We start from the raw sequence: 97667 nt of genomic DNA on the forward strand, positions 1-97667 counted from the left end.
CAGGACGAACTTGTTTTCTCCTTGTGGAGTGGCGGCTCGGTCTACCGGGTTCGCGTCTGGCAGGTGGGCGACCGGGCCGTCCGCAAGGTGGCAGAACTTTCGAGTCGCGGAAGACCCGACTTCCTGACGGACGAAGCGGGTCGTGCGGCGATCCGGACGTACGAGGCCGACGGGGGCGTTGACCCGATGAAACCGGTGCTGAGATCGTTCGTCCGAGGTCGCTTTGTGGTCGCGCCCTGACGGCAGCTTTCGCCCAGTTGCGGGCCTTCATGAGATCCGGCTAATCATTTGCGAATGGAGTGGAAGGTTCGAGCGGTGAAGCTGATTGCCTTATGCACCATGATCGGGCTTTCCGGGTGCGGTCAAAGTCTCCCTCCGATGTCGAGAGCATTGTTCGGGGAGGCAGTGAAAAGGTGCGCGCTCCGCCTGACCACATATACCTACCGTGAAGGGCTTTTGATTGATGAGCCGCTGGTCAACTTCACGAAAGAACCAGATCCCGCAAAGGCTCACGCTTGCTTTAATGCCGCGTTGGATAAGATAACTCGTGAGATGACCGAGCGAGGCGTCGACCACATCGGCTACATCTGGGAGTCGCGAGCCTGAGGTTGCGAATGTCCGCTTTTCTGCCAACTCGGACACGAGCGCCATCTTCGCGGCCGGCTGGCGCGCGGCACTCAGTCCGCCAAAGGCATAGCCAACCAACACCCCGTCCGGTGTCCGTTTACGCCCAGTAGCGGACATTCCAACGGCCCAGGGGTGACCGCGGATTATGGACGGGTTAGGTGAGACAGCCAGTGGCGATCGGATGCGATCAGCCGTCAGGAGAGAATGCGTGCTTTTTCACACCATGGTCGGATCGAACGACATCGAACGCTCTAAGCGCTTCTACGATAAGGTGCTCGGCACCTTGGGTGCAGGGGAGGGGACGCGGAACATCGCCGACAGCGGCCATACACGTTTAATTTACAACAACGGAAGCGGCACCAACTTCATCGTCAGCCAGCCGATCAACGACGAACCTGCAAGCGTGGCGAACGGCAGCACCGTCGCCTTTTCCTGCGACTCGCCCGAGCAAGTGAAGCTGCTTCATGACACCGCCGTTTCTGCTGGCGGAACCTCGATCGAAGCTCCGCCCGGACCGCGCGAAACCGCCTCCATGGGCACCATCGAGCTTGCCTACTTTCGTGATCCCGACGGCAATAAATTGTGCGGCATTCATTTTCCCGCCTGATCCGTTCGATATGGGTCCGCTTCTGACGCAAGCGGACCTAGATCATGCGATCCTGCGAATGTCCGCTTTCCTGCCAATGTCAGACGCTAAAGGCGCGTCTGTCCGGGAACGGAGCTGAATGGCCGAGAGTGGGTTAGCCGTCGCCCCGATGCAGCGTCTTTTCGATGAGCCAAAAGTGCAGATGCTGTACCACGAGGAAAAGAAGGCCGGTGCCGATGAGCCCCGGCAGCACCATGCCCTCTTGGCCCGGCCGGGGCTGCAGGTTCATCGCCAGCGCAGCATTGATCGCCAGAACGCCGATTGCCAACGCAGGAATGAATGAGAGAGCCAGCACCCGAGGAGCAGACCACGTCACGTCTCCGGTCAGCCACCATTGCATTGGGAGTCGATCCTCACGACGGAAGCGCGAATTTGCTCGGATCGCTAATCCGCAGAGTAGCAGACCAAAGAAAAGTGCGATGCCGAACATGGCCATACGACTACCCTCCGACCCGAGGATAGCGGCTTAAGCAGCGCCTGCAACGAGGCATTGGAGCTCGTCCATCGCATGACCGAGCCGGCTGCTGTCGCAGCGGGTCCAAACGTCCGCTTTCCCTGCCAATTTCGGCCATTCAGCCGTGGCGCCGGCCGCACCCACCTCGAACGTCTGAGATGATAAATTTGCGGACTGACCGTTTTCCGACCGACCGTTTTCAGACCGGTAAGCGCGCATCGTGGTCGCTGGTTGACCCCGAGCTGCTTTCCCAAAAACGATGGTGTTTTGGGAAACCGACCGTCCTTACCTGCTGCGGTCGTCGCCCTGGGTTGCTAGCCTGGTGTATTCGATAAGGCGAACGCGCAGCGCGTCGATATCGATCGGGCTGATCCCTGTCGTGGCGGCGATCCATCCGCCGTCCGCAGCGAGCCTGACCACCTCCAGCGTGGGGTCATGATCCGCTAGGCAGGCAGCCAGACGCTCACCCAGCCACTGATACCATCGCCGCGTCAGAGCATTGTCGCCGAACAACGTGCCGGTGAGTGCGGCCCAGATATGACGGTTGCCATCGTCGCGCGCGAGCGCGGTGTTGACGTAGGCACGAGTAAACCGCCCATGCTCAACCGGGTCGTCAGCCATCAGGCCGTCCAATTGCCGATCGAGCTGTTCCAGCAACATGTCGAACATCGCCACGATCAGGGCGTCGCGATCGGCGAAATGATGGAACAGCGCGCCCTTGGTGACGCCCGCATTGGCGGCGACTGCCGCGACCGTGACGTTGGCGAGCCCACGCTCTGCCACGAGGACGGCAGCGCCGTCGATCAGCGCCTGCCTGACCCGTTCGGGGTCTTTCCTGCGGGTGCCGACCTCGCTTTTCAATGCGCGCCCGACTTCGAGAAGGCGTTCACCACGATGACACCGGCGACGATCAGTCCGATGCCGGCGACCGCGATCCAGTCGAGGCGCTGCTTGAAGACAACGACGCTGACGACGGCAGTCAGGATGATGCCGACGCCACCCCAGATCGCATAGGCAATACCGAGCGGAAGGTGCCGTAGCGCCTGCGCCAGCAGGTAGAAGGAAGCCGCGTAGAAGGCAGCGGACGCGAGCGTTGGAACCAGCTTCGTGATGTGTTCCGATCGGGCGAGAAGCGTTGTGCCGATCACCTCACAGACGATGGCACCGCCAAGGGCGGCCCAGGACATCATCATTGGATTCATCGCGAAAGGGACCTTTTCCAGCAAACGGGGGTTCCCTTGCATCGTACATACCGCGCGGTATGTTTGCAAGATTACCCATCGGAGTTCGACGCGTGCGTGAAGCCAAAACGATCCCCCACAGCCCCTATTTGCCGTTCGATCCGGACGTGGCGGATTACAACGTGGCCTTCACGCACCTGTCGCCGTGGGAGTTCGGGGGATGGAAGCGGGAGTCGCTGTCGTGGAAGGAGGGATGCTACCTCCATGCTGGCCTCAATCCGCCCTCACCCTATCGCCTGAGCGGACCGGGTGCGCTCGCCTTGCTGCGCGACGCCTGCATCAACGGCTTCGCAAAATTCTCGATCGGCTCCTCCAAGCATGCGGTGATGTGCAACGCGCAAGGCAACGTCATGGCGGATGGCATGGTCCTGCGGACCGGGGAGGAGGATTTCACCTGCTTCTTCCTCAATCCATACATCGACTATCTCGTCGCGTCCGGCCGCTACGACGTCCGCGGTGAGGATCTGTCGGGCAAGGTGTTCCTGTTCCAGGTAGCCGGGCCGCGATCGTTGGAGGTCATGGAGGCGGCGACCGGCGAGAGCTTGCGCGACATCGAGTTCCTCTGGCACCGCGCCAGCACGATCCGCGCCGACGGTCGCGACATTCCCGTGCGCGTGTTCCGCCTCGGGGTCGCGCGGACGCTCGCCTATGAGGTGCATGGCCGGATCGAGGATGCCGATGCGATCTACCGCGCGCTACGCGCCGCGGGCGAGCCGGTCGGGATGGAGCGGCTGGGGATGCAGGTCTATGGCATGAACCATACCGAAGGCGGCTTCGCGCAGTCCTATATCCACTTCCTACCCGCCTATATGCAGGACGCCGCGTTCATGGACTTCCTACAGGGCAAGGCGGACGCCTTCATGAGCGACCTGCCCGGCAGCGCCGGACCCGATATCGACAAGCGTTATGCCAATCCGGTCGAGCTAGGCTGGGGCCACATGATTCGGTTCGACCATGAGTTCACCGGACGCGCGGCGTTGGAACGCATCATGGCCGGCTCGCATCGTAGGATCGTGACGCTCGAATGGGATCAGGCCGACATTCTGGAGGTCTACGCTTCGCAGTTCCGCATCGATGCCGACACCGAGTTCATGGATTTCGCTGCCAACCCGGTATGGACCGCACACAACTCGGTGGTGTTCAGCGACGACGTGTTTGTGGGTGACCGGCTTGTCGGCATCTCCAGCGGGCGGGTGTTCAGCTATTACTACCGGCAAATGCTGTCGCTGGCGCTACTCGACCCCGAACAGGCCGCGATCGGTCGCGAGGTGGAGGTCCTGTGGGGATCGCCCGGCAGCCGTCAGAAGCGGATCAAGGCCAAGGTCGCGCGCTTCCCCTACCTAGACCTGCCGAAGAACGCCGACATCGACGTGCGGTCGCTCAATAGCGGCTTTGCTGGAAAGGAAGTGCGATCGTGAGCGAGTTCGATCTTACCCGTATCGATCACCTCAATCTCGCGGTCGGCGACATGGAGCGGTCGCGGGCCTTCTACACGCCTACACTGGCCGCGATCGGGATCGATGAACTGACGGTGGTGCAACCTGGCGAACGCGGAAATCCCGGCGGTTGGGTCGGCTACGGGAATGGCGACAAGCCCTTCCTATGGCTGCGTGACGATGGAGCAGTCGGGGAACGGACGCACCTTGCGTTCAGCGTCGGCAGTAGAGAGGGTGTCCATGCTTTCTACGATGCCGCGCTGGCCGCAGGCGGAAAAGACAACGGCGCCCCTGGCACGCGTCCCGAGTACCACGACGGCTATTATGGCGCGTTCGTGCTCGACCCAGACGGGATCAACGTCGAAGCCGTTTTTCATGGGCCTGCCACGTAGGGCACCTTCGTATCGAGCAGTGACCTTCCCACAAAGGAAGCTTGGCCGGCACGACGGCAGGCCGATCAGCGCGCAGGCGACCGCTCAGGGGCCATTTTCCCGAAATCTGTTCCCGATTGCCCTTTCCCGAAATGCGGCATCGGAGACGGAGTTTCGGGAAAGGTCGGACGCCTGAAAAGCGGGCTGACCGGGCCCGCTTCTGGCGCAGCGGGTCCGGGGTCAGGAGCCGAGAGGTGATCGCATCAGCGGGGGCAGCGCTGCGCTGCTTGGGGGGCTGCACGCTGCCCCCGCTGCCACGCGGCGGTGTCATTTCTATCTGGCGAAGAATGTGTCTTTTCTAACTGGCGGCAACACGTAGACTGTTTACTCTGTGCGAGTCACGACCTTCACTAGCCGCTGATCAACCAGCTCTAGCCAGCGATCCCGCACCTTGTTGTAGAGCGCCTCGGGCAGCTGTCCATAGACGACCGTCTCGGGCTTCGAGCCGGGCACGACCCGCGTGTCCTGGTTCGGCCAGGGCGTCCGGTTCAGCTCGGACAGGATGATCCATGACCGCTCTTCGTCGAGCTTAAGACGACGCTTTACGGCCTGCGGTATTTCGATCGCGAACGCCAGTTCGGTCGGCGGGCTGTGCGTGATCGGAAGGACGAAGACCTCAGTACGGCCGTCGCGCATCTGTTGCGACAGCAGCAGGGCGCACGGCCGCTCCTTACGGCCGTCCTCGGCGCCGCGGTCGGCCTCGCGCTTCCAGAGGTATTCGTAGCGGATGACCTGGCCAGGACGCGGCGTCGGTACGTCCACCCTCAATCCAGCTCGTGGTTGAAGGCCTTGGACTCCTCAGGCGCCTTCGAGGCGGCGACAGCGTCGCGCATCTCCTGCGTGACCTCGTCGAGAGACATGGCCACGCGGTCGCGGCTCTTCAGGCGGGTATATTCCTGCATCGACATGAGAACCAAAGCCTCGTCGCCGCGGTTGGTGATGGTGAGCGGCTCGACCAGCGCCTGCCGGCTGAAGCGGCCAAACGCCTTCGAGACCTCACCGGCTGTCGCTGACTGCACCATGGCCGATCTCCTCATCCGTATAATACGGATCTCACCCTCTCCTTTCAACCGCTCGTCGCTCCCGCTCACCGCGCAGCCGGTCGACCAAGCCGGTGTCTGCGTGCGACTGGATCAGCCGCTCAAGAGCGTCGTCGGGCAGGCATCGCGGGTCCATGCGCGCGCCTTTCGGCTTCGGCGCCTCACGGCCGAGCGCCAGCAGCTGGCGCCGATTGCGGACTTCGACCAACAGGTTGCCCCGCTCCGCGCGCGTGAAGGCACGATCGAGGCCGTAGAGCCACCCTGCCCGCGCTTCCACAAGCATCGCCTCGCAGCGGGCCAGGTCATCATCGTGGCGGCATTCACGGACGCGCTCCACGGTCAGCGCGCGAGCGGTCTCTCGCGTGCGCCAATAATGCTCGCTGCTCGGCGCTTCCAGGGCGAACAGCCGGTGCATGAGGCGGACCCAGGCGCCCATGCTTTCCCAAGCGAAGGGCTTTGCGGCCTTGCGCGCCGCGGGCCGATAGCCCTTCATCGGTGGAAGCGTGCGTGGTGGCTGCTTGTCCCCGTAGAAGAGGTCGGGTTCGCGCCAGCTCACTCGACCGGCTCCAGGTCCCGTAGCTCGGCGAACTCGATCTTGGCGGTGCGCTCCCCGCCGACCGCGTCGAAGAAGACGTAGCAGTGATCGTCGAAGGGGGCGCCGCACAGACGCCACACGACGCCTTCACGCCCGAGGTAACGCTGGATGCCAGAGGTAGGGTCGACCGAGCCCGGCGCGTCCACCAGCCGCACGCGCCGGCGCACGCCGAGCCAGTTGCTGGCCCTTCGCACGATCGCGTCCCTCTCGGCGCGCGTCAGGATCGATGGCCGGTCCAAGCGCGGCGGCCCGAAGGTAGCGAACGGATCGCCCTTGATGCGCTCGAGCTTCTGCTCGATCGTCTCAATCGGCGCGCGTGCCCATTCGGGCGCGGCCGCGTTGCGACGATAGTGGGTCATCGTCGTCGAGGAGAAGAGATCCTGCTGATAGCCGATGACCCGGCGTCGGCGTTGGGCCTCGGCATAGTCGGCGCGCCAGCGATCATCATCCGTCGGCTTGGGGGGCTCGTCGGCCAGTCGCGCGAGCGCGAGCAGCTCCTCGAACTCGTCGCGAGACACCGTCGCGATCCGAGGGTCGTACCTCATCGCAGCACCCGGGCGACGTGACCGGCATAGACCGACACGACCTTCCAGTACGCGGCCATAGGTGCCTTGTGGCGGCGCCAGCAGTCGTCTGCCCGGACCTGCGCATCGCCGCGCAGCTCAAGCAGGAGCTGGCGCAGCTCGGCGCGCGCGGCTGGCGAGAGCGATTGAAGGCGCGCGACGCTGGGCAGCGCCAGCACCGGGTTGCGGACATGCGGATGACTCGACCGCAGCCGAGTTGGGCCCGAGCGCTGCATCATGCCTCTCCCCAGTCGAGATCCTGCCGGTGGGTGATCGCCTCGATCGGCGCATGGTCGACGGCAAGCGCCATGCGCAGTGGCGACACCCAGATGGCCTTCTCGGACAGCGTGAAGGTCTCGCCGAGCTTGGCTAGGAGCAGCGCCTCGCCGATCTCCTCGGCCATGCCCTGCGCCGCGGCGGAAGGGACGGCATTGCCGATCCACTCGCGCTTCTGCGCGTCGGAGCTGCCCTCGAGGTCGAAGGGCTGCACCATGGACCAGGCGTCTCGTTCGCCGTCGAAGCGGAAGACCTGCTCGGGATCGAACAGCGATTGAAGTGCTGCGAGCTCGAGCGTCGTGAATGGCCGATGCCACGTACCGTCCGTGGCGATGATGCGCGCGACCACGCGATCGTTCGGTGCCGGCAGCGCGGCAAGCGGCTCGGGGTCGGGTAGACGTGGATCCGCGACCGACCACTTGCCGCGGTCGTACTTGGCATAGCCCGGCACGGCGACGCTCGTGTCCTCCCAATTGAGGACGCCATAGTGCGCCTGGCTGTTGTAGCCGTGCTGGTCGCGCCCGCCAGCACTGAGCCCGACGGGGCGAGGATCCGCGACCGACAGCGCACCGCCTGCAGGATGGACCGCACCCGTGACCACCTTGGCCGTGTCGCTGAAGTCAGTGACGGCGAGGATGTTGCGGTGGGTGCCGGCCGCGTAGCCCGGCCTCGGGTCGGTGACCGGCTCGCCGGCGTCGCCGATCGGCACGATGCGGAAGACATTGCCAAGCTGGCCTGCAGCGGCTGCCTTGCGCGGATCCGAGATCGCGTATGGCCCCGTGCCGACCGAAACGTCGGCCTTGATGCAAGGAGACGGCGCCGACCACGGCCGGACACCGAGCTGGACGCTCTTCGGGTGCGCATCGAAGCGAGGATCGGCGACCGCATGCGCGCCGGCGCTCGGCTTGGGGCTCCCGCTGACCGTCGCAGCGCTCTCGCTCCAGCGTTTCACGCCGAGCACATTGCGATGAGTCGAGGCACCATAGTCCGGCCTCGGATCGGCGACGCTGTGCGCGCCATTGGTAGGGCCGTTGCGCCCCGTCACGGTGCCGGCATGCTGGTGCCAGTCGCGGACGCCAAGGACGTCGGCGTTCCAGTCGGCCGAGACCCGCACGTCTGCGACCGAGAAGCGGCCCTGCGCCGGTGCGCGCGCGGAAGTGAGGGTCGGCGCGGTATCCGACCAGTCGAGCACGCTGAGTGCGTTCTCGCGCAGCGCCTGCTCAGGCACGATGCCGAAGTCGCGCAGCCGTCCGTCGATCACCGCCAGATCGTTCAGCGCGCGCCAGTCGCGCCCCGCGGGCACGAAGGCGAGCCGCACCCACGTCTTCCACTGCAGCGCCGGTACACGGTGCATCACGCCCGCGGCCGGGTCTCCCGGCATCGGCAGCTTGCCGATGACCTCGCCGACGCCGCGCAGCCGCTTCTTGGCGGGCTGATAGATGAAGTTCGGCACCTTGGATGGGTGGCGGAACAGCCGCAGGAAGCTCTTGCGGCGCTGCGCGAGACCACCGATCGCGCCGCAATCGTGAATGCTGTCCTCGACGTCGCTGACGACATAGCCATAGGCGCGGTAGAGCGCGTCGATCTGGGCGAGAAAGCGGGCGCCGCGCGCGGTCGCGATGCGTGGCACGTTCTCGAAGGCGACGATCGCGACCGGATCATCGCGGTACGCCTCGAGGCTGAGCATCATGCCGCGCGTCGTCAGGTCGTTGAGCGCTTGGTACTTGGCAGTCTCGGCCGTGCGCGCCGACAGCAGGCCGGAGAAGCCCTTGCACGGGTAGCTCGCAAACAGGACGTCGAGGCGGCCGAAGACGCGGCGGATGTCGAGCGGCGTGGCCTCGCGCCAGCTCGGGTCCGGCGCCCGCTGATGGAAGGCGCGGTATTGGGCCTCGGAGAAGAGGTCCATCACGGTGCCCTTCACGCCCGTGAGACGCTCGAAGTTGCGGATCGCGCCCTCGTCGACATCGATCCCGCCTGCGCACTCGAAGCGGCCGCGCAGCGGGCCGACGCGAGGGTTGGCGGCGTTCATGCCGGCAGCGCCGGCACCGAGCCCGCACGCCATGTGGCCGTGGCGGATCACCACCTCAGCGGTCGCGTGGCGGAATGCGTTCATGGTGAGGCTCCCGGATCCGGATGATCCGCCTCTCCCCTCCCCCTTTCCTCTCCCGCGCTGGCTCGCCGCGGCCAGACTCGATCAGCTACAGCATCAGCGCAGCTGGCTCGTCGCTTCGAGCAGCGGCTTCGTATCCTCGTCGCCATGCGCGATCGAGGCGACTGCCGGCGCGAAAGCCGCTCGCGGTGTTACCGAAGACGAAAGCGCGCCAGCCTGCCTTGTCGGCCTCCCACTCCGCATTCGTTGGAGCTGGACCGAGCAACGTCATGATATCGCGCACAGGCCGCGGACGGGATTGACGTGCTCGCGGGGCGTGAGACTTAATGCTGCTCACCGACGATCTCCTGATCCTGAGAGGTGGGATATGCTCGACCTGGCTGCTGCGCCGACGCTCACCCCGCCCGCTGTTCAGCCATCGACCGCCCCGTCGCTGTGGCTCGTCGCCGCGCTCCTCATCGCGCATCAGGTGGCACTTACCGTGATCCACTACATCGTCGGGCCGGCCATGGGGCTCGACCCGGCGTCGGCCGCGCTCACCGCAGCGACGATCGTGCTGGCGGCGCTGCTGATCTTCGGCCTTGTCGCGCTCGATACGCGGCGCCGAGGTCGCGCACGCGCCGTGCTGCTCACGGCGCCGGCATGGGACCGGCGCACGGCATCCACGATGGTCATCGGCCTTGCGGTCGCGCAGATTCCTCTTGGGATGCTCGCGCTGCAGGGAGCAACCGTGTGGCAGTCGGGTGTCGGCAGCAACCTCGAGGTCGGCCGGGCGCTCGTCTCGTCGCTGACCGGATCTGCCGGTCTGGCGCTGCTTATCGCCACTGTCATCGTCGCGCCGATGGTGGAAGAGCTGCTCTACCGCGGTTACCTGCTCGGCACGCTGGTTGACCGCGGTTGGCGCGTCGCCGCAGTGCTGGTGTCAGCCTTCCTCTTCGTGACCCTGCACTTCGAGCCGGCGAACCTGGTCGCCTCGCTGTGTCTCGGCCTCGGAACCGGCATCTGCGCGCTGCGCACGCGCTCGATCGTGCCGGGCCTTTTCGTCCACATTGCCAGCAACGCCTTTGGCATGTGGTACGCGACCTTGGCTGCCTGAGCCCGACACGTCGTCGCGGACGTTCTCTGCGGAAACCAAGGGGCTACGACATGACGACCTATCCGCTGAGCGAGCCAGCGACGACCTACGCGAACGACGATGATGGCAAGCCGACGTCCCGCATCCTGTTCAAGGGCACGCTGAGCGACTGTGCAGCGAACGTCGAGGCAATGCCGCACAACGAGCGCTTCTCGGCCTCCATCAAGATGAATGCTCTTGAGTTGAGCTACGGCCCTGACGAGGTCGATGAGTTGATCCGCTACCTCCGCAACGAAGACCCGGGGCTGTCAGATAAGGACATCGCCGACGTAGCTCAGAATATCGAGTAGAGAAGAGGATCTAATCTCCTAGTGCAGCAGCACTACAGCGCAGTCACACCGCCATCATCTTCGCCTCGCTTCGGATTGCTCCCATCTGGGACATCCATACGCTTGGCGGTGAACAAGCCTGCTCCTGGCCCGTTCCGATACAAGCGACGTAGTCGCTCCAGTAGCGTTCCGGGGGAAATATGCAGACGATCCTTGTCGTAGAGGATGATCCTCTCGTGCGCCTACACGTCTGTGGTGCGCTTGAGGACGAAGGCTACCGCGTGGTGCAAGCCGGTCGCGGCGATGAGGCACTCGACGCCCTCGCGGCAAACGACGCTGTGAGCCTGATCGTCTCCGATGTCCGGTTGCCCGCGGAGCTCGATGGCGTGCAGCTGATTCAGGAAGCCAAGCGACGGCGACCCGATTTGAGCGTAGTGATCGCGAGCGGACTGGGGGAGGGAGACCTGCAGCTGCCGGATGGCGTCACGCTCCTGCGCAAGCCCTTTGGCATCGGTGCGCTGCTTGCCGCCTGCCGCACGGCCGCTCTGCTGACGACTTAACGAAGGAGGAGCTGCCCCACTATCTCGAGCGCGACGAGTCCTTGCTATAGGTCCTCGCGCACCATGATGGTGAGTACGCGCCTCGTGACGGCCGCGTCAGCCGGGTCCTCGGAACCGTATTCGAGGGCGAGGTCGTAATAGTCGATGGCGAAATAAACCGTGTGTCCGCGAAGCTCGAACTCGCCGCGGTGCCGCTCACGATCCTCGCTGTCGAAGGTGTGCGCCCGCAAAGCGGCCATGATCTCGATCTGCGCCACCACGGTCGCCACGGCGGCCTCGGCGAAGGTCGCAAGGCAGGCGCGGGTCATGACAATGCGTGCCCGACGGTCCAGCCCCTGTCGGCAGCGATCATTGAGCGCGCCGATGATCTCGGTGCGCGATGGGCGAACGACGTTGTCCATGCTGACTCCCTTCGGTAATCGGGTGGGATGCAGATCTTCGCGGTCATCATCGCGCTGGTCGGCGCGGCCGCGTTCGAGGGCATGGCCCTGCTCTACCGGCGCCGCATCATCCCGGCCGGGCCGCTCCTCGCCTTGGCGACAAGCATCCTGCTCACGATGGTCGGCCTGACAATCGTCGGCCTCGCGTCGGGGCAGCTGGTCATCGTCAACCAGGCTTCTGCCACGAGCGATCAGTGACATTCAGGCGGCGAGCGGCTCTCACGTTTGCCGCGTCATCAATCCGGCATTGAAGCGCTCTAGCCAGCTCTGCATCGTCGGCCGCTCGCCAACCGGCACCATGGCAGCGACGTCCTGGAAGCGGATCAGGTCGCGCGGCGCGGCGCGCCAGATCCGATCGATCTCGCGCGACGGCAGCAAACCCTCGGCGCGGATGAAGTCGGTCATGCGGCCCGGGCGCGCCTTGGTCGACCGGCGCCACAGGCCCTCGACCGTGTGCAACCGCGGCGCGGCGCGTGCCTCGACAAGCACGATGAGGCGCAGGCACCAGCGCGGCAGCTCACGGATCTCCTCGGGCCGATTGGCAATGCACAGCCAGCACGCCGACTTTGGGGGCACCGGCAGGCCCTCGGCGACGATGCGCGCCACGCAGGCGTCCCGGTCCCAACCCCACTCACGCAGCGGCGAGCGGCAGTCGTATAGCGGATCCTCGATCGATAGCGCGTGGTTGGCCCGTAGCGTGTCTCGCGGTCCAGCGTCATAGCCGATCAGGCGAACGACGCGTTGGCCACGCGCCCAGGCGTCTTTCGCCGGCTGCCAGCTCGCGAGAAACGCGTCCTGTGGCGCCTTCTTGTATTTGAGGCTGCAGCTCGAGCCGCCCAGGCTCTTGCTCGGCAGCGTCGCGTTGGTCAGGCACATCTCCAGCAGCCCATAATAGGGCGGCCAGTGCTTGAAGCGCTTGGGCGTGTACGAGACCAGCTCGTGCCGGATGCCGTGTGCATCCATCCACGGCCGGATCACGTCGAGATAGGCATAGGTCGCCGGCTTCTCGACGCCGGTGTCGGCGCTCAGCACCAGGTCGGGCTTCTGCCCGCGTGCGACCAGCTCGACGAGAAGCGCGGTACTATCCACGCCGATGCCGTAGGCAAGCACGACGGGAGGGGGCGGCATTTTCATGTCAGATCCCTCGCCCATTGAAGGTGGCGACGACACCGGCGAGCGATGCGGCCTCGGTCAGCGCAGCCCTGACCACGGCCTCGGCAGTCGCCGGCATGCGGAAGGTGATGGAGGTGCCGCGGGCGATCGGGTCGGGCGAGATCGCGATCGGCCGCCTGCCCGTCCACGCCGCGGCGGTAATGTGCGCGCTCCAACCTTGATGTGCGGCACGCGACCAGGAGCGGACGATTACGTCGCGCCCGGCGAGACTGAAGATGCCGAAGCGCGGCAGCGGGTGAGCGAAGATCGCGCCCGGCTCGTCGAGCCCTTGGCCATCGTCGCTGAGCTGTAGCAGCTGCTCGCCGGCTGCGCCGATCACCGCGATGTCGACGCGGGCGGCACCGCTCGCGCGCGCTGCCTGCAGAAGCTCGAGCAGGACGTCGGTGATGCTGTCGGCGAACAGCTCCTGCACCGTAGCGACCGCGCTCGGGGCGGCGGTGGGTGCGATCGAGGCGGGGAGCATGGCGGTCTCCTTCTCGCGGGCCCAATCCCGCGATTACCTGCTCCCCTCTCCTCTCCCCCTGCTCAGGGCTGGGCGGCCTCGGTCAGCTTGACCCGAGCGGCTTTCAGCCGACGCACGCTCTCGGCCAGAAAGAGGCCTTCTGACTCCAGTTCCGAGACGGTCTTCCGCCGCTCGGCCAGCTCCGCCAGCCGACGATCGATCGCGTCCGCGGTCACCGTGATCTCGTCGACGGTGAAGTGGACGGCGGAAGGTGGAGGCGGCAACCGCAGCGGCTGGCGCACCTCAGGCCGGCTCTCGGTGGAAGCATGGATGCTCCAGAGATGCGCCTCGGCATCGAAGAGCTCGTCGAAAGCCTGGCTGGAGTTGCTGACGTTCACGATCCACTGCTCGCCGTCGCGTTCCATGAAGCCGGGCGCGTAAATCCGTCCCGGACTGTCGCTATCGTCGACCCTGCCAAGCTCCTCGCCGGCCGCAGCGAGGCCGTCGACGTCGCGGGCGGTGAGGCGCCAAGCGTCGAACCGCTCGCCTTCATCGGACGCGGTGAGATAGTGCGTCGTCGCGATCTTCCACGCCGCGTTCACGCGCTCGAGATCGTCCTCGAACGTGGCCGGCTCGGCGGTCGGCAGCAGAGGATGGCCCCGCTCGGCCTCCCATGCGGCGAGCATCACCATGTTGGCATCGACGAAGTCGTGCGAGGCACACGTACCCTCCGGCGCCACGCGGTTACGCAGCCGCATGTCCCGCCACTGCGCGGGCGTCAGCTCGAGAGCGAGCCCGCGCGCGAAGGCGCACGCGAGCGCCTCGACCGCGGCCGACGCCAGCACCTCGTCCCAGTCGGCGCCGGCGTAGATGGTGGTCAGCTCGCCCACGGCATCGCGCCGGCTGAAGCTGAACCGAGGCGCTTCCGGAAACTCCCGCTTCGACGGGTCGGCATAGTCGACCCAGACCTGCGCGGCCTCGCCCATCGGTCCCACGCACGGGCCGAAGCTGGGCGCAGTGTCATGGTGCCAGCTCATTTCCGACCAGCGCTCCGGAATCGGCATCATGGTCGCGACCGGATAGTCCGGAAATTGCCACGGCCAGTTCCGGTCCACGGCCTCGGTGGTGAAACGGTCGGCCAGCGAGACCATGCTGCCGCCCGCCATTTCGCGATAGGCCGCGATCGTCTCGGCATCGCCGTCGGCGCCGGCGATGAGCGTCCGCAGAACGTAGGGCCATGTCGCCATGCCGACCGACACGTTGAGGAAGCCGTTCCAGTGGGTGTCGTCGGTGTAGCCCGGGAAGGTCGGACCTTCTCCGAACGTCCAGAGGACCGGGCGCATGAGGTGATCGGCTGACGCGGGCACGGACTGGGGCATTAGGCGGCTCCTCGCCGGCTCATTCCGGCGTGCCCGCTCCCTCCCCCTCTCCTCTTTCGCGGCTCGGATCAGTGCGGCTACGCCGCGTGCCGAGCCGAAGCTGCCATCATCGTCGTGGCGGCCCCAAAACGCCGCAGCGTCGCCGCCATCTCCGACCGTAGCTTGGCCTTGTTCGAGACTATGATCTCGGCCGCGATTGGCGTGCCATCGGCATCGGCGTAGCCGGTTGCGAGTTGCCCGTTGCCGACCTCGACCCGGATCAATTGGCCGCGCACGGGGGCTGGCCCAACGTGCCGCACGGTGAACTCGCCGAGCTTCCCGACCAGGCCCTGGATCAGCTTGCCCCAGCGGATATGGCCCGCGGCCATGTTCTCGTCGTCGCCATAGCCGCGATCGAGCCATGTGCGCAGGTGGGTGCGCTGCTGCAGCTTGGTGTTTCGCGTGCGCTCCATCGTTCGGCAGAGCGGCAGCGCGCTCGCGATACCATCGAGCAGTCGCAGGTCCTCGTCTTGAAGCGCCACCAGGATGTCGTCGATCTCGCGGCCGGACAGCGCTTCCACCAGCTGCTGGCGCAGCGCGGCGCCGGTAACCTGCCGGCGACCGCCTAAGCTCGCGCTCGGCGTGTAGTCGCCGGCGTGAAGGAGGCCGCGGTCCGTTAAAATAAGGAGCGTCATGGCCTCGGCGCCGGGCCGATCACGCACGATCCACAGAAAGTCCCACTTGGCGCGCGCCGGATCTCCGCCAGCGAGGTCGGCATCGCTGAGGATGGCGAGACGCCGCGACCAGCGTGCCGGTCGAGCCTCATCACCGGGCTTCGGCCAGCTGCTCGGCAACGGCCGCGCCGGCGTAACCGGAACGACGGCAGCCGGCATGTTGCTCTGGCGGTGCAGCGCCAGGTTCGCGCGCCGCGCCGCGTCGAACAGGTCGGTGCGGTCGCCACCTCCGTCGGTGAAGCCTTGGTCGTAGGCCGCACGGCGGGTCTCGAGCGGCGCATTGCACGGTATCCCGTCCGGATAGTGGTGCGGCCATCCGACGTGCGCTGCGTACCAGCCATCGGCATAGCGGTTGGCGACGTCCCAGTCGTAGCCATACCGATCGCGGCCGTTGAGGATCGCAAGGTCGCGTTCGTTCGCCTTGCCCTCGCGCGCCTCGTTCTCGGTGAAGGCGAAGTTCTTGGCATGGCGCTCGGCTTCGGCCTCGACGCGCATTTCCTCGAACACAGGGCGGGTCGCGATCACACGCGCGTGGCTACGCGCGTGGCGATCGGCGAGCGGCGCACTGGGTGGCAGGTCAGGATAGTCGCGCCACGCCTTGGCGAGCGCCTCGGCGTGGGCAGGCCTGCGGCCGCGTGCCAACCACGTGTCGGCATCGGCGGGGTTGAAAGCGGTATCGGGCATGACGGCCTCGCTCGTCGACGCGCCCGCGGGCGCGAGCAGGTGGATCAGTCGGCCGCGAGGCGCGCGCGTGCGGTCTCGGCCTCATCGGGGAAGGCGGTGGCGAGGTTCGTGTGCAGCGTCTCGAAGTCTGCGACCGGGAAGGTGCCATCCGGTCCGGGCCGCGTGGTCTGCAGCGCACCGATCACCAGTTCGGTGACATCGGGCCGATGGATGGTGGCGACGCTGCCCTCGTAGCTGATCGGAGGAGCAAATCCGCCGTCGAGCCAGCGCGCCAGGCCGTTCTCAACGGCTTCAGCATAGGCCTGGACAGCCTCGTCCTCCTCATCGTCGATGCGGAGCGACAACGTCCGGTACACACCGAAATCGTGACGATTGGCGAGCGGCTTGAGGCGGCAGCCTGCCGGCGGCTGACCGTAGCGTGCGATAATCGCGAGCTTATAGGCGAACACCTCATAGGCATTCACCGCATCGAAGTCGGGCGTGTGGCCCAGCTGCGCGCAGTCTTCTTCGGCGGGTGCTCCGCCAAGGTCGATGACGTCGGACATGGGAGGATCTCCTTCGATCCGCATGGATCGGCACTTCCCTCCCCCTCCTCTCTTGCTTGGCAGAGCAGTTGCGTGCCGGCAGGAGGTGCCCATGCCGCAGCATCTCAGCCTCGTTGCCATCGTCGTCGATGAGTACGACACCGCAATCGACTATTATGTCGGCACGCTCGGCTTCGAGTTGCGCGAGGACGCGGTACAGAGCGCGACCAAGCGGTGGGTGGTGGTCGCACCGCACGGAGCCTCCACGGGCCTGTTGCTCGCTCGCGCAGCCGACGAGCGGCAGCGGCACGCCATCGGCAATCAGAGCGGTGGCAGGGTCTTCCTCTTCCTCGAGACCGACGACCTGGTGCGCGACTACCAGATCTATCGGGAGCGTGGCGTTCGCTTTGTCGAAGATCCGCGGCACGAGGCTTACGGCGTCGTCGTGGTGTTCGAGGACCGTTACGGCAACCGCTGGGACCTCATCGAACGTGCCGGCGGGTGAGGGCGTGACGAACGATTGCTGATGCCGGAAGCGTCTTAATTGATTAACCAAGTTTGGTTATCCGCCTGCGACCGCCGGAGAAGCGTGTCGACGCAGGACGGGACCTGCGTGTCGCAGGGAAGAAACATGCAGAACCCCTATAATGAAGGGCTGGCGCATGCGCGTCGGAAGGGATCGACTGTCGCTGATTGCCCCTACAGCTCGGGTCTGATGGCGCATGAGCGCCAGCAGTGGCTTTCTGGGTTCCTGTCCAGGCAAGCCCACGTGCACGCGCTTACGGCGAAGGAGCAAGGCAGCAGCGAGCTCCCCCTTCTTGCCGAAGTTTACGCCTGATCCTTCTCGACGCTCGCCGTGGGGAAACGTTCTTCGATTACCAGTGTCTGCCATTGCAGCCGCTCACGCCCGAGCGCTTCCGACCGATCGACCATCTGCTCGAGGGTGGCACTCAGACGGTTGAGCGACCCGGCGTAATCGGTGTCGAGCTCGTCGGCCTGCCGCGACGTCGGTGAGACCGTGGCACGTGCCTTTCGGTGAGCCTTGGCCAACGCAGGCATGTGCCGTTGTTCGATCCCCTCGAGCTCGATTGTGGCCTCCTCGCGCAGCTCTTCAGGTATGGCCTTGAGGCGAGCGAGCAGCCCGGCAATCCGTGCCTCTGCCATTCGCGCATCGATGTTCATCGGTAGGGTAGCAGCCAGAGGCTTGGGTCGCGGAGCGGTCGCTTTGGAAGGTCCAGCTAGCTCGATGTATCCCATACCTGTCGCATAAAGCATCCCGCCTACGAAGATGAGCACAACGGCGAGCGACTTCACGACATTGCCGCTGAGCAGATCGGCTATCTGCTGCTGCAGACTCGCGGGATCGGCGCCAACGCCGTCTCCAAATTCGGCGAACTGTGATGTCATGAAGTTCGCCGCTGAGAGAAACACGCCAAGCAGTCCGCAGTGAAGTCCGATATCGAAGCCGCCCTTTGGCGATGTGGGCTGATGGTGGTCGTCCATGTTGAAGCCCCCTCCGTTACAGATCGCGGCCAAAGCGCTGACGCTTCATGGCCGCCTGCGCGGGTCCATCGAAGCTGCCGAGCGTCTTCAGCCGATCGGTCTCGAGCGTGCTGGCGAGATCGGCGGGCAGCTCGGCATGGGACGCTGCAACGGCAATCGCCGCGGCCGCGGTAGGCAGCTCGCGCGGGCTCGTACCTTCCCAAACGATGGTCTCGTGCTCGCCCTCATCGTCCGGGTCCGGACGCGAGGCATGAACGTAGAAGGTGTCGAGCGGCCGGTCCCATCCGATCGCGACGGAGACGCCGGCGGTTCCGGCGAAGATATGACGGCTCATCGTCCAATCTCCCTCGAGGGTTAGTCGGCCAGCGTGATCCACTCAGCGTGCCACGGCCGCGGGTGGGGCGCAAAGCGCAACGCGCCCGGAACGGTGAGGTGCGTGGTCATCCGCTCGACCAGCCACTCTACGTAGTTCTGGCCCTCGGCCATGTCCCCGGCGAGCAGCTCGTCGAGCATCGCCGACTGGCGCGCCTGCGCGTCCGACAGCAAGGACCAGTCCAGCGCGTCGAGAAAGCGCTCACGCCGCTCGATGTAGCGCGCGATGCGCTGGAGGTCGGCCCGCGCGATGGCGAGCGCATCCTGGATCCACATGGGTCGTGCTCCTCAGGCGGCGATCAGCGCGGGCGCGCTGCCAGCGATCGCAGGGGCGGTAAGATTGAGCTCGCGCGTGAGGCGCTCGGCGAAGCGGGCGGTGTTCAGCAGCTCGGCCATGCCGGCATGCCGGTTGGGCGGCTCGATCCCGTTCACGACGGCGCGATATGCGACCTCGCGTCCCTCGTACCGACCGCCGACCCTAACGACGACGGCGACCTCGGGCGCGGCGAGAATGACGTAGCCGGACTCGGCCGTCGTGCCCTGAGAGGAGATGACGGTGTAGCTGCCATCGATAAGGTGCAGCGCCGATGCCAGCTTCTCCAGCTCGGCTCGCGCGTCCATGTGAAACCGCTCTTTGGCGACCTGGTCGTAGGCGACGCCACGGATGGCGATGGAAAGCAGCGTCGGGAAGCGGCGCAGCGCGTCGATCCTGCGCTGGCAGGCATGCAGCAGCACCGAGCGCGGCGCGCGGTTGGTCGAGACGATCGCCATGTGGCGCGCCAGCAGGACCATGGCGGGATCGCTGTCAGGGTCGACGCCAGCGTTGCGGCAATCGGCAAGCGCCTTGGTCATTGCCTGCAGGGTGACGGTGATCGTGGGCAGCGAGGCTGCATCCATCGCCTGATGGTGGCGGAACGGTACGTCGAAGCTCATGACGCCTGACTCCATGTGAGAGGACCTGGCGCGACACCTCACGCCCGCCTCTCACTCCCCCCTCTTCTCCGCGGCTCTGGATCCTCCCCGTGGTCGTCAGCCCCTCGGGGCTGGTCGCCCTAGCGTTTCACGGGCTCGGGCTCGCTCGTCTTCGATTAAGGCGCGCGGAAAGAGGTTGCCGGTTTCGGAAACCTCTTTCCGCGGGCGCTCAGTCGATCGGCTCGACGCCTAGCGAAGCAAATGTGCTCGCCTGATCGCGCGCATCGTAGCGCGCCGCGTCGCACAGGCCTTTGAAGTTGGGACCGTCGTAGGTGGCGAAGCCAAGATGGCTGCAGCCGGTAATCCGCTGCCCGACGACGCCGACCTTGCCGGCTGGCACCCAGTCTGCCCAATCGCCCCAGGCGGCGCGCACGCCGACCTCGCCGATTGCGGCTTCGTACGACGCAATCGAGCGCAACACGTGGCTGTCGCTCGGTTGCAGCACCTCGCCGGTGAAGGCGGCGTAGCGCTGCGGACGCCAGTGCCGCGCAGTCTGGCGCGCGAGATCACGCTCGAGATCGAACAGCGGTTTACGCAGGGCGGCGAACTCGGCCTCAAAGCCGAGTATCACCAGCGACCAATCGACATCCTCTTCGTAGTAGATGCTGTCGAGCCGCAGCGCCTCCGGCATTGCTGCCTGGCGCTCATCAGAGAGCACGAAGCCGCCGTGCGACGCGGTGGTCACCGACCATACACCGGGCAGGCGTTGCTCGGCAGTCTGAGGTGCGTCCCAGAGGGTGTGAACAGGTGCGGGGATTGAGGCGAAGGCGGGCATGATGATCTTCTCCCTGATCGACGCCCTTCCTCCCCCCCCTCTTCCTATACGTGGAGCTGTAAAGCGAGGATGATACGCCGCTGTCTCCCCGCGGCTGCGGGTCCCGACTTCCCGAGTACCCCGAGTAACCGGATTATTAGGCTTACCGGGTAATCATGGGCCTTCATCCGCGTGAGCTTCGCCTCTCACACGACAGGCGCTCGCCGTGGCGCCACTTTGCGGGATCGACGAAGTAGCCTGCGTGCGCTCCGAGTTGGCGGCGCTGCGCCGTCTCGAAGGCCGCGACGTACCGTTGCGCGCGCGCAGGATCGCTTTTGAGGTAACTGGTGGCTGGCACAGCAAGGCCGGCTGCGATCATTGTCTCACCGAGATCCTGCCCACCGACATCGACGGTCCCGATCGGCCGTCCGTAGCTCTGCTTGCCGGTCAACCGGATCGTGGCCGAGTTGGCCTTGAGCAGCTTGGAGGCATAGTCCTGGGCGGCCTTGCCGCACGGCCAGCAGCCTGACGTCGTGCGGCACATCTGGCGCTTCTCGAAGGCGTCGGCGCCGAACAAGCGGATGTCGATCGAGACGGTGTCGCCGTCGATCGCGCGGCCATCGGCGGTGATCGCGCCGCTTTGGTCCGACCGCGGCGCCGTACCGGTGCAGGCAGCTGCGATGAGTGCGAGGCCGAGGATCAGGCGCATGCGCTCACCTCGTCGACCAGCGCGTGTGCGCGCTCCATCACGCGCCAGGGCTGCATCCGGTCGCCGGTGAGCAGCAGTACGACGTCGAGGCCTTCGGCCTGCATTCGCTGCGCTACACGCCGGGCGTGAAGGGCGCTGCACAGACGCCAGCGCAAGGGAGAAAAGGGGGCGTCTTCCATGTCAGGCTCCATCAGGCTGGCATTGCAGATGCGGGCGACTTCGCGAAGACTGTCGCGTGGACCTTCGTCACCGGCACGACGGTCCACGGCAGATCGCGGAAGTTGCGGATACGGTAGTGGCCGAAGCCCGAGGCGCACCGAACGGTTATCCGGCTGCCCCGCTTCACAACGATGAACTCGGTGCCGGAATGCCCATCCTCGAAGCGGATCGGCCCGGGGAAGCGTACGCGCATGCCGTCGTCGATCCGCCGCGCTCGCTGGCGCAGCCGCGCGAGACAGCGTCGACGCCAGTCCAGCGCCCCCTCGTTGTCGGTTGCCGGCAGGAGGCGAAGGATGCGTTCCGGGCACTCGTCCGAGCACGGTCCGGCGTTCTCGGTCAGATCCTTATAGGCGAAGACGTATCCGTCCGCGGCGTTCGGCGTCCACCGCACCTCACAGATCGCGGCGATGACGGAGGTGGCGACACCGTTCTCGAGCAGCTCGACAGCGGCATACCACGCGCGGTTTCCGGGGCAGGCGCTTGCGATGACGCGCGCACCGCGCGTGCCGCCACCATCCTGCTCGCGCGAGTAAGTGAACTGGTCGTCCAGATAGGCCTTGGGCGTGGCGAAGCCGCCCATGCTGGTGCGAGGCATCGAAAGCCAACCCATGCCGGGTTCTCCTTGAAACGTGGATCATGCCGCGAGCTTCTCTGCATCGCGGGTCGCGGCCTCGGCCGAAAAGGCGCGCAGATAGGCGAAGGCCTGCTCTGCCTTGGTCGCGGCGACGAAGATCGCGCTCTTGTCGGCGCGCAGCACCCGCAGCCAGTCGGCGACGTAGTTCGCGTGGCTGTCATGGATCTCGGACGGCAGGCCGAGATCACTGCAGACCATCGCGCCGGTAAGCTCGGCGACGAGCTCCTCGACGCAGTACGCCTTGTCACCGAACTTCTTGCCGAAGGTCCGATCCAGTCGCGACGAGTGCCCGGTCCAATGGGCATGCTCATGCGCCAGGATGGACGCGTGCGCGTCGGCCGACTTGAAGCTGCCGGCGTGCGGCATCTGGATGTAATCGAAGGTGTAGCTGAAGAAGGCGCGATCACCGCCGCGGCGGATCTTCGACGGGATGGCTGCGAAGAAGGCGTCGATACGATCCTGTCGCGCCGAGAGCAGCGTCGGTGTGGGCGGCACTGGGCGCGCGTAGAAGTAGCTCGGCAGACCCTCGATCTCGTCGGCATTGAAGACGGTGTACGAGCGCAGGAAGCGGATCAGCTTGTCGGCCGAGATCCCCTCAAGGTTGGGCTGGCCGCGCTTGCGGAAGGTCGAGCTGTAGACCGAAAAAGACGGCTGCGCGTCGCGGCGCACCTGCCCGCCAAGCTCCTCAGCCTGGCGCGCGGTCATCCAGTAGCGGCTCCGGAAGCCGAGAAAATCGGCCATGACCCAGAGCCAGATGGAGTTGATGCCGAGGTACGGCGTGCCCTCGTGGCGCAGCGGACGGCCCCCCTCGCCAGTGATCGACCATGGGCGCTGCCACGGCACGGTGCCGGCCTCGAGTTTGGCGATGATGGTGTCGGTGATTGCGGCCGCGATGTCGCGGGTGCCGGCGGGCATGGCGCGGCTCCTTGATGAACGTGGAAAGAAGCTGCCGGCGCCGCGTGAGGCAGCGCCGGCAGCAGGTTGCCCAGCGGGTGTGCTGTTACTCGGCCGCGACCACGTCGCTGACGGTGTCGTCGTTCTGGTGCTCGGGCGGCATAACGTCGCCGGTGCCGCTGCTCTCGGCATCGACATCGCCCGTGCCGTCACCAGCGGGCTCGCCGGCGTCTTCACCGATGAGCGCGGCCAGGTCGTCCTCCTCGCCGGCGCCGGTGCCGTCGCCGATCAAGCCGGCGAGCTCGTCCTGCCCGTCGTCCTCGACCGCCTCGCCGGAGGTGACGTCGTTGAAGCGCATCGCAGTCGGCACCCAGGCGAGCGCCTTCTCCTTCACCTCGGCCTCGACGATCGCATCGCCGGCGAAGAGCTTCTGGCACGAAGCCGAGATCTCCGGCTTCTTGCTGCTGGCGTTGCGGCTGGTGAGCGACGGACCGCCGACCTCGTCGAGCAGCGACAGCAGCGCGCCCTTGGGCACGCGGTCGAAGAAGTTCTCCGATGTCGGACGCCACCAGCTGGCCACATCGACCTCGAGGATGGTGGCGAGGCGGTTCTGGAGCGGGATCTGCTTGGGCGCGCCGTAGCCCTCCTTGGCGTCGAACGACGTGGCCACGATCCACGCCAGCCACTTGGCCTTGGTGTCGTCGGAGAGGACGCGGAACGCCTCGAAGCGCGCCACCTTGTTGTCCGGTTCGGACCAGCTCGCATCGAGACCGTCGTAGACCTCCGCGAGATAGTCGCGCGCGCGTGAGCCCGGCACGCCAGTCGCAGGCACTGCATCCTGCGGCAGCGGCGCACGGATGGTCGTCCCGTTGCCTTCGTTGCGGTAGTTACGCCCCTCAATCATGACGAAGATCATGTAGTCGAGCGCGAGACCGGGGTTGGCCTGCAGCGCAGCACCGAGCACGTCGCGACGCTGGATTGCGAGCTGATCCATCAGGACCTGGCTCATCGGCTTGCCACCCGGTGCGGCGCGGTCGGGCTCGACGACCGACGTCGTGTTGCCGCGGCCGATGGTATGCCCCGCCCCTTCCTCGATGCGGAAAGTCGCGACCGGCGCACGACGCTCGGAGTCGTCGGCATCGCCTTCGGACCCGTCGTCCGACGCATCATCGCCTTCGTGCTCGCCGGCATCGTCTTCCGCCGCGTCCGGCTCGACCATCGTCACCGTGATCGGAGTCTCGCTGTAGAAGGTGTCGTCGAGCACCATCTCGCCGGTATGAGACAGCGTCAGGAAGGCGCCGACGCGGGAGGCCAGTTCGGCGGGCATCATGACCGGGCGATGCTCGAGCGCGTCGAGTTCCGCGGCGAGCGTGTCGTACTGCCCCTCGATCTCGATGTGCGCCTCGTCGCTGAGCGTGGCGCTCTCGAGCTGCTCCTGCAGCGGTGCCAGGAGCGCCTCGATCTCGACCGCTCGCGCGCCCTGCTCCTCGGTCATCGGCTCGGTTGGCAGATGCACGCGGTACAGGCCATGCGCGGCGTTGTAGGTGCTGCTCGACGCGACCGGACGGATCCAGGCGAAGCCGCGCTCGTCGCCGATGCGCTTTGCCTCGGCTTCCATCTTTTCGCCGGCGAGCCTCTGGACGATCTCCGGATTGGTCCAGCGGTCGTCGCCGTCGCTGAACAGCTCGCGCTCGATCACGCCACCTGCCGCCTCGTACGCCTCGGCGCCGACGAGCAGCGCAACCGGATCGCTCGAGCGCATATCGTCGTTGGCGATCGTGCGCCGGATGGTGTCCGGCGTGTTGTAGCTGCTCTGGCCGTAGGCGTTCCACACTTTGAGCTGGCGCTCATGGCTGGCGGTCGTGCCGTACGCCTTGGCCATTTCAAGGCTGATCTTCTCGTCGGCCAGCGCCTCGAAGATCGGCTCGGCCAGATTGGCGAGCCGCAGACGCCGAACGACGAAGCGGCGGGTCACACCGAAGCGCCGCGCGAGCCCGTCGATGTCGCCGCCCTGCGAGAGGATGAGCTGGAAGCCGCGGCACTCGTCGGCCGGGTTCATGCTATCGCGCTGGAAGTTCTCGACCAGCGACACCTCTGACAGCTCGCTTTCGGCGCCGGTCATCAGCTTGACCGGGACGTCATACTCGTCAGCGTTGATCTCACCGCGCTCGGCGAGCAGCATCAGGCCGCGGTAGCGGCTCTCGCCGGCGACGACGCCGTAATGGCCACGCGGTTTCTTGAGCGGCGTGACGATCAGGTTCTGCAGGATACCATTGGCGGCGATGCTGATCGCGAAGCTCTCGGCCTTATCGGCGCGACGCTTGCGTACGTTGACGTCGGAGAGGACCAGCTTCGACAGCTTGACGGACTGGATCATGGAAAATCACCCTTATGCTGAGCATCCGACGTTCTGCCGGACACCAGCTCCCCTCCCCCTTCTCTCCATTGCTCAGGGCTGCCTCGGAACGTGACATGTTCTCGGACTGTTCAGAGTTACTGCGGCAGCGCCTTGCGCTATGACGATGCCGTCGCGTCCGCGACCGTCCCCCTGATTACCGGGATCCAACATGACCGAAGAAACGAACCCCGTCGAACTGGCGACCGAGCTGACGATCGCGTGGCTGTCGAACCCGAATACGCGCACCTCGGCCGACGATGTGCCGGCGTTCCTGAAGACGATGCACGATGCCGTGGCGAACCTTAGCAGCGCGCCAGGTGAGGCGAGCTCGGAGCCAGCCCAGTCGGAATACACGCCTGCAGTATCGGTCCGTAAGTCGCTCGCGAACAAGGACCACATCATCAGCATGATCGATGGCAAGCCGTACAAGACGCTGCGCCGCCATCTGTCGACCAACGGTCTGACGCCTGACCAGTATCGCGAGCGCTACAATCTGAAGCGCGACTATCCGATGGTGGCCGAGAGCTACAGCGAGGCGCGTCGCACGATGGCGAAGAAGATCGGGCTCGGCCGCAAGCCTGGCCAGAAGATCGCCGAAGCTGCGCCGGAAGCGCCCGCCCCTAAGCCGCGTCGGTCCAAGGCAAAGTCCGCTGAGACGACCGAGGCATAACCGAGAGGCCGGCCCGCGCGTCATGCCGGGCCGGCCAATCGATAATGAGCAGCGACTGATTGACCTGTGGCGGTATCGTCGCGAACATTCGACTTATGTGGCGGAAGGCCTGGGTCTCCCTTGAGGAAACGGCGCTCATCGCGCTCAGCCTCCTATGCTGCCTCGCCGTTCCAGCGGCCGCGCTTAGATATCTTGCCGAGATGCCCGCGAAGGTAGAGTCTGGCGATGAGTGGCACTCATATATCTTCGTCGCCTACATCACGCTCGACATCACGACAGTTTTCTTGCTGATCCGTTTTCGGCAGTCGTGGGTGCCGTGGCTTCTTGCAGCTGCGACAGGAGCTGCACCTTTCATCTCAATCTACCTTCTCGGCCGCTCCTAATCCGCCTTGAGAAGCCGCTCGAGGATTTCAGTCGCCTCGCTGACCGGCACGAAGACGCGCGTGCGATAGGCGATGATCTCAGTGAAACAGCCGAGTGACTTCAGATAGGCGAGCTGCTGAGCCGGTGCGCGCTCGATCTCGATCCGCTGGGTGCCGTTCACGAACGCCCTCCGGATGGTCATCGGGAAAGGTCGCGTGACGTCGACGCTGCGGCCCGACATGACCGAGTGCGCAATAGCGTCGACAGGCAGGTCCTCGCTCTTAGCGATGCCGAGCTTGGTGTAGAGTTGGGCGACGTGCTGGTCGAACACGAGGCGGCCGAGCCAGGAGTTACCCTGCCCGTCCACAATGCGGTTCACCGCGAGGTGGTCGGACGGCAGCGCTGACCAGATCGGCAGGAGCAGCCCCGTCGCCAGCCGGATCGTCTCGATCTCGGTCTGCCCCGCAAGCTCAGCGACCTCCTCGGCCCATTTCGCCTCGAACGTGGCGCGGTCGATCTTGTCCCAGGCGGACTCGAGCAGGTCCGCTTCTCCGATATACTCGCGTCGGCACGGTCGCTGCAGCTCAAGCCGGGGGATGGCCTCGCCCTGCTGGTCCATCCACGGCCGCGCGCGCAGCTGCAGCGCGACCTTGCCCGAGCGGGCGTTCATGACGAACGCGGAATCCCGTGCCCAACGAGCGGTAAGGAGAATGTCGTCGAGCGGGATCGGCGTCTTCTTGCGCGCGATCTCGATGGTGAGGAGGTGCGACGTCGCACCCGATAGCGGATCGGTGCGCAGCAGCGTGTCGTCGACCACGGTCGCGGTGTCGGCCGTGATGGTTTCCACCCCGACGTCGAGCGTGCCCGCCTTGCGCGCCGCAGCGACCCGGGTCTCCACTAGCGACAGGAACTCGTCGAAAATGACGTTCTGCAGCCCGATCGGCAGCGCCAACAGGCGGTTGAGCCAGCGCTGGATGGGCGGCAGCTCCTCCTTCAGGTTGCCGTCGCTGTCGTAGAGCTCCAGCCCGGTACGCGCGCAGAAGTCGTCCATCGTGGTACTGGTGAGCTTGCCCTGATCGAGCAAGCCGAACCAGGTGACCAGCGCGTCCTTGGCATATTCGCTCTCGAGGTTGTCGGCCGGGTCGAACAGGTTCTGCCCGCCGGTCTGGCGCTGCCCGCGGGTCAGTGCCCCCAAGCTGTCGAGCCGGCGGGCGATCGTCGAGGTGAAGCGCAGCTCGCCTTTGCAGTCGGTTGTCACCGGCCGGAACAGCGGCGTGGAGGCCTGATGGGTGCGGTGGGTGCGGCCGAGCCCCTGGATAGCGCGATCGGCGCGCCAGCCCGGCTCGAGCAGGAAGTGGACGCGCTGCTGCTGGTTCTTGGCGTCGAGGCTCGCGTGGTACGAGCGCCCGGTCCCGCCCGCGTCCGAGAAGACCAGCACGCGCTTGCTGCCGGCCATGAAGGCTGCGGCCTCGACCTGGCTGGAGCGGCCTGAGCGCGTCTCGACCTTCTGCCGCCCGTCCGACGTCGGCACGAGCCGCTTGGAGCGACCGGTCACCTCGGCGACGTCGTCGGTGCCGAAATGCTCGATCAGTGCATCAAGCGCCGATTTGATCGGAGGCAAGCCGCAGATGTGCTCGAGCATGGCGTCGCGCGCGGCGATCGCATCCGGATTGTAGACCGGGTGTCCCGCCTCGTCGGTCATCGGGCGCGAACGCACGGCTCCGGTGTCGTCGCTGTAGGTCTCCATCTGGCGCGTTGGGAACGCACGCTGGAGGTAGTCGGCGATATACTCGGTCGGTGACAGGTCGATCGTCGGATCGGCGCGCTCCTCGGCCGACATCTGGCCCAGCCTGCGGTCGAGGATCGCCTCAGCCGTCGTCACCAGCTGCAGCACGACCGACTGGTCGGCCTTGAGATGCTGTTCGATCGCGGCGATGACCGTCGGCAGCTTCATCGCGAGCAGGACCTGGCCGAAGAAGCGCTGCTTGCACGATTCCAGCCGAGAGCGCGCGGCCGCCTTGGCGCCGCTGTTCAGCGTGCCGCCCTCGAGTGCGTCGACGACGTCGGTGAGCTTCAGCGCTTCTTCCATGTTCTGGAGGATCACGCTCCAGGCGTTCGCGTAGGTGTCGTAGATCTCGATCTGCTGGGGCGTCAGCTCGTGCTTCAGCACGTCATACTCGACGCCGGCGAAGCTGAGCGCGCGCGCGGTGTAGAGCCCGAGCGCCTTCAGATCGCGCGCGACCAGCTCCATTGCGGCGATCCCGCCTTTGCGGATCTCGGAGATGAACGTCTCGCGGTTGGCGAAAGCCGTCTCAGGCCCCCACAGGCCCAACCGCACCGCGTATGCGAGGTTGTTGACGTCCGAGGCGCCTGTGGCGGAGGCGTAGAGCACGCGCGCGTCGGGGAGGTGGTTCTGCAGGAGGACACCACAGATCCCCTGCTGCGAGCCGTCCTTCTTGCCGAGCGCGCCCTCGCCGCCCGCCACGCCACCCATCTCGTGCGCCTCGTCGAACGCGATAACGCCGTCGAAGTCCGGCCCGGCCCAGTCGAGGATCTGCTGCAGCCGGCTGTTGTCGGTGCGCATCGAGCGCAGCGTCGGATAGGTGACGAACAGCACGCCTTCGAGGAGGCGGATCGGTTCGTCGATCTTCCAGTTGGAGACCGGCTGCACGTCACCGGGCAGACCGCCGAGCGCCGACCAATCCCGCCTGGCGTCTTCGAGCAGCGGCTCGTTCTTCGTCACCCAGATGTGGCGACGCCGGCCCTGCAGCCAGTTGTCGAGGATGCAGGCGGCGACCTGACGGCCCTTGCCGGCGCCGGTGCCGTCGCCGAGGAAGAAGCCCTTGCGGTAGCGGCGGCCCTCCTCGTCGATGGTGAGGCCAACGCCTTCCTTGGCTGGCTTGAAGCTGCCCGGCAGCAGCTGGTTCCAGGCATGTCCGGCGTAGATCACCGTCTCGAGCTGCGAGGAGGACAAGAGACGGTCGGAGACGGTGCGCTCTGGCAGGTGCGGAATATGCGCCGGGATCGGCGCCGGGATCGAGCCCATCGCGACCGACTCCACCAGCGCCGTCGGGTGCTCTCCCGCGGCTTCGAAGCCGATCCGGCTCGGCCGATACGGCAGATACACACCGACCTGATCGGCCAGCGGCGCCGGCGCAGCCAGCGTCGTATAGCTGACCGGCAGTACCGCGTTTCGGACGGGAGCATGGTAGGTGCGGGCGACAGCTGGCGTCGCGGCGCGTGCGGCGCCGAACAGGGTGACGACGGCTGGCGCCGACTTCGCCACGTTCGCATCACTCACGAGCTCGGCTCGAACAGGCACCGTGACCGCATCAAGGAAGTCCAGCACAGCGCGGCGCTGGATCACCGTGTGCGACGTACCGCCCGCGACCTTGTCGATGACGTAAAGCCGGACCGCCATATCGGTGCCGTGCTTGCGATAACAGCTCTCGAGCCGCAGCGAGGTGCGCACCGTGCAGCCTGTCAGCACCGCCTCATAGGCGGCCTTGAGCTGAGCGCTCGGTGCGAACCAGTCCGGCATGATCGCCACGACGCGACCGCCCTTCGCCACCCGGCGGATAGCTGCCTGCAGATGACGCAGCGCGGCCAGGTTATCAGCACCGCGGCCGACGCTCCGTGAAAACGGAGGGTTCATCAACACGACGGTCGGGCGCTCCAGCGCAGCGTGAAGGCTGACGAGGGCAGCGCCGTCGTGACCGGTGATGATCGCGTTGGGGAAGACGCTTGCCAGCCGTTCGCGGCGCTTGGGATCGATCTCGTTGAGCTGCAGCCCGGCGCGATGCGGCACCTGCACCGCGAGCAGCCCGTTACCCGCGCTCGGCTCGAGCACGATATCGTTCGGCCCGATTGCCGCCATTACCGCCGCGAGCGCGCCGATATCGATCGGGGTCGAGAATTGCTGGAGCTCGATCTGCTCCTCGCTGCGGACCGTCTGCGTCGGCAGGCGCTCCATCAGTGCCGCGGCATGCGGCACGCCGGCGAGCGTCGCGAGGGGATAGGGCTGTCGTGCAACGTGGAGAGCGACCGCATGCTCGAGCATCTCGAAGCTGGCGCGCTGGGTCCAGTGACCATCCGCGTCGCTGCCGCCGAACGCTGCGGTCATGGCGCTGTTGAGGTCGCGCCGCGTGATCGGCGCTTCGCCGGCGAGCAGCTCGGCGATCGTCAGCGCCGCTGGTCGGTCGGTCACCGGCGGCAGATCGAGAAGGTCGGACATGGAAGGCTCCCTTGATCAGACTGCCATCCGGCAGCTCACCTCCTTCCTCCCCCTCCCCTCTCTCCCGCCTCGAGCGCCTCGGCCCAGTCGTTGAACGGCGCAGGCGGAAAGTCCGCCTCGATCACGCGCTCGTCGGTCGCATAGCGCGCGGCGCTACGCGCGACCGCGCGCCGTCCGGCCAGGTCGTTGTCGCCTGCGAGGATCAGCTTCGTCACCGTGGACGGAATCGTCAGCACGTCGAGCCGGCGCGAGCCGAGCGACGCCCAACACGGCAGCCCGCGCAGCAGCGACCAGGCGCGGGCGGTCTCGAAGCCCTCGGCGAGGCCGATGGTCGGAGCCAACCCGCCCCCTCGCCACGCCCCAGAGCCGAGCGTCCCGAGGGTCGCCTTCTCGGTGTAAGCCGCACTCCCCGGATCAAGGAAGATTCGTTGGAAAGCGACCAGGCGCTGTGCTTCGCGGACCGCCACAAGGAGGGCGGGCTTGAACACCGTACGGGGCTTGGGACCGAGCGGGCACCGTGCGTGAAATCGCACGTCGGTGGGTAGCGGCAGAAGGAAGCGCGAGGCGAGGTAGCGCTCAGCGCATGTTCCGGGCACAGGTCGCGCCTCACTCCAGAGCCGTTCGATGTTGGCAGTGCCGGCTGCGCGTGGCGCCTCCGGCGGCTCATAGCGTCGGCCCAACGGGATACGGTCGAGCTCGCGCAGGACGTCGATGGGGTCGCAACCGGCGAAGCAGGTGACGAGCAGCCCGCGATCGCCCTGCCGGAGCGAGAGGCTGGGTGTACCATCAGCGTGCGCAGGGCAGCGGCAGGTTGCCACGTTACCGTGCCAGGATCCTCCGAGCGCCCCAACGAGATCCACCAGCTTCTGCGACGGACGGTTGGCAATGATGGCCATGGCTTGCCTCCATCAGCACTTCGCGGCGGGGACGCCGGCGATGGTGTAGAGCGCGACGGATTCGTCAGCGAAATAGGCTGCGATCAGCTCAGCGTCGTTTTCGGCGTCCGATGCCTCAGGCGTTCGCTCACGGACGTAGTCCGCCAGCGCCTCGCGTGCGGCCTGTTCGGTCGGATGGAAGGCGACGATGTCCTTTCGGCCACGGTCGCGGATGACAAGCACGATACGTTGCATGGTGGAGAGACCCCGTGCCTGGGCGGCGGTGACGCAGCCCGTATTGAAGGGAGAACAAGGCCACCCGAGCAGCCCGCTCCTTCCCTCCCTCTCCGCTCCATCTCTACCCCTGTAGAATGGGGTGCTACTTAGTGCCGGTCCGTTTACCGGGTGCTAAAGCCTGCGCTCGTAGGCTGCCTTGGAACTAGAATCGATCGGCGCCTGTTTGTCGACACGCGCTTTCAAAAGAGGTGTGGATGTCGCAGTTTTCGGCCATCGAGATTGCCAATTGGATCGCAATCTACCTGGCGGCCGGCATCTGCTGCGCCATCGCGATGGCGCTTTCGGTCACTGTGACTTTGCAAGGGCTCTGGAAAGACAAGATCTGGCAGGATGCCCGTACTGTTCGCGGAGCGGTTCTTCTTCTGCCGAAGGCTTGGTGGCGCTGGCAGAAGCTGTATTTGTTGTCGACGCCGGTGACACTCGGCATCGTCGGTTCCTTCGCCGCGACCATGAGCTGGTCCTGATCCGCTACAGCGCGAGCGCCGCGGCGATGCGTACCGGCGCTGCGTCATCCTCGATGTCAGCGGGAGTGAGGCTTAGCAGCTCGCCCATGTGGCGCATGCGCGGATGCGTAATTGCCTTGGCAGCGTGATACTCATCGGTGTCGAAGCCCATCGCCTCCACCACGATCGTGCGCAACTCGCCCGTCACCCGCGATCGTCCTTCAAGCACGAAGTCAGGCCGGCACGGGCCATCGGGCGTCATCGTGTCGAAGAGCGGCTTGCCGATCGCGAGATCGATGCCACTGCCGCGGAGCATCCGCTGCGTCTCGAGGATCCGCTTGAGCACCTTCCGCTCGAAGTCAGACTCTACCGGCACGAACAGCCGTCCGTTATAGATTGGCTGTGCATAGGCGCGCAGCGGTGCGTAGCCATGCGCCTCCGGGTATTCGCCGGCGACCACCAGGACGAGGAAGGGCCCGCTGATGCGGTTGCCGCGGATCGAGGGAGACTGGACGCGGTTCGCGATGTGGACCGGTAGGCCATCGGGGACGTGGATCTCGTGACCTTGGACGGCCGGCGCATAGAGAAGCACGAAACCCTGCGGCGCGTGCGCCTTCGGCCAGTTCGGCGCCAGGCTACGTAGCGTGGCATAAACGACATTTGCCTCGAGCGGGCGGGCATGGGTCCAGAGCGCGCGTGCCAGCTCGATCCCTGGCGCAATCTCGATCTTGCCCGCTGCCCGCATGATGGCGGCGAACCCTTCCTTGATCGACCAGTCCGGGCCAGCGCCTAGCGGAGGCACGCTGTTCGAGCCCGCCGTGTCCATCAGCCGCCAGAGCAAACGAGCAAGCCGCGGGGTCGAGGCGTTGCGTGTGCGGTCGTCGTGGCTGTCTTCCTCGGGACGCTGGGCGAGCTTCTCCGGCGCTGGCCGGAGCACCTCGAAGAACCCCGCTGGTGGATCGGTTGGCGTGTTGTGGGAGCGCACCTCAGTGATGCGGTTGGTGACCTGGTCGCGGAAAAAGGGGCACTCCGGACGATGCTCCGGCCGCTTCTCGCTCGTGAGGCGTCGCAGATAGTAGGTCTCGGCCTCCGACAGGAACGCAGGGGTGAGGATCGGCGGGCGCTTGTCCGCGCCGAGGCAGCTGCAAGCGATCCAGCGATGGCCTATGCGTGCGTTCTGAACCAGCGTGATCCCGGCCTGCTCATCGTGGAACGAGCCCTCTCCCACGTACCATCGCACCAACGCCTCCCGGAGTTGAGGCGGAAGAGGGATGCGGTTTGGGCCTTGTCCGTCAGTGTCGCGATGGATCAACCACATGCTCGAAGAGACCTTCCGGCACGGTTTAGAGGGCAGTTTCGGCTCGGTTGGCCGTCTTGACAAGCTCGAATAGCTTCTGCCCACTCCTTTAAAGCGACGATTTCAGGAGGTTATTGTGCGGCGAACGATCGTTCGAGCAGCTCTAATAGGTGTGGTGCTGACCGGCACGGCGAACGCCGCGAACCGGAAGCAGCAGTCATCCAGACGGGTCGAGTTGATTTCGATGACTGCTTTACCAACCGCGGGGAGCGACGGCGTCGCGGTTCCATCATCCGACGTCGGGGTAGATACGGCCCTTCCTGCCGAGTTCGCCGTCCACGATCTCAGTCGACGGTACGTCGAGTATCGTATGAAGCGCGAACTGGCAGGTCTCGTAAAAGCCGCTCCTGTGTCTCAGGCCACGTTCGCCACGATCCCCACCTCGTCATCGATCGCAGTGCCTGGCTGGATGCGAGCAAATATCCAGACGATCGCCGCGCCCCCCTTCGTTCCAGGCTGCGCCCCACTGACTTACCGACCGTCGGGATTTCTGTCTCGGGAGGCCGAAGGTCGACGCGCGGCCTATTACGGCATGATGAGCTCGATCGCGTGCGAGCATGGTATCCCAACGGGCTTGTTCGATGCGATGATCATTCGGGAGAGCCGTTACAATCCGCTCGCCGTTTCGCCGAGGAACGCCTTCGGCTTCGCGCAGTTGATGCCCGGGACGGCGGCTGGGCTTGGGGTTGATCGCCTCGATCCGTATCAGAACATGCGCGGCGGGGCGCGCTACCTGCGTCAGCAGCTCGACAACTTCGGCCGGGTCCAATTGGCGCTCGCCGCCTACAATGCCGGTCCTGGTCGTGTTCGTGATGGCCTGGTACCCCGGATTGCAGAGACCCAGGCTTATGTCACCGACATCATCGCCAACTGGTCGCGGCTGACCGCCTCGCCGGAGTCGACCGTGCTTCCCTCACCCCTCCCGCGGTCACCTCGCCGATCGATCTCGGTTTCACGATTCTAACTTCTCTAGCTTACGCTGCGAGCATACGCGTGCTGTCGCCTTTACGAGGACGCATCACAACAACGCTACGTACCTTCTTTCGCTTTCGGCCAAGGCTATCAATCGCGGGCTCGTCCTCGATGATGTCACGAAGCTCAACACGGTACTCAGGGATGCGATCCTCAGCCTCAATCTCCTTTAAGGTGTTCTTCAGCTTCTTGATTGTCGCGCTGGATCCAATCTTCTGAGCGAAACGCTCGATAGACATTTCATGCTCGTCCTCTCGGGCGTAGCAGTGTGCAAGCTCATAGAGCCGGCGTTCATAGAGGCTCAGGCGGAAATAGTCATCGTGATACTGATAAATTTCGCGGTCTCTCGTGATCGCGCGATAGAGCCATTCGCAGAGGATGACTTTAACGAACTCCAGTTGGTCCGAGCCGTCGGGCATGCGACGGGTCGTCGAAACCGCTTCCGAGAACCATGAGAACCAGCCCTTGCTGCCAGCGTTGCCGGTCCGAATGTTCGTCTTGATCTGGGTGCCTTGCAGTCGGCCCAACGCCTCTTGAAAGCGATCATAATCCCGCTTCGAGGGACGCGACACTCCGGTTGCGCGGAAAAAGTCGTGCGCCGCAAAGACGACCGCGTTGTCGACCCGCTCGCCGCGGCGATGGCGAGCGTTGATATGCGAGATCGCGTAAAGAACAATCTCTTTGTCGTACATGGTCGCGATTCCGCCACCGCTGGGCCGAATTTCGATGCTTATGCCCTCGATCTCGTGAACCTGGGGCTCGGTCTGCGGCTTCTTTGCAAGCGAGAAGAGTGGATAATCCATGATGCTTCGCTCGCCCCGGACCTTGCCCTGCAGCGGGCTGTCTAGGTCGAGCAGGTTGAGTTGTGCATTATCGGCTGTGGTGAGCGCGCCCATAGCATTCCTCGCATGTCGACGGTTGTGGTTATAGCCGGAAGCTGCGCCGGAGGGGAGGGTCGAGGCCACAGGGTTCCTAAAAGCACGAAGATTCGAGCCCTTGCGGGTCGACGTCGACGGGTTCTCAACCGGAAGGAGCCGCTCACTGCGGATTTCTTCCGCAGGCTCGTGCTTTTAGGAACCGTACCACACGTCTGGACCTAACCCGTGAAAATCGGCCGCTTTTCCCACGACGATGCCCTGCCCGCCCGACCTGCGGATCGACCGCTCGCTCCAGGGGGCCGATGATTAACCACGGCGTTCCGGAGGTCGTCTCGTCGTTGGGCAGACACGGTTCCCAAAAGCACGAGACCTTTTGGCCACTTTCCGTGCGGAACGGCCTTATCGCGAGGGTTGGAGCGCTCCCAGACGCGCAGAAACAGGTCGGAGCTCGTGCTTTTAGGAACCCTATCCCGATGTTCCCGGACTGTGTTCGCGTCACCGCGACGCGTCCGGCCGGCGAGCCTCCGTGGCGCGGCGGAGCAACCGATTCGCGATCAGTCCGATGCTTCCTTCGGGAGCGCCGGCGGCAAGCGCGCGCATACCGTCGCTTCGTGTTCGGTCTTTCAGGCCGAACATGGTCTTCCCTAGCCGGAGTTCGGCGTTCGTTGCCTTCTTGGTCATGCCGCGCAGGTACGCGCCGGGTTGCAACACCTCCCCGGACCGGTGCTTTTCGACGGTCGCGATCACCGCGGCCGCTGCGCCGCGCTGCCCCATGACGCGGCAGGCCTCACGCCATGCTGATGAGGCGATCCGGTGCTGACCGCTTAGACGCTCGGCTAGCGCGATCACGTTGCCCCACGTCGCCGGCGCGTAATCGAGCGATTGGAGTAACTCGGGCGCCGCCTCCCGGATGAAGGTCGGATCGACACCGTGTTTCTCGAGGTCGCTTTCCACTTCGGTCTGAGGCTGGGCGAGGCGGACGTCGTAATCTTCACTACTCCTGATCGACAAGCCGCTACTGTGATCTGCGGTAGCAGATTGGAGTTGAGTTGTAGTTGTAGAAAGGGTGTCATTCGGATCGTCCGGCCATGAATTTTCATTCGGATTCTGAGGCATCGTTTGTCCGGCTAGGGCTTCGTGAAGAGCAGTCTCGAGAGCACGCCGACGTTCCTCAAGCTGCTGGACGCAAGCTTCGATCATGGGAATGTCGCGGCTGCCTCTGATCCGTTCGGCCGCCATACGTGCCAGCGCGATCTCGTCCTCCGGTCTGAAGCCGCGATACGCCACGTCGAGCGCGGTCTGCGCTATCGAACGAATGCCGCGTCGGGCCGAAGCTAAGCGTCGGGCGAGCTCGTCAATGCGCTTGTCCTCGGCAGCGCCTCGGGCGGCGACTTCGAGAAACTCGCGATACCGGGCTCCGAGCGGGCTGAGGATGATGCCGTAAGCCCAGACGATGTTACCATTTCGGTCGCGGTGACCGCCGCGGTTACCGTTTGGGCTGTCTCGGAAGGTGACGAGGCCGAGCTCTTGCGCCTTGTTGAGGATTTTCTGGACCTGGCGAACTGAGATGCCGAGCAAGTGTGACAGCTTATCGTTGCGCGGCCAGACGGTTGGAATATGCCCGGCACGCCAGTCCTGAGGCATCGACCAGCTGAACATCAGGTCGATTACCTGAACAACGCGATTTGGGAAGCCAAGATAGACGGCGGCCCGTTTCATCGCAGAAAGGACGTGCGCCGGCGTGGTGTCCTTTTCTAGGCCAGAAAATTGGTCAGCAACGGCCAACGCGGCCGCGTTGTGCTGATCGAAGCGGCGCAGGCCCGCCCCTGGGCGTTGGGCGCAAGCGGTCATTCGGTTCTCCCTGACGGGAGCCCGTGCGGACAAGCAAAGCGGTGGCGCGAACCCACGCGCGGTGGCGTTGCGATGTCGGGAGCAGCCGGCTAAGGAAGAGTTGCCACACGCGTCCTAGCGACTTCTCGGAAGGCCCGCCTAGTGTCGGGCCTTTCTTGTTTGCACGGGTCTCCTCTTTATCTTCGGTTTTACCGGCCAAGCGGACGGCAGCGAGGTGCTGATCGCGGGAAGTCTCGCGGAAGTCGAAGTTAGCGGCAGCGCACTTGGCCGTCGCCAGGCGAGTTTCGTGCTTTTAGGAACCCTGTGCTACTTTTGTTCGTGCTTTTGAGAACCCTGTCCGGGAGCGGCTCGTGCTTTCAGGAACCGCGTCTCGGCGGGCACACGTGCTTTTGGGAACCCGGTTGAGTCGCCGGATCGTGCCTTTAGGAACTGTGCCCCGCACCGAGTCGCATGGCGCTCCGATTCGGCCTCGTGCTTTTGGGAACCCTGCGCGGCATCGACAGCTGGGATGCGAGTGCTCGTCGTGCTTTTGGGAACTCTGTTGGCTACGCTCCCGGGATTCGCCTTGCTGAACGCCGCCGTGTTTTGAGGAACCCGATCATCGAACTCCGCGTAGGTCACCTAATCACGCCGGTTCTGGGACGCTGCGCCGGATATCCTAACCAGCGGAGGAAACCGGTTTGGCTCCAACACAAGAGACGGCCAATCGCTATGCGCCGGTGCTCTTTGCATGTACGGCCTGCGCTGGCCTCAATAAAGCGAGCAGCGTAACCCTCGACCCGCTATTTTCGTGCCAATGAGTTAAAAAATGAAACTCTGCTAGGGCGGTATTCTCTGGCCAACTTAAAATGTTGGACTAGTATCTAGTATGGTCAATGCGGTCGTCTTTGCGCTGCATGAGGTCAGTGTAGAGGTCCTTCAGCATTTCGAAGATGGCCTTCTGCACCTTCAAGCCATGTTCGCGGCGAATATCGCCAAACTCCAGCCCTTCGACGACGTCCACAAGCGAGGCTATTTTCGTCGCGAGGCCGCCGAATACAACGGCGATGAGGCTTACGACTACCTCCATTTCTCGGCTTGTGACCGGAGCCTTATCCCGGATCACTTCCTGTGCAAGCGCAGCTTCAAGCTCGCCGACGCCGAGTGAGGCGAGGATCGCTTGAGCCTCGACCATAGTGATTGGAAGCCGATCCTCTTCCCTCAAAATGCGATTAATACGGCTGCGGCTGTACCCGGTGCGCGCTGCCAAACTTCGTTGACTGACGCCAACGTTGTCCATTTTCGAGACAATAAAGTCCGCAATCGTGTAGGGTCTACTCGACGGCGGGTCGACTTCGTGCTGAAGTACCTCCATCTGCCTATCCCTCCCGGATGACCACGTACAGGGATAACCGCATCAGCTGGGTTTGCAAACCTGCCGCAAACGTCATTTTAACCTATGCATGCGCTTCGCGCTCTTAGCTACCGGATCGGAAAAACATTCGTTTTGGTTCTTTTGAGCGATTTCTTGTATCGCGCAGCGGCTTCGGCGGTAAGGCCGAGTTTTGTGAGCACCTCTGTCTTGTTTTCCTCCACAACCAGGTCGTACAGGAGTAAGGATACGGTATCACTGAAGGCCACCGAAGCACCAAGCGCTTCCTTAAGGATTTCAGCTGCCGATTCAATCGAGGCAGCACTGGTCTCAAGGATAGTGAACTCGAGCTCGATATTCCCCTCGGATGGTATGATGGCCAAGTGCTCTCTCATATCTTCAGCCGTATAATAATCCGGCAATGACTTGGCGCAATCGGCACGCTCGTCCACTACCTGCCTAAAGGTTTGATGAACGCAGGTTCTGTTAGAGAAAAGGCGCACACCTTCGGTCGTCAGCCGAAAGTAGTAGTCGGAAACCTTGAATTTGCACTCTCTTTCCCCGGCCGACATCTTCGCGCCTCATCCCTTTTCCCAAGCTGCTCAGGTTCCAATCCCGAGCCGGCCCCCTGAAAGTAGCACCCTACGCTCATCAACGGCGTTGCGCAGCCACCCACGCATGTCTCCTGTCGATTTCACGTGAGGCACCGAGCTGATTCCACCCTTAATCGCGTCCCGATGGGCGTGGCTCAGATCCGAGCCAATTTGGCCCACATGTGAGCCACGCTGACCCACATCCGGACCATCCTGACCCAGATACGGGTCAGCGCCTCAAAGCGAAGGTGGAAATTCGAGCCGAGAGGTTCAATAAACCGGCCACGACAGGGTTCCGCGGCGTTCGTTGTTGCGACCCTACCTGATGCCAAGCCAGCCTTCCTTTGGGCGCGCTGAGATGCGCTCCGTCAAAGGAGACTCTGGTTATGAAGACCCTGCTCAAGATGGGCCGTCGCGCCGAGACGGCCGCGCTGGCCACTCTCGGCGTCGCGGCCGCCGCGGTCGTGATGGCCTCGCCGGCCTTCGCCGGTGCCGACGGCACGTTCAACACCGCGCTGGATGCCTTCACCGGCTTCCTCGAGGGTTCGGGCGGCAAGATCATCACCGTCCTGTCGCTGGCCGGTGGTGTCGTCGGCCTCGCCTCGGGCCGTTTCTCGCTCGGCCAGGTCGCGATCCCGGTCGGCGTGGGCGTCGGCGCCGGCACCGGCGTCCCGATCGTCACCTCGACGGTCACCGCAACAATCTGACTCGACCCGGTGCCGGCAGAGATAGCAGCTCTGCCGGCGCCGTCACTGAAGGTGGCGTGATGTCAGCCGACAAGTACGTGATCCCATCGCACCTCGACGATCCTGAGCTCATCGGCTTTTGGACACTGGACGAGTTCCTCGCGATGGTCATCCCCTTCACCTGGGGGATCCTGTCCCAACACATCGTCATCGGGATCGGCTTGGCCGTCTTGGGATGGTGGGCGCTTCGACGTGCCAAAGCCGGGCGGGCGACTTCGTGGCTGATCCACTTGGCGTACTGGCACCTGCCCGGCGGATTCCCGTCGCTCAAGGCCACGCCACCTTCCTACCTCCGACTGATGGTGGGCTGACATGGATTTCTCCTACCAGGCACGCGCAGAGCCAGCGCGTCCTTCGCCAGCGCAATCTTCTCGGGATGACCGCCCTCCTGCTGGCGGGCGCCGTCGCGCTCCTCCTCCTCATGTCTGCGACACGCAGCCGCGAGATCGTCCTGCAGCCGGTCCTCGGATCGCCGGTGACGGTTTCCAGCTCCGGCGTGTCGCGCGAATACCTCGAGTTGGTCACCCGCGACACCGCGGTGCTGACGCTCAACCGGTCACCCGGCAGCCTCGACTATTGGATGAAGTCGGTCCTCGCGATCGTCTCCCCAAAGGCGCAAGGCGCCATCAAGGCGGACCTCCTCAAGATCGTGAGCGAGCAGCGCGGATCGAGCATGAGCCAGTTCTTCACGCTCGAGGGCATGGAGATCGACGCCAAACACCTGCAGTCGACCGTCACGGGAAAGCTCAGCACCGTGGTCGGCCAGAAGGTGGTCTCGAGCGAGCCACGCACCTTCGTCTACGACTGGGAATATTCGGGTATGAGCCTGAAGCTGGTCGGCTTCAGCATGGTCCAGCCCAAGGGCAAGCTGGGAGGCGCGCTGTGACCGCCTCGCTCTATGCCTTCGGCAGCGCCGCGCTCGGAACGATGCTCGCTTCGCGCACGATGTGCTGGCTCAGCCGCATCGCCGGCGCCGCGCTCATCGCCAACGCCGTCTTCGTCTTTGCGGCTCCCGCCTTCGCGGCTGGCGACCAGACGCTGATGGTAGCGGACGGTGCGCAGGTCGCCTGCACCGCCTCCGCCAAGGACCTCACCCGCATCAGCCTTGTCGGCGACGAGTTCGCCGGCGTGTCCAAGATCAACACTGGCAACCCGTCCGACGACTTCTCGGTCGTCAACGAGCCGGTGCGCGGCGACATCTACCTGTCGGTGCCCGAGGGCTTCAACCGCCAGACGCTGTCGTTCTTCGGCACGTCCAAGCGCGGCTATGTCTACAAGTTCGCTTGCCGCATCGCCGGCGACCAGGCGGTGCAGGTGTTCCTCTCCAACCCCGCGATCGCCAAGGCGGACGCGGTCGAGGCTGCGCCGACGAAGGTCGCGGCCGCCTCGTCGCCCGAGGATGCCGCGGTGTCGCTGGTGCAGGCGATGTACGCCAACAAGTCGGTCGACGGCTACGAACTGCGTCAGCGGTCGCTCAAGCCGGTCTACGTGGGCGACCTCAAGGTCCAGATGATCTCGGAGTACCGCGGCGAGGCGCTGACCGGCCGCGTGCTGCGCATCGAGAATAAGGGCTCGCAGGAGAAGGTCCTGACCGAGGCGCAGGTCGCGCCGTCCAGCGCCCTCGCCGTCTCGATCGCCGAGCCCAAGCTCGCGCCGGGTCGGGTCACGACCGCCTACCTCGTCTCGCGGAATGGAAACTAAGCCATGGCTTTGAAGGACATCTTCTCGCGCAGCCGCAAGCCGCTCGACGGCCCGGAGGCCGGCGCGGCTGGCGACGGCGTGTCGCCGATCGCCTCCGAGCTCGACGGCAACACCGAGACCCGAAAGAAGCAGCGCATGCTCCTCGCCGGGGTCGGCGCGGTCGGCCTGGTCGCCTCGTCGTTCTGGATCTTCGGCGGTGATGACAGCGCCAAGAAGGTCGACCCCGACAAGCCCGAGCAGGTGAAGGTCTCGGTCAGCGACATGGCCAACAAGACCCTCTCCGAGCAGGAGTGGATGGCGCTTTCGGAGAACCGCTTCCAGTCGGCCGAGAACCAGCTGAAGAGCGTCGATGGCACCAACGCGCGGGTAGCGCAGCTCTCGCAGCAGCTCGACGCGATGCGGGCGCAGAACCAGTCGATGACGGCCGATGGCCAGCGTGTGCTCTCCGCCTATCAGGCCGAGAACGAGCAGCTGCGCCGGCAGGTCAACGAGCGCGCAGCCGCCCCGCCCCCTGTCCCGGCCGGTCCGCAAGCGATGTACGGCCCGGGCAGCGCCGCGGTGTACGGCCGCGGCGCCGGCGCGCCGCCTGCCGGTCCGGACCTGTCCGCGCCTCGCCTGAGCGAGGTGAAGATGGTCTCGTTCGGCTCAACCGATCGCGGCACCGCGTCCAAGATCGCCAAGGGCAGCACGGTCTATACCGACAGCCCGAACTACCTGCCCGCGAACAGCTTCGCGACCGCCAAGGTTATCGTCGGCGTCGACGCCGCGGCGGGCGTGAACAGCCAGACCGACCCGCTGCCGGTCGTGCTGCGCATCACCGGTCCCGCGCGCTCGGTACTGCAGAACGGCAAGCTGCTCACCACCAAGATCCAGGGCTGCCTCATCAACGGCGCCGCGCGCGGCGAGCTGTCGAGCGAGAAGGTCTACATCAAGCTTCAGAAGATGACCTGCCCGCAGCCGGGCGGCCGCTATGCCGAGTCCGAGGTGAAGGGCTTCATCGCCTTCGGCGGCAAGACCGGCGTGCGTGGGCGCGTCGTCAGCCGCGAGGGCTCGCTGGTGAGCCAAGCCTTCCTCGCCGGGCTCGTCGGCGGGATCGGGCGCGGCTTTGCCGCCAACACCAACATTGCGCTGCAGCCCGGCAACGTCGTGCTCGCCAACGGCAAGCGCCAGCAGCTCGGGCTCGGTGACATCGCGCAGGGCGGTGTCGGCAACGGCATCGGCGAGGCCGGCGACATGGTCTCCAAGTACCTGATCGAGCGCGCCGAGCAGTACCAGCCCATCATCGAGATGCCGACCGGTGTCGACGTCGAGATCGTCTTCCTGGAGGGTGTGTATGTCCGCAATTGATTACATCGCCTTCTGGCGTCTTCGTCCTCGCTTCATCGCGACCATCGCGGGTTGCGCGGCTATCGTCGGCATCGGTGCCGCAGGTGCTGCGGCCGACCTCGGCATCATGTCCCCGTCCAACCAGAAGGTCGCGGCGCTGCTCAAAGCGCGTTTGCCTCGGACTGATGTGTCCAAGGTGGACTGCGGCGTCGTCGACGGCCTGTGTGAGGTCACTGCCGGCAGCAATCTCTTCTACGTCGACCACTCGGGCCGCTACCTCATGATCGGCCGGGTCTACGACATGGAGACGCGGCAGGACCTCACCGCAACCCGTCTCCTCGAGATCAACCCCGACACGCTCATCGGCGGGGCGGCCAAGGCCAACAACGCGGCCAGCAGCGACGAGGCGCCGCTGACGCGCGGAGCCGGCGCGCCGCCCTCTGCACCCGCGGCGCCGCAGCACCTCTCGCTCACGAGCCTGCCGGCGACCGGCGCGATCGTGTGGGGCAAGTCCGCGGGCAAGACGGTCACCGTCTTCAGCGATTTCCGCTGCGGCTACTGCCGCGCACTATCGAACACGCTGCGGACCATGAACGTGCGCGTCGTCGAGCGACCGATCTCGGTGCTCGGCAGCCGCGACCTCGCCAACCAGGTCTATTGCGCAAGGAACCGTGAGGAGGCGCTGCACCAGGCCTACGCCGGCGAGCCGCTGCGCAATGCCGGCACCTGCGACACCTCCGGTCTCGATGCCAACGAGAAGTTCGCTCGCGCGCATGGTCTCTCCGGCACGCCCGTCATCGTCCGCTCCGACGGCGCGATGATCGAGGGTTACCGGCCCAAGGAGGCGCTCGCTGCCTTCATCGAGGGAGCACGGTCGTGACGGCTACCAAGCTCGGAGCGCTCGCGCTCATCCTCGCCGGCACCGGTCTCGCCAGCTGCACGACGCTGGGCGGCAACATAAAGGGCAACTTCTCGTGCATCGCGCCGGACGGCATCTGCGCGCCGAGCTCCACCATCGACGATCGCGCACTGGCGCTGATCGCCGGCGAGGACGGCGACCGCATGATTACGCCGGCCGGTCCCTATAGCGCGCCGGCGACCGATGATCGCGGCGGCCAGAGCATGGCTGCCCGCAGCGTCGCGGGCGGCTTCCAGTCGGCCGCCGCTACGCCTGCCCGCAGCCAGGAGCGCGTGCTGCGCATCGTCTTCCCGGCGCAGATCGACGCCGCTGGGCGCCTGCGCGAGCAGACCGCGATCCATGCCGTGGTCCAGCGCGGCGAGTGGCAGCGTGAGCTTGCCAGCAACGCCGTTGCGACCACGCCGGCCGAGGTCGCAAGTGCGGCAGGTGGCGACACGCTCCTCGCAGCGGTCGACCGCGCGGATCCTCCGATCACCGGCGATACGGACATGGGCATGGATCCCGACATGCCGAGCGCGGCCGCGGTCGCCGCGGCGCGCGCACCGGTCGATCCGGTCGGCAACATCAAGGACCAGGTCGCCCGCCAGCTCGCGCGCAATCCGCGTCGGATGCCGGCCTCGACGACGCCGGTCTATCGTCAGTCGCGTGCGCCGATCGCTGTTCCCGCGGCGCCAACCAGCGGTCGCGCGATCACTCCTACGCCGCGCCCTTCCCCAACCGCGCCACAGGCGCGCACGGCCACGACGCAGGCGATCGGCACCCCCAAGCCTGCCACCCCTTCACCTTCCGCGCCTGCTCGCCCTGCAACAGCGCCAACAGCGACGTCGGCAATCACGGTGCCGACGCACGCCACCCAGGCAGGTCGTACGGCACTCGCGGCGGTAGGCGCCAACCCCGCGATCCGCGCCGGTCTCGCGCGGGTCGAGCCGGAAGCGCGTGAGGCGGTGAAGGCCAACGGCGTCATCCCGGTGCTGCGCGCCCCCTCGTTCCCCGGAGTGGATCAATGAGCTTCCTGAGTGGCCTGCTGGCGACGATCCTTGGCGATAGCGCCAAGCCCGAGGGCGGGCGTCCCGACACCGCGGTGCCGCGGTTCGTCCACTGGCTGCCATACCGGAGCTACGATCCGAAGACCCAGATCTTCTACAACAGCGGCACGCGCGGCTTCGTGCTCGAATGCACGCCCATGATGGGCGCGACCGAGCAGAGCCACGAGATGCTCGCACAGTTCCTGTCTGAGGGCATTCCGACGCCGGGCGCGCTGCAGGTGCATGGCTGGATGAGCCCGCGCATCAGCGAGCTGCTCTCCAAATGGTATCTGCCGCGTTACTCGGCCGCTGGCGTCTACGAGCGCATGGCCAAGCACCGCACCGACTATCTGCTCGGCGGGGTATGGAGTTCGCTGTCGACCGCCGCGCCCTTCCACATGCGCAATCATCGCCTAGCGCTCTCCTACTCGACGCCGGAGACCAGCCGAGTTTCCAACGAGGAGATCGTCTCCGTCATGGAGGGGCTCGCCTCGACGCTGGAGTCGATCGGCGTCCACTCGCGCGCCATGGATCCCAAGGCGCTCATCACGTGGATCGACGACCTGACCTCGCCAACGACCGCACCGGGTGACGACACGATCACCTATAATCCGTTCGATCCGATCGCCGACCAAGCGGTGCGTCACGACCTTGAGATGAAGATCGAGCCGGACCGCATCCTGCTGCGTACCGAACGCTTCCGTCCGACCGGCAAGCTGGTCGATGACGCGCCCGAGATCGGCGAGATCTACCCCGACACGTTCGACGTGCGCTCCTTCTCGGTGCGCAACCTGCCGCAGCGCTGGGCGCCGTGGGACATGGCCAAGCTCATCGGCGACATGTTCGCCGACAAGCTGCGCATGCCCTGCCCGGTCTCGACCAACCTGTGCCTCGACTTCCCCGACGCCGAGGCCGAGGGGCAGCGCGCGGGTCGCAAGTTCATGCGCACCACCAGCCTCGCGGACTCCAAGTCGGCGCGCATGCTGCCGCAGCTGAAGGACCAGTCGGCCGAGTGGAAGTTCGTCAAGGACGAGCTGCGCCAGGGCCGCAAGCTGGTGCAAGCGTTCTACTCGGTCACCTCGTTCAGCCCCAAGGGCAAGGGGGACTCGAACGAGCGGACGCTGAAATCAGTGTACCGCGCTGCGGGCTGGGACCTGCTCGACGATCGCTATCTGCAGATCCAGGGCCTGCTCGCCGCGATGCCGATGACGATGGCCAATGGCCTGTCGTTCGACCTCAAGAACATGAAGCGCATGCGCACGGTGCTGACCACCACCGCGGCCAGTCTCATGCCGATGCAGGGCGAGTATCTGGGCGGCCACCAGCCGCACCTCATGCTGGTCGGCCGCCGCGGGCAGCCTTTCTTCTGGTCGCCATTCGAGAACAGCGCCGGCAACCACAATGTCGCGGTGTGCGGTAAGTCGGGCTCGGGTAAGTCGGTCGCACTGCAGGAGCTGTGCGCCTCGATGGTCGGTGCCGGCGCCAAGGTCGTCGTGATCGACGACGGCCGCTCGTTCGAGCATTCGGCCAAGCTGCAGGGCGGTGCCTTCGTCGAGTTCACGATGGCGTCGGGCTTCTGCATCAACCCCTTCGCCATGATCGATCCGACGCTCGCGGGGCAGGACGAGGACTACCTCATGGACTGCTTCGCGATGCTGAAAAGCATCGTGAACCAGATGGCGCGCCACATCGACAAGCTGAACGACACCGAGCGCGGCCTGATCGACGGCGCGATCAACAAGGTCTGGGCCGAGAAGGGGCGCAGCGGCTGCATCGACGATGTGATCGCCGCGCTCGAGGAGACCGGCAATCCGGTCGCGGCCGATCTCGGCATCGCGATGCGGCCGTTCTCGAGTGCTGGCACCTACGGTCGCTTCTTCACCGGCGACGTCTCGTTCGAGCTCAAGGCGAACCTCACCGTGTTCGAGTTGTCGGATCTGTCCTCGCGCGAGGAGCTGCGCTCGGTCGCGCTGACCGCGATCATGTTCATGGCGAGCCAGGCGATGCGCCGTCAGGATCGCTCGGTGCCCAAGGCGCTGCTGCTCGACGAGGCGTGGCAGATGCTCAAGGGCGGCTCGATGGCCGACTTCATCGAGGCCTATGCGCGCACCTGCCGCAAGTACGGCGCGTCGCTCGTCACCGCCACGCAGAGCATCAACGACTATTACAAGTCGGATGGCTCCAAGGCGGCGCTGGAGAACAGCGACTGGTTCGTCGTCCTGCAGCAGAAGGCCGAGACGATCGCCGACTTCAAGAAGCACGACCGCTTCGAGATGGACGACTACACCGACGCGCTGATGCGCTCGCTGAAGCGCAACGGCGTCGAATATTCCGACGTGCTCATCAAGGGACCGGAATCGATGGCGGTCGGTCGCCTCGTGCTCGATCCTTATTCGGCGACCGTCTTCTCGTCCTCGCCGCGCACCTTCGCGGCCATCCATGACCTGCTCCATCAGGGTCTCACGATGGAAGAGGCGATCGAACGAGTCGCCTATCCCGACAACCCCGAGAAATGGAGCGACGTCGCCGACGACCAGCTCCCAATCGCCGCGGAGTGACCCTCATGGCAACGCATCCCGATCGCATCGTGCCGCTCTCGCCGCCTCGGCGAGCCGCGCGCACCGATGCCGGCTTCCTGCTCTACTTCGGCCTGCACATGGCGGGCTTCCTCGCCACCACGCTGCTGATGACGTGGGGCGTGTTCGTCCTCTTCTTCCTCGTGCTGGGCGGCTTCTCGCTCGATGGCATGATGAACCACCTCGAGAACATGACCAGCCGCTACCTCGCGGCAGGCCCCGCGCGCGTTGACCAGTTCAAGATCACCGTCGGCATCGTCCACATGATCGTGTCGGGCGCGCTCATCTTCTTTCGCCGTCACGCCATCCTGCCGCGTGACCCGGCCGCCAAGGAGCCGCGCGCATGATCGACGATAACGAGATGGGTGCGCCGATCGCGCCTCAGCCTGCCCCCGCGGCTCCCGCCCCGACACCCGCATCCGCCGCGATCGCGCCCGCACGCCGCGCCGTCTTCGCGGGCTACACCGCGCAGCAGCTGCTCCTCGGCGCGGCTCTTCTCATCGCGCTGGTCTGGGCGATGTGGATCACCAAGGCGGTGACTGCGGAGAAGCCGCAGCACATCGTCAAGGCGAACCTGTCCAAGCTCGTCGGCGAGTACGTCCAGGCACAGGCGCGCAGCGCGACCCCGCCCGAGCAGGTCCAGTCGCAGATGCGGACTTTCATGGCATCGCTCGACGGCGAGCTGCAGCGCCGTGGCGCGGCTGGCCAGGTGGTGCTCGTCGGCGAGGCCGTGCTCTCCAAGAGCGTGCCCGACATCACGGCCGAAGTTGCCAAGGCGGTCTATGCCTCGGGCGTGAAGGTGCCGCAGGCGGCCTCGCCGAACCAGATGGGTGCGATGCTGCGCGGCCAGGCACCGATCGCGCCCGTCGCGCCAACCGCTGCACCATCGCCGGTCGAGCTCGCACAGGCGCCGACTGCCGTATCGCCGGACTCGCCGTTCGGACCGATGCCGACGACCGACGCGGGCGTTGCAGCGCCTGCGCCGGACATGGCGGCTCAGGGCGCCAGCGTCTCGACCTTCGGTGGTCCCGGTGGCCAGTAAGGCCGCCACCCTCGCCGCGCCGGTCGCCGGCGAGCGCTTCCGGCCGCGCAAGCGGCTGTGGGCGGGGCTGGGGCTCTTCACGGTTGGCGGACTGGCACTGAATGGCCTGTCGAGCTGGCGCGAGAACCACGCGCTGCTAATCAACTCCTCTCAGTCGCTGCCTAACTGGGCCTTCGTGATCCACAAGACGGCGACGCCCGCGCGCGGCGAGTACGTGTTCTTCGTGCCGCCCAAGGCGCCGCTCGTGGCGCGCCACTTCGGCGCCAAGAAGCAGATGTTCGGCAAGATCGTCTACGGCATGCCCGGCGACTTGGTCGAGCACCGCGGCGCCGATGTCATCGTCGCGGGCAGGCTCGTTGCGCGCATGAAGCCGGTCAGCAAGTTCGGCGAGCGTCTCGTGCCCGGGCCGACCGGCGTGATCCCGCGCGGCTGCTACTTCGTCGGCAGTCCGCACAAGGACGGCTTCGACAGCCGCTACGCCGCAATTGGTTACGCCTGCACCGCCGCGATCGTCGGCGTCGGAAAGCCGATCCTGTGAAGCGCGCGCTCGAGTCCGTCGCCATTGTGGCGCTGCTCTCGATATCGCTGACCTCGGCGACGCGCGCGCGCGACCACGGCGTGGTCGGCCAGGTTTTTCCGATCGTTGAGCCAGACCTGCTGGCGACGATCGAGGCCAAGCTGCAGCGCCTGCAGGCGGACGGCGAGTTCGATCGCATGAACGCCGCCTTCGCCAAGCGAACCGAGGCGCGCGTTCGCCGGCCCAAGCCGGTCGCGGGCATCACACCGGCGTCGGAGGCGCGCACCTGGGCCTACGATCCCACGATCACGATCGAACGCGACGTGCAGGATCAAAAGGGCAACTACATCGCGCGCCGCGGGCAGACGGTGAACCCGCTCGACTTCACCGCCGTCACGCAGGCGCTCGTCTTCGTCGACGGCGACAACGACGCCGAGATGGCTTGGGCGACGGCGACCTACAGCGACCTCAAGGCCAAGATCATCCTCGTGAGCGGCTCGCCCATCGACGAGATGACCCAGCGTCAGCGCCGCTTCTACTTCGATCAGGAAGGGCGGCTGACCGGAAAGCTCGGCATCCGCCACACGCCAGCGGTCGCCGTCCAGGACGGCCGGGTCATGAAGCTCTCCGAGATCAAGCTGAAAGGAAACAGCTGATGCCACTTTGGCTCGAGATGATGAAGACGCCGATGGCCGCGCCGGAGACGGACGAGCTGCGCGGCATGCGCCGGACCTTCCAGGTGCTCTGCGTAGCATCCGCACTCGGCGTGCTTTCGATCAGCACACTGGTGCAGCTGTTCGGTCGGCCGGCTTCGTTCGTGGTGGCCGCCCTGCTCGCGGTGACGGCACTCCACACGACGCTCTACGTGTTTCGGAAGAACCGCGCGGACAACGCGTTCCTCGCGGCCGCGGTGTCGGAGGAGGTGTGAGCAAGCGTCTCCCATCCGACGGCGATGCTGGCGCCAAGCGACTGCGCGGTTTCGAGGCGCTCGTCGTCGGCCTAGAATGGCTCACCGTTGCGCACCTCTTCTTGGTTTGCGCCTTCCTCCTGCGCGTCATTGCTGAGCGCCTAGGCTTAGCATCCCCCAACGTCACCACGGGCGGTATAGTCTCCATGGGCATGCGCGCCGCTGTGCTGCTCGGGGCGTATCTCTGGGCGCGTCGTCGCCTGGCCGCTGAGCGGAGCGCCCGGTCGTGAAAGCGCTTCGCCTCCTCACGCTCGCACTCTTCGCCTTCGCCCTGTCGGCAGTGCTGAGCCCGCGCGCGGAGGCGCAATCGAAATGCACCGGCAAGTTCGTCAACCCGATCACCGACGTCTGCTGGTCGTGCCTGTTCCCGCTCTCGGTTGGCGGGCTGAAGATCTGGCCGAGCAACCGGCCCGACACCGACAACCCCAACCTGCCAGTCTGCGCCTGCGGCTCGCCCGTACCCCGCATCGGCATCGCGGCCGGCTTCTGGGAGCCGGTGCGCCTCGCCGACGTCTCGACCAAGCCGTGGTGCTTCGTGAACCTCGGCGGCACGAAGATCTCGCCGGGTTTCGACATTGGCCAAGGCCAGCTCTCCGGCCCCTCGCAGAAGGGCGGCAACGGCCAGAACACGTCCAAGTGGCACGTCCACTGGTACGTTTACCCGCTGCTCTACTGGATGGAGATCCTGGCCGACTTCGCCTGCTTCGAGCAGTCGTCGTTCGATATCGCCTATATGACCGAGGTCGACCCGCTCTGGCAGGATGACTCGCTCACCGCGCTCATCAACCCGGAAGCCGTGCTCTTCTCCTCGCCTATCGCGCAGGCCGCGTGCGCGGGTGATTGCATCGCGTCCACCGCCAAGCTGCCGCTCGACGCGACCTTCTGGTGCGCCGGCTGTCAAGGGCCGATGTACCCGATCAACGGCAACATCGCCGCCTCAGTCGGGCACGTGCAGGCGTCGCGCCTCGCGCTCGCTCGCTTCGCCTTCAAGATCCACCGTGAGGGCCTCGCCTGGGGCACGATGGGCTCCAAGGGCCTGTGCAACAAGTACCCGATGCCGGTGCTGAAGAAGCAGCAATACCGCGTCCAGATGACCAACCCGATCCCGACCGTCAGCGGCAAGGCGGCGTGCTCGCCGCTTGGCGCGTCGACGATGCCGCCGCAGGCGGGCCGTGCCTTCCCCGTAAAGGGCGAGGACATGGGCTACCTCGTCTGGCGCAAGCGCAACTGCTGCGTGCTGTGAGGAGACCCTGATGCGCCGCTTTCTCCTTGTCGCTGCCGGGATCGCCGGCCTCGCCGGCATCCAGGCCATCGCTCAGACCGTCGATGGGCTTGACCTCGAGGCGATCAAGCGCCGCTCGGCCGCCATGCAGGGCGACGCCGAGACCTTCGCCGAGCAGGTCCGCAACCGCGGCGACGCCTTCCGCCAGGAAGCGATCGCGGTGCAGGACAAGGCGACCGGCAACCTCACCGAGCTGGCCAAGGCCGATCTGCCGATGAACGGCGATGGCGCGTTCGACTTCGACGAGATCATCAAGGGCGCCAGCCAGAACGTGTCGTCGACCGGCCGCGGTGACGCACCGCAGTTCATCGCCTTCGCCAGCCTGTCGATGCCGGCGCCGGCCCTGCGCCAGCTCATCGCCGACACCGCCAAGGCGGGCGGCGTGGTCGTGTTTCGTGGCTTCCCGAACAACTCGATGAAGGCTTTCAGCGAGGCGCTGAGCAAGGTCGTGACGGAAAAGGATCAGCTCTCCAACGTCGGCATCGATCCGCGCCTGTTCCGCGCCTTCGACGTCCAGGCGGTGCCGACCTATGTCGCGGTCTCCTCCGACTTCGACCTGTGCTCAGGCCTTAACTGCCGCACCGCCGTGCCGGCGTTCGATCGCATCACCGGCAACGTCTCGGTGCGCTATGTGCTCGACACCTTCGTCGACGGACGCGGCCCCGGCGCCGGCGTCGCATCCGTGGCGCTGCGCAACATGGGCAAGGGCGCGTAGGTGAAGCGCCTCGCCGCCTCGCTCTTCCTCGCCGTCATTGCGGGTGGCGCCAGCGGCGTCATCGCGCAGACGACGATCGAGCAGGCGCGCCAGGAAGGCAACGCCATGGGCAAGGCGATGCGCGCGGACGAGAGCCTTGGCCCAACCGACGCCAAGCTGCAGGAGCTGCCCGGCTACGGCGGCACCGACCTGCCCGAGAAGGTCTATTTCGACGATCCCGACAAGCTGACGATGGACGGAAAAGGCGCGGCGCCGACCAGCGACGCCTATGGCACCGTCGTCGACACGGCCGGCACTCGCCCGAGCTTCAGCAACGCGGAGATCCTCGCCGCCACCTCGCGCGGTACCGCCATCGAGAAGGACCCCGAGACCTACCTCGGCGGGCAGAACATCGGTGGCGCGACCGGTACCTGCACCGCTCTCCCGCCTTCGGTCGGCTCGAAGGGCTATTACGAGGCGACCTGCAACAAGGGCTCCAAGGTCACTCAGGCCAACGAGACCTGCCGCGGCAACATGGTGCCGAACGTCGTCAATACCTCACGCTGGTTCTACTACGGTGCGCCGGACAAGAACGAGGGCAACGGCTTCGCTCGCAACACGGTGATGCAGGCCAAGGTCGCGGCCGGCATCTGCCGCGCCGAGCCGGTATCCAAGCACGTCTGCGATGCCCAGATCGAGATGGGCGCGGGCGGCACGAACATCGAGGACTACCGCAAATTCTGTAAGAGCAAGGTTAGCGGCACCGCGCAGCTCTACTCCTGCTCGACTGAGATCCCGCAGGGCGAGATCCCGGCACACTTCAACTTCAAGACAAACACCGTCTTCCTGAAGAAGGAGGGCGAGACGAGCGTCACCGTGACGCGCAACGAGGGCACCTGCCCCGCACTCGCCGCGGACGCGAGCTGCACGCCGCAGGCTGCCGAGGTCTGCACCGAAGGACCGGAGACGCGCACGATCGAGGGCGTGGCGGTAACGCAGAGCTGCTGGGCCTGGTCGCGGACGTTCACCTGCCAGCGGCTCCAGCCAGCGAGCGACTGCAGCGCGCTCGACGACAACAAGCAGTGCAAGTTCTTGCGCGACGAGTGCCTTGATGACCCGCAGTCGGGTGCGTGCAAGGTGTCGCAGCGCGTCTACAGCTGCCCGCTCCCCGACGATCCCGCATCGACCGACAAGCAGTACGTCTGCGGCAACGACGTCTACTGCTCCAACGGCGACTGCGAGCAGATCGAGCGCGAGGCCTCGACCGAGTTCAAGGACGCGCTGGTGGCGCTCCACGCGATCGGCGATGCGGGCAAGCAGTTCGATCCCGACAAGCTCACCGTCTTCTCGGGCGAGCGCAACACCTGCAACAAGAAGATCTTCGGCGCGTCGAATTGCTGCTCGGGCAAGGGCGTGCCGCTGTTGACGCCGTGGCTGTGCAGCTCGGCCGAGAAGCAACTCGACGAGAAGGACGACAAGGGGCTCTGCCATAAGGTCGGATCCTACTGCTCGGACAAAATTCTCGGCGTCTGCGTGACCTCGAAGGACGCCTACTGCTGCTTCGGCAGCAAGCTTTCCCGGATCCTGCAGGAGCAAGGTCGCCTGCAGATCAACAAGCCATGGGGCAAACCCAAGGACGAAACCTGCAAGGGCTTCACCATCGAGGAGTTCCAACGCCTCGATCTGTCCCAGATGGATTTCTCCGAGGTCTATGCCGAGTTCATGGACGCAGCGAAGCTGCCGGACGAGGTCAGCGTAATGACCGACATCCAGCAAAAGATTCAGGGGTATTATGACCTTCACGGGCGCAAATGATGCGGACGGTCCGGGGGGACCGTGCATGATCGACATGTCGGTGCTCGATCTCGCGGTGTTCCTTCGTATTCATCGCCCGAGCCGCGGCACCTCCGCGGGCGAGGTCGCGCAGACGGTTAGCCACTGGTTCCAGTGCGACGTCGACCCGCGCGAGGTCGAGCGCTCGTTCCCGCGAATGGTCGACGCCGGCTGGCTGGTTCGCCGCCCGACCGGGATGCGCCCCACGATCAAGGGCCGCAAGCACGGCCGCCAGCACCTACGCGGGATCGTCCGCATGCTCGATCAGGGCACCAAGATGCTCGACGTCGCGCGGATGATGTCGGTCCTTCAACTCGCAATGATTGAGCTCGACGGGGAGCATGACGATGACGACGATCAGGGATAACCGCCGCGGCCGCTTCGCCGCCACGTTTCTCATGCTGCTCGCCGCGGCCGCGCCGATCGCGGCGCCCGCGCAGTCGTCGGATCTGCAATCGGCCGCAATGTCGGGCGCGGGCGAGGATGAGGCCGCGCAGGAGCAGGCGCAGCCTGAGGCCGTGCAGGCGAGCGTGGACGCGCCGGTCCAAGGCGATGACTTCTACTGCGGTCAGCGCCGGCTCGGCCAGTGGTTCTATTGCGAGCGCCCCAAGGCGCCGCCCAAGACGCCTCAGGCCGTGCAGCAGGCGCAGGCGTCGGCAACCGATCGGATGAAGGCCATTACGCGGCAGCTGAACGAGCTGAAGAACAAGGCCATCCTCGAGCCGACCGAGGCGAACGTGATCGCCTACGTCCGCTTCCAGCGTGAGCAGCTCGACCGTGCCTCGGTGTTCTCCGACACCTGGCAGCGTGCGCTCTGGCAGAACCCCGACATCGACTACACGCTGCAGCGGCCCGTCTCTACGGTCGGCAAGCGCGCGTGGACCGACAACCGCAGTGCCACCCGCGACCAGGCGCTCGCGCGCATCGGCCAGCGCTACGGCATGTTCTATTTCTTCGCGCAGAGCTGTGCCGCGTGTGAGGTGTTCTCGCCCATCCTGCGCTCGGTCGCTGACAGCCACCGCATGACGGTCATGGCGGTCTCGACCGACGGCGGGCCGAGCCGCTCCTTCCCCAACTACGTCGTCGATAGCGGCCAGCGCGAGCGCATGGGCGTGCCACTCGCCACGCCGGCGCTGGTGCTCTTTGACACCGTCACCCGCAAGACCGTCCCCATCGGCTTCGGCGTCATGTCGGCCGACGAGATCATGGAGCGCATCTTCATGCTCACCAACACCAAGCCGGGCGAGGAGTTCTGATGCCCGCCCCCTCCCCTCGCCCTTCTCCCTTCCGCGTGCTGATGCGGCGCACCGCCGCGGCCGTCGCGGTGCTCGGCGCCACTAGCATGATCCCGGTCGACATCGCGCGAGCGGACGTCGCCGGGCAGATGAACAGCTTCTTCCAGGATGCGGGAGGTGCGGCCAACGTAACCGGGCCGAGCGCCTACCAGGGGCAGACAGCAGGCTACTACTCGATGGGCAACGTCTGGACGCGCTTCCCACAGAAGAGCGTGCAGCCGTTCAACCTGCAGATGCCGAGCGTGCGCGCCGGCTGCGGCGGGATCGACATCTTCACCGGCTCCTTCTCCTTCATCAACGGCGCCGAGATGGTCGCCATGCTGAAGGCAACCGCCAACAATGCGCTCGGCTTCGCCTTCCAGCTCGCCATCGACAGCGTGTCGCCCGAGATCGGGAAGGTCATGGACGGCATGGCCAACAAGGCGCAGCAGATGAACCAGATGAACATCTCGTCCTGCGAGGCTGCGCAGGGCCTGGTGGGTGGTCTCTGGCCCAAGATGGCCGGCGCCCGCTCGAACGTCTGCGCCGCGATTGGAAACAGCGAGGGCATGTTCTCCGACTGGGCACGGTCTCGGCAGGAGTGCGGCCCGGGCGGCAAGCAGGAAGCGACGATCGACGCCAGCAAGGACCCCAAGATGGCAGAGAACGCGGCCGGCGCGCCGCGCAACTACACCTGGGACGCGATCCAGAAATCGAACAAGTTCGGCACCTACGACCAGGGCTTCTCCGAGTACCTGATGACGCTGGTCGGCACGATCGTCGTCGATCCCAAGGGTGCGCCGGATGGCGGCCCGATGGTCGCCTTCCACGGTCCCGCCGAAGAAGCCGTCGTCACTGCCCTGCTCGATGGCACCGGCACCGGCGGCACACCGGTCAAGTTCCTGAAGTGCGATGAGCAGCTGAAGTGCCTCAAGGTGACGGAGCAGCAGCTGCAGATCGCCGTCGGACTGCGCACGAAGATCAAGGGGATGATCGACTCGATCAACTCGAAGATCCGTACCGACAGCGCGCTCGACGTCGCGGAGCAGCAGCTGCTCAACATGACCTCGCTACCGCTCTACAAGATGCTGGCGGTGCAGGCGATGGCGCACCAGAGCTTCAATCCCGGCGAGACCAGCGCGCTCGCCGAGATCGTGGCGATCAATCTCCTTTCGGCGATGATCGACAACATGCTCGACCGCATCAGCCAGTCGTCGGTGCAGGTGCAGTCTGGCGATGTCGATGTGAGCAAGGCGTGGCGCGAGCAGCTCGCGGCTGCGCGCGAGCGCTATGCCCAGCGTGACTTCAAGCTGAAGGACACGCTCAACCAGACGATCTTCCTCATCAACAAGTCGGTGATGCTCGAGTCGACGCTGCAGAACAGCATGTCGCCGGCGATGGCAGCGTCGCTCAACTTCTCGCGCGGGCTGAGCGCGCAGGGCCTCAACTAAGGACAGCGAGCGATGGTCGAGGTCTTCACGATTGGTGGCGGCGAATACATCGTCAACACGTTCAACGCGGTTGCCGCGTGGACAGGCGGAGGCGGCTACCGCGCGCTCCTGCGCGTGGTGATGATCCTCGGCCTGATCTACACGCTCCTGTCCGTCGCGTTCACGATGAACTTTCGCGTCTGGATGAACTGGTTCCTCGGCTCGACGCTGATCTATTCCTGCCTGATGGTGCCGACCGTCAGTGTGAAGGTCACCGACCGGATCAACCCGTCGCTTGCGCCCGCGACGATCGCCAACGTTCCTCTCGGGCTCGGCGTGATGGCGAGCTTCACCAGCCAGGTCGGCGACTGGCTGACGCGGACGGCCGAGACCGTCTTCACGATGCCGAGCCAGCTCAACTACTCGACCAACGGCATGGTCTACGGCGCACGCCTGTTCGACGCGACGCGCAATTTCGAGATCCGCGACGCCGAGTTTGCCACCAACCTCTCTGCTCACTTTAAGAACTGCGTCTTTGGCGACATCATGCTCGGGCAGAAGTCGATGACCGACCTCGCCAACGCCAAGGATCTCTGGAACGCGATGGGGCCGGGTTCGGTCGCGCGATCGCAGCCGTGGACCAGCCGCGCCGGCGTTGCGGTCACGACCGACATCATCACCTGCAACAACGCCTATAACCTGCTGTCTGAGCAGTGGACGCCGATGATCGCAGCGCACACTCCGCTCTGGTCGAAGCAGGCCTACCCGAAGCTGTCGACGGCCGTCGCCTCGGCCAAGCTCCGCGAGGACGTGCCCATCGTCAATCAGGCCTTCACCGCAGCCAGCCCTAACTTCGAAGCGGTGATGCGCCAGAACACGGCGATCAACGCCTTCATGCAGGCGCGTGACGGTATGGCGGGCGGCCCGGGTGCAGCATCGATCGACACCTTCGCCACCACGCATGCGGACATCCAGGCGCGCAACACGTACAACTCGATTGCGCAGCAGGCGATGAGCTGGGTGCCGATCCTCAACATCGTGCTGACCGTGGTGTTTTACGCCATGTTCCCGGTCATCTTCCCGCTGTTCCTGATGCCTCAGACCGGCGTCGGCGCGCTCAAAGGCTACCTGACCGGCTTCTTCTATCTCGCGTCCTGGGGACCGCTCTACGTCATCCTCCACATGATCTGCATGACCCGGGCGACGATCGCGGCGAAGGGCGTGGCTGAGGGCGGCATGTCGCTCGGGACCTATGCCGGGATCGGAGCCGTCAACGCCGAGACGGCGACGATCGCGGGCTTCATGCTGATGAGCGTACCGTTCCTCGCTGCGGGTCTCGCCAAGGGGGCAATGAGCATCTCGGGTCAGGCGACCTCGATCCTCAGCCCGGCGCAGAACGCCGCGGAAGCTGCTGCAGCCGAGCAGACGACCGGCAACTACTCGTACGGGAACACGAGCTTCGCTAACTCGACCTCGAACATGCGCCAGAGCAGCCAATGGTCTGACGCGCCGACGTTCTCGTCTGGATCATTCGGCTCGACCTATAGGTTCGATAACGGCGCCACGGCGAGCAGCTACGGCAATGGCTTTGCGGTCACCGACACGACCGGTGCGATGTCGCGGCTCTCGGTCACGCCGACCCTTTCGACTGGGTATGTCTCAGAGATGCGGCAGGCCGCGAGCATGCTGGAGCGCGAGGCTCGGAGCGAAGAGGCTGCAGCTGCCCGGATCCTCAGCACCACTCATACCGACCGGAGCGCGCAAGGTACGTCGATTGACGTCACGAAAGCCACCGAGAACGGATCGGGTATCCAGACGAATATCGGCAACGATCGCTTCGTCCGGAACGGTGGCTCGACCTTTGATACCTTGGAGAACCGTGGCTCGGTCAACAACTCCGCACGTGTCACGAACACCAACGGCCGCGGAGCTGAGGTCATCGATTCAGTTTCGGGTGGTCTTAGCGTCGGGCTTGGCGGCGGTGGGGCACCACGGTCGGGCAAACCTAACCCGGCAGATGCCGTTGGCCCGAACGGACCACAGCTTCCGCCCACGCCGGAGAAACCCACTCTCGGACAAAGGCTCACCGGTGCGCTGCCGCAAATCAAGGGAAGTAAGACCTGGACCGGGCAGCAGACTGACTCACTTCGTCGAAACCAAGACCAGACTCGTTCCGTCGAGGACGGTTCGTCGATTGGCGATGGCGCTCGCAATGAACAGTCTTATGGCGAGGCCCTAAACCAAAGCACCGGTAATTATACCAGATCTGGCACTTCCGTTCGTGCTGCGACTTCACAAACGTCGAGCGTTAGCACTGAGGACGCACGCTCGCTGGCGTATTCACATGAATTGCGCGCCCGTCAGCTCCACGAAAAAGCGCAGCAGCTATCGAATGATGCAAGCTATGCAGAGACGCACGGCATGCAGATGAGCGAGAACATGAGCCAAGAGTTGGCCCAGTGGTACGCGAAGGAACAAGCCGCAAAGCCTGCGTTGAATGCTCCTGGGCTTCACGAGACGGCGGTTAGCGATCAACAGCGGATCACTCGCGATCAGATGGTTTCCCGGTTCCTCGAGCATAAACGGCAGGACATCTACAACGGCGTGGCTCCTCGCTTGCACGAGCCGGACCTGGTCGACGTTCCGAAGGTCCCCGTCTCCAGCGCTGCTGACGTTGAGGCCCACTACCATCCGACCGGCCTCCGCAAAGTCCCAACCGTCGGTGGTCCTGGTGACGGGTCGGCCACCGTTGCCCAGATCGATACCCAAACGGCTGCGATCAAGGCAGATCAGGATGCCAAGCGGGTAATCCGAGCAGGCGCCGTTGAGGCTGGCTCGGCTGTAAGGGGTGAGGTCGATGAAGCCATGCGCAAGGGCTTCTTCACCGACCCGGAGCAGAGAAGGTGACCCTAGAGGAAATAAGCGCAGTAGATGAGGCCACCTGCAAGAAGGCCGTATGCGAGGAGATACCCGATGGTGCCTCCTTGCGTCCAGCGGCCGCTCGCGTCGGACAATGGCTGCAAGGTCGGCGCGTCGTCGGCGTCATCAACCACCACGAGCGGGCCACCCGGCCTGTCCCGCGTCGCGTTGTATAGCGACAGATCAAATTCTGGCATGACGCTACCTCCGCGTGTAGGTTCGCATTGGAGCGAGGCAATGGCAAGCATTTCTGCGCACCGCACCGATAACCACGAGCCGCTCGATCTACCCAGCAACCTGCTGTTTGGGTTCTCGTGGATGCTGGTGATGGCAGTCGGGTTAATGCCTATTGCTGAGGCCTGCTTGCATCGGGTTCCCTCAGTCACAGTCCCTGCGACCGCGGCATTTTTTATCGCCGTCGGAAGCGGCATTCTGCTGCGACGTCGCTATTCGTGGGTAGGAGTCGTTCTCCATATCTACGGTCAAATTGCAATCTGGTTATCTTTATTCGTGATGTCGCTCGCCGGGATTCTTGCCTCGCTAGGATCCTAATAAGACGTCTCGGCTAATGGGCTTAGCAGGCGGGGATCCTTTCTGGCTTCGCGCAACGTGGGGCAAACTCAAAACACGGCAGCATCCGCTACGAATGTTCGCGCCACGAGCTCAGCCACCTGTTCCTCGGTGACGCCTGAGAGGCCCTCGAGTGTGCCAATCACCTCGACTTTAAGAAGGTTGTCGACCTCTTCACGCAAAGCGTCGGAGCTGTCACCGCGAGCGGCCCGGATCAGCTCGAGCATGACGTCGAGCGGGATCGTGATCGAGGTGCTCTCAAGCAAGGTCGGCAGGTCGGTCAAAGCGGTCTCCTTTGCGGCCTCAACGCGGCAGACCTGCCTTTCGGCGCACTCCGCACAGCTCCGTCACATCGACCAGCGAAGCATGACGTACCTTGTCGCTGCCCTTCAGGTGCCGGACCCGGACACGCATCTGCGGCTCGATCCAACGTGCTTTCTTCGATCTCGGCATCCCGGCAAGCTGAACCGCCCCGGGTTTGTCGGAGGCTCCAACTCCTGAGAAGGTGGAGCCTGTATGAGCAAGACGACGAACAAGTTTGCGCCTGAGGTCCGCGAGCGAGCGGTACGGATGGTGCTGGATCACGAGCGCGATCACCCATCGCGATGGGCAGCGGTAGTTTCCATTGCCGAGAAAATCGGCTGCGTTCCGCAGACGCTGCATGAGTGGGTAAAGAAGGCGGAGGTGAACAGCGGCAAGCGCGCTGGCGTTCCGACCGAGGTCGCTGACAAGATGAAGGCGCTGGAACGCGAAGTCCGCGAGCTGCGACAGGCCAACGAGATCCTGCGCAAGGCATCCGCATATTTTGCCCAGGCGGAGCTCGACCGCCCGTTCCGGCGATGATCGCCTTCATCGACGATCACCGTAAAGCCTATGGGGTCGAGCCGATCTGCCGCGTCTTGCCGATCGCCCCATCGACGTATTTCGAGCGTGTCGCGCAGCGGCAGGATCCAATGCGCCTGTCGGCGCGGGCGCGGCGGGATCAGGTTCTCAAGCCCGAGGTGGCTCGCGTGTTCGCCGAGAACTTCGCGGTCTACGGCGTCCGCAAGGTCTGGCGGCAAATGATGCGCGAGGGCTTCCCGGTCGCCCGCTGCACCATCGAGCGACTGATGCGCGATATGGGTCTACAGGGCGTGATCCGGGGCAAGCCGGTTCGCACGACGATGAGCGACAAGGCAGCGCCTTGCCCGCTGGATCATGTCAACCGAAGTTTTTACGCGCCAGCGCCGAACATGCTGTGGGTGTCGGATTTCACCTACGTCGCAACCTGGGCGGGCTTCGTCTACGTCGCCTTCGTCATAGACACCTACGCCAGGCGGATCGTGGGGTGGCGGGCGAGCAGAACGGCGCATGCCAGCTTCGTCCTCGATGCCCTGGAGCAGGCTCTCCATGATCGCCGGCCGGCCCATCGGGGCGGTCTCATCCATCACAGCGACCGGGGGTCGCAATACGTGTCCATCAAGTACACCGAGCGCCTCGCCGAAGCCGGGATCGAGCCATCGGTTGGCAGCGTCGGCGACAGCTACGACAACGCTTTGGCCGAGACGATCAATGGCCTCTACAAGGCCGAGGTGATTCACAGGCGTGGGCCGTGGCGCAGCTTCGAAGCCGTCGAATACGCCACGCTCGAATGGGTCGACTGGTTCAACCATCGCCGGCTGCTGGCGCCCATCGGCAACATCCCGCCTGCCGAAGCCGAAGAGCAATATTATGCTGCCGCGGACAACATCGATATGGCGGCATAACTCACAACCCAGCGCCTCCGGCAAACCCGGGGCGGTTCAAGCGGCCTATCTCGCCTCAGCTGCTCTGTCGCAGCGTAGAAGACCTCCCGGATCGGGGCTGCGAGCGTCACCGCGGCTCCGCCGGCGTATTCGAGCCCGCTGTCGGTCTCGCGAGCCAGGAGCGCGGACACCGGCTCGCCAGGTGTCACTTCCGTCCCTACGACCAGGAATTCCTCCTCGGTCCATGCCTTGATCTTGAGCCAGCTTTTGGTCCGTCCGCTCTGATAGCGGCTGCCGCGCTTTTTCGACACGATCCCTTCCAGCCCCATCCGATCGACGGCTGCGAAGAAGTCAGGGCCGCCCCCACGGACCTCCGCGCTGTAGTGGATCGGATTGCCCGGATCGAAGGCGCCGACGATCTCCTCGAGGCGCTCGCGACGCTGCTCCAGCCGGAGTGATCGGAGGTTCGTCCCGTCGGCATGGAGGCAATCGAAGGCCATGAAGACCAGACGCTCCGGGTTGCGGCCGATCGCCAAGCGGAGTGAGTTGAAGTCGCTCCGCCCGGCATCGTCTTGCACGATCATCTCGCCGTCGATGATCGCGCGCGAGCAGTGGAGCCGGCGAGCCGCCTCGATTACCGGCCGATACTGCGCAGTCCAATCATGACCGTTTCTCGTGAACGCGCGCACGCCCGTCGCGTCGATCACAAGCTGTGTCCGGTAGCCATCGTACTTGATCTCGTGGCTCCACCCATCTCCGTCGGGAGCGACGTCGACCAACGTCGGGAGCATGGGCTCGACAAACGCCAGCGGCGGAGCTGTGGCAGTTGGTGGCAGGGGCTCATGCCCGGGCTCGTCATGGTGTAGGACGTCGCCGAGCCTGCGGCAGTCCACGTCCTGGCCGCACTCCGGACAGGTGATGAAGTGCATCGCGTCGACCGGAAGATCCGGCGCCGTGACGGGACAGGCGTTCAGCGCCTCCCGCGTCGAGGATCGAGCTCGCTTCACCGGGATGAATCGCCCGCGGCGCGGACTCGTTCCTTGAGCTGTCTCAGGTGGCTCAGGCGGCGTGTAAGGTGTTGTTTTTTCTCGCCCCACGGGAACGGGGCGGCGCGGGCGAGGTTCAGAGGGTGACCGTAGCCGACCCCATTAGCCGCGGTCCGATTGGCGCCTCGCTGCTCTTCCCCCCCCCCCCCCCCCAGATCGGCGGGGCGCCACTCACCCCGCTGTCTCGAGAACCTTACTCCGCGAGCGCAGCCTTTTGCGCGCGGGAGCGCAGGAAGGCTTCGCCGCGCTCCGCCATGCGGTCCCACGTCGCGGCCGATTGCAGGTGACGCTCCTGAACGCGCGCCAGATCAGTGGCGGCAGCCGCGCGCCGCTCGACCTCGGCGCGTTGCCGGCAGAACTTCGGATCTTCGTTCATGATCGTTCCTCCCGCGTCACAAACGCGAGCGTGCTATCTTGGATGCGACGGCAATCTCGTTTCGTCGCAGGAGGTTAGCCAGCTGGCGCGCCCGAGCCGACTGAACCCGACCAATCCTTTGATCGTTACGGGCACCAACGATCAGGAGTGTAGCATGGCTGACGATAAGACGAACCGCGGTGAGCAGGATCGTGCCCGGGTTTCCGGCAGCGAGCCGTATGAGGTTGAGTATTTCGCGTCCAAACATGGGCTGAGCCAGCAGCAGGCGCGTGAGCTGATCGCCTCGGTCGGGAACGATCGTGCCAAGCTCGACGCTGCTGCAGAGGGCATCAAAGGCGAGCGTGGGCAGGGCTGACGCAATGGCCGTGAGCCTCAAGCCGATCGCCGGCCAGATCATCGTCATCACCGGCGCGAGTAGCGGCAATGGGCTCGCAACCGCGCGGGAGGCGGTTCGCCGCGGCGCTGCGGTCGTTATTGCCGCCCGCAATGCGGAGGCGCTGGAGCGCGTTGCGGCCGACCTGAGGACCGCTGGAGGTCGGGTGGCTGTCGTCGCCGGCGACGTGGCCAACGAGGCCGATGTCGAGCGCATCGCGGACACCGCGATCGAGACCTTCGGCGGGTTCGACAGCTGGGTGAACAACGCAGCGGCCGCGACCTACGGCACCGTGGAGCAGGTGCCGATCGCCGACCACCGCAGGGCGTTCGACGTGAACTACTTCGGCACCCTGCAGGGCAGTCTCGTCGCCGCGCGTCATCTACGCACCCGGGGAGGCGGCGCGATCATCAACGTTGGCTCCATCCTCGGCGATCGGGCCATCATCCAGCAGGGCCCCTACTCTGCGACCAAGCATGCCGTTCAGGCGCTGACCGATGCGCTTCGAATGGAGCTGGAGCGTGACCGCGCCGGCATCTCCGTTACTCTCATCAAGCCCGGCGCGATCGACACGCCTTACCCCGAGCACGCGCGTAACTTCATGGACAAGGCACCGCGGCTGCCCCCGCCGCTCTACGATCCGTCGCTGGTCGCCGACGCCATCCTGTTCGCCTGCGCCAATCAGCGCCGCGAGCTGTATGTCGGAGGTGGTGGCGTCCTCTCCTCACTAGTGGGTCAGATCGCGCCGCGCCTGACCGACCTCGCCATGGAAGTGATCGGCACTAGGATCCAGCAGAAGCCGAGCGACCCGGGTGACCCTGATCGCCGGGACAACCTCTACGAGGCACGGAGCGACGGCACGACGCATGGCTCGCAGAAGGTGCATGCAAGGTCGACCAGCCTCATACTGGAGGCGCAGAAGCTTCCTTGGGCCGCCGGTGGATTGGTCGCGCTTGGCGTCGGCGCGATCGTGGGGCTGAGCCGGGCGGCAACGCCGAAGCGCTGAGTTTGCGAGCCTCGCACCTGTAAGGAAGACCGATCAGTCCGGTTCATTCGTCCAATGCGCACAGCGGCGCGCCTGCTAGAGCGCGAGGGCGACCCGAAGGGCTTCATGAGGGGGCTCTTTCTGGGGGCGGCGCGAAGGCGCCGCCCCCTTTTTTGCAGCTGGAGCCTACGGCTTCTTCTCGGCGGCCAACTCTTCGAGCATCTGGACCAGGGCGCGCGCACCGGCGAGCGCCTCCTCGGCGCGTCCGTGGACCTCGTCCAAATCCTCCACGTCGTGGCTCTGACGCATCGCCACGAGCTTGGCATAAGCCTGATCGAGCGCCGCCTGGGTCTCCTCGATCTCCTTGAAGGCATCCATCGGCCCGTCTCCCACGTAACTTCAGCAAGCGGGATTTCGCCGCGTTTGCAACGGGATCATGCCGAACCGGAGGCATCTCCCATGCCGTTACCGTCGCAGCGCAGGTATTGCCGAAAGAGAGGCATGCCCGCGCCTACCACAGCCGCGGCAGCGTAGCCGGATCATCTTCGCAGCAATCTCCCCGTCGCCTTTGAAGCGCTCGAGGATCCGCTCGGCAGGGAAATTGATGGTGCGGCCACACGCGCAGACGATCCGCATGTCAGCGCGATCGGCTGCCCACTCGCCAAGGGTTCGGTAGGAGGTGTCGTTCGTCGGCCGGCTGCTCAAAGCGGCGAAACGTCCTCGTACCGCCCCGCTTTCCGCAGCTGACGCACGATCCCGTTGAAGGCCGCGGTAACGCCCTGGGCGCGGCCGATCTCGTTCGTCTGCGAGGCGGCGTCCCAGTAGAGCTCGAGCGGCCAGCGCTCGGGGCAGTGCGGCAGCAGGCAGCGCAGCGCCAGACGCACCTCGATCCCGTCGACCGTTGTCTCCGAGCATTTCGCCACGCCGGCGTGCAGGATGTGCACCGACAGCGCAATCACAACGCGCTGGTGCCGAGGCAGCGTCGCCACGGATCAGTGAAAGTCGTGCGACTTGAAGCGCACGACGTCCTCAGGATCCATGCCCTCGGCGTGGGGCGGCCAGTAGCAGTTGCGCGGCTCCGGGCTCCACTCCTTGTCACCGCGGTCGGGTGAGCCGGGGTGCTGGGCGGCGTCGCCGCGGCCGGTGCGATGCGGGAACGACATGTCGCCGACACGGTGAAGGAGGTCGCCATGGTCGACGATGCGGTCACAGATGACGTGGATCACCTCGCCTTCCTTCTGCACCCGCCCCTTCAGACCGACCATGGAGGCAGACATCACGGTGCGGCGCTGCGCCTCGAAGCGGTCGGGCCACAGGATGCCGTTGGCGATCCCGGTCTCGTCCTCGATCGTGATAAACAGCACACCCTTGGCGGAGCCGGGCTTCTGCCGAACGAGGATGATGCCGGCGACCTCGACGTGGCGGCCGTCGCGGACGCTGGCGAGATCCGCGCATCGGGTGACGCCGCGGCGCGTCAGCTCGTCGCGCACGAACGACAGCGGATGTGCGCGGAGCGACAGCTGCAGGTTGCGGTAATCCTCGATGACCTCTCGGCCGTCGGTGAGCGAGCGCAGCTGCACCTCGGGCTCGATCCCCTCCGCGCTCTGCGTCTCGGCTGCGCGATCGGCCGCGGCGAACAGCGGCAGCGGCGCCTCGCCGAGCCCCCTCACCTTCCATAGACCCTGCCGGCGATCGGCGCCGAAGCTGTGAAAGGCGTCGCCGTCCGCCAGCTTCTCAATCGCGGCACGCTGCGCACCGGAGCGGCGCCACACGTCTTCGACGCTATCGTACGCCGTAGTGCTGCGAGCGGAGACGATCTTGGCGCCGTCCGCGTTCGACAGCCCGCGGATTTGCCTGAGGCCGAGCCGCACGGCCAGGTAGCGGCCGTCCGTGCGCTCTAGCGTGCAGTCCCAGCGGCTCGCGTTGACGCAGGGCGGCCGCACCTCGACACCATGCTCGCGCGCATCGCGGACGATCTGCGCCGGCGCGTAGAAGCCCATCGGCTGCGCGTTCATCAGCGCCGCGCAGAACACATCCGGATGGTGATGTTTCATCCAGCTGCTCGCGTAGGAGATCTTAGCGAAGCTGGCGGCATGGCTCTCGGGAAAGCCGTAGGAGCCGAAGCCTTCGAGCTGGCGGAAGGTGCGCTCGGCGAACTCGCGCGGGTAGCCTCTCTCGACCATTCCCCCAATCAGCTTCTCGCTGAAGTGGCTGACCCCGCCGGTGAACTTGAAGGTGGCCATCGCGCGACGCAGCTGGTCCGCCTCGGCCGGAGTGAAGCCGGCGCCGACGATCGCTACCTTCATGGCCTGCTCCTGGAACAGCGGCACGCCGAGCGTCTTCTCGAGCACCGCACGCAGCTCGGGCCACGGGTACTCGGGCCGCTCGAGTCCCTCGCGCCGGCGCAGGTACGGGTGGACCATGTCGCCCTGGATCGGGCCCGGCCGCACGATCGCGACCTGGATGACGAGATCGTAGAAGCGCCGCGGCTTCATGCGCGGCAGCATGCTCATCTGAGCGCGGCTCTCGATCTGGAAGGTACCGAGCGTGTCAGCCTTCTGGATCATGGCGTAGACGTCGGGGTCATCGTCCTGCAGGTCCGCCAACCCGACGCGGATGCCCTTGTCCTGCTCGAGCAGGTTGAAGGCGCGGTTCATGCAGCCGAGCATGCCCAAGCCGAGGACGTCGACCTTCATGAACTTCAATGAATCGATGTCGTCCTTGTCCCACTCGATGATCTGCCGATCCTCCATCGCGGCAGGCTCGATGGGAACCAGGTCGTCAAGGCGGTCATGCGTCAGCACGAAGCCGCCGGGGTGCTGGGACATGTGGCGCGGCACGCCGATCAGCTTGCGCGCGAGGTCGAGCGTCAGCCGCAGCCGGCGATCGGCAATATCGAGGTTGAGCTCGTCGACCTGCTTCTCGCCGACCCCCTCGGCCGACCAGCCCCACACGAGGCCGGCGAGCGAGGAGGTCAGATCCTCCGGCAGACCGAGCGCTTTGCCGACGTCGCGCACGGCGCCGCGCGCGCGGTAGCGGGTCACGACCGCAGTCAGCGCGGCACGATCACGCCCGTAGGTCTCGTAGATCCACTGGATGATCTCCTCGCGGCGCTCATGCTCGAAGTCGACGTCGATATCAGGCGGCTCGCGGCGCTCGCCTGAGACGAAGCGCTCGAACAATAGCTCGTGCTTGATCGGGTCGATCGACGTCACGCCGAGCACGAAGCACACGCAGCTGTTCGCGGCCGAGCCGCGCCCCTGGCAGAGGATCCCACGCCGACGCGCCTCGCGCACGATCGCGTAGACGGTGAGGAAGTAGGGCGCGTAGCCAAGCTCACCGATCAGCCGCATCTCGTGCGCGATCTGCGTGGTGTAGGCCTCTGGCACGTTGCCGTCGAACATGCGCTCGACCGCCTCGGTCGCCAGCTTCTGCAAGGCCTCTTGGGCCGTCAGGCCCTCGATTAAGCGCTCGTGCGGGTACTGGTAGGCTAGCTCGCCCAGGTCGAAGGTGCAGAGCTTGGCGATGTCGACGCTGGCCTGCAGCGCATCGGGGTAGGCGCGGAAGCGGCGCACCATCTCGTCGGGCGATTTTAGCGCGCGGTCCGCATTCACCTCGCGGCGGTAGCCGAGCTCGTCGACGGTGCACTTCTCGCGCACCGCGGTCACCACGTCCTGCAGCAGCCGTGCCTCGGGTGCGTGGTAGAGCACGTCGCCGGTGACGACGGCGCGCACGCCGGCGCCGCCCGCCTGCCGTGCGAGCGCATCGATGCGGACCGCATCGCCGGGCCGGCGCCGCTGGTAGAGCGCCATGTAGCCACGGCGCCCGTAAACCGCCTTCAGCTCCTTCAGCGCCGCCAGGTTCTCCTCGTCCGCCTCATTCGGCAGCAGGATGGCGATGACGCCCTCGGACCATGGCTCGAGGTCGTGCCAGTGGAGCAGGCATGCGCCCTTCCCTGCACGCTTCTTGCCGACGGTAAGCAGCCGCGTGATCCGGGACCAGGCGGGCCGGTCGGTGGGATAGAGCAGCAGGCGACGGCCGCAGGACAGATCCACACGCGTGCCCGCGATCGAGCGAACGCCGGTGGTCTTCTGCGCCTCCCATGCGCGCACGACGCCTCCGACCGTGCCGATGTCGCTAACCCCGATTGCGGGGTAGCCGAGCAGCGCCGCGGCCGCGAACAGCTCCTCGGGCGACGACGCGCCACGCAGCAGCGAGAAGTGGGTGAGCACCTGCAGCTCGACATAGTGGGTCATCCGAAGACCCCGTGCATCCACCAGCTGAGGTCGCCGGTGTCGTCCTCAAAGCCGTCGCCGCGGCGGAACACCCAGTAGCGGCCGCCCGCCTCGTCCTCGACGCGGTAATAGTCGCGCACGGCCCACACTTCGGCTTCACGGCGCCACCACTCGCCGTGGACGCGCTCGGGCCCATCGCCGGCGACGATCTTGTAGGTCTTGCCGCGCCACTCGAAGCGCCGCGGCGGCTGGTCGGGCATCAGCGCCATGACGCGCGCGAGCGGCTCCGGCCGCGCGAAAAGCCGGATCGGCCGTGGCCACTTTGGCCAAGGCCCGGGCGTTTCGTTCGGGTCGGAGCGGGCGACGGCTCGCTCCGGCACATGGCTCTCGACCGGGGCCACGCGGAAGACGGCGCGTGGGCCGATCCTCCCGGCGATGACGTCTACTAGGCGGGCGGGGTCGCGCACCAGCGTCTCGCCGGCGAGCACCGCGCCCAGGTCGACCGCATCAAGCGGCTCGGTGTGCGGCGCCACGAGCCAGAACTGCTCGAGCCCCATGCCCGGATCGATCCGCTCGATCTTGAGCTTCAGCAGCCGCACCAGGTGCGGCACCTCGCGCGTCGGCCGGGACGTGCCGAGGGCGACCACCTGCTCGGTGCCGTCGACGCGCAGGCCGGTGAGCCGCAGCGCGCGCGCGCCGAGCCCGCGCTCCTGCAGCACGCCGGCGAGATCGCGCAGCAGGTCGCCCATAACCTGCTCGATCGCCTCGGCCGTGCCGATCGGCTCGAGCAACCGGCGCTCGACGAGCGGCACCTCGGCGTCCTCGCGTGGCGTGATCGGCTCCGCGACCGCGCCCAGCGCCTGGTCGAGCCGCGTGATCGCCGGCAGGCCAAGTCGGCGCGCGAGCGGCCCGCGCGCGACCGGCAGCAGATCCGCGACCGTCTCGAAGCCGAAGCGGCGCGCAGCGCTGAGCGCGTTGGGTGCCAGCCGCAGCGCCACGATCGGCAGCGGCGCAAGCGCGCTGGCCGTCGCGCCCGGCTCGGCGCGGATGAGGTCGCCGCGGCCGAAGCGCGCGAGCGCGTGCGCCGCGCCCGGCGTGTCCGCGACCGCTATCCGCGCGGTGAAGCCTGCCCGCCTGCAGAAGGCGAGCAGACGCCGGCAGAAGCGTTCCTCGCCGCCATGCAGATGCTCGCAGCCCGCGAGATCGATCCAGAGACCATCGGTTGGCGACACCGCGGCGATCGGCGACCAGCGGCGCACCGCCAAGAGCGCCAGGCGGTCGAGCAGTGCCGCATCGGCCTCCGGCTCGGCGGGGCGGAAATCGAGGTCGGACACGAGCGCGCGCGCGTGGGTGGCCGCCATGCCCGGATGCACGCCCAGAGCGCGCGCTCCGTCACAGGCGGCGACCACCTCCTCGCGTCGGCCGACCTTGTCGATTAGCGCCAGCGGCGCGTGCTCGAGCGGCTTGGCGGCGGGCACGCTGATGCGCGGCGCCGGCGTCGCCGCCTTGTAGGGGTGACTGGCTGCTTCCGAGCGCCGGCCGAGCTCGCGCATAGGTGGCTGCGCGTGGGTCGGCAGTGCGGCGATCTGCGCCTCGACGACGCCGCGCGACGGCATGCCTTGTCGCGCCCACCGCGCACCTGGTCGCCATCCTCCGCCCCGCGGCACCGAACAGGCGCCGGGGTCGTCGTCTACCGGCAGCTCGAGGACAGGCCTTTCAGGCTGCCGCGAAGCGGACCGTTCCAGCCGTCTCAGCCGCTCCACGGCCAAGCTCGGCAGGAACAGCGAGACGACCCGTCTCATCGCTGCCCTCCACAATCAGGGAGAAGCCCTCACCCCCACGCTGTCGGACGCACTCCACCGCCCATCTCGCTCTCCCCACACCCGCGACACCCAACCGCTCGGAAGGCGCGGCGCCGATCCGCCAGCGCGTCCACGCGGCGGACGGCTCGGCGAACACGTCCTGGTTGAGGCCGCGCGCGCGGCGCAGCAGCAGCACCGGCACGTCGGCGTCAGCCGCAACCAGCTGCAGGCGCCGCGTTGCCACCATCGAGACCTTGCTCGCCTCCGCCACGATCGCAGCGGGCGTGCCGTCCCTCACCGCGTCCTCGACCACCGCCAGCAGCGCAGCGTCGTCGCGCGGCTGCGCGTAGATCACGTTGGCGGAGGGAAGGCCGGCTTGCTCGAGGGCGGGCGCGTACAGGTCGGCCCTGCAGCTGGCCCATAGCACTGGACCGCCTGCCCCTGCCGCCTCGCGTGCGGCGATGCCGGCGAGAAAGAGCGTGGTGGCGGCATCGTCTACCAGCGCGGCGCTCCGCGACGTCGCCTCGTGCAGCGCGCCTGCGCGCAGTCCTCCTGCCCCAAGCCGGCTGTCGAGCGCGTCGATGCCGAACGGCATGACGCGATAGTCAGCGGCAGGCGTAGCGATCGTCCGCAAGTGCGCTATGCTGGGCGCGAAGGAATCGAGGGCGGCGGACATCGTTTTCTAAGACTCTACTCGTTCCCTTTATGTTCCGTAAATGAGAGCCGCTGGTCAAGCTCCGATCGGCTCGGTTCATCGATAAAGGCGGAACGGCACCGCAACGAAGCGCCAACAAAGCGGGGAAAAATCGCTTTCCAAGGTCAGCGGCGTGACTCATAGAATCTGGATGCCGATCCGCGCTGAAAACCGCTGGCTGTACCCGATCGATTGGGAACAGCTGTCAGGCAGGATCCGGTTCGAGCGCGCGGGCAAGCGCTGTGAGCAATGTGGCCGGCCGCACCTTCAGCGTGTTGCTCACCTCGGTGACGGCCGCTGGTGGGACGCGGAGGCGGCGTGTTGGCGTTCGGACCGTGGCAAGCGGATCGCCGTGAGAGGCGGCTTCACGCTCGCCAGCGTCCGGGTGACCTACGTCGTTCTCGCCTGTGCGCATCTCGATCACGATCCGGGCAACAGCGCACCATCCAATCTCAAGGCGCTATGTCAGCGATGCCACATGATCCACGATGCCGCTGAGCATCGCTGGCAACGTTGGTGGAATGCCTTCCGGCTGCGCGCGCTGCGCGACCTCTATGAGGATCCCAGGATTACAAGAGAGCGCCACGTCGGACGATGATTGCTCGTGGACGGCTATCGAGAACTGGCGATCATGCACTCGCCAGGGGTAGTCTGTCAGTGCTCTATGAACGGCCCCTTCGCGACGCCGGTCAATCGGTCCGTGAATTGGGCGCGGCGGTCGGCACAGCGTCTGCGGGAGACAACGCGGCTTCCTCGCAGCACATCGACGCCAGCCTCGAAGCTTGGATCATTCGTGCCGTGGAAGCTTGTTCGGACGGTACGTTCGTAGACGACGTAGGTCCACGGGCCATTGCGGAAGGCAGCCTGCAGCTCACCTCCGCCTGAGAACCCCTCCTGAGCGTAGCGTCCATGAGGAACCTGCAACTCGACCCGTCCTCGCCGTACGGAGCGATATACGAGGCTCGCCTCGTTCCTGACGACCGCTCCGGTCCGGTCGCCTATGCGGCACGCGAAGACCGTTCGTTCGGATGAGGAAGCTGCTGCTGCAATCAGGAGCGCAAGTAGCACCATCACTCGCTACACTCCTCCGAGGTCGAAGGGCGGCGCCGCGTGCGATCATTCATCGTCATCGCACGACCGTGACAGCGCCTTCCACGCTCACCTGATTTCCGCCCTTCCGCTTCGCGTTTCGGAGCTGCTGCCACGCCGCCTCGAGCTGCGCCTCCACATCGCGGCCGCGGCTGGCTACGACGCCGGCAGACATCGAGATCCGGCCAAGCGGCGTGTCGCTCTCGCGCACCTTCATCTCGCGCGCGCCAATCGCCTCGCATGCGGCCGTGACCATCTCTCCGGCTGCGCGCAGATCCATGCCCTCGATGAGGATTGCAAAGGTGCCGCCCTCCCACCGGCTAACGAGATGGCTACGAGCATGGTCGGCGAGCGCACGTGCCACGACCTTTAGCAGCCGGTCACCGACGCCCGGCGAGTGACCGTCGTTAACCTGACGCAGTCCATCGATGTCGACGAGGGCAATGCATGTCGGGCTTGTTAGATTACCTGCCAGGCGCGCTTGGAATGCCGTCCTGTTCGTCAAGCCTGTGAGGGGATCGTGCTGCCCGGCCGACTGAAGCGCGGTCAGCTCCGCTCGGATCTGCCGCGCGCGGGCTGCAGCTTCAGCGAAACTCGCCTCTGCGCTTTCAGCCCGGCGCAGCATCGTGGCGAGCAACGGTCCGGCGCTAGCGCCTGGCTCGCCAAGCAGCGCTGCTGACGCGGTAACCAGCTCGCGGCTGAGATCGGTCGTGACGGCCATCGCATCTCCGACGACGTCGATCACGCGCATGGTGATATGGTCGAGCTCGGGGGCAAGCGCCGCCCGTACAGCTGGGCGAAGCTCTTGAACCTGCTCCTCGGTGAGCCTGACACCGCCGTCGATCGCGCCGTCCACTCGCTCTCGCAGCTGCTCACTGTCGCCGTTTAGATACTCGTGGGCGAAGGCATAATGGTTAGGGGTGTGGGCGAGACGATGCCGATCGAGGAAGACGAGGACCTCGGCTCCGCCCTGCGGCCGCTTACGTCGATCTACCATCATCACCCTCCGTCGTGGTGCCCGGTGCCTCCCCTGTCTGTCCAGATAAGCTAGTGATTACAGATCTATGTTGCGATCCTTCATCGCCTCCGCGGCCAGGTCGCCGATCGGACCGGTGCCACCGACCATCTCGAACACGACCGCGACGTCTTGCTCATCCAGTTTCGACAGCATCAGCCGGATCGCACTGGCGGTCGCGTCGTCGAGGACGATCGTTGTCTCAGCGCTCGTCATCAGTATGGTCCCCGCGTTTTCTCAGGGAGTACGAATAGCATGAACGTTGGTGAGCTGGCCAAGGGCGTCGCGGCTGCGACGGGCACGAGCGAGGCGGACGCAAAGAAGACGATCACCGCGGTGTTCGACGAGATCGCGGCTGCGGCCGCGAAGGGGGAAGAGGTCTCGATCAATGGCTTCGGCAAGTTCACCGTCAAGGATCGGCCGGAGCGCGAGGGCCGCAACCCGGCAACCGGCGCGACCATGACCATCGCCGCATCGAAGAAGGTCGCGTTCACGGCTGCGAAGGGCTTGAAGGACAAGCTCTGAGGCATGCGCGCCGGCGGGGCAGCTCGCCGGCGCCGATAGGAGGCGCGGATGTGTAATCGGTTGTGTGATTGCGGTCTCCGCCGCAACCGGAAAGCTGCCCGTCGGCTTACGCCCAATCTTCGCCGTTGAGCTGTCTCCGCCGCACTCCCGGAAGCGGTCGCTGGTTCATGGGAACCGGGACGGCGCAGATAGTATCGCCAGCGGCCATGCCGTCCGGTGCGTGACGCACCAACAGGCGGAACACGTCGAGCCGCGTCCCTTGGGCGAGCGCACCTAGCGCAGCAATAGTTGATGAATTCTCCACATATCCAGCATAGCGGATATATGGGGACACTAGGCTGTTACGGTTTCAACCGCAGCAGCTCGCCACGGTTCCGTTCGTCTTCGCTTCCTGAATCGGCGGGCACGGCACATCGCCAAACGAGCAGAACACGCAGCAGTCGCCGGCGAGGGGTCGCAGGACCGCCGCGCAGTGCCGGCAGTCATAGAAAAACTGACACGCGTTAGTGGGCATCGTCTCAGTCGCGGTTCCACCACACTTAGGGCAGGTCAGGGTAGAGGTGAGGAGCATCAGGAAAGTAACTTCATCAGCGGCGACTCCAGTCGGTCCCAAATTAGCGCGATCAGCGTCAAGGCCGTGCCGATCGCGAGCACGATCGGGGTGACGCGCGACGGCAGCGGTATCGTGCAGGAGCGATCCACGGCGCAGGCCCTTCGACGCCGTGCGTAGAACCACCACCCGGCAGCCAGCCCAAGAACCGAAAGCGCGGTCAACGGCCAACGTAGCGGCATCAACGCCGCAAAGGTGCTGGACAGGCTAGCCCCCACGCCGAGCGCCGCAAATGCGAGCGGGAGGATGCAGCAGGACGCGGCGGCGAGGACCGCGCCGAAGCTCGCCAGTGCGCCGAGGACCGATAGTCCCGTGTCGGCGCGGTTTGATGCTTTCAGCGTGACGGTGGGTTTTGTCGCGGCGGTGTTGGGGATCAACGGTCGTCTCCAGCGGGAGAGCCCGCTATGCATCCTGTAGTGGCTACAGGAGCAAGCGGTTTCATGCAGAAGAGCATCGCGATCGGTGAGCTATCGCGTCGGACGGGCGTGAACATCGAGACGATCCGTTATTTCGAGCGCATCGGGGTTTTGGCGACGCCGCCTCGTACCGCTGGCGGGCGGCGGGTCTATGGAGCCGATCACGTCCGCGCACTTGGGTTTATCCGCCGCGCGCGCGAACTCGGCTTCACCCCGGCCGAGGTGCGCGCGATCCTGTCGCTTGGCGGACCCGCACAAGCGTCGTGCGACGAGGTTCGCGAGATCGCGGCGGAACACTTGAAGCGGGTGCGAGCGAAGATGGCGGACCTAGCGCAGCTCCAAAGCCTGCTCGCGACGACAATCGAACGGTGCGAAGGCGACGGAGCGTCGAGTTGCGCCGTGATCGACCTGCTCAACCAACATGCAACTCCGTAGGGGTCACAATCGTCCGGTTGTGACACCTACTTGCTCTCACGGCTTCTCAATGGCTTGCATGTGCCAAAAGGCCGGTTCGAAATGTCCACTTATAAGATGGGCATCTTGTTTCGGCTATGGCTGCCATTGAGTCGGTAGCTGTCACGCGGTCCGGCGTAGATTAACGGCAGCTATCGCCCTCAGAGCACCCGAAAGCCGCCCTTCCGCTTTCCTGCCATTCTCCGCCGTTCCCGAGAGAGCAGGCGATGTCGATGGCGACCAGGCGGAGGGCCTGATCGGGCGGTATCATGGTTGAGCAGTCCGAGGTTCGAGCTTGTGTTCGAGGTCGGCGCAAAGCCGCCTCACCATGGGTCGTTCGATGACTGATCGAGGGCTGCTATCTATCTTGGACGGGCTCTGGTGGCACTCCGATTACAGCGCAGTCGCCTCGACCTCGTTCTCTCGGGCTGCCCCCGCCTTGCGGCGGAGCTGGTGAAGGTGGAGTGGGGTCAGTCCGTCATGCGACGGCTTCCTCACGCGTCCACCGGAACTCAGTGCCGTCCGTCCAGATGCGATGCATGACGATCGCCAGCTTACGCGCGACTGCCACGATGGCCCTGCGCAGCCCGCGCCGCTTAGCGACGGCCATGCCCCACGCCTTCAGCGTCGACCACCGCTTCGACCGCGTAAGCAGCGCCAGCGACGCCTGGTAGAGCGTCGTGCGCATCAGTGCGTCGCCTGTCTTGGAGATTGAGCCGTTTCGATCCGTCTCACCGCTGGCATACTTCCTCGGCGTCATGCCGAGGTGCGCACCTACGTCGCGCGAGTGCTGGAAGCGGCTCGGGTCGTCGATGACAGCGAGAAAGGTGACAGCCGTGACCGCGCCAACGCCCGGCACGGTCATGAGGCGGCGGCAGGTGTCGTCACGGGCGACCGCATCGAGCAGCATCTTGTGCAGGACGGCGGACTGCTCGCGAAGCGCGGATCGCGCGATGAGCATGGGCCTCACCATGGCCGCGAGCCTCGGCCGGTTCTCGACCAGCTCCATGGCGCGCTGCTCGAAATGTCCCGACGCGATCCGCCCTGACAGCTTCAGCCCGAAGGCGCGGAGTGTACCGCGAACCTCGTTCTCGATGTCGCCGTACTTGACCAGAAGGGTCTTGCGGTTGGCGAGCAGCATCCGCAGCTCCTGACTCACCGGGCTCTTGATGTGTACCGGGCGATACCAGCCGACGCGGATTACCTGAGCGATAGCACGCGCGTCATTCCGATCGGTCTTCACCGGCATGGTCTTGGTCAGTGCGCGAAGCCGGCGCGGGTCGATGCAGATCATGGGAAGCCCACGGGCGGTTAGCTCGGCGTACAGCCAGCGCGCCAAGCCACCGATCTCCAGCCCGACCTTCTCGGCGTGAACGTCGCGTTCGAGCAGCCAGTCGGCGATGGCGTCTGGTTCGGAAGGCGCCGTGCCTTCAAACTCGATCGTTCCATCCTCGTCGACCACACAGATCGCCACCTCGGCTAGTGAGATGTCGAGCCCAACATACTGCATCATGGCACCACTCCGCGTCTGCCGGCCCCATGCCGGCCCAGATCACGGTGCGCGTCGAAGAGTGTGAACCGCAATCACCCCATCTATCGGCTCACGGCCAAGCAGGCCGAGGTGTTGACCACATTTGGCATCCGCCCACCCTATGAGCCGGACGAGACATTTCCGGTCACCGACATATTCCCGACCGGCAACAAGACGCCCTTCTATGGCCCAGTAGTCATCAAGGACGGCGACGAGCGACGGCTCGAGCGCATGGAGTGGGGCGTGCCGACGCAGGTTCCCAGCAAGCGCGATCCATCGGCCAAGCTGACGAAGTACGTGACCAACGTACGCAACCTCAGCTCGAGCTTCTGGCGATCGATGCTGACGACGCCGGCGCGCCGGTGCCTGGTCCCTGTTACCTCGTTCTCCGAGTACGGGATCGCGCCGGGAGAGGACGGTAGGAAGCCACTTCATTGGTTCGATGTGCCGAGCCGGCCCATCTTCGCGTTCGCTGGCATTTGGCGGCCGACGGAGCGTGGCAATGCCTTTGGCTTCCTCACCACAGAGCCGAACGCGATCGTGGCGCCGATCCACCCTAAGGCGATGCCGGTCATCCTCCACGATGACGATTACGATCGATGGCTGATGGAGTCTTGGGACGACCTCAAGGACATCGTCGCCCCATACCCGTCACAGCTCATGCGGGTTGAGCAGGCGACCTGAACCGATTGCTGAGCGAGCCGCCGCTCCGCGTCAAAGCGTGCCCTAACAGAAGATTTCAGAAGCTAACGTGCTCGGCAAGGCTGGCCGTGCGACAGCAATGCACCGCTCGCATCGCACGAGCGGGTAGCATGCCGGGTGATCCTTTGAATATTCAGACTAGCATCAGACTAATGGGCCGAGCTCCAGACCTGAGCGACCAGATAGCTGTAGTTACAGGCGGCAGCAGAGGGATCGGCTCGTCTATTGTCCGACATCTGGCGGAACGCGGGGCTTCAGTTTTCTTCACGTACTCGAGTTCGGTCGAGGAGGCCCATCGCCTTGAGACTGAGCTCACGAATGACGGTCTCGCGGGCCGGGCCATCAACGCAGATGCCAGTTCTTCCAGCGAGGTGCGTGGCGCAATCATCCGAGTGGCCGGCTCGTGTGGTCGTATTAACATCCTGATCAACAACGCTGGTTTTGCTGCAGCAGGACCTATCGAGACCTACGATCTTGCCATACTAGAGCGCATGATCGCCGTCCATGTGAGAGCTCCATTCGTAAGCATCAGGGAAGCACTCCCGTTTATGCCAGCGGGAGGTCGGATCGTGAACGTAGGCAGCATCAGCAGCGACTATATGCCTCACGTCGGTCAAGCCGCCTATTCAATGACCAAGGCCGCTCTGAAGGGCCTCACTCGTGGGTTAGCTCGCGAACTCGGCTCCAAGGGGATAACCATCAATACCGTTCAGCCGGGGAGAATAGACACGGACCTTCTGCATGAGATCTATGGCAGCTCGTTCGAGCGAGCGGCTCAGTCGATGCCTTTACAACGTTTTGGAACGACCGACGAGGTTGCAGATCTGGTCGTCTATCTATGCTCTTCGGCTGCAGCGTACATCACTGGAGCTGACATACGCATCGATGGCGGCGTCTCCGCTTGACGGTCACAAACACGAGTTATCTCACCTCTTCGCCAACGTTGGCCACCAGGAGCGCTCGCCGTGAGCCGTAAGATCCTCATCATTGGCGCCGGTATCGCTGGCCTCGCAACCGCCCGAGCTCTCGATCTTCGGGGTATGTCGTACGACATCGTCGAGAAGGCACCATATCTGCCACAGACTGGCGCTGGGATGTTCCTTCCCGGCAATGCCGCGCTCGCGCTTCGAGCGCTTGGCCTCTTCAACGAGATCAACGCACGAGCAGTGTGTAACGAAAGGCAGACGATCCGGACTGCCATCGGCGCGGTGCTGCACGACATGGACGTGGCTGCATTCTGGAGGAACGTAGGACCGTGCCTCTCGATGACCCGCACGTCGTTGATCGATATCCTGGCGTCGAGCATCGCGACGCCGATCCGCTTCGGGTGCTCGGTTGCAAGTCTGGCAGTCGGCACGGGCGTGGCGGATGTCCGGTTCTCGAACGGAACAGAAACCTCATACGACCTCGTGATTGGGGCGGACGGTCTCTGCTCGTGGACCCGCGATCAGCTATTTGATGAGGCAACGCCGGTACGACACGGCCGAACCTGTTGGCGCTTCGTGACGACCAACAGCGTCGATCTACGTCACTGGACCGTCAGCCTCGGCAAGAGTCGAGCTTTGCTCGGCGTGCCGCTTGAGGAAAACAAGCTCTACGTTTACGCCGACGCAGACGATCGATTGCTCCCAGAGAGCCAGTCCCCCGCGTCCGACGAACTCCGCAGTCTCTTCGCCGATTTTCGAGGGCCCGTCGCACAGAGCATCGCTCGCCTGACACCCGATAAGCGGATCAGCAAAGCACCGCTCGGTGAGATCCGCGCCCAAGCCTGGCACCTCCAGAATGCGGTGCTGATCGGCGATGCGGCACACGGTTGCTCGCCCAGCATGGCGCAGGGCGCTAGCATGGCGCTAGAGGATGCGATCGTCATGGCAGAATGCCTGAGCCGATCCCTCGATGTTCGACACGCCCTGCAGACGTTCAGCGAACGCCGGTTGAACAGGGTGCTTTGGGTCCAGAAGCAATCACGCGCGCGCGACGCGACGCGAGCTTTGCCCGAGTTCGCGCGAGACGCTCTCCTGCGCCTTCTCGGAGACCGGCTTTACCGGCGTAGCTGATGCGGCAGGAGGTATCAGCTCCAGCAGGGTCAACGATTGCATCACTCTTTGGCATCGAGGCTGCCCTTGATGTCCTTCATCGCGCCCAAGAAGGGCATGCGACACTCGATGAGCTCGCCGAAGCAGACTGGACCCTCGAGGAGCGGGTTCGTGATGCCTTGGCGCACGTCAACCTCGAAGCGGATGCCTGGACGTCCCTTGCCGCGTTGTCAGGAGGTCAGCGTACCAGGGCCGGGTTGGCTGCTGCCGTCTTCTCTAAACCCGACTTCCTCCTGCTCGACGAGCCGACAAACAACCTCGACCAGGAAGGACGAGATGCCGTCAGGCGTTTGATCGAAAGCTGGAAGGGCGGGTTGATCGTGGTCAGTCACGACCGCGACCTGCTCGAGCACGTAGACGCCATCGTGGAGATGACGGCACTCGGCGCCACGCGGTATGGTGGCACATGGAGCCATTATCGGGCACGTAAGGCAGTCGAGCTGGCGGCCGCCGAGCACGACCTCGCGCATGCGCAAAAGCAGCAGGCGCTTGCCGAGAAGAAGGCGCGGGAGGCGGCGGAGCGGCAGATCAGACGCGATGCCGGCGGAGCACGTAAGGCTGCGAAGGGAGACATGCCTCGCATCCTTCTGGGAGCACGTAAAAACGCGGCCGAGGCGAGCGGCGGGAGCGGCAAGCGGCTTACCGAGCGCATCTCGGCGCGAGCCGATGAGGCGGTCGCAACCGCGAGATCTCGCGTAGAGGTCCTGCAGCAGCTGTCGATTGTGCTGCCAAGGACGGGGCTTCCCGCTGGCCGCACTGTGCTGAGCGTGGCTGACCTGACCGGAGGCTACGATCCTTCACGCCCCCTGATCCGCTGCTTGAGCTTCTCGGTAACCGGACCAGAGCGTCTCGCCATCGTGGGTCCGAACGGCGCCGGAAAAACGACGCTGCTGAAGCTCATCGCGGGCGATCTCGCCCCCGCCGGAGGAAGCATCAAGCTCACCCCATCATACACCGTCATCGACCAGCACGTATCCTTCCTCGACCAGGACGCCACCATCCTGGACAACTTCAAGCGCCTGAACTCGGCTGCGACAGAGAACGCGTGTCGTGCCGCGCTGGCCGGGTTTCTCTTCCGCGCGGAGGCTACCTCGCAGCAGGTCGGTACGCTGAGTGGCGGCCAGATGCTTCGGGCGGGCCTCGCCTGCCGCCTTGGCGGGGAGAAACCGCCCGAGCTGTTGATCCTGGATGAGCCGACCAACCACCTTGACCTCGACTCTGTCAACGCGATCGAAGCGGCGCTTCAGGCCTATGACGGCGCCCTTCTGGTCGTCAGCCATGATGAGCCTTTCCTAGCCGCGATCTCAATCAACCGGCGTATCGTTCTTGGATCGCCGGAGGACGTGTGTTTGGAGGCGCCGCGATCATGACCCCGGCCTGGTATCGCCAGCTCGACAGCAACGGTCGGCGTGCTGTTTGGAGCACCTATAGCGGGTTCACGCTCGATGCGATGAACGTGCAGCTATACGCTTTCATTCTCCCAGCACTTCTGACCCTTTGGCACCTCTCGCCCTCCAGCGCCGGCGTGCTCGCCACTGTAGCGTTGCTGTCGGGCGCTATCGGAGGGTGGATGGCGGGTTCACTCTCCGACCGCTTGGGACGCACCAAGGTGCTGAGGGCCACGATCATCTGGTTGGCCATCTCGACGGCGTTCTGTGGCTTTGCGCGATCGTATGAGGAGCTACTCGTCGCGCGGGCCGTCCAAGGCGTTGGTTTCGGAGCCGAGTGGGCCGTCGGAGCCGTGTTCATCGCAGAGATCGCCTCTCCTCAAACGCGCGGGCGGGTCGCCGGCACGATACAGAGCGCCTGGGCGCTTGGTTGGGCACTCGCTGCCACGATCTCGGCCATAGCCTTTTGGCTTCTGCCGGCGGATCTGGGCTGGCGTGCGACCTTCTTCGTCGGGCTGCTTCCGGCGGCATGGATCTATGCGTTGCGCAGGCGCTTGCGCGACGCGCCCGCGTTCTTCGAACAGCGAACACGCTCCGCTGGGTGGCACGCCATTTTCTCACGAGCTTTAAGGGGGCGCACCGTACGCGGCAGCATGCTCGCGACAGGAACGCATGGCGGGTACTGGGCTTTGGCCACCTGGTGGCCAACGATGCTGCGAACCGAGCGGGGTCTCTCGGCGGCCGAAGCGACCCTCCATCTGGGCGTCCTCGTCGCGGGTTCAATCATAGGGTATGTTCTGGCCGGTTGGTCGAGCGATCGCTTCGGTCGCCGCGTTACCCTTGCGATATTCGCTTCGGGAGGGATTGCGGCGGTGCTTACCGCCACGCTTCCCAACCTCTCGCCAAAGGCGTTTCTCGCCCTCAGCGTTCCGGTGGGGCTATTCGCCCTCGGGCTTTACAGTGCGGTTGGGCCGGTTCTCACCGAACTCTTCCCAACGCGTCTGCGAGGCTCAGGTCTGGGTTTTTGCTATAACATCGGGCGAGGACTTGCCGGCGCTGGCCCGCTGGCTGTGGGCGCGAGCATCACATCGCTCGGTATTGAAGCGTCGATCGGCCTCTATGTGGCGCTCGCTTACGCGCTCGTGATCGTCGCAGCCGTCCTGTTGCCCGAGACACGCGGGCGCGAGCTGAGAGCGGTAGATGAGCTCTGCTAACGGTCAGAAACCAAGCTCAGTCAAGCTAGGGTGATCCGCTGGCCGTGGCCCTGTCGGCCACCGCAATGTGCGCTCGAACTCTTTGATGACGTGCTCGTTCGCCGCTGTCAGTCGTCGCTTCACAAGGCCGCTTGGATCTAACTCGAGTGCCTCGCTGCCGTAGGCACGGTACCATGTACCGCTGTCATCCTTGAACTCACGGGCGAACCGGAAGGAGATCCTTTCCTCTGTTTCGGCCCAGCCCTCCATCAGCACCCGCCCGTCGATCTCGCGACGTGCCTGGCGTTGTACCTGAGCACGGATCTGCTCACGCCCCCAGAGAAAATTCACGCGGTCTCGCCAGAGACAATCGATGGTGTTGCCCAGCACGATTGCGTCGAGATTGCGGGTATTCCAGGCGTACTCGGCGTCGCGGACATGCAACGCCATCGCCGGACTGTAAGGGAGCATAACGTTCTTAACTCCGTGGCCGACCGGCAGATGGCAGGTGGCCGCAAAGGTCATAAGCACGAGCTTGGATCCACGTGCCAGTTAGGCGCTGTTAGTTTCTGGCAAGCCACTGGCCCAATCGCAGCCAGGCAGCTGCCGCAAGCGATCGCTGACGGCAGATTACGAGACCTAACGGGCTTGTGAGCAGCAGGTAGCCTAGACCGTCTCCAGTGCAACACCTGGAGAGAAGGCCATGACCATCGTTCCGATCGACGTTGCCCATACGGGGCGTCGCAATTTCGTCACCGGCGCCGCGACGATTGCTGCCGCCCTTTTCGGCGTATCAGCCGAGGCTCGCGCTTCAAATCTCGTCCTACCGGCTGATCGACCCACTCCCGCTCTGCCTGGCGTCAAGCAGATCGACGCGGGCGATCTCAGCGTCGGCTATGTCGACATGGGTGCCAAGAGCTGGCCGGTGGTACTTCTCCTGCACGGCTGGCCATACGACATCCACAGCTTCGCCGAGGTCGCGCCGCTGCTCGTCGCCAAGGGCTATCGCGTCATCATCCCGCACCTGCGGGGTTATGGCACGACCGTTTTCCGGTCAAGTGACACTCTGCGCAACGGTCAGCCGACGGCTCTTGCCAGCGACGGCCTCGCGTTGATGGACGCGCTCGACATCAAACAGGCGATCGTCGCAGGGTTCGACTGGGGCGCGCGCACGGCCGACATCATGGCCGTGCTCTGGCCGGAGCGATGCAAGGCGCTCGTTTCCGTCAGCGGCTATCTGATCGGCAGTCAGGCCGCTGGGGCCAAGCCGCTGCCGCCCGAGCAGGAGCTGCAATGGTGGTACCAATTCTACTTCGCTACCGAGCGGGGCAAGGCGGGCTACGCAGCCAACACCAACGCCTTCAATCGCCAGATCTGGAAGCTCGCCTCGCCGGAATGGATGTTCGACGGTCCCACGTTCGATCGATCCGCGGCCTCTTTCGCCAACCCGGACCACGTTGCTATCGTGATTCACAATTATCGCTGGCGCTTGGGGCTCGCGGAAGGTGAGACCCGGTTCGATGCGGCAGAGGCGAAGCTCGCCGCCGTGCCGACCGTGTCGATCCCGACGATCACCATGGAAGGGGACGCTAACGGTGCTCCGCATCCCGCGCCCAAGCTTTACCGCGCTAAGTTCACCGGTCCCTACGAGCACCGCCTCGTGACAGGGGGCGTCGGTCACAACCTCCCGCAGGAGGCTCCCGCCGCGTTCGTTCGCGCCATCCTGGATGTGGAGAGGCTCGCTTGACCGGGTCATATCTCGGCAAACGGCACGGCGCGATCGCGCTTGGTGCAAGCGCATCGCTGTTCCTGACCTTGGCTCTGCCGAAGGTCGCGGCCGGGGCGGGGCAACCCGCCGCGGCCGCGACGTCGCCGGTGTATGGCGTTCGGCTTCCGAAGGGCTACCGGGACTGGAAGTTGATCAGCGTCGCGCAGGAGAACGGGAAGAACAACGATATCCGTGCGATCTTGGGCAACGACATAGCGGTGAAGGCCTTTCGGTCTGGCAAGCGGCCCTTTCCTGACGGAACGGTTATCGTACGTCTGGCGTGGCGCTACCAATCGTCGCCACGCAATGACGCCGTCTTCCCGGCTCCACAGTCGTTCGTGGCCGGAGCTCCGACGAACGTACAGGTCAGTGTCAAGGACTCGAAGCGCTACGTTGCCAGCGGCGGATGGGGCTACGGGCAGTTCGAAAACGGCCACGCCAACCAGGATGAGCAGCTCACGCGATCCTGTTTCGCCTGCCATACGAACTTGGCGCAATCGGCAGACTTCGTCTTCACCGATTACTCTCGATAGGCTCGCGTCAGGTAGCAGCGCGGCGGATCCGCGCGTGGGCTGCTCAACAAACGGCTAGTCACAACGAAGATTGCTCAGCCACTCCCGCAACATGGCCTGCCCTGCACGATGCAGAGCTCTCCCGTGCTGATGTGCCCGCCGCCTTAGCTGATTAACGTCGACACCCGATTGCTCAAGCTCGACAGCGTGACCGATCAGCCAACGCTCGATCTCCTGTGGGGCGTCGACCTCCGGGTGAAATTGGACAGCCAGCACGTTCGGACCGCGCGAAAACGCCTGATTTGCACAGGCGTCGGTTCTGGCGAGCAGGTCACAGTCACGAGGTACGCCTGCGACGTCGCCGTGCCAGTGCAGGACTGGAACGTCCTCCAAGTGCCGCAAGGGGCTGTCGCGTCCGTTGTCGGTCAGGGTGAGCGGTGCAAAGCCAATCTCTTTCACACCCGGGGCGACCTCGGCTCCTAACGCAGCCGCGATCAGTTGAGCGCCGAGGCAAATGCCGAGTGTCGGTCGTTGCTCGATCAGCCGTTCGCTCAGGAGCCTGAGCTCGTCTTCGAGGAAGGGGTAAGCGGCGGCTTCATAGACCCCGATCGGTCCGCCCAAGACCACTAGGAGAGAAGCATGCTCGATCTCAGCCGGGTTCCATGCTCTTGCGCCCACGTCGTGGGAGCTAGTGGCGTAGCCTGCCGCGTTCAGCGGAGCGCTGAAGGACCCGAGGTCCTCGAAGCAAACGTGACGTAGAACGACTGCTGCTTTCATCGATCGTCTCTTCGTCCAACGTCAGCGTTTGGTCGGCCCCGGGGGACTGCGACACGCGCATCATTGTCGAGCGGTTCACTCACGTAGAACAAGTGCTCACGGCCGGCCTGGGGGGAAGACCGGCCGTGAGCGTGCGCGCCGACAGGGGAGGCTCACCGGCGCTGCACCTCAGTGGGTCGCCGCAGCTCGTTCGATAAGACGAGCGACTTCGACCGGATGCGAGACCATGACGACGTGAGAGGCGCCCTTAACGACGACCGTCTGCCGTGAGTGGGCGCGGGCTGCCATAAAGCTCAGCGCGGCAGGTGGGATGTTCTTGTCGTGATCGCCGTAGACGAAGAACGATGGGATACGCGTCCAGGCCGGCTGGGGTGACGCTTCCGTCAAGGCGGCCGCCGCGATCGGGCGCTGCCCGACCGACATGAGGTAAGCCTGCGCCGGGTTGACGTCCGCCGCGAACTGAGCAGGGAATTTGCCCTGAAGGATGTAGAGGTTCTTGCCGCCGCCTGGCAGCGGAACCGCCGGCGAAAGCGCTCCCGCCAACGTGCTGCCGGGGAACTTACCCGTGAGTGCCAGAGCGGTTTCGCCGGCTTGCGGCGCGAAGGCGCTGACGTAGACGAGCGCTTTCACGTTCCGGCTGCCGGCTGCGGCTGCGCTAATCACGGATCCACCATACGAGTGTCCGACCAGCACCACTGGACCCTGCAATCTGGACACCACGCTGTTGATTTCGGCGGCATCGCTCCGGACTCCGCGCAGCGGGTTCTCCAACGCGATCACGAAATAGCCGTTTTTCCGCAGGATCGGGATGACCTGGTTCCAGCTCGACGAGTCTGCGAACGCGCCGTGGACGAGTACGATGAAGGGTTTGGCGGGCGCCTGCGCCTGAGCAGCGGGCGTGAGAAGGCCGGCAGCGAGCGCCAGCCCGCTTGCTATCAAATTTCGCATGGGATCTCCTTCCTGCGGAATCGAACGAGGTGAGGGTCAGACGAGGACGACGACCGCGTCGATGTTCCCCTTGATCGCTTTCGAATACGGACAGGTACGATGGGCGGTGTCGATGAGTTGACGCGCGACATCGGGCTCAAGCCCCGGCACACTGACGTCCAGCTGCGCGGCAAGCGAGAAGCCGTCCTCGCCCTGCTGGAGGCTTACGTGCGCGTCGATCGAAAGGTCGTTGGGCAGCTTGATACCTCGCGCCCGCGCTGCGTGAGCCATCGCTCCCTCGAAACAGGCCGACCAGCCAGCCGCAAAAAGCTGCTCGGGGTTCGTCCCCTGCCCCGGACCACCCGGCACAGAGAGCTTCAGATCGAGGCGCCCATCGGAGCTCCGCGCGGCTCCCTCGCGGCCGCCAGTGACGTGAACGTCAGCCGTGTAGAGCGTCTTGCTGTCTGACATTATTGGATCTCCTGATGAATGGCTGGTGTTGGTCAGCGGATGGTCCGAAAGGCGGCGCGCACCTCGTCGGCAAAAACCCGCGGCTGCTCCCAGGCGGCAAAATGACCGCCATTGCGCGCTTCGTTGAAGTAGAAGAGATTGGTGTAAGCGCGTTCGGCCCATGTTTTCGGCGCACGAAAGATCTCACCGGGAAAAACGCTGACTGCTACCGGCAGATCGATGATGCCGCGTGCGTTGAAATTGTTAGTATGGTCTTCCCAATAGATTCGCGCGGCGGACGCGCCAGTTTTGGTGAGCCAGTAGAGTGAAATGTCGTCGAGGATCTCGTCTCTCGTCAGGACACGAAGCGGATCACCGCCGCCATACACCCATTGTGCGATCTTCTCGTACATCCAGGCCGCGAGACCTACCGGGGAGTCCACCAGCGAATAGCCGATGGTCTGTGGCCGGGTGTTCATCTCGATCGCGTAGCCAGAGTTGTCGCGGTAGAAGGCCTCGAGCTGATCGAAGGCAGCCCGCTCCTTCGACGTCAGCGTTGCCGGCGCCGGGTCGCCGGCATCAAGGATCTTAGCGATATCGCCCGGCACCACGGCGGGCATGTTGAGGTGGATAGCTGCGAGCCCAGGCACCTTCTGCAGTGCCATGCGCTGCGAGATGACCGAGCCGCAGTCACCGCCCTGTGACACGAACCGTGTATAGCCGAGCCGCTGCATGAGAGCAGCCCATGCCCGACTGGTATGGTCAGAGCCCCAGCCGACCTGGGTAGGCCGGGCCGAGAAGCCGAAACCAGGTATCGATGGGATGACAAGATGAAATGCGTCTTCCGCCTTGCCGCCATGCGCCATCGGGTCGGTGAGCGGGCCGATGACCTTCAGGAACTCGAGCACCGAACCTGGCCAACCATGAGTCAGGATCAGCGGTAGCGCGTTCTCGTGCCGAGAGCGGACATGGATGAAATGTATGTCCAGGCCGTCGATCTCGGTCAGGAACATGGGAAGCGCATTCAGCCTCGCCTCAAGCTTGCGCCAATCGTAGGGGCCCGCCCAGTAGCGCATCAACGGCTCGAGTGTCTGTCGACGCACCCCTTGGCTGTCGTCAGGTGCCGGTTGCGCGTCGGCCCAGCGCGTATCGGTAATGCGCCGCTTCATCGCCGCGACGTCTCCGGCGGGTATCGCGACTTTGAAGGGCCGAATGCCCGTACCGCTACTCTCGGCATGGAGCGCCGAGGGCATGATAGCTGCCGCTCCCGCGACTGCGGCACCGGCTACGAGCGAGCGACGCGATGTGATGACCTGGTCGAGCATCTGCTCTCTCCCTTTTCCCGATCGTTGATGTTCACGATGGTAGAGGAGCTGCGGCAGGACGCCCCGTTATCGGCAGTGATCCAGCGTTAGGATCTGGCGGCGAGCACGGCCGGCCGGCCGGCCGGCTTTCAGCAGCTAACAACGCGTGCGACACACCTAACACCCGCGATGTGCCGCCAAGGCCTATGTGACGGTTCGATCCCTTGGGCTTCGGCCGCAGGTGTGAGGACCGCGCATGTTGAAGCTTCGCCCCATTATTCTCGCGGCCGTTGCCGCGCTCGCTGCCGGCGCTACGACAGCCGCCTGCTTCGGCGACGCGTTCGGCCTTGCTGCCCCGGAGTTAACAGCCTTGCCGTCGATTGCGCCAGCGCCAGCAGGCACTTCGTCTAAGCCTCTCGCGGCTCTTTCATCGGCCTCTCCGTGGCTTGTTGAAGTCCCAGGCGGCGCTGACGCACTGAGGGGCAAGGTAGTCGTCGTGAACTTCTGGACGTACTCCTGCATCAATTCATTGCGCGCGCTTCCAGCTCTACGTGCGTGGGAGGAGCGCTACCGCTCGAAGGGGCTGGTCGTCGTCGGGGTTCACGCCCCGGAGTTCAATTTTGAGAAGGACCCCGCCAGAGTACGTACTGCCCTCTCCGATCTCGATGTTAAATACCCGATCGTACAAGACAATCGTTACGCGACATGGCAGCGCTTCGGCAACGAGGGTTGGCCCGGCTTCTACTTCATCGACGCCAAAGGTGATGTGCGTGGTTACCGCCTCGGTGAAGGTCACTATGACGAGGCCGAGCAGCTCATTCGCAAGCTGCTGACCGAGGCCGGTCAGGATGTTACCGGCATCAAGGCGCTTCCCGCGGTTGGCGCCGGCATCGAAGCAGAAGCGGACTGGAAGGATCTGCGCTCTCCCGAGTCCTACCTCGGCTACGCGAAAGCAGACAACTTCCAATCCGATGGCGGTCTCGTGCGCGACATCTCGTCACAATACCGTCCAGCGGCGAGCCTGTCGCTAAACCAGTGGGACCTATCCGGATCATGGAAGGTTGGCTCCGAATACGCCGCGCTCGCTGGCCCCGACGGGAAGATCCGCTATCGTTTTCACGGCCGTGACCTTCATCTCGTGCTCGGGGGCGCAAGCCAGGCATCGCCGATACGCTTCCGTGTGCTCGTGGACGGCGCACCTCCCGGCTCCAATCATGGTACCGACATCGACGCGGCTGGATGGGGCGAGATCAAGGAAGATCGGCTGTATCAACTCGTTCGCCAGGCCGGTGGTGTTGTCGACCGGACGGTGACGATCGAGTTCTCTCGACCAGGTGTCCACGCGTACGTGTTCACGTTTGGATGAGCCGTTCGCGTCAAGCGCGACCACAGAAAATCAGCACAAGAAGGAAGGGATAGGCATGACCCGCACATGGCTGGTGACCGGAGGGTCGCGAGGGTTCGGACGTGCGCTGTGTGAGGCCGTTCTGCGGTCAGGTGACAATCTTGTCGCCACGGCGCGAGATACTTCTCAGCTCAGCTCGCTGCAGGGTGTGGGGCCTGGCACCCTTGTGACTGCACCGTTGGACGTCACGAACGAGGGTCAGGCTTCAGCGGCAGTGGAGCGCGCGTTGCAGGCCTTTGGCCAGCTCGACGTGCTGGTGAACAATGCCGGTTACGGCAACGTCGGGTCGGTAGAGGACACCTCGCTTTCGTCCTTCCGACAGCAGATCGAGACGAACCTGTTCGGCACGATCATCGTGACCAAGGCCGTGATACCTCATATGAGGGAGCGACGCAGCGGGCACATCATCCAGTTCTCGTCGGTCGGTGGTCGCCTTGGCGCGCCCGGGCGCGCACCCTACTCCGCAGCCAAATGGGGGGTTGAGGGCTTCTCGGAGGTCCTGGCGCAGGAGATGGCGCTCGTGGGTGTGCGCGTGACGATCATCGAGCCGGGCGGCTTCCGGACCGATTTTGCCGGCGCTTCGACGAGCATCGACGCCGGCCGGACCGAGTATGACGCGGTCGTCGGAAAAGCAGCTCGGATGCAACAGGCTTATGACGGCAAGCAGCCAGGGGATCCTGCCCGCGGCGCGCAAGCCATCCTCTCCGTCGTCGCCGCTGACACGCCCCCTTTGAGACTGCCGTTGGGATCCGATGCTGTCGCCGCGCTCGAGCTATCGGATCGCGCCCGTCTGGAGGAACTGGCCGCATGGCGCTATCTCAGCACCTCAACCGATTTTCCGCCAAACGGAGGCTGACGCTTAAACGATGCTCGATATGGATCGAACGGGCGAGCGGGTCCTCTTCGGCCCGTTCTGTCTATCCGTCTCGGAGCGATTGCTCACGCGAAACGGCGATCCCGTCGATATCGGCGGTCGATCCTTCGATCTTCTCGCGGCTCTCGTGGAGCAGCCGGGCCGCGTTCTCTCCAAGCGCGAGCTTTTGACCCGGGTCTGGTCGGACGTTGTCGTCGAAGACGGCAGCCTGCGATTCCATATGGCTGGTCTACGCAAGCTGCTCGGCGAAGGGCAGGACGGTGCTCGCTACATCGCGACCCAGGTGGGCGTAGGGTACGCCTTTGTGGCTCCCGTCGAGAGGATGTCGTCGACGCACGAGCCTGAGGCGCTAAAGGCGTTTCCTGAGCCGCGCCCCGCGCCCAAGACGGTCAACATGCCTTCTCGGCTGCCTCATTTGATCGGCCGAGACGCAGACCTGCGGCTCCTCGCGGACCGGATCGTGAGCACGCCTTTGTTCACGATTGTCGGACCTGCAGGCGTGGGCAAGACGACGTTGGCGGTTGAGATCGCGCACCGGCTCGGATCTGTGTTCGGTGACCAGATCACGTTCGTGGACTTTAGCCTGCTTGAGGACCCTGCCCTCGTTCCGCAGATGATTGCCGGCGCGATGATGATCGCCGTCCATACCGACGACCCCCTCGCCGTCATCCTCGGTCATATCCGCGATCAGAAGATCCTGCTCCTACTGGACAATTGCGAGCACGTGATTGAGGCAGCGGCCGCGATCGTGGAGCGCATCGTTGAGGCCGCACCTGACGCTCGAGTTGTTGCGACATCACGCGAACCGCTGCGCATCCGCGGCGAGCATGTGCATCGGCTAGACGCTCTCGGATTTCCGGACGATCCTGAAGGCATGAGCCGCGACCAGCTGCTCTCCTACCCTGCGGTCCAGTTGTTCTGCGAACGCGCGCTCGCTGCCGATAGCGCGCTTGCGCTGGACGACGAGGCCGCTCGGCTGATTGCCGACATGTGCCGACGCCTCGACGGCATGGCACTGCCGATCGAGCTGGCGGCCGTGAGAGCCGCTGCTCACGGTATCGAGGCGACGGCGCAGCTCCTGGGAGAGCGATTGAGCCTCGGCTGGCAGGGGCGTCGCAATGCGGCTCCTCGGCAGCTAACGTTGCAGGCGACGCTGGACTGGAGTTTTGGGCTGCTTTCCGAGCCCGAACGCATCGTCCTGGCTCGTCTGGCCGTTTTCGTAGGCATCTTCTCGATCGACGCTGCCCTAGAGGTTGTAGCGGACGAATGTATCAGTGCCGACGAGGTCGCCTTCGCTCTCGACGAGCTCGCGTCGAAGTCGCTGGTCGTGCCGCAGCGCTCACGCGGCACAGGTACCTACCGGCTGCTGGAAATGGCTCGGGCCTATGCTCGCGAAAAGCTTCTGGCGCGCGGCAGCGAGGACGCGAGATCGACGGCGCGCAGGCATGCCGCCTTCTACCTCTCAGAGATCGAGGCAGCGGCTGCCCAGGATGCGGAGGCGTTGCACGATCTACGTTCCCTTAGGCAGCAACTTGGGAACATTCGCAGTGCGCTCGAGTGGGCGTTCGGCGAGGACGGCGACACGAAGCTCGCTGTGCGTCTGGCCGCGGCGAGCGCTCGCGTATTTCTTAACCTCTCCTCGCTGATCGAGAGCCGGACATGGTGTGCGCGTGCGTTGTCCGTGATGGACGATACGCAGGTCGGCACTGCCATCGAGCTTGAGCTCCAAGCTGGGCTTGGCACCTCACTCATGTTCACTCGGGGCAACAGCCAGGCGGCTGGCGAGGCCCTCTCTCGAGCTCTGGCGGTCGCGTTCAACCTCGGTGATCGTTGGAGTGAGCTTCGCATTCTCGGGCGCATGCACATCTTCCACGAGCGGATCGGCGAGTATGAGGTCGCATTTCAACACGCCGAACGCGCTCTCACCGTGGCGATGGCGATCGGAGAGCCAGAGGCGATCGGGATTGCGTACTCTTTAACCGGGATTTCTCACCACCTCGCAGGCGATCAAATCAGAGCGCGAGGCGATCTGGAGCTCTCCCTTGCCAACAGTCCGCCTTCAGAAAGAAGCCGCACGATCCACTACGGCTTCGACCATCGAAACCGCTCGGCTATCGCGCTATCGCGAGCGCTGTGGCTGACTGGCGAAGCAGATCAGGGACTACGTCTCGCCAAGCAGACGGTGATCGACGCGGATGGGCTCGATCACGCGGTCACGCGTTGCATCGCCTTGCTTTGGTCGTTTTCCGTTCACCTATGGGCCGGTGATATCCAGTCCGCTGAGCTCGCGCTAAGTAGCTTCGATGATTGCGCAAGCGTGAACGCGTTAGGGCCGTACATCGCGGCTGTTGGCGGCCTTCATGGCGAAATCAGTATCGAGAAAGGGGAAACGGGCGACGCCCTTAACAAACTTGAGGAAAGCCTCTCGAGACTTAGGGCGGCGCGCTACGAGCTACTGACCACTCCATTCTCACTCGCGCTTGCTCGAGGGCTTATGTTAGAGGGGCGCTATTGTGAAGCTCACGATCTCCTTCGCTCTACATCTTCTAAATGCGAGTCCGGGGGCGAACGCCTGCTCCTAGCTGAGTTACGTCGCACTCAGGCGCAACTCGCTATGCTTCACGAAAGCGATCCCGATGCCGCAAAGGAAGCCCTAAGGACCTCGATCGCACTGGCGCGTCAACAGGGAGCGGACGCTTGGGCGCGCCGGTCAACAGCCGATCTGGCTAAACTCTAGCTAGCCAAGGGAGCGACAGTACGGCGGCAAACCATGATCTAGTTCTTCCTGGCTCACCACCACAACGCGCGAGCCTGAACGCGGTGGTAGAACTGCACCTCCGCAGCGCCCCAGCACCAGTACGAGCTTGCAGTTCGTCAGAGCCGGTCGGCCTCTTTGTGTCGGAGCCGGCTTCTCAGAAATTCCAGCGCGACATGCCGGAGCTCGCCGACCTCATGACCACGTAAACTGCGGCGTGGAAACCTCGGCATCGAGGTTCGGTCCGACTCGGACGGGACCTGAGGCGCAGGACAGCGCGGGCTAACACACGATTTCAGAAGCTAACGTGCGTACCCCTGGAGAGCCGTGCGACAGCAACATCGCCGCCCCTTCTGACGGGCGGCCAGCAGATCGATGCTTCGATGCCTCGAGCAACCTGTTCAACATATTGGAGAGTGCAGCATGTTCGATGCCGCTCGCGAGCTTTCCTGCGATGTACGCACCCGTTTTTACATCAACGGAGATTGGGTCAAGCCGGCCTCCGCGCAAATCAGGCGGGTCGTTGATCCACTTGGTAACGAGGTGCTTCAGATCCCCGTGGCCAGCACGATCGACATCGAGAGAGCCATCCGGTCTGCGAGGTCGTCCTTCGAAAACGGCCCCTGGGCCGCTTCGGAACCGAAAGAGCGCGCTCAATACCTTCGTCGGCTCAGCGAGGCCGTCCGCCGAAGGATCCCGTTGTTCGCTCGGCTTTGGACTGCACAAGTTGGAGCCCCAATCGCCTTAACGACGCGCCTAGCCGGCGCCGGCTTACAACGACTAGAGTACAACGCTTCTATCCTTGACTCCTTCTCCTTTGAGCAATCGCGGCAGACACACGCGGGTTATGCAAGGGTTCGCAAAGTCCCAGCAGGGGTGGCCGTTCTGATAATCCCTTGGAACGCCGCGTTTCCCATACTCTGCCACAAGCTAGGCGCAGCTTTAGCGGCGGGCTGCACCTGTATCGTCAAGCCATCTCCGGAAAGCCCGCTAGACGCGATGCTGCTCGCCGAATGCGCACACGAAGCTGGTCTCCCGTCGGGCGTTATCAACGTTGTCAATGCGGAAGAGGAGGCGAGTGCGGAACTGGTAGCGCACCCAGAGGTAGATACGGTCAGCTTCACGGGCAGCTTTACGACCGGAAGAATGATTGCAGCCGCCTGCGCTGCAAACATGACTCGCCACACTCTTGAGCTAGGCGGAAAGTCATCAGCTATCCTTCTAGGCGACGCCGACACCGCTCACGCGCTTGACGCTCTCATGCCATTCATCATGCCGTTCTCCGGTCAGATTTGCTTTTCCCAGTCGCGAATCCTCGTGCCGAAGGCCAAGCTTGATGATGTCGTCTCCTCCCTGAAGCTCAGGCTTGAGGCCCTTCGGGTTGGCGATCCCTGGGACGCTGCAACTGAGATGGGCCCGGTGCTTAACGGCAGGCAGGCCCGGCGCATCGCCGCTTACATAGAGTCAGGGCTCAGCGATGGTGCGAGGATCGTAACGGGCGGCGAAATACGGCAGGACCTTGGCTCCGGACACTGGGTGCAGCCCACGTTGTTCTCGGGCGTGCGCTACGACATGAAGATTGCTCGAGAGGAAATCTTCGGTCCAGTCTGCACCGTGGAGGTTTACGAAGATGAGGAAGATGCCGTCTTTATGGCAAACTTCCCCGGTATGGGCTTGAGCGGCAGCATCTACTCTTCGGATGTAAGACGTGCCCACAAGATGGCTGCTCGCCTACGGGCCGGACAAGTCGGCATCAATAGGTTGGAAGTCGCGCCATCGGCGCCGTTTGGCGGATTTAAACGGGCGGGAATCGGAAGGGAGGGCGGCTTGGAAGGCATCGAGGCCTTTCTAGAAACGCAAGCTGTTCTCTCGCCTCTTCCTGCAGAATGGATAGGCGCTTGAACTGGCTGCTCCTTTTCGCGCTGGCGGAGGCTAGATCGTCAAGGCTCGTTCTGTGACGCCGACCTTAAGCGCCTCGCCAAGGCATTGCCGGCTGACCACAGGCGCTCGCCGCCGTTAGCAGCAAATAACAACTGCATGGGCTTCGAGGTGCGTAGAGCATGGGCTTAACGCAAATGCAGAGGGACTGCGTCATGAAGCATGCCGTTGAATTTAAGAGCGCCGGACTGAGCATTGCGGGGCTTCGTTACAAGCCCGAGGAGCCAAATGGTCGATCCCTCATCATCGGGCATCCGGGGAGCTCCGTGAAGGAGCAATCGCCGGCTCTTTACGCTGAGATGCTTTGCGCGCTCGGTTTCGATGTTCTTACGTTCGATGCTACCCACCAAGGCGCTAGCGAGGGCGAACCACGGGCTCTTGAGGACCCCGCCCAACGCGTTGAAGATTTCAAAGGCGCTATGTCCTGGCTGACGAGTCAGGCCGGCGTGGAAGCGAGTAAGATCGGGGCGCTCGGTATCTGTGCTTCCGGAGGGTATGTCATTCAAGCGGCTGCCGGTGATCCAAGGATCCGTGCCGTTGCCACCGTCGTGGCGGTCGACGTAGGCCGACAGATCCGCGTCGGCGCCGACGGCCAACAGGAGCCTGGCGTATTGAAGGCACTCCTCGAGCACGCGGCAGAAGCACGCACCAAATCGTTCGACGGACGGGAAATTGATCATCTTCCGATTTTTCCCGAGAACGAGTCCGTTGCACGTTCCAGTGACACCCATACCTTTGAGGGCTGGGATTACTACTGCACGTCGCGTGCAAGTCACCCGCGCTCTGCAAAATCGCTAACGTGGGACAGCATCGATCGTATGGCTACTTTCGACGCCTTCCATTTTGCTCATCTGATAGCACCGAGGCCGTTACTCTTTATTACTGGCGATAGAGCCGTGACCGCCTGGATGACGAGTGAAGCTTTTGAGCGGGCGGGCGAGCCGAAACACCTTCATACTGTTAAAGGCGCGTCGCACGTCGATCTATACGACCAGCGAGATTACGTGAGCGATGCGGTTAAGCGCATAAGCGCCTTCTTTATCGATGCGCTTTAGCTCCGATATACGACGTGTCACCCGTTGAAAGGATAAAACAAGGTGTCCAAGCTTCCGCTCTCGTTACGTGCCGCCAGCATCGTGGCCGTAGCTTCATGTTTTCTCTTAGCGGCCACCCCTCCAGCCTTTGCAGACACACCAAGGGGAACAGCCGCTTATACTTATATGAACTTCAACGATAACAGCACGGGGCCCAGCGCGTCTCAAAGGTCGCAGTACGTGGCCCTGCTCAACAGCATTAGACGTGCAGCTGCGCATTCTTTTAGGGGAACAAGCCTGATCTCACAATCTGGCGTGCCGGGCTTGATCCGCATCGTTCTTCATCGGAATGGCACTAATCAAAGTGTCAGCTTCTGGATGCGACCGACAAACCTTTATGTCGAAGGCTTCACTACCACCCTAGGTGGTGGCAGCACGCCGGTGACCTGGTACTTTCCAGGCTCCAACCTTATCGAACAACTAAACGAGGATGGACAGCATTGGGCAACTTCGGGAGTGACTCTCCATCTGCCCTTCTCGGTCACCTATTCCGATATAGAACGTTTCGGCAACATTAGTCGCGCGAACCAGACACTAAGCTATTCGGAATTTAATAGGCATTTTACGACCTTGTACAACGCCAGCTCCAACGGATCGGGGTATACGACGGCAGCTCCGATGCTTTTCTTCATCCAATATCTTGCGGAAGGTGCGCGCTTCTGGGACGTCCAGGGCGTCTTCTCCGACGTGATGGCGGGGTCAACCCGAACAATGCCGATCATCCAACGTGAGCTCGAGAACGATTGGTCGGGCATCTCACAATATGGCCGGGCCATTACCAATAACTCGGGGACAAGCCCACATTACACGGGTCCCCACGTTGGCACTTTTTACAGCTGGGGCCAAGTGGCAGCGAGGCTTGCTGTTGTTCAGGGATACTAAGCGCAACTCGGACTCGTTGCTGCGGAGTTCCAAGGTTTGGATCGGCAGCGCTGCACGGACATCAAGATGAGAATAACCATCGTTCTATCCCTCCTCGTCGCCGCCGTTTTCGCGGCGACAATTTTTCTCTCGCCGGGTGAGACGACGGATGATGTGACACCTATCCGCGTCGTTCGCGGACGGGAAGAGCGGACCATGGCTGCTACCGAGCAGCGGCGCGCGGGAGATCTGGCGCTAATGCCGGTGAAAAATACATCTCACGTGGGTGTCCCGCCGCTGGCAGAGGGCGCGATCAAGCCGCCTGCTTGGCTCGAAGATAGATCCGTGTCCACGCCCGACGTTCTCCAGGAAAGACTCGCCGGGGAGAGTGTTGACCAAGCGTGGTCGTCGGACGCGCAGGCCCGAATACAGAACGCTGCTGCCGACGCCGGCCTCCGCGCCGATTCCGTCAGCTCTAGCATCGCTTGCCATAAAACCGTTTGCATCTTCAGCGTCGAAACAGTCGATCGGATGGGCAACGCGCAACCCGACGAAATCATTTTCGGTGATCAGCTTCGGTCAGCGATAAGCTCCTTTGGGTTGCTTGGGGGGCCACAAATGGTAGAACCTACAACGACGGGGCATAGAATTGTCTCATTTTATCTTCGGGGCGATCGCTGACCGCGCCGACGCCGTGGCGGAGGTGCTCAGCGCATTGCCCGCCGCGCGGCGTAGCGCGCGCGCAGGAAGGCGAACTCGCTCGGCTCGAACGGTGTCTGCGCGACGATCAGCGACAGCTCGTCGCCGTTCCCTGCGAGCCCGCGCAGGCTGGCGAGCAGGGTGGAGCGCAC

General features: G+C 64.8%; 107 protein-coding genes, 1 pseudogene and 1 other annotated feature (1 of these 109 only partly in view). Of the genes and pseudogenes, 55 read left to right on the forward strand and 53 right to left on the reverse strand.

Going from position 1 to position 97667, the window contains the following annotated elements; translation table 11 throughout:
• The 3 genes from KZ820_RS18170 to KZ820_RS18180 form a co-directional block, all read left to right on the forward strand.
• On the forward strand, window positions 1-240 hold the 3' portion of the coding sequence (locus KZ820_RS18170) for a hypothetical protein (protein ID WP_219750272.1). Its footprint begins 222 nt before the window's first position; 240 of the gene's 462 nt are visible here — the last part of the coding sequence; its start codon lies off the left edge, out of view; it ends in the stop codon at window positions 238-240.
• Between the two features lie 75 nt (window positions 241-315).
• Window positions 316-606 carry a hypothetical protein gene (locus tag KZ820_RS18175; RefSeq protein WP_219750273.1) on the forward strand — a complete coding sequence of 97 codons (291 nt, stop codon included), beginning with the start codon at window positions 316-318 and terminating at the stop codon, window positions 604-606.
• Between the two features lie 229 nt (window positions 607-835).
• Window positions 836-1234: a VOC family protein gene (locus KZ820_RS18180; RefSeq protein ID WP_308462276.1), complete on the forward strand. Its 399-nt coding sequence runs from the start codon at window positions 836-838 to the stop codon at window positions 1232-1234.
• Window positions 1235-1367: 133 nt separating this feature from the next.
• On the opposite strand, the gene KZ820_RS18185 is transcribed toward KZ820_RS18180, so the two are convergent.
• From KZ820_RS18185 to KZ820_RS18195, 3 genes are all read right to left on the reverse strand, one after another.
• The gene (locus tag KZ820_RS18185) at window positions 1368-1709 is read right to left on the reverse strand and encodes a hypothetical protein (RefSeq protein ID WP_219750274.1); all 342 of its coding nucleotides are present in this window, start codon (window positions 1707-1709) and stop codon (window positions 1368-1370) included.
• Between the two features lie 303 nt (window positions 1710-2012).
• Entirely contained in the window at window positions 2013-2588 is a 576-nt protein-coding gene (locus tag KZ820_RS18190; protein ID WP_219750275.1) for a TetR/AcrR family transcriptional regulator, read from the reverse strand.
• Window positions 2585-2953, reverse strand: coding sequence for a DMT family transporter (locus KZ820_RS18195; protein ID WP_258048325.1), 369 nt, complete (start codon window positions 2951-2953; stop codon window positions 2585-2587). Before KZ820_RS18195 ends, KZ820_RS18190 begins: the two co-directional genes overlap by 4 nt.
• Window positions 2954-2988: 35 nt before the next feature.
• On the opposite strand from KZ820_RS18195, the gene KZ820_RS18200 reads away from it, so the two are divergent.
• The gene (locus tag KZ820_RS18200; protein ID WP_219750276.1) at window positions 2989-4386 is read left to right on the forward strand and encodes a hypothetical protein; all 1398 of its coding nucleotides are present in this window, start codon (window positions 2989-2991) and stop codon (window positions 4384-4386) included.
• Complete coding sequence (locus tag KZ820_RS18205) at window positions 4383-4796, forward strand: VOC family protein (protein WP_308462277.1); 414 nt, start codon at window positions 4383-4385, stop codon at window positions 4794-4796. The genes KZ820_RS18200 and KZ820_RS18205 overlap by 4 nt, the downstream gene beginning before the upstream one ends.
• A gap of 363 nt (window positions 4797-5159) precedes the next feature.
• On the opposite strand, the gene KZ820_RS18210 is transcribed toward KZ820_RS18205, so the two are convergent.
• The 6 genes from KZ820_RS18210 to KZ820_RS18235 are packed head-to-tail and all read right to left on the reverse strand — an operon-like array spanning window position 5160 to window position 9422.
• Complete coding sequence (locus KZ820_RS18210) at window positions 5160-5597, reverse strand: hypothetical protein (RefSeq protein ID WP_219750277.1); 438 nt, start codon at window positions 5595-5597, stop codon at window positions 5160-5162.
• Window positions 5598-5599: 2 nt separating this feature from the next.
• The gene (locus KZ820_RS18215) at window positions 5600-5857 is read right to left on the reverse strand and encodes a hypothetical protein (protein WP_219750278.1); all 258 of its coding nucleotides are present in this window, start codon (window positions 5855-5857) and stop codon (window positions 5600-5602) included.
• Window positions 5858-5888: 31 nt separating this feature from the next.
• The gene (locus KZ820_RS18220) at window positions 5889-6431 is read right to left on the reverse strand and encodes a hypothetical protein (RefSeq protein WP_219750279.1); all 543 of its coding nucleotides are present in this window, start codon (window positions 6429-6431) and stop codon (window positions 5889-5891) included.
• A complete protein-coding gene (locus KZ820_RS18225) occupies window positions 6428-7015 on the reverse strand; it encodes a hypothetical protein (RefSeq protein ID WP_219750280.1) in 588 nt (195 codons plus the stop codon). Before KZ820_RS18225 ends, KZ820_RS18220 begins: the two co-directional genes overlap by 4 nt.
• Window positions 7012-7272, reverse strand: a complete 261-nt coding sequence (locus KZ820_RS18230; RefSeq protein ID WP_132911185.1) for a hypothetical protein — start codon at window positions 7270-7272, stop codon at window positions 7012-7014. Before KZ820_RS18230 ends, KZ820_RS18225 begins: the two co-directional genes overlap by 4 nt.
• Window positions 7269-9422 carry a DNA cytosine methyltransferase gene (locus KZ820_RS18235; RefSeq protein ID WP_219750281.1) on the reverse strand — a complete coding sequence of 718 codons (2154 nt, stop codon included), beginning with the start codon at window positions 9420-9422 and terminating at the stop codon, window positions 7269-7271. The genes KZ820_RS18230 and KZ820_RS18235 overlap by 4 nt, the downstream gene beginning before the upstream one ends.
• Window positions 9423-9786: 364 nt before the next feature.
• Here KZ820_RS18235 and KZ820_RS18240 point away from each other — a divergent pair, with 364 nt between their 5' ends.
• The 3 genes from KZ820_RS18240 to KZ820_RS18250 all read left to right on the forward strand — a co-directional run bounded on the left by KZ820_RS18240 (window position 9787) and on the right by KZ820_RS18250 (window position 11383).
• Entirely contained in the window at window positions 9787-10515 is a 729-nt protein-coding gene (locus tag KZ820_RS18240) for a CPBP family intramembrane glutamic endopeptidase (RefSeq protein WP_219750282.1), read from the forward strand.
• 50 nt (window positions 10516-10565) lie between these two features.
• The gene (locus tag KZ820_RS18245) at window positions 10566-10844 is read left to right on the forward strand and encodes a hypothetical protein (RefSeq protein WP_219750283.1); all 279 of its coding nucleotides are present in this window, start codon (window positions 10566-10568) and stop codon (window positions 10842-10844) included.
• Window positions 10845-11023: 179 nt separating this feature from the next.
• Window positions 11024-11383 carry a response regulator gene (locus tag KZ820_RS18250; RefSeq protein WP_219750284.1) on the forward strand — a complete coding sequence of 120 codons (360 nt, stop codon included), beginning with the start codon at window positions 11024-11026 and terminating at the stop codon, window positions 11381-11383.
• Between the two features lie 44 nt (window positions 11384-11427).
• Here the strand turns inward: KZ820_RS18250 and KZ820_RS18255 are convergent, their stop codons facing one another.
• Entirely contained in the window at window positions 11428-11784 is a 357-nt protein-coding gene (locus tag KZ820_RS18255; protein WP_219750285.1) for a DUF3768 domain-containing protein, read from the reverse strand.
• Window positions 11785-11811: 27 nt separating this feature from the next.
• Here KZ820_RS18255 and KZ820_RS18260 point away from each other — a divergent pair, with 27 nt between their 5' ends.
• Window positions 11812-12021 carry a hypothetical protein gene (locus KZ820_RS18260; protein WP_219750286.1) on the forward strand — a complete coding sequence of 70 codons (210 nt, stop codon included), beginning with the start codon at window positions 11812-11814 and terminating at the stop codon, window positions 12019-12021.
• 21 nt (window positions 12022-12042) lie between these two features.
• Here KZ820_RS18260 and KZ820_RS18265 read toward each other — a convergent pair whose 3' ends face one another.
• The 5 genes from KZ820_RS18265 to KZ820_RS18285 all read right to left on the reverse strand — a co-directional run bounded on the left by KZ820_RS18265 (window position 12043) and on the right by KZ820_RS18285 (window position 16759).
• A complete protein-coding gene (locus KZ820_RS18265; RefSeq protein WP_258048326.1) occupies window positions 12043-12957 on the reverse strand; it encodes a hypothetical protein in 915 nt (304 codons plus the stop codon).
• A 1-nt stretch (window position 12958) separates the two neighbouring features.
• On the reverse strand, window positions 12959-13408 hold the full coding sequence (locus tag KZ820_RS18270; RefSeq protein WP_219750287.1) for a hypothetical protein: 450 nt from the start codon (window positions 13406-13408) through the stop codon (window positions 12959-12961).
• Between the two features lie 113 nt (window positions 13409-13521).
• Window positions 13522-14817 (reverse strand): hypothetical protein, encoded by a 1296-nt coding sequence (locus KZ820_RS18275; RefSeq protein WP_219750288.1) that lies wholly within the window; start codon window positions 14815-14817, stop codon window positions 13522-13524.
• A gap of 77 nt (window positions 14818-14894) precedes the next feature.
• Complete coding sequence (locus KZ820_RS18280) at window positions 14895-16214, reverse strand: hypothetical protein (RefSeq protein ID WP_219750289.1); 1320 nt, start codon at window positions 16212-16214, stop codon at window positions 14895-14897.
• Between the two features lie 44 nt (window positions 16215-16258).
• Entirely contained in the window at window positions 16259-16759 is a 501-nt protein-coding gene (locus KZ820_RS18285) for a hypothetical protein (protein WP_219750290.1), read from the reverse strand.
• A gap of 91 nt (window positions 16760-16850) precedes the next feature.
• Between KZ820_RS18285 and KZ820_RS18290 the strand changes: the two genes are divergently transcribed.
• Window positions 16851-17243 carry a VOC family protein gene (locus KZ820_RS18290; protein ID WP_219750291.1) on the forward strand — a complete coding sequence of 131 codons (393 nt, stop codon included), beginning with the start codon at window positions 16851-16853 and terminating at the stop codon, window positions 17241-17243.
• A gap of 323 nt (window positions 17244-17566) precedes the next feature.
• Here the strand turns inward: KZ820_RS18290 and KZ820_RS18295 are convergent, their stop codons facing one another.
• The 10 genes from KZ820_RS18295 to KZ820_RS18340 form a co-directional block, all read right to left on the reverse strand.
• Window positions 17567-18241, reverse strand: coding sequence for a hypothetical protein (locus KZ820_RS18295; protein ID WP_219750292.1), 675 nt, complete (start codon window positions 18239-18241; stop codon window positions 17567-17569).
• A gap of 16 nt (window positions 18242-18257) precedes the next feature.
• On the reverse strand, window positions 18258-18575 hold the full coding sequence (locus KZ820_RS18300; protein WP_219750293.1) for a hypothetical protein: 318 nt from the start codon (window positions 18573-18575) through the stop codon (window positions 18258-18260).
• A gap of 20 nt (window positions 18576-18595) precedes the next feature.
• Window positions 18596-18889 (reverse strand): hypothetical protein, encoded by a 294-nt coding sequence (locus KZ820_RS18305; RefSeq protein ID WP_219750294.1) that lies wholly within the window; start codon window positions 18887-18889, stop codon window positions 18596-18598.
• 12 nt (window positions 18890-18901) lie between these two features.
• Entirely contained in the window at window positions 18902-19546 is a 645-nt protein-coding gene (locus KZ820_RS18310; protein WP_219750295.1) for a TipAS antibiotic-recognition domain-containing protein, read from the reverse strand.
• A gap of 208 nt (window positions 19547-19754) precedes the next feature.
• Window positions 19755-20360 (reverse strand): DUF7007 domain-containing protein, encoded by a 606-nt coding sequence (locus KZ820_RS18315; protein WP_219750296.1) that lies wholly within the window; start codon window positions 20358-20360, stop codon window positions 19755-19757.
• 163 nt (window positions 20361-20523) lie between these two features.
• A complete protein-coding gene (locus KZ820_RS18320) occupies window positions 20524-21048 on the reverse strand; it encodes a thermonuclease family protein (RefSeq protein WP_219750297.1) in 525 nt (174 codons plus the stop codon).
• The gene (locus tag KZ820_RS18325; protein WP_219750298.1) at window positions 21039-21227 is read right to left on the reverse strand and encodes a hypothetical protein; all 189 of its coding nucleotides are present in this window, start codon (window positions 21225-21227) and stop codon (window positions 21039-21041) included. The genes KZ820_RS18320 and KZ820_RS18325 overlap by 10 nt, the downstream gene beginning before the upstream one ends.
• 11 nt (window positions 21228-21238) lie before the next feature.
• Window positions 21239-21877, reverse strand: coding sequence for a DUF6927 domain-containing protein (locus KZ820_RS18330; protein ID WP_219750299.1), 639 nt, complete (start codon window positions 21875-21877; stop codon window positions 21239-21241).
• 24 nt (window positions 21878-21901) lie between these two features.
• Complete coding sequence (locus KZ820_RS18335; protein WP_219750300.1) at window positions 21902-22816, reverse strand: ArdC family protein; 915 nt, start codon at window positions 22814-22816, stop codon at window positions 21902-21904.
• 85 nt (window positions 22817-22901) lie between these two features.
• Window positions 22902-25172, reverse strand: coding sequence for a ParB/RepB/Spo0J family partition protein (locus KZ820_RS18340; protein WP_219750301.1), 2271 nt, complete (start codon window positions 25170-25172; stop codon window positions 22902-22904).
• A gap of 190 nt (window positions 25173-25362) precedes the next feature.
• On the opposite strand from KZ820_RS18340, the gene KZ820_RS18345 reads away from it, so the two are divergent.
• The gene (locus KZ820_RS18345) at window positions 25363-25863 is read left to right on the forward strand and encodes a Ros/MucR family transcriptional regulator (protein WP_219750302.1); all 501 of its coding nucleotides are present in this window, start codon (window positions 25363-25365) and stop codon (window positions 25861-25863) included.
• Between the two features lie 379 nt (window positions 25864-26242).
• On the opposite strand, the gene KZ820_RS18350 is transcribed toward KZ820_RS18345, so the two are convergent.
• The 3 genes from KZ820_RS18350 to KZ820_RS18360 are packed head-to-tail and all read right to left on the reverse strand — an operon-like array spanning window position 26243 to window position 31590.
• Window positions 26243-30460 (reverse strand): strawberry notch-like NTP hydrolase domain-containing protein, encoded by a 4218-nt coding sequence (locus tag KZ820_RS18350; RefSeq protein WP_219750303.1) that lies wholly within the window; start codon window positions 30458-30460, stop codon window positions 26243-26245.
• Between the two features lie 35 nt (window positions 30461-30495).
• Window positions 30496-31356 carry a DUF7146 domain-containing protein gene (locus KZ820_RS18355; RefSeq protein WP_219750304.1) on the reverse strand — a complete coding sequence of 287 codons (861 nt, stop codon included), beginning with the start codon at window positions 31354-31356 and terminating at the stop codon, window positions 30496-30498.
• Window positions 31357-31368: 12 nt separating this feature from the next.
• Complete coding sequence (locus KZ820_RS18360) at window positions 31369-31590, reverse strand: hypothetical protein (protein WP_219750305.1); 222 nt, start codon at window positions 31588-31590, stop codon at window positions 31369-31371.
• Window positions 31591-31826: 236 nt separating this feature from the next.
• Between KZ820_RS18360 and KZ820_RS18365 the strand changes: the two genes are divergently transcribed.
• A complete protein-coding gene (locus KZ820_RS18365) occupies window positions 31827-32096 on the forward strand; it encodes a hypothetical protein (RefSeq protein WP_219750306.1) in 270 nt (89 codons plus the stop codon).
• A gap of 4 nt (window positions 32097-32100) precedes the next feature.
• On the opposite strand, the gene KZ820_RS18370 is transcribed toward KZ820_RS18365, so the two are convergent.
• Window positions 32101-33393 (reverse strand): DUF8535 domain-containing protein, encoded by a 1293-nt coding sequence (locus KZ820_RS18370; protein WP_219750307.1) that lies wholly within the window; start codon window positions 33391-33393, stop codon window positions 32101-32103.
• A gap of 154 nt (window positions 33394-33547) precedes the next feature.
• Here KZ820_RS18370 and KZ820_RS18375 point away from each other — a divergent pair, with 154 nt between their 5' ends.
• Window positions 33548-34396 carry a lytic transglycosylase domain-containing protein gene (locus KZ820_RS18375; RefSeq protein ID WP_308462278.1) on the forward strand — a complete coding sequence of 283 codons (849 nt, stop codon included), beginning with the start codon at window positions 33548-33550 and terminating at the stop codon, window positions 34394-34396.
• 10 nt (window positions 34397-34406) lie between these two features.
• Here KZ820_RS18375 and KZ820_RS18380 read toward each other — a convergent pair whose 3' ends face one another.
• From KZ820_RS18380 to KZ820_RS18395, 4 genes are all read right to left on the reverse strand, one after another.
• Window positions 34407-35300 carry a replication initiator protein A gene (locus KZ820_RS18380; protein WP_219750308.1) on the reverse strand — a complete coding sequence of 298 codons (894 nt, stop codon included), beginning with the start codon at window positions 35298-35300 and terminating at the stop codon, window positions 34407-34409.
• 477 nt (window positions 35301-35777) lie between these two features.
• Window positions 35778-37133: a plasmid replication protein RepC gene (gene repC, locus KZ820_RS18385; RefSeq protein ID WP_219750309.1), complete on the reverse strand. Its 1356-nt coding sequence runs from the start codon at window positions 37131-37133 to the stop codon at window positions 35778-35780.
• Between the two features lie 856 nt (window positions 37134-37989).
• Window positions 37990-38487 (reverse strand): helix-turn-helix domain-containing protein, encoded by a 498-nt coding sequence (locus KZ820_RS18390; protein WP_219750310.1) that lies wholly within the window; start codon window positions 38485-38487, stop codon window positions 37990-37992.
• Between the two features lie 107 nt (window positions 38488-38594).
• On the reverse strand, window positions 38595-39056 hold the full coding sequence (locus tag KZ820_RS18395; protein WP_219750311.1) for a hypothetical protein: 462 nt from the start codon (window positions 39054-39056) through the stop codon (window positions 38595-38597).
• A gap of 407 nt (window positions 39057-39463) precedes the next feature.
• On the opposite strand from KZ820_RS18395, the gene KZ820_RS18400 reads away from it, so the two are divergent.
• The 21 genes from KZ820_RS18400 to KZ820_RS18500 all read left to right on the forward strand — a co-directional run bounded on the left by KZ820_RS18400 (window position 39464) and on the right by KZ820_RS18500 (window position 59316).
• Entirely contained in the window at window positions 39464-39784 is a 321-nt protein-coding gene (locus KZ820_RS18400; protein WP_132910735.1) for a TrbC/VirB2 family protein, read from the forward strand.
• A 59-nt stretch (window positions 39785-39843) separates the two neighbouring features.
• The gene (gene traL / locus KZ820_RS18405; RefSeq protein WP_159512612.1) at window positions 39844-40134 is read left to right on the forward strand and encodes a type IV conjugative transfer system protein TraL; all 291 of its coding nucleotides are present in this window, start codon (window positions 39844-39846) and stop codon (window positions 40132-40134) included.
• 65 nt (window positions 40135-40199) lie between these two features.
• Window positions 40200-40709 (forward strand): type IV conjugative transfer system protein TraE, encoded by a 510-nt coding sequence (locus KZ820_RS18410; RefSeq protein WP_258048327.1) that lies wholly within the window; start codon window positions 40200-40202, stop codon window positions 40707-40709.
• Between the two features lie 41 nt (window positions 40710-40750).
• Entirely contained in the window at window positions 40751-41524 is a 774-nt protein-coding gene (locus tag KZ820_RS18415) for a type-F conjugative transfer system secretin TraK (protein ID WP_219750370.1), read from the forward strand.
• Window positions 41525-41527: 3 nt separating this feature from the next.
• Window positions 41528-42871 carry a TraB/VirB10 family protein gene (locus tag KZ820_RS18420; RefSeq protein ID WP_219750312.1) on the forward strand — a complete coding sequence of 448 codons (1344 nt, stop codon included), beginning with the start codon at window positions 41528-41530 and terminating at the stop codon, window positions 42869-42871.
• The gene (locus KZ820_RS18425) at window positions 42858-43730 is read left to right on the forward strand and encodes a DsbC family protein (protein ID WP_219750371.1); all 873 of its coding nucleotides are present in this window, start codon (window positions 42858-42860) and stop codon (window positions 43728-43730) included. The genes KZ820_RS18420 and KZ820_RS18425 overlap by 14 nt, the downstream gene beginning before the upstream one ends.
• Window positions 43727-44776: a conjugal transfer protein gene (locus KZ820_RS18430; RefSeq protein WP_219750313.1), complete on the forward strand. Its 1050-nt coding sequence runs from the start codon at window positions 43727-43729 to the stop codon at window positions 44774-44776. Before KZ820_RS18425 ends, KZ820_RS18430 begins: the two co-directional genes overlap by 4 nt.
• Complete coding sequence (gene traC / locus KZ820_RS18435) at window positions 44773-47352, forward strand: type IV secretion system protein TraC (protein WP_219750314.1); 2580 nt, start codon at window positions 44773-44775, stop codon at window positions 47350-47352. The genes KZ820_RS18430 and traC overlap by 4 nt, the downstream gene beginning before the upstream one ends.
• Window positions 47353-47357: 5 nt before the next feature.
• A complete protein-coding gene (locus KZ820_RS18440; protein ID WP_258048328.1) occupies window positions 47358-47717 on the forward strand; it encodes a hypothetical protein in 360 nt (119 codons plus the stop codon).
• Window positions 47714-48412, forward strand: coding sequence for a TrbI F-type domain-containing protein (locus KZ820_RS18445; RefSeq protein ID WP_258048329.1), 699 nt, complete (start codon window positions 47714-47716; stop codon window positions 48410-48412). Before KZ820_RS18440 ends, KZ820_RS18445 begins: the two co-directional genes overlap by 4 nt.
• Window positions 48402-48950: a S26 family signal peptidase gene (locus tag KZ820_RS18450; RefSeq protein ID WP_219750315.1), complete on the forward strand. Its 549-nt coding sequence runs from the start codon at window positions 48402-48404 to the stop codon at window positions 48948-48950. The genes KZ820_RS18445 and KZ820_RS18450 overlap by 11 nt, the downstream gene beginning before the upstream one ends.
• Window positions 48947-49585, forward strand: a complete 639-nt coding sequence (traW, locus tag KZ820_RS18455; protein WP_219750316.1) for a type-F conjugative transfer system protein TraW — start codon at window positions 48947-48949, stop codon at window positions 49583-49585. Before KZ820_RS18450 ends, traW begins: the two co-directional genes overlap by 4 nt.
• Window positions 49585-49857 (forward strand): hypothetical protein, encoded by a 273-nt coding sequence (locus KZ820_RS18460; RefSeq protein ID WP_219750317.1) that lies wholly within the window; start codon window positions 49585-49587, stop codon window positions 49855-49857. Before traW ends, KZ820_RS18460 begins: the two co-directional genes overlap by 1 nt.
• Window positions 49854-50126, forward strand: a complete 273-nt coding sequence (locus KZ820_RS18465) for a hypothetical protein (RefSeq protein WP_219750318.1) — start codon at window positions 49854-49856, stop codon at window positions 50124-50126. Before KZ820_RS18460 ends, KZ820_RS18465 begins: the two co-directional genes overlap by 4 nt.
• Window positions 50123-51139, forward strand: a complete 1017-nt coding sequence (gene traU, locus KZ820_RS18470; RefSeq protein ID WP_219750319.1) for a conjugal transfer pilus assembly protein TraU — start codon at window positions 50123-50125, stop codon at window positions 51137-51139. The genes KZ820_RS18465 and traU overlap by 4 nt, the downstream gene beginning before the upstream one ends.
• Before the next feature lie 10 nt (window positions 51140-51149).
• Entirely contained in the window at window positions 51150-51893 is a 744-nt protein-coding gene (gene trbC / locus KZ820_RS18475) for a type-F conjugative transfer system pilin assembly protein TrbC (protein WP_219750320.1), read from the forward strand.
• On the forward strand, window positions 51894-53687 hold the full coding sequence (locus KZ820_RS18480) for a conjugal transfer protein TraN (protein WP_219750321.1): 1794 nt from the start codon (window positions 51894-51896) through the stop codon (window positions 53685-53687).
• A 25-nt stretch (window positions 53688-53712) separates the two neighbouring features.
• Entirely contained in the window at window positions 53713-54072 is a 360-nt protein-coding gene (locus tag KZ820_RS18485; protein ID WP_219750322.1) for a hypothetical protein, read from the forward strand.
• A complete protein-coding gene (locus KZ820_RS18490) occupies window positions 54053-54961 on the forward strand; it encodes a conjugal transfer protein TraF (protein WP_258048330.1) in 909 nt (302 codons plus the stop codon). Before KZ820_RS18485 ends, KZ820_RS18490 begins: the two co-directional genes overlap by 20 nt.
• A 41-nt stretch (window positions 54962-55002) precedes the next feature.
• The gene (locus KZ820_RS18495) at window positions 55003-56430 is read left to right on the forward strand and encodes a conjugal transfer protein TraH (protein ID WP_258048346.1); all 1428 of its coding nucleotides are present in this window, start codon (window positions 55003-55005) and stop codon (window positions 56428-56430) included.
• 12 nt (window positions 56431-56442) lie between these two features.
• A complete protein-coding gene (locus KZ820_RS18500) occupies window positions 56443-59316 on the forward strand; it encodes a conjugal transfer protein TraG N-terminal domain-containing protein (RefSeq protein ID WP_219750324.1) in 2874 nt (957 codons plus the stop codon).
• A 2-nt stretch (window positions 59317-59318) separates the two neighbouring features.
• Here KZ820_RS18500 and KZ820_RS18505 read toward each other — a convergent pair whose 3' ends face one another.
• Window positions 59319-59525 (reverse strand): hypothetical protein, encoded by a 207-nt coding sequence (locus tag KZ820_RS18505; protein ID WP_219750325.1) that lies wholly within the window; start codon window positions 59523-59525, stop codon window positions 59319-59321.
• 40 nt (window positions 59526-59565) lie between these two features.
• Between KZ820_RS18505 and KZ820_RS18510 the strand changes: the two genes are divergently transcribed.
• Window positions 59566-59880: a hypothetical protein gene (locus KZ820_RS18510; protein ID WP_219750326.1), complete on the forward strand. Its 315-nt coding sequence runs from the start codon at window positions 59566-59568 to the stop codon at window positions 59878-59880.
• Between the two features lie 68 nt (window positions 59881-59948).
• Here the strand turns inward: KZ820_RS18510 and KZ820_RS18515 are convergent, their stop codons facing one another.
• Window positions 59949-60182: a hypothetical protein gene (locus KZ820_RS18515; protein ID WP_219750327.1), complete on the reverse strand. Its 234-nt coding sequence runs from the start codon at window positions 60180-60182 to the stop codon at window positions 59949-59951.
• A 232-nt stretch (window positions 60183-60414) separates the two neighbouring features.
• On the opposite strand from KZ820_RS18515, the gene KZ820_RS18520 reads away from it, so the two are divergent.
• A protein-coding gene (locus KZ820_RS18520) for an IS3 family transposase (protein ID WP_219750328.1) occupies window positions 60415-61643 on the forward strand; the annotation gives its coding sequence in 2 pieces (ribosomal slippage) (window positions 60415-60703 and window positions 60703-61643; 1230 coding nt in all).
• Window positions 60696-60812: a sequence feature (AL1L pseudoknot), on the forward strand. Its footprint overlaps the gene before it by 117 nt.
• Here the strand turns inward: KZ820_RS18520 and KZ820_RS18525 are convergent.
• Window positions 61607-62551, reverse strand: coding sequence for an ATP-dependent DNA ligase (locus tag KZ820_RS18525; protein WP_219750329.1), 945 nt, complete (start codon window positions 62549-62551; stop codon window positions 61607-61609). The two genes, KZ820_RS18520 and KZ820_RS18525, sit on opposite strands and share 37 nt — an antisense overlap.
• A gap of 310 nt (window positions 62552-62861) precedes the next feature.
• Window positions 62862-63044, reverse strand: a complete 183-nt coding sequence (locus KZ820_RS18530; protein WP_219750330.1) for a hypothetical protein — start codon at window positions 63042-63044, stop codon at window positions 62862-62864.
• Between the two features lie 154 nt (window positions 63045-63198).
• Here KZ820_RS18530 and KZ820_RS18535 point away from each other — a divergent pair, with 154 nt between their 5' ends.
• Together KZ820_RS18535 and KZ820_RS18540 are read left to right on the forward strand one after the other, a co-directional pair.
• Entirely contained in the window at window positions 63199-63399 is a 201-nt protein-coding gene (locus KZ820_RS18535; protein WP_219750331.1) for a DUF3606 domain-containing protein, read from the forward strand.
• Between the two features lie 4 nt (window positions 63400-63403).
• Window positions 63404-64423 carry an SDR family oxidoreductase gene (locus KZ820_RS18540; protein WP_219750332.1) on the forward strand — a complete coding sequence of 340 codons (1020 nt, stop codon included), beginning with the start codon at window positions 63404-63406 and terminating at the stop codon, window positions 64421-64423.
• Window positions 64424-64588: 165 nt separating this feature from the next.
• Here KZ820_RS18540 and KZ820_RS18545 read toward each other — a convergent pair whose 3' ends face one another.
• From KZ820_RS18545 to KZ820_RS18565, 5 genes are all read right to left on the reverse strand, one after another.
• Window positions 64589-64780, reverse strand: a complete 192-nt coding sequence (locus KZ820_RS18545) for a hypothetical protein (protein ID WP_219750333.1) — start codon at window positions 64778-64780, stop codon at window positions 64589-64591.
• Between the two features lie 323 nt (window positions 64781-65103).
• On the reverse strand, window positions 65104-65391 hold the full coding sequence (locus KZ820_RS18550; protein ID WP_219750334.1) for a hypothetical protein: 288 nt from the start codon (window positions 65389-65391) through the stop codon (window positions 65104-65106).
• A 3-nt stretch (window positions 65392-65394) separates the two neighbouring features.
• A complete protein-coding gene (locus KZ820_RS18555) occupies window positions 65395-68658 on the reverse strand; it encodes an error-prone DNA polymerase (protein ID WP_219750335.1) in 3264 nt (1087 codons plus the stop codon).
• Window positions 68655-70253 (reverse strand): Y-family DNA polymerase, encoded by a 1599-nt coding sequence (locus KZ820_RS18560; RefSeq protein ID WP_258048331.1) that lies wholly within the window; start codon window positions 70251-70253, stop codon window positions 68655-68657. Before KZ820_RS18560 ends, KZ820_RS18555 begins: the two co-directional genes overlap by 4 nt.
• Before the next feature lie 100 nt (window positions 70254-70353).
• The gene (locus tag KZ820_RS18565; protein WP_258048332.1) at window positions 70354-71034 is read right to left on the reverse strand and encodes an ImuA family protein; all 681 of its coding nucleotides are present in this window, start codon (window positions 71032-71034) and stop codon (window positions 70354-70356) included.
• 250 nt (window positions 71035-71284) lie between these two features.
• Between KZ820_RS18565 and KZ820_RS18570 the strand changes: the two genes are divergently transcribed.
• Window positions 71285-71731, forward strand: coding sequence for a hypothetical protein (locus KZ820_RS18570; RefSeq protein ID WP_219750337.1), 447 nt, complete (start codon window positions 71285-71287; stop codon window positions 71729-71731).
• A gap of 528 nt (window positions 71732-72259) precedes the next feature.
• Here the strand turns inward: KZ820_RS18570 and KZ820_RS18575 are convergent.
• Both KZ820_RS18575 and KZ820_RS18580 read right to left on the reverse strand, forming a co-directional pair.
• Window positions 72260-73222 (reverse strand): GGDEF domain-containing protein, encoded by a 963-nt coding sequence (locus KZ820_RS18575; protein WP_219750338.1) that lies wholly within the window; start codon window positions 73220-73222, stop codon window positions 72260-72262.
• Between the two features lie 54 nt (window positions 73223-73276).
• Entirely contained in the window at window positions 73277-73453 is a 177-nt protein-coding gene (locus KZ820_RS18580) for a hypothetical protein (protein WP_219750339.1), read from the reverse strand.
• Window positions 73454-73492: 39 nt separating this feature from the next.
• On the opposite strand from KZ820_RS18580, the gene KZ820_RS18585 reads away from it, so the two are divergent.
• A complete protein-coding gene (locus KZ820_RS18585; protein WP_219750340.1) occupies window positions 73493-73762 on the forward strand; it encodes an HU family DNA-binding protein in 270 nt (89 codons plus the stop codon).
• A 163-nt stretch (window positions 73763-73925) separates the two neighbouring features.
• Here KZ820_RS18585 and KZ820_RS22045 read toward each other — a convergent pair.
• The 3 genes and pseudogenes from KZ820_RS22045 to KZ820_RS18590 all read right to left on the reverse strand — a co-directional run.
• Window positions 73926-74066: pseudogene (locus KZ820_RS22045) on the reverse strand (transcriptional regulator); the annotation flags it as partial.
• 45 nt (window positions 74067-74111) lie between these two features.
• Window positions 74112-74333, reverse strand: coding sequence for a GDCCVxC domain-containing (seleno)protein (locus KZ820_RS22265; protein ID WP_308462280.1), 222 nt, complete (start codon window positions 74331-74333; stop codon window positions 74112-74114).
• A complete protein-coding gene (locus KZ820_RS18590; RefSeq protein WP_219750341.1) occupies window positions 74333-74749 on the reverse strand; it encodes a hypothetical protein in 417 nt (138 codons plus the stop codon). The genes KZ820_RS22265 and KZ820_RS18590 overlap by 1 nt, the downstream gene beginning before the upstream one ends.
• Before the next feature lie 63 nt (window positions 74750-74812).
• On the opposite strand from KZ820_RS18590, the gene KZ820_RS18595 reads away from it, so the two are divergent.
• Window positions 74813-75223: a MerR family transcriptional regulator gene (locus tag KZ820_RS18595; RefSeq protein ID WP_219750342.1), complete on the forward strand. Its 411-nt coding sequence runs from the start codon at window positions 74813-74815 to the stop codon at window positions 75221-75223.
• Between the two features lie 496 nt (window positions 75224-75719).
• Here KZ820_RS18595 and KZ820_RS18600 read toward each other — a convergent pair whose 3' ends face one another.
• A complete protein-coding gene (locus KZ820_RS18600) occupies window positions 75720-76754 on the reverse strand; it encodes an IS110 family RNA-guided transposase (RefSeq protein WP_219750343.1) in 1035 nt (344 codons plus the stop codon).
• Between the two features lie 60 nt (window positions 76755-76814).
• Between KZ820_RS18600 and KZ820_RS18605 the strand changes: the two genes are divergently transcribed.
• The 5 genes from KZ820_RS18605 to KZ820_RS18625 all read left to right on the forward strand — a co-directional run bounded on the left by KZ820_RS18605 (window position 76815) and on the right by KZ820_RS18625 (window position 82172).
• Entirely contained in the window at window positions 76815-77456 is a 642-nt protein-coding gene (locus KZ820_RS18605) for an SOS response-associated peptidase (RefSeq protein ID WP_308462281.1), read from the forward strand.
• A 128-nt stretch (window positions 77457-77584) separates the two neighbouring features.
• Window positions 77585-78379, forward strand: a complete 795-nt coding sequence (locus tag KZ820_RS18610; protein WP_258048333.1) for an SDR family NAD(P)-dependent oxidoreductase — start codon at window positions 77585-77587, stop codon at window positions 78377-78379.
• A gap of 60 nt (window positions 78380-78439) precedes the next feature.
• On the forward strand, window positions 78440-79531 hold the full coding sequence (locus KZ820_RS18615; RefSeq protein ID WP_219750344.1) for an FAD-dependent monooxygenase: 1092 nt from the start codon (window positions 78440-78442) through the stop codon (window positions 79529-79531).
• Complete coding sequence (locus KZ820_RS18620) at window positions 79531-80940, forward strand: ABC-F family ATP-binding cassette domain-containing protein (protein ID WP_219750345.1); 1410 nt, start codon at window positions 79531-79533, stop codon at window positions 80938-80940. Before KZ820_RS18615 ends, KZ820_RS18620 begins: the two co-directional genes overlap by 1 nt.
• Entirely contained in the window at window positions 80937-82172 is a 1236-nt protein-coding gene (locus KZ820_RS18625) for an MFS transporter (protein WP_219750346.1), read from the forward strand. The genes KZ820_RS18620 and KZ820_RS18625 overlap by 4 nt, the downstream gene beginning before the upstream one ends.
• 3 nt (window positions 82173-82175) lie before the next feature.
• Here KZ820_RS18625 and KZ820_RS18630 read toward each other — a convergent pair whose 3' ends face one another.
• The gene (locus KZ820_RS18630; protein WP_219750347.1) at window positions 82176-82676 is read right to left on the reverse strand and encodes a DUF1348 family protein; all 501 of its coding nucleotides are present in this window, start codon (window positions 82674-82676) and stop codon (window positions 82176-82178) included.
• 178 nt (window positions 82677-82854) lie between these two features.
• On the opposite strand from KZ820_RS18630, the gene KZ820_RS18635 reads away from it, so the two are divergent.
• Window positions 82855-83898 carry an alpha/beta fold hydrolase gene (locus tag KZ820_RS18635; RefSeq protein WP_219750348.1) on the forward strand — a complete coding sequence of 348 codons (1044 nt, stop codon included), beginning with the start codon at window positions 82855-82857 and terminating at the stop codon, window positions 83896-83898.
• Window positions 83895-84452 carry a cytochrome P460 family protein gene (locus tag KZ820_RS18640; RefSeq protein ID WP_258048334.1) on the forward strand — a complete coding sequence of 186 codons (558 nt, stop codon included), beginning with the start codon at window positions 83895-83897 and terminating at the stop codon, window positions 84450-84452. The genes KZ820_RS18635 and KZ820_RS18640 overlap by 4 nt, the downstream gene beginning before the upstream one ends.
• Before the next feature lie 54 nt (window positions 84453-84506).
• Here the strand turns inward: KZ820_RS18640 and KZ820_RS18645 are convergent, their stop codons facing one another.
• The 4 genes from KZ820_RS18645 to KZ820_RS18660 all read right to left on the reverse strand — a co-directional run bounded on the left by KZ820_RS18645 (window position 84507) and on the right by KZ820_RS18660 (window position 87910).
• On the reverse strand, window positions 84507-85208 hold the full coding sequence (locus KZ820_RS18645) for a glutamine amidotransferase (protein ID WP_219750349.1): 702 nt from the start codon (window positions 85206-85208) through the stop codon (window positions 84507-84509).
• Window positions 85209-85376: 168 nt separating this feature from the next.
• Entirely contained in the window at window positions 85377-86156 is a 780-nt protein-coding gene (locus tag KZ820_RS18650) for an alpha/beta fold hydrolase (protein ID WP_219750350.1), read from the reverse strand.
• Between the two features lie 36 nt (window positions 86157-86192).
• Window positions 86193-86606, reverse strand: a complete 414-nt coding sequence (locus KZ820_RS18655; RefSeq protein ID WP_219750351.1) for an organic hydroperoxide resistance protein — start codon at window positions 86604-86606, stop codon at window positions 86193-86195.
• A gap of 32 nt (window positions 86607-86638) precedes the next feature.
• The gene (locus KZ820_RS18660; RefSeq protein WP_219750352.1) at window positions 86639-87910 is read right to left on the reverse strand and encodes an epoxide hydrolase family protein; all 1272 of its coding nucleotides are present in this window, start codon (window positions 87908-87910) and stop codon (window positions 86639-86641) included.
• A gap of 235 nt (window positions 87911-88145) precedes the next feature.
• Here KZ820_RS18660 and KZ820_RS18665 point away from each other — a divergent pair, with 235 nt between their 5' ends.
• The 7 genes from KZ820_RS18665 to KZ820_RS18695 all read left to right on the forward strand — a co-directional run bounded on the left by KZ820_RS18665 (window position 88146) and on the right by KZ820_RS18695 (window position 97497).
• Window positions 88146-89255, forward strand: coding sequence for a redoxin domain-containing protein (locus tag KZ820_RS18665; protein ID WP_219750353.1), 1110 nt, complete (start codon window positions 88146-88148; stop codon window positions 89253-89255).
• A gap of 55 nt (window positions 89256-89310) precedes the next feature.
• Complete coding sequence (locus KZ820_RS18670; protein WP_219750354.1) at window positions 89311-90150, forward strand: oxidoreductase; 840 nt, start codon at window positions 89311-89313, stop codon at window positions 90148-90150.
• 10 nt (window positions 90151-90160) lie between these two features.
• Window positions 90161-92905, forward strand: coding sequence for an ATP-binding protein (locus tag KZ820_RS18675; protein WP_219750355.1), 2745 nt, complete (start codon window positions 90161-90163; stop codon window positions 92903-92905).
• Between the two features lie 441 nt (window positions 92906-93346).
• A complete protein-coding gene (locus KZ820_RS18680) occupies window positions 93347-94825 on the forward strand; it encodes an aldehyde dehydrogenase family protein (protein ID WP_219750356.1) in 1479 nt (492 codons plus the stop codon).
• A gap of 191 nt (window positions 94826-95016) precedes the next feature.
• Complete coding sequence (locus KZ820_RS18685; protein WP_219750357.1) at window positions 95017-95916, forward strand: alpha/beta hydrolase; 900 nt, start codon at window positions 95017-95019, stop codon at window positions 95914-95916.
• 42 nt (window positions 95917-95958) lie between these two features.
• On the forward strand, window positions 95959-96837 hold the full coding sequence (locus KZ820_RS18690; RefSeq protein ID WP_219750358.1) for a ribosome-inactivating family protein: 879 nt from the start codon (window positions 95959-95961) through the stop codon (window positions 96835-96837).
• 66 nt (window positions 96838-96903) lie between these two features.
• Window positions 96904-97497: a hypothetical protein gene (locus KZ820_RS18695; protein ID WP_219750359.1), complete on the forward strand. Its 594-nt coding sequence runs from the start codon at window positions 96904-96906 to the stop codon at window positions 97495-97497.
• Window positions 97498-97667 lie beyond the last annotated feature (170 nt).

Source organism: Sphingomonas citri (assembly GCF_019429485.1).
In the GTDB taxonomy this organism is placed as follows: Bacteria; Pseudomonadota; Alphaproteobacteria; order Sphingomonadales; family Sphingomonadaceae; genus Sphingomonas; species Sphingomonas citri.

Excerpts from the sequence above, each read along its gene's own strand:
- KZ820_RS18680 (WP_219750356.1), top strand. The coding sequence starts at position 93,347 with ATGTTCGATGCCGCTCGCGAGCTTTCCTGCGATGTACGCACCCGTTTT.
- KZ820_RS18645 (WP_219750349.1), bottom strand. The coding sequence starts at position 85,208 with ATGAAAGCAGCAGTCGTTCTACGTCACGTTTGCTTCGAGGACCTCGGG.
- KZ820_RS18400 (WP_132910735.1), top strand. The coding sequence starts at position 39,464 with ATGAAGACCCTGCTCAAGATGGGCCGTCGCGCCGAGACGGCCGCGCTG.
- KZ820_RS18460 (WP_219750317.1), top strand. The coding sequence starts at position 49,585 with ATGCCACTTTGGCTCGAGATGATGAAGACGCCGATGGCCGCGCCGGAG.
- KZ820_RS18305 (WP_219750294.1), bottom strand. The coding sequence starts at position 18,889 with ATGTGGATCCAGGATGCGCTCGCCATCGCGCGGGCCGACCTCCAGCGC.
- KZ820_RS18215 (WP_219750278.1), bottom strand. The coding sequence starts at position 5,857 with ATGGTGCAGTCAGCGACAGCCGGTGAGGTCTCGAAGGCGTTTGGCCGC.
- KZ820_RS18250 (WP_219750284.1), top strand. The coding sequence starts at position 11,024 with ATGCAGACGATCCTTGTCGTAGAGGATGATCCTCTCGTGCGCCTACAC.
- KZ820_RS18245 (WP_219750283.1), top strand. The coding sequence starts at position 10,566 with ATGACGACCTATCCGCTGAGCGAGCCAGCGACGACCTACGCGAACGAC.
- KZ820_RS18285 (WP_219750290.1), bottom strand. The coding sequence starts at position 16,759 with ATGTCCGACGTCATCGACCTTGGCGGAGCACCCGCCGAAGAAGACTGC.
- KZ820_RS18200 (WP_219750276.1), top strand. The coding sequence starts at position 2,989 with ATGTTTGCAAGATTACCCATCGGAGTTCGACGCGTGCGTGAAGCCAAA.
- KZ820_RS18595 (WP_219750342.1), top strand. The coding sequence starts at position 74,813 with ATGCAGAAGAGCATCGCGATCGGTGAGCTATCGCGTCGGACGGGCGTG.
- KZ820_RS18665 (WP_219750353.1), top strand. The coding sequence starts at position 88,146 with ATGTTGAAGCTTCGCCCCATTATTCTCGCGGCCGTTGCCGCGCTCGCT.
- KZ820_RS18445 (WP_258048329.1), top strand. The coding sequence starts at position 47,714 with ATGATCGACGATAACGAGATGGGTGCGCCGATCGCGCCTCAGCCTGCC.
- KZ820_RS18330 (WP_219750299.1), bottom strand. The coding sequence starts at position 21,877 with ATGGGTTGGCTTTCGATGCCTCGCACCAGCATGGGCGGCTTCGCCACG.
- KZ820_RS18495 (WP_258048346.1), top strand. The coding sequence starts at position 55,003 with ATGCGGCGCACCGCCGCGGCCGTCGCGGTGCTCGGCGCCACTAGCATG.
- KZ820_RS18540 (WP_219750332.1), top strand. The coding sequence starts at position 63,404 with ATGGCCGTGAGCCTCAAGCCGATCGCCGGCCAGATCATCGTCATCACC.
- KZ820_RS18360 (WP_219750305.1), bottom strand. The coding sequence starts at position 31,590 with ATGCAACGTATCGTGCTTGTCATCCGCGACCGTGGCCGAAAGGACATC.
- KZ820_RS18655 (WP_219750351.1), bottom strand. The coding sequence starts at position 86,606 with ATGTCAGACAGCAAGACGCTCTACACGGCTGACGTTCACGTCACTGGC.
- KZ820_RS18675 (WP_219750355.1), top strand. The coding sequence starts at position 90,161 with ATGCTCGATATGGATCGAACGGGCGAGCGGGTCCTCTTCGGCCCGTTC.
- KZ820_RS18500 (WP_219750324.1), top strand. The coding sequence starts at position 56,443 with ATGGTCGAGGTCTTCACGATTGGTGGCGGCGAATACATCGTCAACACG.
- KZ820_RS18600 (WP_219750343.1), bottom strand. The coding sequence starts at position 76,754 with ATGATGCAGTATGTTGGGCTCGACATCTCACTAGCCGAGGTGGCGATC.
- KZ820_RS18610 (WP_258048333.1), top strand. The coding sequence starts at position 77,585 with ATGCCGGGTGATCCTTTGAATATTCAGACTAGCATCAGACTAATGGGC.
- KZ820_RS18635 (WP_219750348.1), top strand. The coding sequence starts at position 82,855 with ATGACCATCGTTCCGATCGACGTTGCCCATACGGGGCGTCGCAATTTC.
- KZ820_RS18325 (WP_219750298.1), bottom strand. The coding sequence starts at position 21,227 with ATGGAAGACGCCCCCTTTTCTCCCTTGCGCTGGCGTCTGTGCAGCGCC.
- traC (WP_219750314.1), top strand. The coding sequence starts at position 44,773 with ATGAGCTTCCTGAGTGGCCTGCTGGCGACGATCCTTGGCGATAGCGCC.
- KZ820_RS18295 (WP_219750292.1), bottom strand. The coding sequence starts at position 18,241 with ATGGACGACCACCATCAGCCCACATCGCCAAAGGGCGGCTTCGATATC.
- KZ820_RS18535 (WP_219750331.1), top strand. The coding sequence starts at position 63,199 with ATGGCTGACGATAAGACGAACCGCGGTGAGCAGGATCGTGCCCGGGTT.
- KZ820_RS18560 (WP_258048331.1), bottom strand. The coding sequence starts at position 70,253 with ATGCCGTCGCGCGGCGTCGTCGAGGCGCAGATCGCCGCACTGCCGACC.
- KZ820_RS18490 (WP_258048330.1), top strand. The coding sequence starts at position 54,053 with ATGACGACGATCAGGGATAACCGCCGCGGCCGCTTCGCCGCCACGTTT.
- trbC (WP_219750320.1), top strand. The coding sequence starts at position 51,150 with ATGCGCCGCTTTCTCCTTGTCGCTGCCGGGATCGCCGGCCTCGCCGGC.
- KZ820_RS18585 (WP_219750340.1), top strand. The coding sequence starts at position 73,493 with ATGAACGTTGGTGAGCTGGCCAAGGGCGTCGCGGCTGCGACGGGCACG.
- KZ820_RS18365 (WP_219750306.1), top strand. The coding sequence starts at position 31,827 with ATGTCGCAGTTTTCGGCCATCGAGATTGCCAATTGGATCGCAATCTAC.
- KZ820_RS18235 (WP_219750281.1), bottom strand. The coding sequence starts at position 9,422 with ATGAACGCATTCCGCCACGCGACCGCTGAGGTGGTGATCCGCCACGGC.
- KZ820_RS18340 (WP_219750301.1), bottom strand. The coding sequence starts at position 25,172 with ATGATCCAGTCCGTCAAGCTGTCGAAGCTGGTCCTCTCCGACGTCAAC.
- KZ820_RS18185 (WP_219750274.1), bottom strand. The coding sequence starts at position 1,709 with ATGGCCATGTTCGGCATCGCACTTTTCTTTGGTCTGCTACTCTGCGGA.
- KZ820_RS18300 (WP_219750293.1), bottom strand. The coding sequence starts at position 18,575 with ATGAGCCGTCATATCTTCGCCGGAACCGCCGGCGTCTCCGTCGCGATC.
- KZ820_RS18335 (WP_219750300.1), bottom strand. The coding sequence starts at position 22,816 with ATGCCCGCCGGCACCCGCGACATCGCGGCCGCAATCACCGACACCATC.
- KZ820_RS18485 (WP_219750322.1), top strand. The coding sequence starts at position 53,713 with ATGATCGACATGTCGGTGCTCGATCTCGCGGTGTTCCTTCGTATTCAT.
- KZ820_RS18265 (WP_258048326.1), bottom strand. The coding sequence starts at position 12,957 with ATGAAAATGCCGCCCCCTCCCGTCGTGCTTGCCTACGGCATCGGCGTG.
- KZ820_RS18575 (WP_219750338.1), bottom strand. The coding sequence starts at position 73,222 with ATGATGGTAGATCGACGTAAGCGGCCGCAGGGCGGAGCCGAGGTCCTC.
- KZ820_RS18310 (WP_219750295.1), bottom strand. The coding sequence starts at position 19,546 with ATGAGCTTCGACGTACCGTTCCGCCACCATCAGGCGATGGATGCAGCC.
- KZ820_RS18370 (WP_219750307.1), bottom strand. The coding sequence starts at position 33,393 with ATGTGGTTGATCCATCGCGACACTGACGGACAAGGCCCAAACCGCATC.
- KZ820_RS18685 (WP_219750357.1), top strand. The coding sequence starts at position 95,017 with ATGAAGCATGCCGTTGAATTTAAGAGCGCCGGACTGAGCATTGCGGGG.
- KZ820_RS18570 (WP_219750337.1), top strand. The coding sequence starts at position 71,285 with ATGCCGATCCGCGCTGAAAACCGCTGGCTGTACCCGATCGATTGGGAA.
- KZ820_RS18425 (WP_219750371.1), top strand. The coding sequence starts at position 42,858 with ATGTCCGCAATTGATTACATCGCCTTCTGGCGTCTTCGTCCTCGCTTC.
- KZ820_RS18620 (WP_219750345.1), top strand. The coding sequence starts at position 79,531 with ATGCGGCAGGAGGTATCAGCTCCAGCAGGGTCAACGATTGCATCACTC.
- KZ820_RS18230 (WP_132911185.1), bottom strand. The coding sequence starts at position 7,272 with ATGATGCAGCGCTCGGGCCCAACTCGGCTGCGGTCGAGTCATCCGCAT.
- KZ820_RS18355 (WP_219750304.1), bottom strand. The coding sequence starts at position 31,356 with ATGGCCATCATTGCCAACCGTCCGTCGCAGAAGCTGGTGGATCTCGTT.
- KZ820_RS18255 (WP_219750285.1), bottom strand. The coding sequence starts at position 11,784 with ATGGACAACGTCGTTCGCCCATCGCGCACCGAGATCATCGGCGCGCTC.
- KZ820_RS18290 (WP_219750291.1), top strand. The coding sequence starts at position 16,851 with ATGCCGCAGCATCTCAGCCTCGTTGCCATCGTCGTCGATGAGTACGAC.
- KZ820_RS18525 (WP_219750329.1), bottom strand. The coding sequence starts at position 62,551 with ATGCACTTCATCACCTGTCCGGAGTGCGGCCAGGACGTGGACTGCCGC.
- KZ820_RS18275 (WP_219750288.1), bottom strand. The coding sequence starts at position 14,817 with ATGCCCCAGTCCGTGCCCGCGTCAGCCGATCACCTCATGCGCCCGGTC.
- KZ820_RS18555 (WP_219750335.1), bottom strand. The coding sequence starts at position 68,658 with ATGACCCACTATGTCGAGCTGCAGGTGCTCACCCACTTCTCGCTGCTG.
- KZ820_RS18510 (WP_219750326.1), top strand. The coding sequence starts at position 59,566 with ATGGCAAGCATTTCTGCGCACCGCACCGATAACCACGAGCCGCTCGAT.
- KZ820_RS18315 (WP_219750296.1), bottom strand. The coding sequence starts at position 20,360 with ATGCCCGCCTTCGCCTCAATCCCCGCACCTGTTCACACCCTCTGGGAC.
- KZ820_RS18280 (WP_219750289.1), bottom strand. The coding sequence starts at position 16,214 with ATGCCCGATACCGCTTTCAACCCCGCCGATGCCGACACGTGGTTGGCA.
- KZ820_RS18565 (WP_258048332.1), bottom strand. The coding sequence starts at position 71,034 with ATGCCGTTCGGCATCGACGCGCTCGACAGCCGGCTTGGGGCAGGAGGA.
- KZ820_RS18410 (WP_258048327.1), top strand. The coding sequence starts at position 40,200 with ATGACCGCCCTCCTGCTGGCGGGCGCCGTCGCGCTCCTCCTCCTCATG.
- KZ820_RS18420 (WP_219750312.1), top strand. The coding sequence starts at position 41,528 with ATGGCTTTGAAGGACATCTTCTCGCGCAGCCGCAAGCCGCTCGACGGC.
- KZ820_RS18650 (WP_219750350.1), bottom strand. The coding sequence starts at position 86,156 with ATGCGAAATTTGATAGCAAGCGGGCTGGCGCTCGCTGCCGGCCTTCTC.
- KZ820_RS18415 (WP_219750370.1), top strand. The coding sequence starts at position 40,751 with ATGCTCGCTTCGCGCACGATGTGCTGGCTCAGCCGCATCGCCGGCGCC.
- KZ820_RS18390 (WP_219750310.1), bottom strand. The coding sequence starts at position 38,487 with ATGGAGGTACTTCAGCACGAAGTCGACCCGCCGTCGAGTAGACCCTAC.
- KZ820_RS18660 (WP_219750352.1), bottom strand. The coding sequence starts at position 87,910 with ATGCTCGACCAGGTCATCACATCGCGTCGCTCGCTCGTAGCCGGTGCC.
- KZ820_RS22265 (WP_308462280.1), bottom strand. The coding sequence starts at position 74,333 with ATGCTCCTCACCTCTACCCTGACCTGCCCTAAGTGTGGTGGAACCGCG.
- KZ820_RS18395 (WP_219750311.1), bottom strand. The coding sequence starts at position 39,056 with ATGTCGGCCGGGGAAAGAGAGTGCAAATTCAAGGTTTCCGACTACTAC.
- KZ820_RS18625 (WP_219750346.1), top strand. The coding sequence starts at position 80,937 with ATGACCCCGGCCTGGTATCGCCAGCTCGACAGCAACGGTCGGCGTGCT.
- KZ820_RS18580 (WP_219750339.1), bottom strand. The coding sequence starts at position 73,453 with ATGACGAGCGCTGAGACAACGATCGTCCTCGACGACGCGACCGCCAGT.
- KZ820_RS18350 (WP_219750303.1), bottom strand. The coding sequence starts at position 30,460 with ATGTCCGACCTTCTCGATCTGCCGCCGGTGACCGACCGACCAGCGGCG.
- KZ820_RS18380 (WP_219750308.1), bottom strand. The coding sequence starts at position 35,300 with ATGGGCGCGCTCACCACAGCCGATAATGCACAACTCAACCTGCTCGAC.
- KZ820_RS18440 (WP_258048328.1), top strand. The coding sequence starts at position 47,358 with ATGGCAACGCATCCCGATCGCATCGTGCCGCTCTCGCCGCCTCGGCGA.
- KZ820_RS18695 (WP_219750359.1), top strand. The coding sequence starts at position 96,904 with ATGAGAATAACCATCGTTCTATCCCTCCTCGTCGCCGCCGTTTTCGCG.
- KZ820_RS18225 (WP_219750280.1), bottom strand. The coding sequence starts at position 7,015 with ATGAGGTACGACCCTCGGATCGCGACGGTGTCTCGCGACGAGTTCGAG.
- traL (WP_159512612.1), top strand. The coding sequence starts at position 39,844 with ATGTCAGCCGACAAGTACGTGATCCCATCGCACCTCGACGATCCTGAG.
- KZ820_RS18260 (WP_219750286.1), top strand. The coding sequence starts at position 11,812 with ATGCAGATCTTCGCGGTCATCATCGCGCTGGTCGGCGCGGCCGCGTTC.
- KZ820_RS18505 (WP_219750325.1), bottom strand. The coding sequence starts at position 59,525 with ATGCCAGAATTTGATCTGTCGCTATACAACGCGACGCGGGACAGGCCG.
- KZ820_RS18670 (WP_219750354.1), top strand. The coding sequence starts at position 89,311 with ATGACCCGCACATGGCTGGTGACCGGAGGGTCGCGAGGGTTCGGACGT.
- KZ820_RS18545 (WP_219750333.1), bottom strand. The coding sequence starts at position 64,780 with ATGGATGCCTTCAAGGAGATCGAGGAGACCCAGGCGGCGCTCGATCAG.
- repC (WP_219750309.1), bottom strand. The coding sequence starts at position 37,133 with ATGACCGCTTGCGCCCAACGCCCAGGGGCGGGCCTGCGCCGCTTCGAT.
- KZ820_RS18630 (WP_219750347.1), bottom strand. The coding sequence starts at position 82,676 with ATGACCTTTGCGGCCACCTGCCATCTGCCGGTCGGCCACGGAGTTAAG.
- KZ820_RS18345 (WP_219750302.1), top strand. The coding sequence starts at position 25,363 with ATGACCGAAGAAACGAACCCCGTCGAACTGGCGACCGAGCTGACGATC.
- KZ820_RS18240 (WP_219750282.1), top strand. The coding sequence starts at position 9,787 with ATGCTCGACCTGGCTGCTGCGCCGACGCTCACCCCGCCCGCTGTTCAG.
- KZ820_RS18320 (WP_219750297.1), bottom strand. The coding sequence starts at position 21,048 with ATGCGCCTGATCCTCGGCCTCGCACTCATCGCAGCTGCCTGCACCGGT.
- KZ820_RS18530 (WP_219750330.1), bottom strand. The coding sequence starts at position 63,044 with ATGAACGAAGATCCGAAGTTCTGCCGGCAACGCGCCGAGGTCGAGCGG.